The sequence below is a fragment of the Enterobacter cloacae complex sp. 394I7 genome, from assembly GCF_057320345.1.
In genome coordinates this window covers 113,574-227,796 of sequence record NZ_JBXWCR010000004.1, presented here as the reverse complement: position 1 = coordinate 227,796, position 114,223 = coordinate 113,574, and the positions used below count along the sequence as shown (strand labels likewise).

Sequence of the window (114,223 nt, the reverse complement as noted above, 5' to 3'; positions counted from 1 at the left end):
ATCGAATTCGCCCAGGGCGCGATGCCTGCGGCAATCAACCTGCCTCTGATGAACGATGATGAACGCGCCGCCGTCGGCACCTGCTATAAACGCCAGGGGCCGGACGCTGCGCTTGCTCTCGGCCATAGCCTGGTCGCAGGCATTACCCGTGAGATGCGCATTAACGCCTGGCGCGAAGCCTGTCTCTCCCACCCCACCGGCTACCTCTGCTGCGCGCGTGGCGGTCAACGCTCGCATATCACTCAGGCCTGGTTGAAAGCGCGCGGCGTGGATTACCCGCTGATCGCAGGCGGCTATAAAGCGCTGCGTCAGACCGCGATTGAGGTAACCGCTGAGCAGGTGCAAAAACCGATGGTGCTGATCGGCGGCTGTACCGGGAGCGGCAAAACGTTGCTGGTGAAACAGCACGCGCAGGGCGTGGATCTGGAAGGGCTGGCGCACCATCGCGGCTCGTCGTTTGGCCGCACGCTCACACCACAGCTTTCGCAGGCGAGCTTCGAAAATCAGCTCGCCGTCGTGCTGTTGAAAAAAGAGGCCGCACGCTGGGTGCTGGAGGATGAAGGGCGGATGATTGGTTCCAACCACCTGCCGGAATGCCTGCGCGACCGCATGGTCCAGTCACCTGTTGTGGTGGTAGAAGACCCGTTTGATGTCCGTCTTGAACGCCTGCGTGAAGAGTATTTCGACCATATGTGGGCGGATTTTTCTGCTGCCTTTGGCGAAGAGGCGGGCTGGAAAGCGTACAGCGAATACCTGCACCACGGCCTGTTTGCCATTCGCCGCCGTCTGGGGCTGCAGCGCTTTGCAGACTTTACGGCGCTGCTGGATTCCGCCCTGCAGGAGCAACAACGTTCTGGCAGCACCGACGCGCATTTGCGCTGGCTTGCCCCGCTGCTGAACGACTATTACGACCCGATGTACACCTGGCAGCTGGCAAAAAAGGCGGAGAAGATTGTGTATCGCGGAACGTTTGAGGACGTGGCTGACTGGCTCAATCGCTGAATCACGCGCAAAAAAACGGCAACCCAGGGTTGCCGTTTTCATATCGGGGTGACTCCCCTGCGGACTGAACTTAGAAGTCGTAACGCAGACGCACCAGGTTCATGTCGCCCAGGTTATCCGTGCTGGAGGTGAACACGTGTTCGTAATCAACACGGAAACCGTAGTCCAGCTGGACGCTAACACCCACACCGTTATCGATACGCTGGTAGTTACGACCATTCACGTACTCAATACGGTCACCCATGAAGTAAGGCTGGATGGATTTCACCGCATACTGATCGATTGGGAATTTGTACCCTGCGAAGTATTCAATACCCCATGCATCACCGGCAAAGTAGTTGTCAGTAGACACTTTTTTGGTGGTCAGGAAGTTCTGGTACCAGCCGCCGCCAGCCGAGAAGGTCCAGTTATCCGGCGTCCAGCTCAGCGCGGTACCGAGGATATTCTGGTCGTAAGATTTGCTGTCGCCGTTGTCCGGGTTACGCATGTCCGCGCGGGTGTAGTTCCACGCTGCGCCCCAGGTCAGATCGGTGGTCAGGTGGTAATCCAGACCCAGTGAACCGCCGCCTTTACGTTTGTAACGCAGGCCATTGCCCGGCAGGTATTCGCTGTCTTCAAACAGGTAGGATGCATAGATATCCGCATCGCCTACGGTTTTCTTATATTTCAGCATTTTGCGTGAACGATAAGAACCGTCGTAGTCACCGTTGATCCCGTTACCTGGAGCCTGACCAATCATGTCGTAGTCCCAGATATCGGTTTTCACGCCAACCACATCATAGTAAACGCTGTTCTGTTGACCGAAGGTCAGCGTACCCCAGGTGTCGCTCTTCAGACCGGTGTACAGCATACGGCGAGAGGTGTCGTTAGCACCTTCAGCGTAGTGATTATCCCAGTTGAACAGCGCCGGAATGTTCACACCCAGCTCGTAGTAGCTGATCCAGCTGATGTCATCAAACAGATAGTAATCTGCTGCGAAACGGAAACGGGTGCCGCCGTCGAAGCCATTACGTTTGTAGGAACCTTTATCGCCGTCGCCCGTCATCATGTTGAACTGAGGACGAATACTGCCGCCAACGGTAAAGTTAAGACGGCTCAGCGGGTTACCTGCCTGAGGGTCTTGTTTAAGAACCGTGATTTCCGCCTGAGATGCGAAGGAGGTCAATGCCACTGCTGCGCCAATTGTTACTGCCAGCGCTGATTTTTTTATAGTCATTATTTTTCCTTTATAGACACGCTGCTAAATATTTAGCAGGTGAATATTAACTGGAAATAATCTTGCTGTGTGCGCGGGTTTTTAATGTTTTGTGCTACTAAACGCATGGGTATTACCGATTTGTGCTGCTAAATTATTACGCACCAGCAGATAAACCGGTGCGTAATTATCACGGATTTGAACTAACTGGCAAACTGACGGAACAGCGCTTTGCCTTTTAGCAATCGCGTGCCGAGCCAGCCGCCACACAGCGACAGCAGCACCGCACCGCAGACCGGCAGCGTGAACCACAGCCGCCAGTCAGGCTCCCACGGGAAATCGAAGACCCGGGTCTGCAGCACGGCTAACGCCGTCTCAGCCCCCATCGCCGCCACCAGACCCGAGACCAGCCCCAGCAGGGCGAACTCGCTCCACAGCGTGGTGCGCAGCAGTCGCTTACTCGCCCCGAGCGTGCGATAGACCACCAGCTCCTGATGACGCTGCCGCATCCCGACCTGCACCTGGGCCAGCAGCAACAGTACGCCGCAGATCGTCACCAGCACCACCATGACCTCCAGAGCCCGGCTGACCTGCTCCAGCACCTGCCCGACCTGTTTAAGGATCGCGCCAATATCCAGCAGGCTGACCGTCGGAAATTCGCGGTTCAGCCGGGTCAGCATACCGTTGCCGTTTTCCCAGCGGAAACTGGTGAGCCAGCTTTGCGGCTGCCCGTCCAGTGCGCCTGCGGGGAAAATAAAGAAGAAGTTCGGCCGCAGGCTTTCCCAGTCCACCTTACGCAGGCTGGTGACCTTAGCGCTAAAATCCTGGGTATCGCCGGTAAAGGTCACGCTGTCGCCCAGCCTGACGTTCAGGCGCGTCGCCAGCCCCTCTTCCATCGACACTTCACCCGCTTTCGGCGGCCAGCTGCCGCCTGTAATCGGGTTGTGATCTGGACGTTTCTCCTGCCAGGTCAGGTTCAGTTCGCGGTTAAGCGATTCATCCTTATTTCCCTCCGTGGACTGGCCGTTGATCTGCGTCAGACGCGCACGGACGATGGGGTAGAACGACTCCGGCACAATCTGGTGTTCCGCCAGGAACGTCTTCAGCGGTGTCACCTGCTCAGGGGCGATATTGATCAGGAAATAGTTCGGGCTTTCCGGCGGAAGCTGCTGTTGCCAGCGATCCAGCAGATCGCCGCGCAGCACCAGCAGCAGTGCCAGCAGCATAAACGACAGCGAAAAGGCAGACAGCTGACTCAGCGTAGACCATGGCTGGTGCAGCAGACGGTTCACCGCCAGCCGCACGGGAAGCGACTTCACCGTCAGCTTTTTAAGCACATTAAGGAGCACCCAGCCGACCACACCACACAGCAGCGCCAGCACCACCGCCCCGGCCAGTACGGCCCACAGCAGCGTGCTGCCGCCCATCAGCCAGGCCAATAACCCAACCGACACCGCAACAATGACAGGAAGATAGAACTTCAGCGGCCAGACGTTGGCCACCACGTCACGGCGCAGCACGCGCAGCGGCTGCGTCGCGAGCAACAGCCGGTACGGGCGAAGCCCCACCAGCACCGAAATCACCATCATCGCGCCAATCGCCCACAGCCACGGCCAGAGGCTGGCCGGTGGAAGTGCGGCAGGCAGTACCGGTTTCAGCATGACCATCAGCAGCTTTTCAAACAGCAGCCCCATCGCCCCACCGGTGAGTGCTGACAACACCAGCAGCATCAGCCACTGGCCGACAATCAGCTTACGCAGCTGGGCGCTGCCCGCGCCAAGGGTCTTGAGGATCGCCACCAGATCGTATCGGCTGCGGCAGTAGTGCCCCATGGCCACCGCCACCGCTGCCACGGCCAGCAGCAGGGTTAACAGCGCTGAAAGCAGCAGGAACTGCTGAGACCGTTCGAGAGATTTACCAAGCGCCCCTTCGTCCTGCTCCAGTCCGTACCAGCGGTGCTCCGGTTTTAACTGCGGCAGCAGCCATTTTTCATACGCGTCAAGCTGGGCGGGCGTTCCCGCAAACTTATAGCGCCAGGTGACGCGGCTTCCCGTCTGCACGGCATGGGTATTTGCCACATCAGCGGTATTCATCAGCAAGCGCGGGGCAAGCTGGAACGGGTTAAAGCCGGAGTCAGGTTCCTGAACCACCTCCCCGGCGATGCGGAGCGTGGCGTCACCCACGTCAATGCTGTCACCCGTTTTTAGGTTCAGCAGCGCCATTAAACGTGGCGCCAGCAGCACCGTCCCCGGTTTCGGCTTTAAGCCAGGCGGGCTGGTCTGCAGTTCACCGTACAGCGGGTAAAGGTCGTCGACGGCTTTGACGCTCGCCAGCTGCGGCGTATCGCCGGCAAAGGTCATGGTCTGAAAGCTCAGCTGTTCCCCCACCTTCAGCCCACGCTTACGCGCCTCGTCAAACCAGCCAGGCGGGACGGGACGCGAGCTTTGCAGCGCCCTGTCTCCGGCCATAAACTCGCGGCTTTGCTGGCTTAACCCTTTCTCCATGCGATCGCTGACGCTGCCCAACGCCAGCACGCAGGCTACCGCCAGGCTTAACGCCATCCAGACAATCAACAGCGTGGGCGAGCGCCATTCGCGCCAGAACCAGCGGGCAATCATGCTTCCTCCTGCAGTTCACCGTTAACCAGCCGCAGGCGACGGTCGCAGCGGGCAGCCAGTTGCGGATCGTGGGTCACCAGAATCAGCGTGGTCCCGTGTTCACGGTTGAGCGAAAACAGCAGGTCGGCAATTTTATCCCCGGTCTTTCGGTCGAGGTTTCCGGTAGGCTCATCCGCAAACAGCACGTCCGGGCGGCCGTTAAACGCCCGGGCCAGGGCCACACGCTGTTGCTCCCCGCCGGAAAGCTGCGCCGGGAGATGGTCGAGGCGTTTGCCAAGCCCTAGTTGCTCCAGCAATGCCTTCGCGTGGGCGCGACTTTCACGGCTGTTTTCGCCGCGCAGCAGCGCCGGCAGTTCAACGTTTTCCAGCGCATTGAGCGTCGGGATCAGCATGAAGGACTGAAAGACAAAGCCAATATGACGTGCGCGGAGCGCGGCACGTGCCTCTTCATCAAGCTGATGCAGCGGTTGCCCGACCAGGTTGACCTCTCCACTGCTGCCGTCGTCCAGACCGGCTAAAATGGCCAGCAGCGTGGACTTCCCGGAGCCGGACTCGCCAATCAGCGCAATGGTTTCGGCGCGTTTGACAACGAGTTCAACTCCGGTGAGGATGGAAAGCTCGTGTTCCCCCTGACCGACGGACTTCTTAAGACGATGAACTTCAACAATGTTTTCCGCTGGCATTTGCCCTTCCTGTTTTTAATCCTGATGACCTTCCGCGCGGCGGCAGCGGACACGTTACTGGTTCTCGGTGACAGCCTGAGTGCAGGCTATCGCATGGCGGCCAACGCGGCCTGGCCAGCTCTGCTCAATGACAAATGGCAGAGTAAGACAACGGTTATTAATGGCAGCATCAGCGGTGATACCTCGCAGCAAGGCTTGTCGCGCCTGCCAGCCTTGCTCAAACAGCATCAACCGCGATGGGTGCTGGTTGAGCTGGGCGGTAATGATGGCTTGCGTGGTTTCCAGCCTCAGCAAACGGAACAGACCCTGCGCACGATCCTTAAGGATATTAAGGCCGCGAACGCGCAACCGCTGCTGATGCAAATTCGCCTGCCCGCCAACTATGGACGTCGGTATAATGAAGCCTTTAGCGCGATCTACCCAAAGCTTGCCAACGAGTTTGATATTCCGCTGCTGCCATTTTTTATGGAAGAGGTCTATCTCAAACCCCAGTGGATGCAAGACGATGGGATCCACCCCAATCGCGATGCGCAGCCGTTTATTGCCGACTGGATGGCAACACGGCTGGCCCCTTTAGTTAAACATGACTCCTAATTCAGCGGAGATCCTGACAGGTAAAGTTATGCAAAAATCGGTCTTAATTACAGGATGTTCCAGCGGAATCGGTCTTGAAAGTGCACTCGAGTTGAAGCGTCAGGGATATTGGGTACTGGCGGCCTGCCGTAAACCCGACGACGTCGAACGCATGAACGGGCTGGGCTTTACCGGTGTGTTACTGGATTTAGACTCACCGGAAAGCGTGGAACGCGCTGCCGATGAGGTGCTGACCCTGACCGACAACCGTCTGTACGGCCTTTTTAACAATGCCGGCTACGGCGTGTATGGTCCCCTGGACACGCTCACCCGCGAACAGCTGGAAAAACAGTTTTCCACCAATTTCTTTGGCGTCCATCAGCTCACCATGCGCCTGCTCCCCGCCATGCTGCCGCACGGTGAAGGACGCATTGTGATGACCTCCTCCGTGATGGGGCTGATTTCAACCCCGGGCCGCGGGGCCTATGCCGCCAGCAAATATGCGCTGGAGGCCTGGTCCGATGCCCTGCGCATGGAGTTGCGTCACAGCGGCATTAAGGTCAGCCTGATCGAGCCGGGCCCTATCCGCACCCGCTTTACGGAAAACGTTAACCAGACCCAGGCGGATAAACCGGTCGAAAACCCCGGTATCGCCGCACGCTTTACGCTCGGGCCGGAAGCAGTCGTCGCTAAAGTGCGCCATGCTTTTGAGAGCGAAAACCCAAAAATGCGCTATCCGGTGACGCTGGTAACCCATGCGGTAGGCTGGTTAAAACGCCTGCTGCCGGGCCGGATGATGGACAAAATTTTACACGGTTGAGTTGAAGCGTCGTCGCTAACCCCCATGTAAATAACAAACCGATAAAAGAGAAGGCCGCATGTCCGTACAGAATATCGTCAATATTACTGAAGCAAACCTGCAACAGACCCTCGAACAGTCCATGACCAAACCGGTGCTGTTCTACTTCTGGTCTGAGCGTAGCCAACACTGTCCGCAGCTGACGCCGGTACTCGAAAGCCTTGCCGCGCAATACAATGGCCAGTTCATTCTCGCCAAACTGGATTGTGACGCTGAGCCTATGGTGGCGTCTCAGTTTGGCCTGCGCGCGATTCCTACCGTCTATCTGTTCCAGAATGGGCAACCTGTTGATGGCTTCCAGGGGCCACAGCCTGAAGAAGCAATCCGCGCCCTGCTGGATAAAGTCCTGCCACGCGAGGAAGAGCTGAAGGCGCAGGAAGCCATGGGACTGATGCAGGAAGGCAAATACGACGAAGCGCTGCCGCTGCTCAAAGAGGCGTGGCAGCTGTCGAAACAGGACAGCCAGATTGGCCTGCTCCTTGCGGAAACGCAGATTGCCCTGCACCGTTCCGACGATGCAGAAGCTGTGCTGAAGACTATTCCACTGCAGGATCAGGATACCCGTTATCAGGGTCTGGTCGCGCAGATCGATCTGCTGAAACAGGCGGCGGATACGCCGGAGATCCAGCAGCTTCAACAGCAGGTTGCCGATAACCCGACCGATGCCGCGCTGGCAAGCCAGCTGGCGCTGCAGCTGCATCAGGTGGGACGTAACGAAGAAGCGCTGGCACTGCTGTTCAGCCATCTGCAAAACGATCTGGGTGCCGCCGACGGTCAGGCGCGGAAAATGTTCCAGGAGATCCTGGCCGCGCTGGGCACCGGCGATGCGCTGGCGTCGACGTACCGCCGTCAGCTGTACGCCCTGCTCTACTGATGAACAGGCCCGGTGCCGTTTGCGCTCACCGGGCCTGCAAAAGAGGCGGTCACCCCGCCTTTTTCAACTGCGTCACCACCAGCTGATGGCGCGCGTTGTAGAACTTCCGATAGGTTAAATAGCAGGCAATGATGGTCGACAGGCTGGCCGTAGAGAGCAGCATAAAGGTCACCATGATCTGATATTTAATGGCTTTGACCGGATCGATACCGGCAAAAATCAGCCCCGACATCATTCCCGGCAGGCTAACCAGCCCAACCGTTTTTGCGGAATCCACCGTTGGGATCAGCGACGAGCGGATGCTGTCGCGGATCAGTACCGCCGAGGCCATTTTCGGTGTTGCCCCCAGACTTAATTTCTCCTGCAGCTTCTGTTGTTCACTGCTAAATCGCTGGCCGAGGTTGTTGTAACACAGTCCCACTGCCACCATAGCGTTCCCCGCAATCATCCCGGAAATAGGGATAACCTGCATCGGCGTAAACTCGATTGAGCCGGACACCACCAGCACCGCCAGCGTCAGCGCCGTCCCGGTTGTAATGGCGATAAACGATGAGACAAACGCCTTATCGATATACTTACTGCGTTTCTGCGCGTTCCACGCCGCGTTAAAGCAGATAAACAGCACCATCAGGAGCGTCAGCACCGCGTGGTTGACGTTAAAAATATACTTCAGCACATAGCCGACAATAATGAGCTGGATAACCGCGCGGCAGATACTCCAGACAATATCTTTCTCCAGGCCCAGCTTTTCCCGGTAGCTCACCACAATAGCGATCAGTACCAGCACCATCGAAAACGCCAGCGACGTATTCGTAATATTATGCTCACCCACGGTTTGCCTCCTGCATTTTCCCGCCCTGCGGCTCAAGCGTAATGACATCATCCGCATGGGTAATTTCGTTTGAATCGTGCGTAACCCACAGCACGGCAATATTCTGCTCGCTTGCGTAACGATGAATAACCTCGTTAACGTTGCGTTTGTTCACCTCATCCAGCGCGCTGGTGATCTCGTCCAGTAACAATATCTTCGGCAAAAACTGCAGATTGCGAATCAGCGAAACGCGCTGCTTTTCACCGCCCGATAATTCATTGATGGATTTAGTCAGCGTCTCTTTCGACAGGCCAAAGCGGGCCAGATCGGCGATAAATTTTTCTGGCTCCGGCGTTTTATGACGGATTTGCCACGGAAAGACCAGGTTGTCATAAACCGTGTCCCCAAACAGCGAAGGGGTTTGCACGCAGTAAGAGACCTGCTGGCGATAGCTTTCTGGCGACAGTGTCGCGATATCCTGCCCTTCAAACAGAATAGCGCCCTCAGTGGGGCTGAGCAGTGAAGCGACAATCTTTAATAACGTGCTTTTACCACAGCCTGACGGCCCTGTTATCAGTTTGAACTCACCCGGGGAAAGACAAAAATCGACATGCTGAAGGATCGTGGTATTTGCCACACGAAAACCGACATCCCTGACCTGCAAGAGCGTATTTTTATTGTTCATCATGCATCCTGTAACCACCTTTATTGCAACCATGCGTAGAATAATCCTTTCACGAACGCAGCGCGAATAGGGTGTGTCGATGGCTGGAGTAAAGGTTTTACCGGTATTCGTCGCGCCCCCTTCTTTACAGGGGCGAATTTCAGCCCGATAGCCGATATACTGACTCATAACACACACGCAGTTCCCTTCGTCACAGCATGCAAAACAGGAGGTTTTTATGCTTATCGTTATACCTGTCCTTATTTTCGTTGCGCTGGTTATTGTCGGCGCTGGCGTCAAAATTGTCCCACAAGGGTATCAGTGGACCGTTGAACGCTTTGGCCGCTACACCAACACGCTCCAGCCGGGTTTAAGCCTGATTGTCCCTTTCATGGACAGGATTGGACGTAAAATCAATATGATGGAACAGGTGCTGGATATTCCTTCCCAGGAAGTGATCTCCAAGGATAACGCCAACGTCACCATTGATGCGGTCTGTTTTATTCAGGTTATTGATGCCCCAAAAGCGGCCTATGAAGTCAGCAATCTGGAGCTGGCTATCGTAAATCTGACGATGACCAACATTCGTACCGTGCTCGGTTCAATGGAGCTGGACGAGATGCTCTCTCAGCGCGACAGCATTAACACCCGCCTGCTGCACATTGTCGACGAGGCCACCAACCCGTGGGGGATCAAAGTTACCCGTATTGAGATCCGCGACGTGCGCCCACCGGCAGAGCTGATCGCCTCCATGAACGCGCAGATGAAAGCGGAACGGACCAAACGCGCCTACATTCTGGAAGCTGAAGGGGTACGTCAGGCAGAGATCCTGAAAGCCGAAGGGGAAAAACAGTCGCAGATCCTGAAAGCGGAAGGTGAACGCCAGTCTGCCTTCTTACAGGCGGAAGCCCGTGAACGTTCTGCAGAAGCGGAAGCCCGCGCCACCCAGATGGTCTCTGAAGCAATTGCGGCGGGTGATATCCAGGCGGTGAACTACTTCGTTGCGCAAAAATACACTGACGCGCTGAAAGAGATTGGCTCCGCGAACAACAGCAAAGTGGTGATGATGCCGCTGGATGCCAGCAGCCTGATGGGCTCCATCGCCGGGATCACGGAACTTATCAAAGACAGCGGAAAAGAGCGCAAAAAATGATTGAGCTAATCGTCGCACATCCTCATGCATTCTGGCTAAGCCTCGGTGGCTTATTGCTGGCGGCGGAGATGCTTGGCGGCAACGGTTACCTGCTCTGGAGCGGTGTTGCCGCTGTCATTACCGGGTTAGTGGTCTGGCTACTGCCCCTGGACTGGGCGTGGCAGGGGGCGTTATTTGCCGTGCTGACGCTGTTGGCCGCCTGGCTGTGGTGGCGCTGGCTTAACCGCCAGGTGACAGAGCAGAAACCGCTCGACGCCCACCTCAATCAGCGCGGGCAGCAGATTGTCGGCAAACGTTTTACGCTCGACACGGCGCTGGTTAACGGGCGCGGACATATGCGCGTAGGCGACAGTTCATGGCCCGTGGTGGCCGACGATGACCTCAGCGCCGGCACGCAGGTTGAGGTCATTGCGGTGGAAGGGATAACCCTGCGGGTTAAAGCCTGTCAGGCATGAGCCTTACGATGACAGCAGCCGGACAGATTATCGATAATCGGGCAGTCGGCGCTATCATCCCCCGGACAGGATTCCGCCAGCGCCAGAAGCTGCTGACGCATCGCCTGTAACTCGGTAATGTGGCGTTCAATCTCAGCCACTTTCTCCAGCGTACGTTTTTTCACGTCTGCGCTATGGCGTGCCGGATCGTTGAATAAGGTGACCAGCTCGCCGCACTCTTCAAGGTTAAATCCCACCTGCCGCGCCTGGCGCAGCAGCGTCAGTTCATCCAGATGCAGTTGCGTATAACTGCGGTAGCCATTTTCACTGCGCAGCGGCGGTGTCACCAGCCCCTTCTCTTCATAAAAACGGATCGCTTTGCTGGTCAATCCGGTTTTTTTCGCAACATCACTGATATTCACATTTCCCCCTTGACCTTCCCCTTGATGGAAGGTTTAACCTTCATAACAGTTAGCGAAAAGCGTTATGCCGGTCAACATCTGACCAGATCATTATACGGGAGTTTTGTTATGTCTCACACTATTGACCTGACACTGGACGGCCTCTCCTGCGGCCACTGTGTCAAACGCGTTAAAGAAAGTCTGGAACAGCGCCCTGATGTAGACAGCGCTGAAGTGACCCTTGATCACGCCGCCGTCACCGGTAGCGCCAGTGCGGATGCGCTGATTGATACGATCAAACAGGCTGGTTATGGGGCGGAGCTGAGCCACCCAAAGGCTAAACCGCTGGCAGAGTCATCATCCCCGTCGGAAGCACTGACAGCGGCCACTCCTGAGCTTCCGGTAGCTGATGATATTGATGACAGCCAACAGCTGCTGATCAACGGCATGAGCTGCGCCAGCTGCGTCTCCCGGGTACAAAATGCCTTGCAGGCTGTACCGGGTGTCGCGCAGGCACGGGTCAATCTTGCGGAGCGTACTGCGCTGGTGATGGGCAGTGCCTCCGCCGCAGATTTAGTGCAGGCCGTTGAAAAAGCGGGCTACGGCGCAGAGGCCATCGAAGATGACCTCAAACGTCGTGAACGCCAGCAGGAAACGGCCGTCGCCACCATGAAACGCTTCCGCTGGCAGGCCATCGTCGCGCTGCTGGTTGGGGTCCCGGTCATGGTGTGGGGTATGATCGGTGACAATATGATGGTCACCGACGATAACCGCACGCTGTGGCTGGTCATTGGGTTGATTACGCTTGCCGTGATGGTCTTCGCAGGCGGTCACTTCTACTCCAGCGCCTGGAAAAGCCTGAAAAATCGCACCGCGACGATGGACACCCTTGTCGCACTCGGCACGGGTGCGGCGTGGCTGTACTCCATGAGCGTCAACGTCTGGCCCCAGTGGTTCCCGATGGAAGCGCGTCATCTCTATTATGAAGCGAGCGCGATGATTATCGGCCTGATTAACCTCGGCCATATGCTTGAAGCGCGCGCCCGTCAGCGCTCCTCTAAAGCGCTGGAACGCCTGCTGGATTTAACCCCACCGACCGCGCGCGTCGTGACGGATGCGGGTGAAAAAAGCGTCCCATTGGCTGAAGTTCAACCCGGCATGACGCTGCGCCTGACCACCGGCGACCGCGTTCCCGTCGACGGTGAAATCACTCAGGGCGAAGCCTGGTTTGACGAAGCGATGCTGACCGGAGAACCCGTCCCGCAACAGAAAGCCCAGGGCGATGCCATTCATGCCGGTACGGTGGTGCAGGACGGTAGCGTGCTTTTCACCGCCAGTGCCGTCGGCAGCCATACCACGCTGTCACGCATTATTCGCATGGTGCGTCAGGCACAGAGCAGTAAGCCGGAAATTGGTCAGCTGGCCGATAAAATCTCCGCCATTTTTGTGCCGGTCGTGGTCGGTATCGCGCTGCTGAGCGCGGCTATCTGGTATGTCTTCGGCCCGGCACCGCAAATTGTTTATACCCTGGTGATTGCCACGACGGTGCTGATCATTGCCTGTCCTTGCGCGCTCGGTCTTGCCACGCCAATGTCGATCATCTCAGGCGTAGGCCGTGCCGCTGAATTTGGCGTGCTGGTACGGGATGCCGATGCGTTGCAGCGGGCGAGCACGCTGGACACGCTGGTGTTTGATAAAACCGGCACGCTGACGGAAGGGAAACCGCAGGTAGTGGCCGTGATAACCGCAGGCATCACGCAGGATGACGCGCTGCGTCTCGCCGCGGCGCTTGAACAAGGCTCCAGCCACCCGCTGGCCCACGCCATTATTGAGAAAGCCGGGAATGCCAGCCTGCCGCAGGTGAGCAATTTCCGCACCCTGCGCGGTTTAGGCGTCAGCGGTACCGCCGAAGGGCACACGCTGCTGCTGGGGAATCAGGCACTGCTGAAGGAGCATGGCGTTGAGACCTCTGCCCTGGAACAAGACCTGAAAGCTCAGGCCTCTCAGGGCGCAACCCCGGTTCTGCTTGCCGTTGATGGCAAGGCCGCGGCGCTGCTGGCAATTCGCGATCCGCTACGCCAGGACAGCGTGCAGGCGTTGCAACGCCTGCATCGCGCGGGCTATCGCCTGGTGATGTTGACCGGGGATAATCCTGTGACGGCGAACGCCATCGCCCGGGAAGCCGGGATTGACGAGGTCATTGCCGGGGTGTTACCTGACGGCAAAGCAGATGCCATCAAGACGCTGCAAAGCCAGGGCCGCCAGGTGGCGATGGTCGGTGACGGGATTAACGATGCGCCGGCGCTGGCACAGGCGGAAGTGGGTATTGCGATGGGGGGCGGTAGCGATGTCGCCATTGAGACGGCCGCCATCACCCTGATGCGTCACAGCCTGATGGGCGTTGCGGACGCGCTGGCGATTTCAAAAGCCACCTTGCGCAACATGAAGCAGAACCTGCTGGGTGCCTTCGTCTACAACTCGCTCGGTATCCCGATTGCTGCCGGTATTTTGTGGCCGCTGACCGGCACGCTGCTGAACCCGGTTGTCGCGGGTGCGGCGATGGCGCTCTCGTCCATTACCGTGGTGAGCAACGCAAACCGGTTGTTGCGGTTTAAACCGAAAGATTGAACCTTCTTCTCCTACGCGCTAGCATGAACCTTTCCGTTTATGGAGCGCGTATGAGTCTGTTTAATCGTATAAAAACATCGTTTCGCGCCCTCTTCCCCCGCCGTTATGCCTGGCCCGGCATGGATATCTCGCTTCCCGGCGGGCAGCACCTTCACCTGGTGGGCAGCATCCATATGGGCACGCAGGATATGTCCCCGCTGCCAGCCGGTCTGATGAAACTGCTGAAGAGCGCCGATGCGCTGGTCGTTGAAGCGGATATTTCGGGCCAGACGTCGCCGTTTGCCGGCCTCGAAAGCGATCTCCCCCTTGCTGAACGTTTGAACGACACGCAGTTTGCTGAACTGACGCGCGTCGCAGATGAGACGGGGGTGTCGCTCTCCATGCTGGACACACTGCCGCTGTGGCAAATCGCGATGGTCCTGCAGGCGACCCAGGCGCAGCGTCTGGGGCTACGCGGCGATTACGGTATTGATTACCAGCTGTTGAATGCCGCGAGAGCACGCCATTTGTCAGTCATTGAGCTCGAAGGTACGGACAGCCAGATAGCCCTGCTGCGCCAGCTTCCTGATGATGGGCTGATGCTGCTGGATGATACCCTGACCCACTGGCACACCAACGCGCGTCTGTTGCAAACGATGATCGGCTGGTGGCTGAATGCGCCGCCCACGGACGGTAAACTGGCGCTGCCGTCGACGTTCAGTGAATCGTTGTATGATGTGCTGATGAACGAGCGCAACAAAGCCTGGCAGCAGACGTTACATGCGTTGCCTGCGGGGCGTTACGTGGTCGCTGTCGGGGCGTTACATTTGTACGGAGAAGGGAATTTGCCGTCACTGCTGAAATAAAAAAATGGCCAATATTTCTATTGGCCCGTCAAAGAGGAATTTCATCGTTTTTATTATGCCGAAGGAGACCTTCGGTTGAGCCGATTGTCGCTCAAAGTGACCATCACTGCCAATACTATTGCGCAAGATGGTGCTATTTTTTAGACAAACGTCAGGCGTATGCTGTCAGCATGAATTGTCTGTCGTAAGAAGGATAGCTATGACTCCCGCCGTTAAATTACTCGGAAAAAACAACATTCCCTTTCGGATCCACACCTACGATCACGATCCCAGCGAAACGAATTTTGGTGATGAAGTAGTGCGCAAACTGGGGCTGAACGCCGATCGGGTTTATAAGACGCTGCTGGTGGCGGTGAACGGTGATATGAAACACCTCGCCGTTGCGGTAACGCCCGTTGCCGGGCAACTGGATCTCAAGAAAGTGGCCAAAGCGCTGGGGGCAAAGAAGGTGGATATGGCCGATCCGATGGTTGCGCAACGCACTACCGGCTACCTTGTCGGCGGTATTAGCCCGCTCGGGCAGAAAAAACGCCTGCCGACGCTGATTGATGCCCCTTCGCAGACCTTCGACACTATTTATATTTCCGGCGGCAAACGCGGGCTGGATATTGAACTGTCCGCAGGCGATCTGGCAAAAATACTGAACGCGACATTTGCGGATATTGCGCGACGGGATTGAGGAAGTGGCCCGGAGGCACTGTGCTTACCGGGCCGACGATTCTCATACAGGCCGGGTCAGGCGTAGCCGCCCCCCGGCACAAAACCGCACTACTGCCAGCTCACCTCGCCTTTCGGCTCGTAGGTATTCACGTCGATCGGTGAATTCTGCTCGATAAACTGCTTCAGCACTTCCGCATCGATAAACCCGGTATTCACATAGCCCGGTTTATTGTCGATATGCGGATAACCGTCACCGCCGGTGGCGTTAAAGCTTAATGTTGCCATGCGGTAGGTTTTAGCAGGATCGACCGGCTCGCCTTTGATTTTGAGGTCGTTGAGCTTGCCGTCCTTCGCCACAAAGCTGACGTTGGCAAACTGCGGATAAGCGCCGGAGTCCGGCTTCATCTGCGCCACGGCGGTGAGATAGTCAATCACCTCTTTACCGCTCATGTCGACATACACCACGATGTTACCGAACGGCTGAACCTTCAGCACATCTTTATAGGTGATGTTTCCGCCTTCGATGGAGTCGCGGATGCCGCCGCCGCTCATCACGCCAAAATCGGCATTTGTGCGCGCCATTTGTGCCGCCAGCACCAGATGCCCCATATTGGTCTGCACAAAGCGAACTTTGCTGCGGTCCCCTTCCAGACGACCATTCAGCGTACCAATCTTCACGTCCAGCTGCGCCTTGCCTTTATTCTGGAAGGGCGTCAGCAGGGAGAGCATCTGCGCGTTCTCGGCAATTTCCGGGGTGTAGAGTACGCGTTCACTCTTCCCGTCAGGGTAAGTCACTTTCTTCTTCAGGTTGACCGGAATGAGCTGATAGTGCACCAGCTTCATCTCGCCGTTACGGAACTCAAAGTCCGCACGCCCCACGTATTTACCCCATTCGTGCGCCTGCACAATCCAGATACCGTTTTGACGGTCCGGAGCACACGGCGTGCCTGGCACGTAGTCGACCTGCTTTTTATTCTCTGACGCCATGCAGACCGGGTCTTGTGAATGACCACCCACAATCATCGCCAGCGAGCCTGCAGGCAGGCTGCGAGCCATCTCCACGTCACCCGGCGCATTCGAGCCGTGCTCACCATTGTCGTAGTGGCCCATATGGGTGGTGGCAATAATGACATCCGGCTTTTCGTTCTGCTGCAATTCCTGAATGACCAGCTTCGCTTCGTCTGCCGGTTTACGGAATTCGATATCGGTAAAGAACTCAGGGTTGCCGATTTTCGCCGTATCGTCGGTGGTTAACCCGATGACCGCAATTTTCAGATCCTGACGCTTAAACAGCGCCCAGGGTTTGAACAGTCGCTCGCCGGTGCTTTTCTGGTAGATGTTGGCAGAGAGGAACGGGAATTTGGCCCATTTTTCCTGCTGACGCAGCACCGTCAGCGGGTTATCGAATTCATGATTACCGACGGCCATCGCATCGTAGCCAATAAGATTCATGCCGCGGAAATCAGGCTCCGCATCCTGTAAATCAGATTCCGGCACACCGGTATTGATATCGCCCCCCGACAGCAGCAGTACGCTGCCCCCCTGGGCTGCCACCTCTTTACGAATGCCATCCACCAGCGTTTTTTGTGCCGACAGACCGTATTCGCCGTATTCACTGCGCCAGAAATGGCCGTGGTGATCGTTGGTATGCAGAATGGTGATTTTATAGGTTTTATCTTTTTCATAGGCCTGCACGGGCAGGCTAACCAGACCCCAGGCGGCGATCAGCGCCAGCGCGACGCTCCGCTTCATTAACTTCATCTTCTCTCTCCCTGACCAATAGACAAAGGCAAAAATTACAGTGACTAATAAGAATAGACAAATAAGTTTTCAGAATTGCGACTTTATTCAAATGTCACTGCCGGGTATGTTAGTTGGATAATAATTACACCCTGCATTTCTAATAACAAAAGACGTGGTATTCATCTCTATGGCAATCAGTGAATCAACCCAGCCCGTGTCTGGCGCTCCGGCGTCGCGCACCTCGTTTAAAGTGTTAGGCGCAATCAGCCTTTCACATCTGCTCAACGACATGATCCAGTCGTTGATTCTCGCGATCTACCCGCTGCTGCAGTCCGAGTTTTCGTTAACGTTCGTGCAGATCGGGATGATCACCCTGACTTTCCAGCTGGCCTCCTCGCTTCTGCAACCGGTCGTGGGCTACTGGACGGATAAATATCCTATGCCGTGGTCGCTACCGATTGGCATGTGTTTTACCTTGAGCGGGCTGGTGCTGCTGGCAATGGCAGGCAGCTTTGAAGCAGTGCTGATTGCCGCCGCGCTGGTGGGCACGGGGTCGTCGGTCTTTCACCCGGAGTCCTCACGCGTGGCGCGCATGGCCTCCGGGGGCCGTCACGGGCTGGCGCAATCGCTCTTTCAGGTGGGCGGTAACTTTGGCAGCTCCCTCGGCCCACTGCTGGCAGCGGTGATCATCGCTCCGTACGGCAAGGGTAACGTGGCGTGGTTTGTGCTGGCAGCCTTGCTGGCGATTATCGTACTGATTCAGATCAGCCGCTGGTATGCCGCGCAGCATCGCGTGAACAAAGGTAAACCTAAAGCGAAGGTTATCAATCCCCTTCCTCGCGATAAGGTCATTCTTGCCGTCTCCGTGCTTCTGGTGCTGATTTTCTCGAAATACTTCTATATGGCGAGCATCAGCAGCTATTACACCTTTTACCTGATGCAAAAATTCGGATTATCGGTCCAAAACGCCCAGCTTCACCTGTTTGCCTTCCTGTTTGCGGTGGCTGCAGGGACGGTTATCGGCGGGCCTGTGGGCGATAAAATCGGGCGCAAATACGTCATTTGGGGCTCTATCCTCGGCGTGGCCCCGTTTACCCTTATTTTGCCGTATGCAAGCCTGGAGTGGACGGGGATTTTGACCGTGATTATTGGGTTTATCCTCGCCTCGGCGTTTTCCGCCATCCTTGTTTACGCTCAGGAGCTGTTGCCAGGCCGTATCGGTATGGTTTCCGGGCTCTTTTTCGGTTTTGCTTTCGGCATGGGCGGCCTTGGTGCAGCAGTGCTGGGCATGATTGCCGACCACACCAGTATCTTCCTGGTCTATAAAATCTGTGCTTTCCTGCCGCTTCTGGGGATGTTGACCATATTCCTGCCTGATAACCGCTATAAAGCGTAATATAACGGTCGCTAAAGTTTTACTTTGGCGACCTGACCCCCTGATGCCATAAGGGTTTCTTCTGCATCCCCCCGCCTAATTTATCAAAATGCGCTTTTTTACACGCATATTGCTGTTTTATTCAAACTTCAACAATTATTCATAAACATAACGGCAAAAATTGTCATAAACTATTACTCGGTTTTTGGTTTTTTAACCAAATGGAACACCCACAACGAAAGGAGACGGAATGCATCACGCCACACCGCTTATCACCACCATTGTTGGTGGACTTGTGCTCGCTTTTATCCTCGGCATGATTGCCAATAAACTGCGTATTTCGCCTCTGGTGGGCTATTTGTTAGCGGGTGTGCTGGCGGGTCCCTTTACGCCAGGTTTCGTGGCGGATACCAAACTGGCGCCCGAACTGGCGGAATTAGGCGTGATTCTGCTGATGTTTGGCGTGGGTCTGCATTTCTCACTCAAGGATCTGATGGCGGTAAAGTCGATCGCCATACCGGGAGCGATCGCACAGATAGCCGTAGCGACGCTGCTGGGAATGGCGCTTTCGACAGTGCTTGGCTGGTCGCTGATGACCGGTATCGTCTTTGGGCTGTGTCTTTCAACCGCCAGTACCGTCGTACTGCTGCGCGCGCTTGAGGAGAGGCAGCTTATCGACAGCCAGCGCGGACAAATCGCGATAGGCTGGCTGATTGTGGAAGACCTGGTGATGGTGCTGACGCTGGTGTTGTTGCCTGCCGTCGCCGGTATGATGGAAAAAGAGAGCGTCGGCTTTGCGACGCTGGCGCTGGACATGAGCATCACCATCGGGAAAGTGGTGGCGTTTATCACCATTATGATGCTGGTGGGCCGCCGTCTGGTGCCGTGGATCCTGTCCCGCAGCGCGGCCACCGGCTCCCGTGAGTTGTTTACCCTGTCTGTCCTTGCCCTGGCGCTGGGGATTGCCTTTGGTGCCGTTGAACTGTTCGACGTCTCCTTTGCACTGGGCGCGTTCTTCGCCGGGATGGTGCTGAACGAATCCGAGCTGAGCCACCGTGCGGCGCACGATACGCTGCCGCTGCGCGACGCCTTCGCCGTCCTGTTCTTTGTCTCCGTCGGGATGCTGTTTGATCCGATGGTTCTGGTTCAGCAGCCGCTGGCCGTGTTGGGCACCCTGGCGATTATTATCTTTGGTAAGTCGGTTGCCGCCTTCTTCCTGGTACGGATGTTTGGCCACTCGCCGCGTACCGCTCTGACCATCGCCGCCAGCCTGGCGCAGATTGGTGAGTTCGCCTTTATTCTGGCAGGCCTGGGTATGGCGCTGAATCTGCTGCCGCAGGCCGGGCAAAACCTGGTCCTCGCCGGAGCGATCCTCTCCATCATGCTGAACCCGGTCCTGTTTGCGTTGCTGGAAAAATACCTGGATAAAACCGAAACGCTGGAAGAGCAGACGCTGGAAGAAGCTATCGAAGAAGAGAAGCAGATCCCGGTGGATATTTGCAATCATGCCCTGCTGGTCGGCTTTGGTCGCGTAGGAAGCCTGCTCGGTGAGAAGCTGATGGCGCAGGGGATCCCGCTGGTGGTGATTGAAACATCACGTACCCGCGTCGACGAGCTGCGCGAGCGCGGCGTTCGCGCGGTGTTGGGCAATGCGGCAAACGAAGAGATCATGAATCTCGCGCATCTGGACTGCGCGCGCTGGCTGCTGCTGACCATTCCAAACGGCTATGAAGCGGGTGAAATTGTGGCGTCCGCACGTGAGAAGTGCCCGAATATTGAGATCATTGCCCGCGCCCATTATGACGATGAGGTGGAGTACATTACCGAACGTGGTGCGGATCAGGTGGTGATGGGTGAACGCGAAATTGCAAAAGCGATGCTGACGCTGTTAACGAAACCGCCGGTTGACGAGGTGGTGACGGGGTAAGTGTGCCTCCTGCAGCCCCTGACTGACCCTCTCCCACCGGGAGAGAGTACAAACACGAATACGGCAACCGCAAGGTTGCCGTTTTGCCTTTATCGGTCCCAGTAGGCTTCTTCGAGGCTATCTTCCCTTTCCGGCAGACCGCGGGTTAAGCGCGGCGAGTGCTGGTTCAGCACCTGATAACTCACGCGGTTCGCGTACTTACACACCTGCGCCAGCGACGAATAGGTCAGCCAGTTGAATTTGTGCTTGCTGGAATTCGGGACGTTGGTTTTATGGTAGGCATTCGCAGTGATGTCATGCAGCAGCGCCGCCAGTGCGCCATCTCCCGCGCCATTGGTGTTCATGATCTTTTCTGGCCCGCCCATATACGGCGCGATGTGGGAGTAAATACGCAGCGGGTTTTCGCAATCTTTATGGCGAATCGCGCGGCTGAACTCGTACTGGTTAAACTCGGCAATGGCGCCTGGCAGCAGTGGATGCTGCGTTTTGCGTTTGCTCTCTTCTTCCGTGAAGCCTGCCATATACAGCCCTACCGGTCCGGCAGTGCAGAGCACCAGATCGACCCAGTCGAGCGCTTTATCGGAGGCCAGCAGCGGATCGCTCTCGCCGGTCAACGCTTCAGCCTCTTCTTCGTTCATCGCCAGAATCGAGACGTGTTCCTTCAGGAAGGCCTGCCACCACTCGGGGTTGTCGGCTATCACGAATTTGGTACCCAGCGTCAGAACGACCGGCACATTGTATTTCTTCGCGTACTCAATCGCTTTCATGGTGGCTTCCGGCATCGGCTCGCCGGGTTTACAGCGCACCAGATACGACGTCAGCACCAGTGCAGACGCACCCGCTATCACCGCTTCCGGAATGCTCTCTGCACGCAGCTTATTCATGTGGCCGGGGCTGATGGCAAAGGTACGTTCGCCGGAATCGCTGATCAGCGTGAAGCAGCGGCCAATCGGCCCGTCAACGCCCTGAAGATAGTTCAGATCGGTGCGGCTGGAGGTATTGCACAAATAACGGTAGGCGTAGCCACCAATTTCGATGTTGCTGCACATGACGCCCAATAACACAGAGCGGTCGTCGGCAAGCACCGAGTAGTTGTGCATGGTGTTGCCGATAGTGCCACCAGCAAACTGATGGGTGATCAGGTTTTCGCGCGTCAGCTCCTGATACAGGGCTTCGGCAACATCGTCCTCAATCACCAGCGAGTGACCGGCGCTCAGACCGTAACGAGCGACAAACGCATCATCCACTTTAGCTTCAATGTCCACCAGCGTCTGATCGATACCGACGACCCATGCGGCGCTGGTTTCATTTTCCGGCTGGATTTGCTGCAGGAGCGGATCGCGGGCATCAACGGGAAAGTAGTGTTTAGATTTGCGTTTACCGGGAAATTTCATGGGTCTGAACTGTGCAAGGATTATGGGCCGGGAATGGTAGCACAAACCCGGCCCATAGTGCGATCAGCGGCTGTTTGTCACCAGCGACACCATCATCTCGATATGCTCAGGCGAGTCGTTAAGGGCCGGAATGTATTCGTATTTCGTTCCGCCCGCCTCGAGGAAGAACTCTCTGTTCTGCACGGCAATCTCTTCCAGCGTTTCCAGACAGTCGGCGGAGAAACCGGGTGACATCACCTGAATATGTTTCACGCCCTTCTCACCGAGCATTTTGAGGGTTTCGTCGGTATAAGGCGTTAACCATGGCTCGCGGCCAAAACGCGACTGGAAGGTCATCATCACTTTCTCTGGCGGCAGGTCGAGGGCTGAGACCAGCTCACGGGTAGTATCGCGGCAGCGCTGCGGGTAATCATCCCCTTCATTGGCGAAGCGCTGCGGGATCCCGTGATAGGAGAGCAACAGCAGATCCGGCTCGCCATGTTTTTCAAACGACGCGCGCGCGCTACTGGCAAGCGCTTTAATATAGCGTTCGTTATCGGCGTAATCGCGAATAAAGGTCACGCCAGGAATACGGCGGCGGGTCGCCAGAATACGAGCCAGCTCATCCCAGACGGCGGCAACCGTCGAGCAGGAATACTGCGGATAAAGGGCGAGTACCACAATGTGGTCGACGCCCTGCGCCAGCAGCGAGTCGACCGCGCTTTCCAGTGACGGTTTACCGTAGCTCATACCCAGCGCGACGGGCATATCCGGCAGGCGGGCGGCCAGCGCTTTTTCCTGCCGACGGCTATACACCATCAGCGGTGAGCCCTCTTCCATCCAGACGGACTGATAAAGCTTTGCGACACGTGGGGCACGAATCGGCAGAATGACGCCACGCAGCAGCGGCCACCACAACAGTCTTGGGGTATCCACGACGCGCGTGTCGCTTAAAAATTGTCGCAGGTAGCGTTTTACCGCTTCTGATGTCGGTGCATCTGGTGTACCCAGATTGGCAAGCAGGATGCCGGTTTTCGCCTGACTCATTCACGCCTCTTAACCATTTGAATGGTTTTCAATTGTAGCGGAAAAGCGTTTAAACGAAACCCATTGCTGCAATAGGTAAGATGAGAATTTTTCTCACCCGGAGAGCCCGGGTGAGAGAGGTGCAATTAGCCGAGGATTTTTTCCAGCTCTGCACGAACGTCAGCAACGGCTTTGGTGCCATCAACTTTCGCGTATTTGGTGTTACCCGCCTGCGCTTCTTTGGTGTAATAACCGATCAGCGGAGCGGTCATCTGATGGTATTCCACCAGACGTTTACGCACGGTCTCTTCCTGATCGTCTTTACGGGTGGTCAGCTCTTCACCGGTAACGTCATCTTTACCTTCAACCTTAGGCGGGTTGAATTTGATGTGGTAAACGCGGCCAGAGGCAGCGTGTACGCGACGACCAACAATACGGTCAACGATCAGCTCGTCCGGCACGTCGAACTCGAGCACGTAGTCCACGTTGATGCCCGCTTCTTTCATGGCATCAGCCTGAGGAATGGTGCGTGGGAAGCCGTCCAACAGGAAACCGTTACGGCAGTCTTCCTGAGCAATGCGCTCTTTGACCAGAGCGATAACCAGCTCGTCGGTCACCAGCTTGCCTGCGTCCATGATGTCTTTCGCTTGTTTACCCAGCTCGGAGCCAGATTTAACAGCGGCGCGCAGCATATCACCGGTGGAGATTTGCGGAATACCGTATTTCTCCATGATGAACTGAGCCTGAGTTCCTTTACCCGCGCCCGGAGCGCCAAGCAGAATAATACGCATTGCGAAAATCCCCTCAAAAGTCGATTCAATTTTTCAAAAGCGCTAAACAATACCACCAGAACGGATATGGCTCAAGGAAGGCAGGCGGGCTGAAACGGTTAATGAAGGGAGATTAACGGGAAGGAGCGGTCTGGTGCCCTCCCCCGGTCCTCTCCCACAGGAGAGGGAGAAGACCAGGGGGAGGCGAGTCAATTACGCCAGCAGCAGCGCATTCACACGTTTAATGAACAGGTTAGGATCTTCCAGCGTGCCGCGCTCGGCCAGCAGAGACTGATCCAGCAGAAGCTCAACCCACTCGGCGAAGCGTGCTTCGTCCTGCGTATCCGCCGCGCGTTTCACCAGCGGGTGATCCGGGTTCAGCTCGAAGATATACTTCACTTCTGGCATCGCCTGGCCCGCCGCGGCGAACAGTTTCGCCATCTGGGTGCTCATTTCATCCGCATCCGTGGTGACAATGGCCGGGGTATCGGTCAGACGGTGAGTGAAACGCACCTCTTTCACGCGATCGCCCAGCAGCGTTTTCACGCGCTCAACGAAAGGCTCCAGCGCCTTCTCCGCTTCTTTCGCGCTTTCGTCCACTTCATCGGCCAGCTTATCGATCGACTCATCGGCTTTGGCGACGGACTGGAACGCCTTACCGTCGAACTCGGTCAGGTAGTTCATCATCCACTCGTCGATGCGGTCAGACAGCAGCAGTACTTCGATGCCTTTCTTACGCAGCAGCTCGAGGTGTGGGCTGCTCTTCGCCGCGGCGTAGCTGTCGGCGGTGATGTAGTAGATCTTCTCCTGCCCTTCTTTCATGCGGGAGACGTACTCTTCCAGCGACACGGTCTGCGCAGAGGAATCGGTGTGAGTGGAAGCGAAACGCAGCAGTTTAGCAATGGCTTCTACGTTGGATGTATCTTCCGCAGGGCCCTCTTTCAGCACCAGACCGAACTGTTTCCAGAAGGTCTGGTATTTTTCTGCATCGTCTTTCGCCAGTTTTTCCAGCATCTGCAGCGCACGTTTGGTCAGTGCATTACGCAGGTTGCGGGTGACGGTGCTGTCCTGCAGAATTTCACGGGAGACGTTCAGCGGCAGATCGTTGGAGTCAATGAGACCACGCACAAAGCGCAGGTAGTTCGGCATGAACTGCTCGGCGTCATCCATGATAAATACGCGCTGGACGTACAGCTTCAGACCGTGCTTGTGATCGCGGTTCCACATATCCCACGGCGCCTGTGACGGGATATACAGCAGGCTGGTGTACTCCTGCTTACCTTCCACACGGTTGTGGCTCCAGGTGAGCGGATCGGTAAAGTCGTGGGCGATGTGTTTGTAGAATTCGTTGTATTCGTCGTCTTTAATTTCAGACTTATTGCGCGTCCACAGCGCCTGCGCCTTGTTGATTTTCTCCCAGGACACCACGGTTTCACCGTCTTTCTCTTCCTGTTTTTCAATCTCAACCGGCAAGGCAATATGGTCGGAGTATTTACTGATGATGGAGCGCACGCGCCAGTCATTCAGGAAATCGTCTTCGCCTTCACGCAGGTGAAGGGTGATTTCGGTACCGCGGTCCGCTTTGGTGATGTCATCAACGGTGTATTCGCCTTCGCCTTTAGATTCCCAGAAGACGCCGTGATCCGCACTGTCGCCTGCTGCGCGAGTACGCACGGTGACTTTGTCCGCAACGATGAACGCCGAGTAGAAGCCCACACCGAACTGGCCGATCAGCTGGCTGTCTTTCGCCTGATCGGAGCCCATTGATTCGAGGAACGCTTTGGTACCGGATTTAGCAATGGTCCCGAGATGGTCGATGACCTCGTCGCGGTTCATACCAATGCCGTTATCGGCGATAGTCAGGGTACGGTTCTCTTTATCAAAAGAGACGCGCACGCGCAGCTCTCCGTCGCCTTCGTACAGATCCGGGTTAGACAGGGCGCGGAAGCGCAGCTTGTCCGCCGCATCGGAGGCGTTGGAAATCAGCTCACGCAGGAAGATTTCTTTGTTGGAATACAGGGAATGGATCATCAGGTGCAGAAGCTGTTTTACTTCTGACTGGAAACCACGGGTTTCTTGTCCTTTCATCTATGTCGACCTCAACAATGCCATTTAATGGGGTTTTAAAACGTTGAGGGAGAGATGGGGATACGAGGGGAGAATTTCAAGCGGAGGCCGCGATTGCAGCCTCCGTTTGGTCAGAAAATAATCTTGTGACGTCCAGCCAGAGAGTGGGACAGCGTGGTGCCGTCCACCATCTCCAGCTCACCGCCCACTGGCACGCCGTGAGCGATGCGGCTGGCGTCAACGCCATACTGTGCGCACAATTCGGCGATGTAGTTAGCCGTAGCTTCCCCTTCCACCGTTGGGTTGGTGGCGAGGATCACCTCTTTGATCGTTTCGGACTCAAGACGCTGTTCAAGGCGATCGAGACCGATATCGTCCGGGCCAATACCGTCCAGCGGGGAGAGATGCCCCATCAGCACAAAATAGCGGCCAGAAAACTGCCCGGTCTGTTCGATGGCGTAGATGTCCGCCGGACTCTCCACCACGCAAATCTGACCGTTTTCCTGACGACGCGGATTAGTGCAGATGTTACACACGTCCTGCTCGGTAAAGGTACGGCAATCCGCACAGTGACCAATTTCTGACATGGCACGGGTCAAAGCCTGCGCCAGGCGCATCCCGCCGCTGCGGTCGCGCTGCAATAGCGTAAACGCCATGCGCTGCGCCGACTTCGGGCCGACACCCGGCAGACAGCGCAGTGCTTCCATTAACTGCGTGAGCAGCGGACTGGTTTGCATCAGAATGGCATCTTGAAGCCAGGCGGCAGTTGCATACCGCTGGAAACAGAGGCCATTTTCTCTTTCTGAGTTTCATCGATACGGCGCGCAGCATCGTTAAACGCGGCTGCAACCAGATCTTCCAGCATGTCTTTGTCGTCTTCGAGCAGGCTTGGGTCGATTTCAACGCGACGGCAGTTATGCGCACCGTTGATGGTCACCTTGACCAGACCGGCACCGGATTCACCCGTGACTTCCAGCTGAGCGATCTCTTCCTGCATCTTCTGCATTTTTTCCTGCATCTGCTGAGCCTGCTTCATCAGGCCACCCAGACCGCCTTTTCCACCAAACATAGGCTTCTCTCTTCTTTCACGTTTAAGGATTACAACCGTAAGTCAGACTCACGATCAAATGGGGCGAATACTCTCTTCATCCAGATCGGCGTCGAAGAACCGGCGCAGAGTCTGGATATTGTTATCCGCGATAATCGACTCGCGCGCCTGCGCGAGCTTCTCTTCATAAATCGCCTGACGCCATTCCAGTGGCGTTCGCACCGCCGGATTATCATCTTCAATGATAGTCAATTCAACCGGTGCACCGTGTAATGCGGTGAGCGCCTCGGCCAGCGCTTTTTGCGCGCCAGGGGAATTCAGGTGCCGCTGACCCGGTCGCAGGTGTAAACGTACCTGATGACCGTCCTGCTCTTTCCAGGCATTCAGCGCGACCTGCTCAACCAGCTTCGGCAACTGCAGTTTACTGACCTCTGCGGCCCACGCGTCACGCTCAATAGACTCTTCGGCAAGTTTCGCGGAAAGCTCAGGTGTTTTTTCATGCTCCAGCGCCTTTTTTAGCGCTTTCGGTGTGGCAACTTCTTCTTTCACCTCTTCAACGAGGGTTGTTGCCTTCCAGCGGTAAGCCTCTTCTTTCACCGGGGCTTTTTGCTCGAGCGCGGACGGTGCAGGGCGCGACTGAACGCGCTCCGTAACCGAAGCCAGTCGTTCAAGCGCGGCGTTGTTCACCGGCCGCGCTCTTTCTGGCGCTGCCGGTTCACTCTTTTTTGGTTTGGTTGCTCCCTGGGCACGTTGCAACTGGCTTCGTGCGGCAAGTACCGAACTGGTGGCCTCCGGCAGCGGTACGTTCTGCTGCGGGGGAGCCGTCGGCTGCGGTGGCACCTGCTGAGGCGACATCACCGCAGTGGGGGCGACCGGAGCAAAAGACTGTCGGGGCACTTCCGGCTCCGGCAGAGGCATGCGCGGATGGAACGCCAGCGCACGCAGCAGGGTCATTTCAACGCCCATCCGGGGATCCGGCGCAAACGGCAGCTCTTTGCGGCCAATCAGCAGCGTCTGGTAATAAAGCTGCACGTCAGCCGGTGGGACGGTGCGCGCAAGTTCACGCATCCGGTGTTCAATAACCGCCATATCGGCACCGATGGCTGACGGAGAAAGCTGCAGCATCGCCACGCGGTGCAGCAGACTCAGCATCTCAACCAGCAGCGCTTCCCATTCAATGCCCCGGGCAGCCGCGGCGTTCACCAGCGACATGATGCGTTCACCGTTGGCGGCAATCATCGCTTCGATGAGAGAAAGCGCCTGATCGTCATCCAGCGTGCCGAGCATGGTGCTGACCGCGTCGGTCGAGAGTTTACCGTCACCGCTGGCAATCGCCTGGTCGGTGAGACTTAAGGCATCACGAAGGCTGCCGTCTGCCGCGCGGGCCAGCAGCTGCAGGGCGCGCGGTTCGTGGACAATCTTCTCTTCATCAAGAATATGTTCAAGCTGAGCGCGGATCTGCTCGACGTCCAGCGCCTTCAGATGGAACTGCAGGCAGCGCGACAAAATAGTGACCGGCAGCTTTTGCGGATCGGTGGTCGCCAGCAGGAATTTCACATGCGCGGGCGGCTCTTCCAGCGTTTTCAGCAGGGCGTTGAAACTGTGGCGTGACAGCATGTGCACTTCATCGATCAGGTAGACCTTGAAGCGGCCACGCGCCGGCGCGTACTGCACGTTGTCGAGCAGATCGCGGGTATCTTCCACTTTCGTGCGCGAGGCGGCGTCGATCTCAATCAGATCGACAAAGCGCCCCTGCTCAATTTCACGGCAGTTGTCACACACGCCGCACGGCGTGGCGGTGATCCCGGTTTCGCAGTTCAGACCTTTTGCCAGCAAACGGGCAATAGAGGTCTTACCGACGCCGCGGGTGCCGGAGAAAAGATAAGCGTGATGGATGCGACCTAGCGACAAGCCGTTCGCCAGGGCCGTCAGCACATGCTCCTGACCGACAACGTCAGCAAAGGTTTGTGGTCGCCATTTACGGGCTAACACCTGATAACTCATGGGCAGGCTCTGCAACGCTGGAAGGTGAATTTATGGAGGGGAATGCTATCACAACCTCACCCATTGAGCGAGGTTGTGAAAACCGGGATTAATGACCCGGGAAAGGCACCAGGCTGTAGCTGGTAATGCCCTGTTTTTCCAGGCGCTGTTCGCCACCCAGATCGAACAGGTTAATGATGAATGCCGCGTCGGTCACTTCACCACCCAGACGACGGATCAGCTTCACGGTCGCTTCAATCGTGCCGCCAGTCGCCAGCAGATCGTCAACCACCAGCACTTTATCGCCAGGCTTGATCGCATCAACGTGGATTTCCAGCTGATCGGTGCCGTACTCCAGTTCGTAGCTCTCTGCGATGGTTTCACGCGGCAGTTTGCGCGGTTTACGCACCGGCACAAAGCCAACACCCATTGCCAGCGCGACCGGCGCGCCAAACAGGAATCCACGGGCTTCGGTACCCACTACTTTGGTGATCCCGGCGTTTTTATAACGCTCGACCAGCAGTTCAATGCTGAGCGCGTACGCTTTCGGGTCTTCCAGCAAGCTGGTGACATCACGGAAAAGAATGCCAGGCTTTGGATAGTCCTGGATACTTTTGATGCTGTTTTTCAGATATTCAAGCTGCTGTGCTGTTGCGGTCATCGGTTTGTGCCTAAATGAAACAGTGTTACTCACAGCGCGCAACGAGTCGGCCAGGGTAACAATTGTTTAACCTTTGACCAGGCGCAGCTGTGCTCGAAAACGGTCGAATTTACTGGCTGCGCGCAATAATTGCAACAGCCATTATAAGGCTTCAGTGCTTTTGTTGCTTTTCATCAACCACGGGGATCCGCCACATAAAGAAAAGCAGACAGGCGAGGATCGTCAGCAACAGAATACGCACCCACATCATTTTCACCAGCCATAATGAAATGGCAAAGGTAATCAGGATCACCGCGATCGCACGCGGCTTCGCACCGGGCGGCATTGCCCGATGTTTTTGCCAGTGGCGCAAATAGCCGCCAAACCAGGAGCGGTACAGCAGCCAGTGGTGAAAGCGCGGCGATGAACGGGCGAAGCACCAGGCTGCCAGCAGGATAAAAGGCGTGGTGGGCAATAAGGGCAAAACCACGCCCAGCGTGCCTAACACTACCGCGAGCCAGCCAATGATGATTAAAATAGTACGCTGCATAATGCGAATCGTTATCAAACTGAACGGCTACTTTACCACTGGAGAGCGTATTGAAAACAGCCCTGCTTCTGGAGACGCTGCAAAATCAGCTGTCCACCCTGCGCGCGCAGGCTACGCCGTTAATGGGGCATGCTACGCTGAAGCCGCGCTTTGACCGGCAGCTTTTTCGTACCCGCAGCACGCGCATCCAGGATTATGTTGCTGAGGCGCAGACGAATCTTGATGAGTTGCGCTATGCGGTTGAGAACAATCAACAGCAACAGGTCGCCTGGCTTGCGGAACATCTCACCGAGCAGATCACCGCCCTGCACCGTGAAATGACCGCCTGGCCGCTACGCGTCTGGGACAGCGCGTCGCCGGGTCTCGGTAAATGGCAGCGCAAGCGGCTGGAGAACCAGGAGTTTGCACGCCGTCTGTTTGAGATGAAGCAGGAGCGGGAAACGCGCCTGAACGCAAGCGAGACGCTGGAAGAGCAGCAGTTATTAATGCGAGAGATTAGCGCCATTGAGGGCCGCATCGTTCGTTGCCGTCAGGCGCTGGATGAAATCGAACGCGTCATTGAACGTCTGACCCGTTAACAGGAGCCGTAAATGTCACTGGAAAATGCACCCGATGAGGTCAAGCTGGCCGTCGATTTGATTATGCTGCTGGAGAATCATGACATCCCTGCCCAGACGGTGCTGAAAGCCCTTGAGATAGTGAAGACGGATTTTGAAGGCAAGGTGAAGGCCAGTCGCCTTCACCCTGACCCTCTCCCACCGGGAGAGGGAACCTGAATTACGCCGGGGTAGGATCGTCACCCTGAATCTCGCGCTTCACTTCCGTATGCTCATCACCTTTCTCGTTACGCAGGTGAACTTCAAGCTGGTTGAAGGCGATGTTAATATTGTTTTCACGGCACAGACGATCGATAGTGCGGTTCAGCTCATCCACGGTGTAGCTGCGATCGCGCAGCTCACGCACGTATAACCGCAGCTCGTGATCCAGCGTGCTCGGCCCAAAGGTGGTGAAGAACACATCTGGGGCGGGCTCGTGCATCACCTTAGGATGCGATTTCGCGGCTTTTAACAACACCTCTTTCACTTTATCCAGATCGGAGCCGTAGGCCACGCCCAGTCGAATGACGACGCGCGTTGTGGTGTCAGAGAGCGACCAGTTGATCAGTCGCTCGGTGACGAACGCTTTGTTCGGGATAATCACCTCTTTGCGATCGAAGTCGGTGATGGTGGTGGCACGAATACGGATCTTGCTGACCGTTCCCGAGAAGGTGCCGATGGTGACGGTATCACCGATACGCACCGGACGTTCGAACAGGATGATCAGGCCGGAAACAAAGTTACCGAAGATCTCCTGCAAGCCAAAACCAAGACCGACAGAGAGCGCGGCCGCCAGCCACTGCAGCTTATCCCACGAGACGCCAAGCGATCCAAAGACCGTCATCGCCCCGACAATAATAATGACGTAGTTGAGGATGGTGGTGATGGCATACGACGCCCCCTGACGCAGGTTCAGACGCGACAGCACCAGCACCTCAAGCAGGCCTGGCAGGTTTCGAATCAACGCCCAGGCCACCACTGACGATACCAGGGCAAAGAGCAGGCTGCCCATGGTCACGCTTTTCATTACCGCGGCGCCCGCTTCGGTGCCGTTGTATTGCCAGAGGGTGATACTGTCGAGGTAGGCGAAGACGGTGATTAAATCAGACCAGATCGCCCAGAACATCACCGCAAACAGCGCGATCATCACCAGCATGGTGATACGCAGTGTCTGCTGATTAACCTGCTCCAGCGCGATGGTTGGCTCTTCCTGTGGCTCTGCGCCTTCGGCCCCCTCTTTTACCTGATGCTGGCGACGCGCGATGGCACGACGATAAGCGATGCGGCGAGCCGCCACGCTCAGGCCGCGCAGTACGGTCTGATAGAGCAGGTTCCAGACGATCACCAGATAGACGGTTTCAATCCAGCGTCCGGACAGGCGCAACGTGGTATAGAAGTACCCCGTCGCCGTGAGCACCATCAGTGCCAGCGGAATAATCGCCAGTACCGTCACGGTGGCCAGACGAATGTTGTGAGACTCTTTATCCCGCCAGCTGTCGCGGCACATCGGCCACATCAGGATGGCAATGAGCAGCAGGTTCAGCAAAATAACCAGCTGGCCCATGACATCGTCCATCAGGTGCAGCGGAGACAGCTCAGCGACAACGGACCAGAAGTGCAGCGGCAACAGCGCCAGGCTGACGCGTACAATCTGACGACGCCAGTGGCTGGTCAGTTGCGCAGGCATGTTGAAATGACGCACCGCAACGCCGTCTTTTTCCAGCACTTTCCAGCACACGCCAAACACCAGCCAGAACAGGGCCAGTTTTTTACTGAACGCCCACAGCAGGTCGCTGATGTTGAGCTGCATCGTCAGCAGGATAAGCCCCACCGCCAGAATAATCAGGCAGACCGGCAGCGCGCGGATCAGATCGATCAGAATCGCTTTTGGCGTGTGCAGCTGACTGTCGTTACGCAGTTGCCCCACTTCAGACGCCAGCTTATCCTGGTATTTCTTCAGCCAGCCCAGACGCCAGCGGATCAGGCCAGCAATCAGCAGCAGCGGGAGCCCCGCCAGGAAGGCAATCATCACCGCAGGCCAGGCTTTCTCCCAGTTTACGGTGATTTTCATGCTCTTAATCTGCGCCTTCAGCGTTTCAGGGAAGGATTTGATCCAGTCCCAGTCTATCGGCTTGTTGCTGTTAACCCAGAAAATCTGCTGGGTCAGGATCTCCTGCAGACTTTTCGACACGCTCACCAGCTGTTGCTGGTTGATCTGCAGGTTAATCGCCATCATCAGCTGGTTGCCGAGCTGTTTGTTGAGCTGGTCGAGCAGCTCGCGGCGCATATCCACAACCTGCAGCAGAGCGTCGTGAACTTCCGGGTTCACTTCACTGGAATGGCCCTCTTCCAATTTGGCGACAAACGTATCGCTCTGGAAAAGGGCGTCGCGCTGCTGGTTCACATCGAATTGTTCCAGACGCAAATCCGCAATGCGATTGGTCATGTCCTCGAGCTCATCGGCGGACGGCAGCGTCTGCTGTTGCTGGTAGAGAATACGCGACAGCAGCAGGCTGCCTTTCAGAACCGCAATCTGCTCTTTAATGTTGCGTTCAGCCTGCAGCGCGCGGTCCAGCCAGTTTTTCACTCTGATATTTTGCTGAACCAGCGAGTTACCGCTTTCTGTTGCCAGTATCAGGCGCTGGCTCAGCTGATGGTTAGCCTCGAGCTCCTGTTTCACCAGCGGGTTCGCCTGAATGCGGGCAGTTTCGTCCGGTGAGACGGCTTCCTGAGCCGTTTTCTCCGTCAGCGTAAGGCGCTTACTGTTAACCGCCTCCTGCAACAGCTGAAGCTGATGTTCCAGACGATTAATGTTCGCCGTTACGTAGTCGCGCTGCTTCTGGAGCGTATCCTGCAGCACCGTATTCCCTTCCAGGCTTTTACGCTGCTGTTCGATTTGCGCATTCAGTAAGGCCTGCTGCACCAGCAGCAGCGTTTGCTGCGTTGGGCGCAGGGTGCCTTCGCCAACCGACGTACCGTTCAGACGGTTGCGGATCTGCTGCAGCTGCTGAGAGGCGGCGTACATCGCATTTTGCACGCGCTCGGGCTGGGTTTGCAGGGAGACAAGCTGGCTGTTGTACGTACCGAGATCGGACTGTGCCGTTTGCAGATCGTCGAGCAGCTGTGCGACGCGCGATTCCAGCTGACGCAATGACAGGGTCGCGAGCGTTTTACGGGTTTCGTCGTCATTATCCACATCGCTCAGGGCATTCAGCGATTCCGTGGCCTTACGCATGTTTTCAGGCGCCTGCGCCACTTTCTGCCGAAGCTGTGTGGTTTCCGCTTTAACACGCTCAATTTTATCAAGCGTTTCCAGCGTCTCCGTCAGATCCTGCTGAACGAGCTTATCCAGAGCAGAGAGGTCTTTTTGTTTATTCAGGGTGTCGAGTTGCGACTGAACATCACTGCGTGAAGGGATGTCATTGTTGTTATCGGCGCGGGCCCAGGAAAGCGGTGCCGTTGCGAAGAAAAACAGCGTCGCCAATAAAAATACAAGAACAGGATGTTGCGAGCGATTGGTGTGCAGCATAGTTGTGAATGATGTCAGAAGATGACCGAAAATAGTCCGGCGTGCAGGATATCACGCTCGCCTGAAGCAGAATAGCGCGAACGTGAGCCTCTAAGAGAAATCCTGGAATCGCGTCAGGCTGTTAGCGAGCCTGACTTGCCATGTAGCGTCGGGGAGAGCTGGCACATCTCCAGGAAAATAGCGACATAGCTGCGGGCTTCGTTCTTCAGGTCAAAGGAGTCCGGGGCGAAAAGCCAGTTTTCCATCAGGCCGGAAATATAACTGCGCATCAGGACTGCCGCACGTCGGGTCATTAACGTCGCCGGCAGCTGGTTCGCCTGCATGCACTGGGTGAGGACCTGTTCAATGCGATCGTAGCTTTCCAGACACAGGCTGCGCTGCGCCTGCTGGACGACCGCCATCTCTCCGACCAACTCGCATTTATGGTAGATGATTTCCATCATTAACCTGCGACGTTCTTCAACTACCGTTGCTTCAAGGATATATACTAATATTTCTCTTAATACTGAGAGTGGATCCTCGGGGAATTTTGCCCGATACTCAGTCTCAAGATCGCTAATGCTGGACTCTGAGAGTTGCCAGATTTCACTGAACAGATCTGTCTTGTCTTTAAAATGCCAGTAAATCGCTCCCCGCGTGACGCCCGCGGCCTGAGCAATCTGCGCCAGCGAGGTTGACGAAACACCCTGCTGAGAAAACAAACGCATAGCCACATCCAGAATGTGTTGTCGGGTTTCAAGCGCTTGTTGTTTGGTTTTTCGTGCCATACGTTAGTGAATTTACAGGAGTCAGATTTACATACATTTGTGAATGTATGTACCATAGCATGACGATAATATAAACGCAGCAATGGGTTTTTGGACTCAGGACCATTGATCAATTTGAAATCGGACACTCGAGGTTTACATATGAACAAAAACAGAGGGTTAACGCCTCTGGCGGTCGTTCTGATGCTCTCAGGCAGCTTAGCGCTAACAGGATGTGACGACAAACAGGCTCAACAAGGAGCTCAGCAGGTGCCAGAAGTTGGCGTGGTGACGCTCAAGTCCGAACCTCTCCAGATAACGACAGAATTACCGGGCCGTACCAGCGCATACCGCATCGCAGAAGTGCGTCCTCAGGTGAGTGGTATCATCCTGAAACGTAACTTCACCGAGGGTGGTGAAGTGAAAGCTGGCGAGTCTCTGTATCAGATTGATCCGGCAACCTACCAGGCCTCCTATGAGAGCGCGAAAGGCGATCTGGCGAAAGCAGAAGCTGCAGCCAAAATCTCCCAACTGACGCTGAACCGTTACAAAAAACTGCTCGGTACCAAGTACATCAGTCAACAGGATTATGACACTGCCCTGTCTGATGCACAGCAGACCAACGCCGCCGTGATTGCCGCGAAAGCTGCAGTGGAAACAGCGCGTATCAACCTCGCCTATACCAAAGTGACCTCCCCAATCAGCGGTCGCATCGGTAAATCTTCCGTCACGGAAGGGGCGCTGGTGCAGAACGGTCAGACCAACGCGTTGGCCACCGTGCAGCAGCTTGATCCGATTTACGTTGACGTGACCCAGTCCAGCAACGATTTCCTGCGCCTGAAACAAGAGCTGGCAAACGGCACGCTGAAGCAGGAAAACGGTAAAGCCAAAGTGGAGCTCGTGACCAATGACGGTATCAAGTTCCCGCAGGCAGGCACACTGGAATTCTCCGATGTGACGGTCGACCAAACTACCGGTTCCATCACCTTACGTGCGATTTTCCCGAACCCGGATAAGACACTCTTACCTGGTATGTTCGTTCGCGCGCGTCTGGAAGAAGGCACCAACCCAACCGCACTTCTGGTGCCTCAGCAGGGTGTCACCCGTACGCCACGTGGCGACGCGAGTGCACTGGTTGTCGGGGCTGATGACAAAGTCGAAACGCGCAACATCACTGCCACGCAGGCGATTGGCGATAAATGGCTGGTGACGGAAGGTCTGAAAGATGGCGATCGCGTGATTATTACTGGTTTGCAAAAAGTTCGTCCTGGCGCGCAGGTCAAAGCACAGGAAGTGAAATCTGACGATAAACAACAAGCTTCGGCCGCTGGCCAGTCAGAACAAACCAAGTCTTAACTTAAACAGGAGCCGTTAAGACATGCCTAATTTCTTTATCGATCGCCCCATATTTGCATGGGTGATCGCCATAATCATCATGCTGGCTGGGGGACTTGCGATCCTGAAGCTGCCTGTCGCGCAATATCCAACGATTGCGCCACCGGCGGTAACAATTTCCGCAACCTACCCCGGGGCTGATGCAAAAACGGTGCAGGACACCGTGACACAGGTTATCGAACAGAACATGAACGGTATCGATAACCTGATGTACATGTCCTCAAACAGTGACTCAACCGGTACGGTACAGATCACCCTGACCTTCCAGTCAGGTACTGATGCTGACATCGCGCAGGTTCAGGTCCAGAACAAACTGCAGCTCGCCATGCCGTTGCTGCCACAAGAAGTACAACAGCAGGGTGTGAGCGTCGAGAAATCGTCCAGTAGCTTCCTGATGGTTGTTGGCGTTATCAACACCAACGGCACCATGACGCAGGAGGATATTTCCGACTACGTGGGCGCCAACATGAAGGACGCCATCAGCCGTACGTCTGGTGTGGGTGACGTTCAGCTTTTCGGTTCTCAGTACGCGATGCGTATCTGGATGGATCCGAACAAACTGAACAACTTCCAACTGACGCCGGTGGACGTGATCAACGCCATCAAAGCGCAGAACGCCCAGGTTGCCGCCGGTCAGTTAGGCGGTACCCCGCCGGTGAAAGGCCAGCAGCTTAACGCCTCGATCATCGCACAGACCCGTCTGACCTCCGCCGATGAGTTCAGCAAAATTCTGCTGAAGGTGAATCAGGACGGTTCACAGGTTCGTCTGCGCGACGTGGCAAAAGTGGAACTGGGTGGCGAAAACTACGACATCATTGCGAAGTTTAACGGCAAGCCGGCTTCCGGTCTCGGGATCAAACTGGCGACAGGTGCTAACGCCCTGGACACCGCGACGGCTATCCGTGCGGAACTGAAGAAGATGGAACCGTTCTTCCCGTCAGGCCTGAAGATCGTTTATCCGTATGACACCACGCCGTTCGTCAAAATCTCGATTCACGAAGTGGTTAAAACCCTGGCAGAAGCGATCATCCTGGTATTCCTGGTCATGTATCTGTTCCTGCAAAACTTCCGCGCGACGCTGATCCCAACCATCGCCGTACCGGTCGTATTGCTCGGGACCTTCGCCATACTGGCCATCTTTGGCTACTCGATAAACACCCTGACGATGTTCGGGATGGTGCTCGCCATCGGCTTGCTTGTGGATGACGCCATCGTGGTGGTAGAAAACGTCGAGCGTGTCATGGCGGAAGAAGGTCTACCGCCGAAGGAAGCAACCCGTAAATCCATGGGCCAGATCCAGGGCGCGCTGGTCGGTATCGCGATGGTACTGTCTGCGGTATTTATCCCGATGGCCTTCTTCGGCGGCTCAACCGGTGCAATTTATCGTCAGTTCTCCATCACCATTGTCTCGGCGATGGCGCTGTCGGTACTGGTTGCATTGATCCTGACGCCTGCACTGTGTGCCACCATGCTGAAACCTGTTCAGAAAGGCGGTCACGGCGAGCATAAAGGGTTCTTCGGCTGGTTTAACCGCATGTTTGATAAGAGCACGCATCACTACACCGACAGCGTGGGTAACATCCTGCGCAGCACCGGTCGTTACCTGCTGCTCTATATCATCATCGTGGTGGGTATGGCCTATCTGTTCGTTCGTCTGCCAAGCTCGTTCCTGCCCGATGAAGACCAGGGCGTGTTCCTGACGATGGCACAGCTGCCGGCGGGTGCCTCGCAAGAACGTACCCAGAAGGTGCTGGATGAAGTAACGGATTACTACCTCACCAAAGAGAAAGCTAACGTTGAATCCGTGTTTGCGGTTAACGGCTTTGGCTTTGCGGGTCGTGGTCAGAACACCGGTATTGCCTTCGTTTCTCTGAAAGACTGGTCAGAACGTCCAGGCGAAGAGAACAAGGTTGAGGCGATTACTGGCCGTGCAATGGGCACGTTCTCACAGATTAAAGATGCGATGGTCTTCGCCTTTAACCTGCCAGCGATTGTTGAACTGGGAACAGCGACAGGTTTCGACTTCCAGCTGATTGACCAGGGCGGTCTGGGTCATGAAAAACTGACGCAGGCACGTAACCAGCTGTTCGGTGAAGTGGCGAAACACCCTGACCTTCTGGTCGGCGTGCGTCCTAACGGTCTGGAAGATACGCCTCAGTACAAAATCGACATCGATCAGGAGAAAGCACAGGCACTGGGCGTTTCCATCAGTGACATCAATACCACGCTGGGCGCGGCCTGGGGCGGTAGCTACGTTAACGACTTCATCGACCGTGGTCGTGTGAAGAAAGTGTACGTGATGTCAGAAGCGCAATACCGTATGTTACCGAACGATATCAACAACTGGTACGTTCGCGGCAACAACGGTCAGATGGTGCCGTTCTCATCCTTCTCTACGTCGCACTGGGAATACGGTTCGCCGCGTCTGGAACGTTATAACGGGCTGCCATCCATGGAGATCCTGGGTCAGGCCGCACCAGGCCGAAGCACCGGTGAAGCCATGAACCTGATGGAAGAGCTGGCAGGTAAACTGCCTGCGGGTATCGGCTATGACTGGACCGGTATGTCCTACCAGGAACGTCTGTCCGGTAACCAGGCCCCTGCCCTGTACGCCATTTCACTGATTGTGGTCTTCCTGTGTCTGGCGGCACTGTATGAGAGCTGGTCGATTCCGTTCTCCGTTATGCTGGTGGTGCCACTGGGGGTTATCGGTGCGCTGCTTGCGGCAACGTTCCGTGGATTAACCAACGACGTGTACTTCCAGGTGGGCCTGCTGACAACCATTGGCTTGTCGGCGAAGAACGCGATACTTATCGTTGAATTCGCCAAAGATCTGATGGAGAAAGAAGGTAAAGGCCTGATTGAGGCGACCCTTGACGCGGTGCGTATGCGTCTGCGCCCAATCCTGATGACATCACTGGCATTTATCCTCGGGGTAATGCCGCTGGTTATCAGTACCGGTGCGGGTTCCGGTGCACAGAACGCCGTCGGTACAGGCGTTATGGGGGGTATGGTTACCGCAACCGTACTTGCTATCTTCTTCGTTCCGGTATTCTTCGTGGTGGTTCGCCGCCGCTTTAGCCGCAAGAATGAAGATATTGAGCACAGTCATTCGGTAGAACCGCACTGATACCGGTTTCACATGATAAAAAGGCCGCATTAGCGGCCTTTTTCTTTTTCAGAAAAAAATCATAAAATAGGCTTATTGTGCTTCTATTTATTTCCTGCCGCCTACAATGACATATCATAATTAAGTGATAACGTAATCGCTGAATTCAGGATTTTTTTAATTTCATTTCCCTGCTTAAGTGATTAGGAATATTCCTAACCATATCTTCAGACAAAGAGAACTCCGGATTTGGACATCTTAGGATTGTTTACGCTAAGCCAATGAAACGTAAGGGAGCGAAAAAAGTTCCGCGTTAATCTGGATAAAAATGTTTAGCGCTGAAGGCACATTTGCGTAAAGGCTCGCAGTCAGTGCTTTTATTTGTAATTTTTCGTAATAGCGCGGTGAAATCTTGATCAGAGTGGATTATAGTTAGAGTTATCAGGAACACAGCACCCGTGCGGCTAAGTATGTTGTATCCATCCCGACATGATGTTCGGTGAGTAAGAAATCACTCAGAAGGGGATGCGCTATGGACGAGTACTCGCCAAAAAGGCATGATATCGCGCAGTTGAAATTTCTCTGCGAATCCTTGTACCATGACTGCCTTGCCAATCTTGATGAAAGTAACCATGGCTGGGTAAACGACCCAACGTCTGCCATCAATTTACAGTTAAACGAGTTGATCGAGCATATTGCAACCTTCGCACTTAATTATAAAATTAAGTACAATGAAGATAATAAGCTGATTGAGCAAATTGATGAATACCTGGATGACACCTTTATGTTGTTCAGCAGCTACGGCATTAATGCGCAAGATTTGCAGAAATGGCGTAAATCGGGCAACCGACTATTTCGTTGCTTCATCAACGTGAGCAGAGCTAACCCCGTTAGTCTTTCCTGTTAAAATTATTACAATTAGTAAGGTAAATTTATGTCTGAAAAACCACTCACAAAAATCGATTATTTGATGCGTTTGCGACGCTGTCAGTCAATAGACACGCTTGAACGTGTAATTGAAAAGAATAAATACGAGCTTTCTGATAATGAACTGGCGGTATTTTATTCAGCGGCTGACCACCGTCTTGCAGAACTGACCATGAATAAGCTGTATGACAAAATCCCAACGTCCGTGTGGAGATTTGTCCGTTAATCTTTGAAGTGTGTCTGTAGAGGTTCTACGCCACTTTCTCAGCTGTATTCAACTTTCTGGCTATACCCTCCTGCCCCAGTGCAGGTCTCCGTGTAAAACGTGCTCATCCGCAATATTATTGTGATTATAGTCACAGTGATTTTCCGGGAACGTTCCCCTGCTATCCTGTTCCGATTACCCTACGGTAAAGACGACCAGTGAGGTTCCCAATGAGCATAGAAAAGCAGAAGATGATTGCAGGTGAACATTACCGCCCTGGTGATGAAACATTACGGGCCGACCGATTACGCGCCCGACACCTGGTTCACCGTTATAACCACACTGCACCTGATGAGAAACTCGAACGCCAGAACATTCTGGCGGAACTCCTCGGGCAAAGCGAAGGGGCCTATATTGAGCCGAGCTTCCGCTGTGACTATGGATATAACATTTATCTGGGCAAAGAATTTTACGCCAATTTCGATTGCGTGATGCTGGATGTCTGCCCGATACATATCGGCGACAACTGCATGCTCGCGCCAGGGGTGCATATTTACACGGCAACCCATCCGCTGGACGCCGACGCGCGTAATAGCGGCGTGGAGTTTGGCAAGCCGGTGACCATCGGCAATAACGTCTGGATTGGCGGACGTGCGGTTATTAACCCGGGCGTTACGCTGGGTGATAATGTGGTGGTGGCCTCCGGCGCTATCGTAACGAAAGACGTCCCGGCGAATGTCGTCGTCGGCGGCAATCCGGCAACAATCATTAAACGGCTGTAAAGTGACGGGGAGTCAACTGTTATGGTCTTTTAGCGCCTGACTGTTACTTTTTTCAGCCAAATGGCTCCCCTAAAATTGGCAGACATCCTGTATTGTCAATTCTCATAAAGGCAAAAAATGACCGAGATACAGCGCCTGCTTACTGCCACCATCGACGATCTTAATCACCGCGAAAAGCGCGACAATCGCCCGCGCTTTAGCATCAGCTTTATTCGCAAACACCCTGGACTGTTTGTCGCAATGTATGCCGCCTGGCTGGCGACACTGATTGTGATGCTGAAGTCCGAAACTCTGGTGGACTCCGTCTGGCTGCTTGTCATTCTGTTTGTGGTGTTTAACGCCTTTTTCTTTTTTGACGTTAATCCCCGCTACCGCTACGAAGATATCGACGTCCTTGATTTCCGGGTTTGCTATAACGGTGAATGGTATAACACGCGTTACGTGCCGCCGGAGCTGATCGAAAGCATCATGCACTCCCCCGCGGTTGAAACAGTGCAAAAAGAGAAGCTGCAGAAGATGGTATCCACCAAAGGTCAGCTCTCTTTTTATGATGTCTTTACCCTTTCCCGTCCTGCTGCTGTGTGATTAAAGCCTATATGCGTCGGATACCCGACACAAACTGAGAAGCAGAGGTATTGCCGTAACCTAACACCAGACCGGTTTGCCCCTGCTTCGGCTCCAGGTAATACCCGCTCAGTGCAGCGGGTGCCAACTGAAACGCCCTCGCCTGCTCGACCACTTTTTGGTCGTCGATGCCGTCTATTGCCAGCGTCAGATGCATCCCCCCTTCACCCGCCAGAATGCGATGCGGGGTATGAAGCTCAGCACTCAGCGCCTCACGCAGCTGCCGGTAGCGCTTACGGTAGAGCCGGCGCATGGCGGCAAGGTGGCGGGCATAATGTCCTTCCTCAATAAACAGCGCCAGGGTTCGCTGTTCGGCGCGATGCCCGCCACGCAGCAGCGCGCCAATGGCCGGACGGGCCGCTTTTGCCAGCACCGGGGGTAACACCATGAACCCCATTCTCAGCGACGGAAAGAGGGTTTTGCTGAAGGTACCGAGATAGACAACCGGCGCATTGTTGACCATTCCCAGCATTGCGGGCACGGGCTCACCGGAATAACGAAACTCGCTGTCGTAATCATCTTCAATAATCCAGGCGTTATGCTGCCGGGCCAGATCCAGCAGCGCCAGGCGTCGCCGCGCACTGAGCACGCTTCCGTACGGAAACTGGTGCGAAGGTGAGGTGAAAATAAGCGCAGGGGACGGCATATCCAGCCCTTCCCAGAACATGCCTTCGTCATCAACCGGCATCCCCGTCATGACTAAGCCCGCTTTGGCAAAAGCGCTTTTAGCCCCACCATAGCCAGGATCTTCCACCCACGCGACGCTGCCGGGTTCGCTCAGCAGCATCGTGCAAAGGTTTACCCCCTCAAGCGCACCTTCGGTCATTACTATCTGACTGGCATCGCAGTCAATGCCGCGCGAAAGGGTAAGGTGGCGAGCAATGGCCGCCCGCAGCGACGGCTCTCCGGCAGGATCGCCATACCCTAACAGCGCGCTGCCCTCTTCGCGCAGAACCCGGTCGTACAAGCGCCGCCACAGCGGCAGGGGAAAGTAGTTGATGGCCGGTGTTCCCGGCGTAAATGCCGGAACCGGGGTATCACGCGGCACCGGCGCAGGCAGCGAGGCGACCCGGCTGCCGAGCGCGACGGCAGAGTCCGGCAATGCCTGAACGAGCGTACGCTGCGCCAGCTGCGCCACCCGCGTCCCCTGGCGATTACGCAGCAGATACCCTTCGAGCGTCAGCTGTTCCAGCGCCGCATTGACGGTATTCCGTGAAAGCGAGAGCTGCTGAGCCAGCATTCGCGAACCGGGAAGCCGGCTCCCGGCGTGTAGCCGGCCGCACAGTATCGCCTCACGCAATGCATGATACAGTGCACGCTGTAGCGTCTCTTCCCCCCGCGCTTTCAACGCGGCATTCAGCAAAGTATAAAATTCATCGCCCGGTATGTTCATCTCGCCTCCCGTGGTACCACCAAAACATAGCTGAGTGGCACTTTTTAAGGAACCAGTAATTCACTAGTCTGGCGTTCTTATCAACGTCACGGACAGTAAAATGAAAACATTCAACGAGTTTGGACAGCCAGTAGGCGAGGCGCTTATCGACTGGCAACCCCGCCAGCACCCTTCACGTGTGGTGCTTCAGGGCCACTATTGTCGCCTTGAGCCGCTGCGAGTAGAGCACGCTGAGGCGTTGTTCAGCGCGTATTCTCTGGCCGAAGATACCCGCAGCTGGACGTGGCTGCTGCGTGAGCCGGATGCCAGCGCAGAGGCGTTTGCAGGATGGGTAGAAAGCGTGCGTGACTTATCCGATCCGATTCACTTTAGCGTTATCGACAACCAGACCCAGTCTCCGGTCGGCACGCTGGCTCTGATGCGGATCGATCCAACCAACGGCGTCGTGGAGGTGGGACATGTTCATTTCTCCCCGCTGCTCAGCCGCACGCCGATGTCGACGGAAGCGCAATATCTGCTGATGCGATACGTGTTCGACACCCTTGGGTATCGTCGATACGAGTGGAAGTGCAACAGCCTGAATGCGCCTTCGCGCAAGGCGGCACTGCGTCTTGGCTTTCAGTTTGAGGGGCGTTTTCGTCAGGCGCTGGTCACGAAAGGTCATAACCGGGATACCGACTGGTTTTCGATTCTCGACAAAGAGTGGCCGGCGCTGGCGAGTGCCTTTGAAGGCTGGCTTGCCACCGACAATTTTACTGCCGATGGCAACCAGAAAAGATCCCTGGAAAGCTGGCGCGAAGTACGCGTCTAGCGTCTTTTCTTACGTCCCTGAACCGCCTTAAAGCGCGGATTGGATTTGCAAATCACGTATAAGCGTCCCTTGCGTTTGACTATCTGGCAATCTGGGTGACGCTGTTTTGCACTGCGCAATGAGTTAAGTACCTGCATGGTTATCCCCGCTTCGCATTAAGAAAGCCGCCGAAACGCTTACGGAAGCGCGCCGCACTGCCATCCGTCGAGAACGTTTTCTGCTTGCCGGTGTAGAACGGGTGCGATTTTGAAGAGACCTCGATGGTAATATACGGATATGTTTCACCGTCGAGTTCAATTTCGCGGTCGGTCTTAATGGTTGAGCCGACTTTAAAGTATTCATTAGCACTGGTGTCGTGGAACACCACGGTGCGATAGGCTGGGTGGATATCTGGTTTCATCGTAAACTCTTTATGTTTTGTTATAACATAACAAAATAATATCTAACCCCTGCTGAAAAAACAACCCCTCTGCCCCGACGATATTTTCTTTTGTGCCGTAAATCATGACCTGCACGTGCTATAACTTTATCATTTAGCGGTAAAATCTTTCTCCTCTGGCAGGTTTTTCAGCGCCCAGGAGCGGGCATAAGAGGAAGGAGACAGCACCATGAAAACCCGACATCTGGTCAGTCTGGTGACCGGTGTACTTATCATTGCGGTACTGGTTCCGATTAGCCTGAGCATCTGGCTGGCACATCGCCAGGCGGAAGATAAGTTTGTCGATGCGCTGGATAGCTATGCCTCACGCGTGCTGATACGTACCGCCAGGGTAGTGGATGATGCAAAGGAAGCGCTCAATAGCCTGCAGACCTTTAAAGGGATCCCCTGTAGCGTTATGCATTTAAGGGAGATGCGGCGGGTCGCTTTTTCATGGCGTTATGTTCAGGAAGTTATTTATATCAACAATCTTGAGCCCCTTTGCTCGTCCCTGGAACAAACCAGTCAGTCGGCCCCTTTCCCGCCGCCCATGCGAATCACGGAAGATGGTTATGGCACATGGCTCACCACGCAAAACGATCTCGGTTTTAGCCGCTACATGGCGGTCCTGGGTCGGGGCCACTATCTGGTGCTGGTGGATCCTGCCTCGCTTGTCGATGTGATCCCTTTCGGTGAGATCGCCACAGATGCCGCCCTGGTGGGCAGCAAATCACATCTCATTTTTGCCAGCAGCAGCAAGCTCGATCCGCATATCCGCAATCTGGTTAAGGATCAGGGCGTCACCCGCATTCAGTACAACGGCTCGATATACATTATGAAGCCTGTTCCTGAACTGGGGTTTACGGTGGTCGCCTGGGCGGCGTTAAAACCGCTGGCTGAAACCTGGCACAAGCAACTTCTTATCTGGCTGCCGTTCGGCATACTGATAAGCCTGCTTGCCGCACTCTTTGTTTTGCGACTGCTGCGTCGCATCCAGTCGCCACGCAACCGCCTGCTTGACGCCATCAATAACCGGGAATTTGTGGTGCATTACCAGCCCATTATTGAACTCTCTAGCGGGAAGATTGTGGGCGCAGAGGCGCTAACCCGCTGGCCCCAGCCTGACGGGAGCAGCCTTTCACCGGATATTTTTGTGCCGCTTGCTGAGCAAACGGGGCTCATCTCGCAGCTGACGCATTTGGTCATTGAAAAGGTATTTGAGGATATGGGCTACTGGCTGCACCTTCACGCCGGTCAGCATATTTCCATTAACCTCGCGCCGGCCGATTTGACCTCGGGAAAACTCCCGCCACTGCTGAGTCACTTAATGAATAAGTGGAAAGTCCATCCGCAACAGATCGCCCTTGAGTTAACCGAGCGCGGCTTTGCCGATCCTAAAATCAGCGCACCGGCCATCGCCGCCTTTCGTCATTCAGGCCACGCAATCTATATTGATGATTTCGGTACGGGCTATTCCAGCCTGAGCTACCTGCAGGATCTGGATGTCGACACGCTAAAAATTGATAAAGCGTTTGTGGATGCACTGGAATATAAAAACGTGACGCCACACATTATTGAAATGGCAAAATCGCTGAAGCTGGCGATGGTTGCGGAAGGCGTGGAGACCGAAGGGCAACTCGCCTGGCTACGTCGTCACGGCGTGCAGTATGGGCAGGGTTGGTACTACAGCAAGGCGTTGCCGAAAGCGGACTTTATTCTTTGGGCGGAAGATAACCTCAAAACACATCCTACTTAAGATAGGATTTGATCACCTGTAACACGACGCCAAGATCGGCTTCGCGCTGAGCTTCTTCAGGCTCTTTCACCACATGATCGGTGAGATGACCTTCGATCACCTGCATCATCATGCCGTTTACCGCGCCGCGGATCGCCGCCAGCTGTTGTAACACGTCGGAGCATTCGTGGTCGCTATTGAGCATTTTTTCCAGGGCAGCGCTTTGCCCCTGAATTTTCTTCAGGCGAGTCAATAACATCTTCTTGTCGCGAACCGTATGTGACATCTCTGTCTCCCTTATCGTATGGCTTTTAAAGCATATCATGCTCTACTCCCCCTGAGTATTTTTCTACTGGGGGGTAGTATTAGACTACTGGGGGGGAGTAGTATCTGAACACGCTTTCCACTCCGGAATTTTCCATGAACGATTTTGCTTCACTCCTCCAGCAGGGCAATGCCTGGCTGTTTGTACCCAGCGCTATCCTCCTCGGCGCGCTGCATGGCCTGGAGCCGGGCCACTCCAAAACGATGATGGCCGCGTTTATTGTGGCTATTCGCGGTACGCTGAAACAGGCAGTGTTGCTTGGTCTGGCGGCAACGCTTTCCCATACGGCGGTGGTCTGGATCATTGCCATGGCAGGATTATGGTTTGGCCGGGGCTGGGATGCGCATACGTCTGAGCCCTGGTTCCAGCTGGTCTCGGGGATACTGATCGTGCTGATCGCCCTGTGGATGGCCTGGCGAACCTGGAAGGAGAGTCAGCCACACGATCACCACCATCATCACGATCACCATGACCATCATCATGACCACCATCATGATCATCACGACCATGACCATGACCATGACCACCATCATGATCATCACGACCATGGGCATCCACTGGTTGAAGAAGAGTGGCAGGACGCCCACCAGCGCGCGCATGCACAGGATATTAACCGCCGCTTCAACGGCCAGAACGTTACCACCGGACAAATTGCACTGTTTGGCCTGACCGGAGGGCTTATCCCCTGCCCGGCCTCAATCACGGTCCTGCTCATCTGCCTGCAGCTGAAGCATTTTGCCCTCGGCGCAACGCTGGTATTCAGCTTCAGTATTGGTCTGGCGTTAACGCTGGTCGCTTCCGGTGCAATTGCCGCCCTGAGCCTTAAGCATGCGACAAAACGCTGGCCGGGTTTCAGCGAGTTTTCACGAAAAGCACCGTGGATCTCCGCTGCCCTGATTACTGTGGTCGGGATTTACATGAGCCTGCACGGCCTGAGCGGTATCCTGGCGTAAGCGAGGCGGCCACTGCTGTGGCCGCCTCTTTGCTCAGTCAGGGTTCTGCTGCCAGCTGAAGGTATAGCGAAGCTGGCGTTTCTGCAGAATAAATTCCGGCGAGACGCTGGGGCTCCACGAGTCATCACCGCCCACGCCCATATGGAACGCGTCCAGGTTAAGCCAACACCCCGGCTCCTCGCGCAACAGATGATGGTGAGTTGTCTCATGCAACTGCTGCTGGCTGTAGCGGCTGACGGAGAAATGGAACAGGCCATTCAGCCGATGCGCGCCCAGCAGCAGTTCACGGGTATCACAGCGCAGACCATTTTCTGTCGGGAAGATGTAAGGCGTGTGCATGGCTTCCAGCGGTAATGTCCAGCGCCCCTGCTGAGCCGCCAGCGTTCTGTCCGGGTAATTTTCATGTGGCCCAAGCCCCAGCCATTGAACCGTTTCCGGCGTTGCGGCAAGGTGAACACTCAGGCCTACGCGTGCCGGTTCCGGGATATCAGACGCAATATCGACCTGAACATCGCCATGCAGAACGCCCCGATCGTCCACCCGCCAGATTTTACGGCTCAGGAAAAGCGCTTTACCGCGATACTCCCAGACATGCAGGGTTTTCACCACCGCCTCGGCTGCATGCTGCTCTCCTTCACAGTGCAGTAATCGCGGGGTGAGCTCGTACATGCCTGCCGCTTTCCAGCGTTCAACCCACGCATTCGGATCGATTCGCGTGGCCTCGCTCACGCCAATATCATTGTCCAGCGGTGCGCGGCTAACGTTATCCGTCAGCGGTGAGAGCAGCGTTTCAACGCCATTGCGCCACCATTGCGTCAGGTGTCCTGATGCGCGGTTGAACTGCCAGCGTTGCTGCTGATGCACCAGCTCAAGCACGTCGCCAGTTTGCGTTAACACCGGCGGTACACCTTCTGGCACTGGCGGGGCGATATACAGGGGCGTCGGAACCGGCCACTGCTCCCACGCGCAGCGATGGTTTGCCGGTGACCACGGCGTCGCCCGCGGCTGGTGCACTTCAACGTTCAGCCAGACGTCACCCGCTTCAGGCGCCAGCGCTGGCAGGTTGATGTCCAGACGCTGTGTGCCCTGGGGAGCAATGGAGAGCGTCACGTCCCCCCTGGCCAGCACGCTGCCGTCACGGACAAGGGTCCAGCGTAGCACCTCGTTATCGGTATGACGGAACAGGTAATCGCTGTGGACTTCAATCACCAGCGGAGACGTACTTACCCGCGTAAAGGTGAAAAACTGCTGAGCGCGCTGGGCTTCATACAGTGCCGGATGCGGTGTGCGATCGGGAAAAACCAGCCCGTTAAGGCAGAACTGGCGGTCATTGGGCGTGTCGCCAAAGTCTCCCCCGTAGGCCCAGAACGGTGTGCCATTGTCGTCTTTTCTGGTCAGCGCCTGATCAACCCAGTCCCAGACAAATCCCCCCTGCAGGCGAGGATGGCGGCGAAACGCCTGCCAGTATTTGGCAAAACCACCGAAGCTGTTCCCCATCGCGTGGGCGTATTCACAGAGAATAAGCGGACGCGTTTCATCCGGCATGCCGATCCATTTTTTAACAGACCATTTCGGTACCGCCGGGAAGGGCTGATCCTGATCGACCCGGGCATACATCGGGCACACGATATCGGTCGCTGCCGTATTCGCCCCACCGCCTTCGTACTGCACCGGACGCGTCGGATCGGTGGTTTTCAGCCAGCGATACAGTGCGTCATGGTTCGCGCCATGGCCGGACTCATTCCCCAGCGACCAGATGATAATCGAAGGATGATTGCGGTCGCGCTGCACCATGCGGGTGACGCGTTCGCTCATGGCAGGCAGCCAGTGCGGATCGTCAGCAAGGCGACTCATCGGCACCATGCCATGGGTTTCAATATTGGCTTCGTCGACGACATACAAACCGTAGCGGTCGCAAAGCGTGTACCACAGCGGATGGTTCGGATAGTGCGAGCAGCGCACGGCGTTAAAGTTATGCTGCTTCATGAGTTCGATATCGCGGCGCATCGTCGCTTCATCCATCACCTGGCCGTTTTCCGGGTGATGCTCATGCCGGTTAACGCCACGGATCAGCAGGGGTTTACCGTTGAGCTTCAGCAGGCCATTGCTGATCTCTATGCGGCGGAACCCCACATCGCAGGCCTCCGTTTCCAGCACCTCACCCTGCGCGTTCAGAAGGGTCATCGTCAGGCGATAAAGTTCCGGCGTTTCCGCACTCCACAAGGCAGGCGCCTCAACGGGGAGCGTCACCGTTAGCCGCTCGGCCCAGTCGCCGCGCTCATCGACAGCGGCAGTGCCCGGCCGCCCGGTGGCACTGGCGCATTTTTCGCCGTTGCGCCACAGGGTAAACGCCACCTCACACTCCGCAAACTGTGCGCCTGCGAGCGCGAGATCCACCTTCAGCACCGCGCGATCTCGCTCCGCATTCAGGTCAGTCACAACCTGATAATCGGCAATGTGCGTCTCTGGCTTATGCAGCAGCGACACATCGCGGAAAATCCCGCTCATGCGCCACATGTCCTGATCTTCCAGATAGCTCCCGTCGCACCAGCGCAACACCATGACCGCAATGCGGTTCTGGCCAGGACGCAGTACCGCTGAGAGATCGAATTCGGCGGGCAGTCGGCTGTCCTGTGAATAACCGATCCATTGACCGTTACACCACAGATGAAACGCCGAATTCACGCCATCGAAGATAATGCAGGTTTGGCCGCTCTGCAGCCAGGCTTCATCCATCTCAAATGTGAGCGAGTAACAACCTGTTGGGTTTTCTTGCGGCACAAACGGTGGGTTTACGGGGATCGGATAGGTCACGTTGGTGTAGATGGGCGTGTCGAACCCCTGCATCTGCCAGTTAGAGGGCACGGGCATCAGCACGGCATCGGCGCAATCTTCACCGACCCATACCGAAGGAACCTGCTCTGGTGCAGGAAAGAAGCTAAAACGCCACTCCCCGTTAAGAAGGCGTCGGCTGACGGTTCCCCCGTCTTCTCTGGCGGAGTGTTCATCACGCCAGCTGTGCAAGGGAGCATGTGCTGCCAGGCGGTTCCACTGGGTGACTCCGGGATTTTCCCAGTCCCGACGAGCCAGAAGTGCGCTAAGGGTCAGCGATGGAGTGTTGGACATATTAACCTCTTTGCGAAGCGCTCACAATTTTAGCTAACATGCCCTGGCTACCGGGTGCGGTAAAGCATCGGATCGCGGGGTAGCGAGTCAGATCACAAAAGTCTTACCGGCGGGCAAGTTGCTCAGCCGCTAGCGCCAGGCTCCTGAGCTGCTGTGCCAGACCCTCGCGTTCGATCTGCTGCGGATCGTGGCGAGCGGTAGAATGGCGGGTCACCAGCGTCACCGGAAGCTGAACCTGCCAGCATGCGTCACCCTCAACTGGCGCCAGCAGCCACTCCACGCTTCGCTCGCCGGCCTCGCGAAAAGCCTGGCGAATGGTGGTCAGTGGGGGAGAAAACCAGGCGCTGTCTGCCGTATCGTCGAACCCGACAACCGACATCTGGCCCGGGATCGCGGTCCCTTTTTCCGCACAGGCACGCATCACCCCCAGCGCCATTTGGTCGTTCGCGACCACTATCGCATCCGGGAGTTGCGCGGCAGATAACAGCAAATGTCCTTTCTCATAGCCGCTTGCCGCACTCCAGTCGCCGTGCGCCACCGCGACAGCCTCAAGCCCGGCCTGTGCCAGCGTGGTGTTCCAGCCTGCGAGACGTGCCCGGGCAGAGACAGAGCTTTCCGGTCCGCTCAGCAGCGCTATACGCTCATGCCCCAGCGAAAGCAGATGCTCAATCCCGAGACGAGCACCCTGCTCTGCATTAAACACAAGGCTGTTTACCTGAGCCGAGGGCGAGACATCCAGAAACAGCACCGGAATGGGCGATGCGAGGGCTTTCAGCGCTTCAGCATGAGGATCCTCCAGCGGCACATTCACCAGCAGAGCTTCCACACGCTGCGCCAGCAACGCCTGAAGGGCAGACTGGCACTGCTGTGGATGTTCCACCATTGAGATAAGCACGCTCGCCCCCTGCTCAACCGCCCGGGATTTTACCGCCGAAACAATTTGCGAAGGGGCGTGCAGCGCCAGATCGGTAGTAATAAGACCAAGCGTACGGGTACGTTTACCCGCCAGCTGTTGTGCCCTGAGATTGGGGACGTAGTGCAGTTCCGCCATCGCCTGCTGCACCTTTTCCCGCGTGCGGGCAGAGACATGCTCCGCGTCGTTAATCACACGGGAAACGGTCTGATAAGAAACCCCCGCAAGGAGGGCAACATCATAAAGAGTGATTGCTTTCATGCATTCTGGCATCGCGTCATTCGAAGGCCACTATTCTGACACAGCGTCGCCATGAAAACATGTGAGCGCTTCGCAGAATTAAACAACCCGCTCCGGCTGGGGGGCCTTCTCAACGCGCGGCTTATAACGGAACAGAGGCAAGCAGATCTGGATAAGCGGGCCAATGGTCAGCGCATACGCGACGGTGCCTATCCCGAACGTTCCGCCCAGCATGCACCCAATCAGCAGCACGGACACTTCAATCGAAGTACGTACGCTGCGGATGGACCATCCCATACGGGCATGGATCCCGGTCATGAGACCGTCGCGCGGGCCCGCCCCGAAACCGGCACCGATATACATACCGGTGGCTATCGCGTTCACGACAATTCCGGCCACCAGCAGCGCGATACGCAGGGGCAGCGAGGTCACCTCGGGGATCAGGGCCATGGAGGCATCTGCCGCCAGGCCAATAATAATCACGTTACTGAGGGTTCCCAGACCAGGCATCTGACGCAGCGGGATCCACAGCAGCAGTACCGCCGCACCGGTTAAAATAATCACCATCCCAATGCTCAACCCCAACTGGATTGCCACGCCAAGGTGGAAGACGTCCCACGGATCGAGCCCCAGATCCGAACGAATAAACATCGTGGTTGAAAGCCCATACAGCCCTAAACCGACATACAGTTGTAGCAGACGACGTACCATTTTTTATCTTCTCCAGTGAACCAGGCTTTCATCTTGAGCGAAAATGGCATTATGATTAATGTCCAGTTTTCAAATAGTGGACTGCACATGTCATCTCGCCGCTTCGGAAGCCAGTCATTGGTACGCCTGTTAGGCCACTGGCAACAAACCTCGTCCCGGACCCCGCTCTGGCGTCAGCTGGCGGATGCGTTACGCCTGTTAATTCTTGATGGCCGACTGGCGCTTAACACCCGTCTACCCGGCGAGCGGGAGCTGGCCACTGCGCTGGATGTGAGCCGGACCACCATCAGCAGCGCACTCGCCCATCTGCGTGAGGAAGGTTATCTTGAAAGCCGTCACGGCAGCGGTTCACGCGTGATCCTGCCCGACACACGCGCCGTGCCAACCCTTTCAGCAGCCAGTGCCGCGCTGGATCTCTCCACCGCGGCGCTCAATGCCGGGCCTGAGATCCACCAGGCCTATACCCATGCGCTCACGGCCATTACGCAACATCTCTCGCTTACGGGTTACGATCAGCTTGGGTTGCCGGCGCTGCGGGAAGCCATCGCCGCACGCTATACCGCGCGGGGGCTTCCGACCCGGACAGACGAGGTGATGGTGGTCAATGGCGCGGTCAGCGGTTTTGCGCTGGTCCTGCGGATGATGACCGGTCCGGGGGATCGCGTCGTGGTCGATCATCCCACTTACCCGCTGGCGATCGCCGCCATTCAGGGAGCGCAGTGCCGTCCAGTGGGTGTGTCGCTGCCGGAAACGGGCTGGGATACCCATGGGTTTGCCGCAACGCTTGCCCAGACAGCGCCGCGCCTGGCATACCTGATGCCCGATTTTCATAACCCTACCGGGCGATGCATGGATATTCCCACCCGTCAGGCAATCACCGAGATTGCCGCGCAAACCCGCACGACGCTGGTAGTAGATGAAACGATGGTGGATCTGTGGTTTGACTCGCCCCCCCCGCCGCCGCTGGCGTCATTCAACCCGCAGGCCACCGTGATAACGTTAGGCTCTGCCGGAAAAAGTTTCTGGGGCGGCCTTCGTCTTGGCTGGATCCGTGCCTCCTCGCGCACCATCGCTACGCTTGCCCAGACGCGGGATACCCTGGATTTAGGATCGCCCATGCTCGAACAGCTGGCGACGCTGTGGCTTATCAATAACAGCGAAACGTTTTTGCCCGCTCGCCGGAAGATGCTGGCAGAACGGCGAGATCAATGCGGCGCGCTGTTGCGCGAGCACTTCCCTGAATGGACATTCCATGAAGCGGAAGGCGGGCTTTCCTACTGGATTGAACTGCCGGGGATGCTGGCAACACAACTTGCTGCACGCGCAGAGATACTGGGAATCAACCTGGGGACCGGCACGCGGTTTGGTTTATCGGGTGCGTTTGATCGGTATTTACGTATGCCCTTTTCACTCGATCCGGCTGAGCTTGAACAGGCATTACTGAGAATTAAACCCTTGTGGCTCGCCTTGAATAAAAACGTGCCATCAATAAAAAGAAGTCTGGTTTGATATAAAAAATTTGAAGTGGATCATAAAATAAAAACTGCTGACTGTCACAGATACAGTCAGCAGTTTTCACCATTCAAGATTTAGTGCTGAGGAGGAATAGGAAAACCTTTCAGTGAAATAACGAAATTTTCACCGTCTTTCTTTATTTTTGCGCCGGTATCACACCAGTCAGACGCAATACGAAAGAACTCATCACTTCCTACATTCCAGCCAAGACGTACATGCTTCACGTAGCCTGAACGCAACAGATCGCAGGCCTCGTTGTAGTCACTGGCAGTTGACAGTTGTTGTTTCATTTTCTCTTCTTAAGAATTTTACGTAGAGCCTTGATTTCTTTAGGAGTAAATGGAGAAACACTCTCTTCTTCCGTATGCTGGTTATCAATATCCTCTTCCGATACTCCCGCCTCTTCTACCGCTTCGAATGCCAGCAGCAGCAGTTTCTCTGTCGTCACGCTTAAATTCTCGTTATTAACTTCAGCATAGTGGCGAAGTCTTTCTTTTAGCGCTTGATCAATCTTAACGTTTAACACCGCAGTAGCCATGTTTGTCACTTCCCTTCGGAATAAGTACTTTATTTAATACACGAACTTACCAATGTTATCCAGATATATATTTTTAAGTTATGACAGAAAAAAGACATCCGATATTAAAATGACAGTCTATTATTACAGGTTTATGACAGTAATATTTCAATGCAATGAAATATATATTACATACGTCAGTAAAGTCCTAATAACGTTGTGGATTAAAGGCTATTCGAAGCGAAGAGAAACAGGGAGAGTGTTGATGAGAGCAGAAATGGGTGGGGGCCCTGCCAGCTACATCCCGGCACACACGTCGTCTGCCCTGGCTGCTTCCTTCCGGACCTGACCTGGTGAACAGAGTAGCGTTGCGGGAGAACCAACAGAGCCCCCATTGAGAGCGTTGATAACCAACGCGCTGGCGCATTATCCCTGTGCTTACCGCCAATTGCAAGCGACCCGCAACTGGATGCTGGTTTCTTGCGCAAACTGGCGCAGCAATTGGGTTTATCTTCGTTTAACATGACTGTCCAGACATTCCCCAGAGGTTGACGTATGGACGAACATGACTCCTTTCCACAACGCGTATGGCAAATTGTGGCCTCTGTGCCGGAAGGTTATGTCACCACCTATGGCGACGTAGCGCGTCTGGCCGGTTCTCCGCGTGCGGCGCGGCAGGTCGGTGGCGTACTGAAAAGGTTGCCCGAAGGAAGCACCCTGCCCTGGCATCGGGTGGTAAATCGTCATGGGACAATCTCGTTGACCGGGCCGGATCTGCAGCGCCAGCGTCAGGCGTTACTGTCAGAAGGGGTGCAGGTGTCGGGGTCAGGACAGATTGATTTGCAAAAGTACCGCTGGGTGTATTAAACCCTCTCCCGGAGGAGAGGGTTTAAAGCGTTACATCTGGGTCGGAGGGGTTGGCAGAGACGGTTGGTTAGTCTGTGGCGCAACCGGCACTTCGGTTTGCTGTACCGGAACCAGGTTCAGGTCAACTTTTGTCCCGCCGTGGTTAATCGCTTCCTGCACCGTATCGGTGATAAACACCAGTTTATCGTTGATCGTTACTGCTGCGCTCAGGAGGATACGGGCATTAGGCTGCACGTCTGATGGGTTATACGGCAACACGAAGCTAAACGGTGCCTGCTTACCTTCCGTACGCACGGCACGCTGGGCCAATACTTTAGACGGCGCGTCTGCCAGGGAAGCATCAGACAGGGTTACCGTTAATACCGCATCTGGCGGTAACGCGACTTTCTGTTTAATCCAGATAGTCCCGGAAACGTTAGGCTGCTGAATGGACTGCTGTGAGAGTGTATTAATCCCGTTTGGATCTGCTGCTGGCACCGGCACCTGGGCGCTCTTTCCTGCACAGGCGGACAACGCCACCGCAATTGCTACACCACTTAGCATGGGCACGAGTTTCATTGAAGTCTCCTTATCATCAATGCACCAGCGGGATCGATCCCATCCGATGTCGTTTCAATCACATAACACAGGTAAGTTTGGCACAGATCACTGATTTATGCCTAAAATCGTCCAGATATTCAGATTATTCTACCCATCGGACCACTTTCATTTCTGCGTTATACTCTGCCTATCTTTCGCTACGGCGTTTATTGAGGACAACTATGAGTCAGGCACTGAACAATCTGCTGACATTACTGAATCTGGAAAAAATTGAGGAAGGACTCTTTCGCGGACAGAGCGAAGATCTCGGCTTACGCCAGGTCTTCGGCGGGCAAGTCGTAGGACAAGCGCTCTACGCAGCAAAGGAGACCGTCCCTGCAGACCGTCTGGTGCACTCATTTCACAGCTACTTCTTACGCCCTGGTGATAGCGCGAAACCCATCGTGTATGACGTTGAGGTATTGCGGGATGGCAACAGCTTTAGCGCGCGTCGTGTCGCGGCGGTTCAGAATGGCAAGCCTATCTTTTATATGACTGCCTCGTTCCAGGCCCCGGAACCGGGCTATGAGCATCAGAAAACGATGCCACCCGCGCCGTCGCCAGACGATCTCAAATCCGAGACCGATATCGCCCGTGCGCTGGCGCATCTGCTTCCACCGCAGGTAAAGGAGAAGTTTCTCTGCGATAAACCGCTTGAGATCCGCCCTGTCGAATTCCATAACCCGATGAAAGGTCACACGGCCGAGCCGAAGCGCCAGGTCTGGATCCGCGCTAACGGTACCGTGCCCGCGGATTTCCGCGTTCATCAGTATTTGCTGGGTTATGCTTCAGATTTCAACTTCCTGCCGGTGGCGCTGCAGCCGCACGGCGTGGGCTTCCTTGAAAAAGGGATGCAGGTGGCCACCATCGATCACTCCATGTGGTTCCATCGTCCGTTCGACATGAACGAGTGGCTGCTCTACAGCGTGGAGAGTACCTCGGCGTCAAGCGCGCGCGGCTTTGTGCGCGGTGAGTTTTACACTCAGGATGGCGTGCTGGTCGCGTCGACGGTGCAGGAAGGGGTAATGCGTAACCGCGGGTGATGTTGTACTGCGGCCCTCTCCCGACGGGAGAGGGAACAAAACGAAAACGGCAACCCAGGGTTGCCGTTTTGCTTATCAGGCGTTGTACGCATTCTCGCCGTGGCTGTTGACGTCCAGACCTTCGCGTTCCTGCTCTTCCGGAACACGCAGACCGACGGTCATATCCGCCAGCTTATAGCCGATGAAGGCCACAACGGCAGACCACACGACTGTGATGGCAATACTTTCCAGCTGCACCAGCACCTGGTGAACCATCGTGACGCCTTCTGCGTACCCCACGCCACCCAGCGATTTCGCCGCGAAGATACCGGTCATGATACAACCGACGATGCCGCAGACGCCGTGTACACCGAAGACATCGCATGGGTCATCGACGCGCAGAACACGTTTCAGCGCCGTCACACCCCACAGACCCGCCAGACCGGCGACCAGCCCGACAAGCAGCGCGCCGCCAACACCGACGTAGCCACAAGCTGGCGTGATACCAACCAGACCGGCAATTGCACCTGAACAGGCACCCAACAGTGAAGGCTTACCGCGTACCGCCCACTCACCAAACACCCATGAGAGGATCGCACCCGCCGTTGCCACAACCGTGTTCACGAAGGCCAGCGCGGCGATTTCGTTTGCTGCGCTTGCTGAACCGGCGTTGAAGCCGAACCAGCCAAAGTAAAGGATCGCTGTACCGGTAAAGACCATCGGCAGGTTGTGCGGTTTGAACGCTTCTTTACCGAAGCCCACGCGTTTGCCAATCAGGTATGCCCCTACCAGGCCCGCCACCGCGGCGTTGATGTGTACAACGGTACCGCCTGCGAAGTCCAGCGCGCCATGGCTCGCCAGCAGACCGCCACCCCAGACCATGTGCGCAATCGGCACATAGGAGAGCGTCAGCCAGACCACCACGAAGATCAGTACGGCGGAGAAGCGAATACGCTCAGCCAGCGCACCGACGATCAGCCCAACGGTGATACAGGCGAACGAGCCCTGGAAGGCAACGTGAATATATTGATAGAAACTGCCCATCAGCGCGGTCAGTTCGATGTTTTTCAGCATGACCCAGTCAAAGTTTCCGAAGAACGCATTGCCCGTGCCGAAGGCCAGAGAGTAACCGTAGACCACCCACAACACGCAAACCAGCGCGAACGTGACGGCAACCTGCGTCAGCATGGAGAGAACGTTTTTGCCACGGATCAGGCCGCCGTAGAACAGCGCAATGCCCGGAATGGACATGAACAGCACCAGCGCGGTGCTGATCATCATAAAGGCGTTATCGGCTTTGTCTGCCACCGCAGGGGCAGCCAGTGCCAGGCCCGGCAGCAGTGCCAGCGAACCCAGACCCGTTTTGATTGTTGCTATCTTCATTTTCTCGATCCCTATCACTGTGTGCCAGGAGTTACTTACAGTGCCGCTTCGTCAGATTCGCCGGTACGGATGCGAATGACGCGCTGCAATTCGGCAACGAAAATTTTGCCGTCGCCAATTTTGCCGGTGTAGGCCGCTTTGCTAATGACATCAATAACTTCATCAAGCTGGTCATCAGCAATCGCGACATCAATTTTTACTTTTGGCAGGAAGTTAACGCTGTATTCTGCCCCGCGGTAAAGCTCGGCATGACCCTTCTGACGACCAAAGCCTTTCACTTCGGTGACAGTCAGTCCCTGAATACCCATGGAAGACAATGCTTCACGCACGTCTTCGAGTTTGAATGGTTTGATTACAACCGTAACCAGCTTCATAGATCCCCTCCAGTCAGAATTCGGTAATGGCCGCCGCTAATACGCAGAAGACATTGCAAGGGGTGTGCCAGAAATAAAAACCTGAGGGAAACGCGCTGCAATGAGCTTTACACGAGCGTGTTTAACGAACCGGTGAAAAAAAACGCACCATGACAGTGCACGGTGCGTTTCAGTTTTGCACCAACAGTAATGACTGTTAGCGCGCTGCCTTGTTTTGGTGCATCAGGCGCTGAGGGACTCGTCCTCACGCACGCTGGCGGCCAGCTCTTCACCGGCCAGCTGCAGTTGATACATCTGCCAGTAGCGCCCTTTTGCTTCGAGCAGCTCCCGGTGCGTACCGCGTTCGACGGCCTGACCGCGATGCAACACCAGGATGGTGTCTGCGTCGACAATCGTTGAAAGACGGTGTGCGATAACCACCAGTGTCGTGTGATCACGCACCGCGGCCAGCGCCAGCTGGATAGCCTGCTCAGTACCAGAGTCAATGCTGGCGGTCGCTTCGTCGAGTATCAGCACCTGCGGCGTTTCAATCAGCACCCGCGCCAGGGCCAGAAGCTGCTTCTGTCCCACCGAGAGGTTATTCCCCTGCTCACCGAGCCGGGTATTGATCCCATCGCTAAAGCCGCGCGCCAGCTCTGCCAGCTGCACGGTTTCCAGCACATCCCACACCTGTTGCTGGGTATAGTCCCGACCGAGAGTGACATTGGCGTAAAAGGTATCGGCCATGACTACCGGGTCTTGCTGCACCATTGCAACGCCTTTGCGCAACACATTGTGGCTCAGTGATGCGAGCGGACGACCATCAATGCGGATTTCACCCTGACTGACCGGGTAATAGCCCATCAACAGGCTGGCGAGGGTACTTTTGCCGCTACCGGTGTGCCCCACCAGCGCCACAAAGCCGCGCGACGGCACATCAAGAGAGATGTCCTGCAACACCAGACGGTCTTCACGGTAAGCAAACGAGACCTTATCAAACGTAATCTCTCCGCTTTGCAAAGGACGCTCATCATCGCCGTAGGTCTGACGTGGCCGGTCCATCAGTTCGAACACGCGCTCCCCCGCCACCACGGCCTGTTGTAACATAGACTGCTGGGTGGTGAGTTCTATCAACGGTTCATTAAGGCGTCCCAGATAGCTGATAAAAGCGTACAGAACCCCAACTTCAATTGTTCCGTTCGCGCTCATCCCGAAAAGCATCAGCAGGCCACAGAGAACCAGCGCCGAGAAGAGGCTCAGCAGTGGACGTAGCAGGAAACCGTCCAGTCGCAGCGTTTGCATACGCGCCATATAGTGCGACCGGCTGGCTTCCCCCATGCGTTCACCAAAGCGAGCCTGCTGGCGGAACTGCTGAATGACGCTCATGCCGTTGATCACTTCGTTGAAGCCATCGTTGATATCGGCCAGATAGGCGCGCACCCGACGCACAATCGGCGTGCTGTAGCGTTGATAGATGACCATTACAATCAATACGGCCGGGAAGATGGTGATCGCCACCAGAGCCATACGCCAGTTGAGGCTGAACATCGCCACCAGCATGGCGCCAATCAGCGCCGCGCTGCGCAGCACGGTTGCCACGACGGTGACATACAGATCGCGGATCACCTCGGTATCGTTGGTCACCCGGGATATCACCTGCCCAACCGGCTGGGTATCAAACTCGCTCAACGGCTGACGCAGCGCCGCATCCATCACATCCGTACGTAGCTTCTGCACCACGCCCACGGCCGCCCGGTTAAAGAGCAGAGACTGAGCGTAATGCAGTGACGCCGCAGTCAGCTGTAGCCCAACGTAGGCCACACCTAACCCCGCGACGAGCCCCAGCGGCAAATAGCTTTTTGCCACCATATTGTCGATAAAGTAGCTGATAAGCAGCGGACCGCTCACTTCTGCAATCGCGGCAATCCACAGCAACAGTACGGCAAGCGAAAGCGGTTTTCGCCACGGAGAACCATAGGCCAGCAGGCGTTTTAGCGTCGGCCACTGCGTCACGGTCTTACGCATTAGCGTTCTCCTCATCCTGTTCCGGGGCGTCGTCTAGCGCCGCTTCAAGCTGCTGATAACGATACATATCGCGATACCAGCCCGGTTGCTCCGCAAGCTGTTCATGCTGTCCGCGCTGGGCAATGTGCCCGTGCTGTAATACCAGAATTTCATTGGCTTCCGTCAGCGCCGACAACCGGTGTGCACTGATGATCACCGTCCTTCCATCCCCCCACTGTCGCAGGTTATGCAGGATCTGGTGCTCGGTGCGGCCATCGACGGCGGAGAGCGCATCATCAAGGATAAGGATTTCGGCATTCAGCAGCAGCGCGCGGGCAATCGAGAGACGCTGTTTTTGCCCGCCGGAAAGCATAACGCCACGCTCACCCACTTCCGTTTCATAGCCCTGTGGCAGACGCAGAATATCGTCATGGACGCTGGCCAGGCGCGCGACGTGCTCAATCTCTTCCTGAGTCGCCGCCGGGCGTCCGAGGGCAATGTTATTCGCCACGGTGTCAGAAAAGAGAAACGGCGTCTGGCTGACCACCGCCAGACGACCGCGCCAGTCATCGAGCAGCAGGTTCGTCAACGGAATATCATGGAAGCGAATATCGCCCTGCGTGACGTCAAAGTGACGTTGAACCAGGGAGAGTACGGTACTTTTCCCGGCGCCTGTCGGACCGCAGATACCGAGCATCTGACCCGGTTTGAGCGTAAAGCTGACGTTCTCCAGTACCGTATGTTCCGTTTGCGGATACACAAACTTACGGACGTCGACATTCATCACGCCGCGCCCTTCCGGTACCGATTCGCTACCGTCATTCACCACTGGCGCTTCGGCAAGCATCGCGCGAATACGGCTGTAGGCGGCGCTGCCGCGCTCTACGATGTTAAACATCCAGGCCAGTGCCAGCATCGGCCATATCATCAGCCCCAGGTACATGGCAAAGCTGGTCAATTGCCCGAGGGTTAGCGAGCCCTGCACCACCATCCAGCTCCCGCCACCAATGGCCAGCAGGTTTGCCATGCCAATCGCGACATAGATTGTCGGGTCAAACCGCGCATCGATACGCGCAACGCGCATGTTCTTCGCCCCCGTGTCGGCGGCATCGGCTGCAAACAGCGCGGATTGTCGATCTTCCAGGCCAAACGCTTTGATCATGCGGATGCTGGTCATGCTCTCCTGCGTACGGTCATTCAGCGAGGAAAACGCCGCCTGCGCCAGCTTGAAGCGCTCATGAAGCTGTTCGCCATAGCGGTTGATCGCCAGCGCCATCAGCGGCATAGGCAGCAACGCCAGCAGCGTGAGCTGCCAGCTTATCTGGGTGGACATCACAATCAGAACCGCACAGCCCATCACCAGAGAGTCCACCAGCGTTAACACCCCTTCCCCGGCGGCAAACACGACGCGGTCAACGTCATTGGTGGCGCGAGCGATAAGATCCCCGGTGCGATGACGCAGGTAGAACTCGGGATGCTGGCGGCTCAGCTGACGATAAAAATCTTCACGCAGTTCGACGGCCAGCTGATAGGACGCCCCAAACAGCAGTACCCGCCAGACGTAGCGCAGCAGATAGACAATGATGGCCGTCAGCACCAGCGTGCCGACCCACATCAACACCCGTGCGGTGGTGTAATGCTGTTCTGTAACGCCATCCACCACGTATCCCACCACTTTCGGTGGAATTAACTGCAGGATGGCAATGATAATAAGCAGGGCCACAGCGCCGAGGTAGCGTTGCCACTCCCGACGAAAGTACCAGCTTAATTGGGCAAATAATCGCACGCGGTTTGTTCCTGAAGGTATGGATCCGGCTACGCCGGGAAGTTATTCAATTAATCAATAGGTAGTGCTGTGGTGTATTTAATCTGTTCCATGGCGAAGCTCGAGGTGACGTCCGACAAGCCCGGTACGCTGTTCACCAGCCGCTTGTAAAAATCATCATAACGCTTCATGTCTGCCACCTGGACGCGCATCAGATAGTCATACTCTCCCGCCATGCGCCAGAAACCGAGCACCTCCGGCATCTCGGAGACCTGTGTTACGAAGCGGCTGTACCACTCGCTGCTGTGATGTTGGGTTTTTATCAGGACAAATGCCGTCAACCCAAGCCCCAGTTTTTCGGGATCTAAAAGCGCGACTCGCCCCAGAAGGATGCCGTCATCTTCAAGCTTCTTGAGGCGCTTCCAGCACGGCGTGGTGGTCAGATTAACGGCATCTGCCAGTGCCTGCAAAGAGAGGGTACAGTCACTTTGCAGTAAAGAAAGCAGCTTACGGTCTATTTTATCTAGCATACCCACCTCACAGAGAAAAATTTTCTCCCTTCATTCTATTTTAAAGGCCATATAGCAACAATTTTTTCTGTGCTTTTCGCTATGCTGGGCACAAAATGACAAACGGATAAATACGATGAATAGCGCCTGGGTTAAACATGCCATCAGCGAAATCAATGCCGACTATCAGCGCTCGGCGGACACCCATCTCATTCGCCTGGCTCTGCCGGGTTTTGCTGGCATCCAGCTGTACCTGAAAGATGAAAGCACCCATCCCACCGGTAGCCTGAAGCATCGCCTGGCGCGTTCGCTCTTTTTATACGGTCTATGTAACGGCTGGATTAAGGAGGGAACCACGATTATTGAATCCTCCTCCGGTTCAACCGCCGTATCCGAAGCCTACTTTGCCCGCCTGCTGGGCCTGCCGTTTATCGCCGTGATGCCCTCCTGCACCGCGAAACGAAAAATTGAGCAGATCGAATTTTACGGTGGACGCTGCCACTTTGTGGAAAGCGCCTGCGAAATTTACGCCGCGTCTGAAATGCTGGCCCGTGAGCTGAATGGCCACTATATGGACCAGTTCACCTTTGCCGAGCGAGCCACAGACTGGCGCGGCAATAACAACATTGCCGACAGTATTTTCCGCCAGATGACCCACGAACCTCACCCTGTTCCGTCGTACATCGTGATGAGCGCCGGTACTGGCGGTACCTCAGCCACCCTGGGGCGTTACATCCGCTGTCAGGGCTATGATACGCAGCTGATGGTGGTGGATCCGCAGAACTCGGTGTTCCTGGACTACTGGCAAAGCCGCAATGCGGATCTGCGCAGCCCGGTGGGCAGTAAGATTGAAGGTATTGGCCGCCCGCGCGTGGAGCCTTCATTCATTCCGGACGTAGTGGATGAAATGCTCCGCGTGCCGGATGCCGCCAGCGTGGCAACCGCGCACTGGCTGGAGACACAAATTGGTCGTAAAGTCGGTGCATCTACCGGCACCAACATGTGGGGAGCCCTGCAGCTTGCGGCTCGCATGCGTGAAGAGGGGCGCACCGGCTCTATCGTCACCCTGCTCTGCGACAGCGGCGAGCGCTATCTTGAGACCTATTACAATGCGCAGTGGGTTCAGGCAAACATCGGCGATATTGAGCCGTGGAAAGCGCAGATTACGCAGCTGGTGAAATAAAAAAAAGCCAGACCGGGGTCTGGCTTGCTGGAAGGGTCTCACTATTCGGGGGAATATGGGAGGTTGTTGTTGTCCAGCCAATGCGTCAAAAAATGAGACACTGCTTCGTTACCGCAGTGCCCGATAACCGGTAGATGGGGAAGCTCTGCCTTCAACTGCGGCATCGCATTTCCCATGATCAGACCGCGACCAACGCTGCCCAGCATTTCGCGGTCGTTCATGGCGTCGCCAAACGCCATACATTCCTGCATCGTTAAGCCCAGGTGATCGCTCAGTACCGCCAGCGCCGATCCTTTATTACACCCAACCGGCAAAACCTCGAGACAGTCCACCGCTGAAAAGGTCAGGTGCGCCCGGTCGCCTAACGCGTCATTCAGCTGAATGCGTAAGCGACAAAGATCGTCATGATCGCCGCAGAAACAGATCTTCGTCACCGCGTGAGCCGGAATACGGCGCAGATCGATAAGCTGATAGCGGAAACCACTGTAGACATGGGCGTGCAGCAATGCCGGAATGTCATGCCCGGTAAACCAGCCGTTATCGTTAAAGACATGAACGCTGGCCCGGGTGTCCCAGGTGCTGTGCAGGACGATATCTGCCACTTCCGGGTTGAGATCCTGACGGTGGAGAACATCGCCTTCGACAGAGTGAATGCGTGTCCCGTTGCCGGTAATAAGAAAAGCATCCAGGGAAAATGCCCCCAGCAAATGGCGCATCTCCAGCACATGACGGCCGGTGGCAAACGTCAGGGTGACATCACGTTCATGCAGGCGCTTCAGGGTACTCAGGGTTTTCTCACCCAGACGGTGATCCGGCATTAACAACGTACCGTCCATATCAAACGCAGCGAGACGAGCCATGATTACTCCTGAAATGTGATGCGGTTAACTTGTGCATCAGTATTGCGTGAGATATACGGAAGTAATAGTGAATAGATGATAATTATTGTTCAGGGTTTCTCATGCGCCAGCTTAACCGACTCAACCAGTACCACCGTTTGTGGCAGCCTTCCGCTGGCGCGACGCAGCAGGCCACCATCAGCGAGCTGGCCGCCCGCTGTTTTTGCAGCGAACGGCATGTCCGTACGTTACTGCGTCAGGCACAGGAGGCGGGCTGGCTTAGCTGGCGAGCGCAGTCTGGCCGCGGTAAGCGTGGGGAGCTGACTTTCCACGTCACCCCGGAGTCACTGCGCAATGTGATGATGGAAGAGGCGCTGAAGCGTGGGCAGCAGCATAACGCGCTTGAGCTGGCCCAGCTGGCACCGGAGGAGCTGCGGTCACTGCTTCATCCGTTTTTAGGCGGCCAGTGGCAAAACGATACGCCGACGCTGCGCATTCCCTATTACCGCTCGCTGGATCCACTGCATCCCGGCTTTTTACCCGGTCGGGCGGAACAGCATCTGGCAGGACAGGTCTTTTCCGGGCTGACGCGTTTTCACGGTAACAGCAGCGAACCGACGGGCGATCTTGCCCATCACTGGGACGTGTCGGAGGACGGACTGCGCTGGCATTTTTATATTCGCTCCACGCTTCACTGGCATAACGGTGATAAAGTCGAAACGGCCCAGTTACAGGAGAGTCTGAATGCGATGTTGACGCTCCCGGCCATGCACAGGCTTTTTCAGAGCGTGCTGCGCATTGAAGTTACCCATCCGCAGTGTCTGACGTTTATTTTACACAAGCCCGACTACTGGCTGGCGCATCGGCTGGCAACCTATTGCAGCCGTGTGGCGCACCCGGCACAACCGATGACAGGCAGCGGACCTTTCAGGCTCACCGCGTATAAGCCGGACCTGGTTCGTCTGGAAAGCCATGAGCAGTATCACCTTAGCCACCCGCTACTGAAGGCCATCGAGTTCTGGATCACCCCTCAGCTATTTGATCAGGGGCTTGGAACCAGCTGCCGGCATCCGGTACAAATCGCCATCGGGGAGCCTGACGAACTGACCCGTTTGCGGCTGGTGAGTAACAGCATCAGCCTGGGATTTTGCTACCTCACGCTGAAGCGCAGCCCGCGTCTTAGCGAAATGCAGGCAAGACGCCTTATCAACATCATTCACCTCTCAACGCTTCTGCATACTCTTCCTCTGGATGAGGGGCTTATCACCCCAACGCAGGAGTTGCTGCCGGGCTGGCGTATTCCTGAGTGGCCGGATCTCACGGATGTCCCTTTGCCTGAGACGCTGACCCTGATTTACCATCTGCCCGTCGAGTTACATACCATGGCGAGTCAGCTAAAAGCGTATCTTTCCCGCCAGGGCTGCGCGTTAACGGTCATCTTTCACGATGCCAAAACGTGGGACGGATGTCAGCATCTTGCCGACGCGGACCTCATGATGGGAGACAGGCTGATTGGCGAAGCACCGGAATACACCCTTGAGCAGTGGCTTCGCTGCGATGCGCTATGGCCGCACCTGCTGAGCGCGCCGCAACATGCCCATCTGCAGGCGACACTGGATGCCGTTCAGACTCAGGCTGACGAGCATGCCCGGCATCGCGGGCTGAAAGCTATTTTTACCCAACTCATGGAGAGCGCGGTGCTGACGCCGTTGTTTAACTACCAGTACCAAATCAGCGCGCCCCCGGGAGTCAATGGCATACGGCTTAACACCCGCGGCTGGTTCGATTTCACCGAAGCCTGGCTCCCGGCCCCCAAATCGTGAAGAAGCTGGTCGTCGCCGTAGTCAGACGGTAACATGATGTTTTTACCGTAACTGTCGAGATGATTTATGAAACGTGCCGTCGTCGTGTTCAGCGGAGGACAAGATTCCACTACCTGCCTGGTTCAGGCGCTTCATCAGTACGATGAAGTTCACTGTGTCACTTTCGATTATGGTCAGCGACATCGCGCTGAAATCGACGTCGCCCGTGAACTGGCGCTGAAACTGGGCGCGCGCGCGCATAAGGTGCTGGACGTTACGCTGTTAAATGAACTGGCCGTCAGTAGCCTCACCCGCGACAGTATTCCCGTTCCTGACTACGAACCTGATGCCAGCGGCATTCCGAACACCTTTGTGCCAGGCCGCAACATTCTCTTCCTGACGCTGACGGCGATCTACGCCTACCAGGTGAAAGCCGAAGCGGTGATCACGGGCGTGTGTGAAACCGACTTCTCCGGGTACCCTGACTGCCGTGACGAGTTCGTGAAGGCTCTCAACCACGCCGTGAATCTGGGGATGGCAAAAGAGACGCGCTTTGAAACGCCACTGATGTGGCTTGATAAAGCGGAAACCTGGGCGCTGGCAGACTACTGGGGCAAACTGGACATGGTTCGCAGCGAAACCCTTACCTGCTACAACGGCATAAAAGGTGATGGTTGTGGCCAGTGTGCGGCCTGTAATCTGCGCGCAAACGGACTGAATCACTATCTGGCCGATAAAGCGGGCGTGATGTCGGCGATGAAGAAAAAAACCGGGCTCAAATAAGCCTCTTTGACCGTGCTGGCGAACAGAATATCGACAGCACGGGTCATGAACACAACGCGTCTAGACGATCATCAACTGCAGTTTTTCCCGCAACTCCCCTTCCAGCGGCAACGCTTTCTGGGTTTTCAGATCGATACAGACAAAGGTGATCAGCGCGTCGGCAACGGCCTGGCCTTCAGGATCCAGCGTCACCGCCTGGGTTAACACGCCGCTCTTGCCGTTTAACTGTTGAAGCTGGCTGGTGATGGTCAGCACATCTCCCAGCACGGCCGGACGACGGTAGTTGATATTGATGTTGACGACCACGAACGCGATGTTGTGCGCGGTCATCCACTGAAAGCTTTCGCTGCTTTCCAGACCGTCCCAGCGCGCTTCTTCAAGAAACTCAAGATAACGGGCGTTGTTGACGTGCTGGTAAACATCGATGTGGTAGCCGCGTACTTTGATTTTTGTCTGCATAGCGCAATAGCCTTTACTGTTGTTATAGGATAAGAGGTCATGACTGGTATGACCTCTTTATCCTGGCAAAATTTTGCCGCCGTGCAAGTAATTATGTGATTACAACGTCAGGTGTGAGAGGTTGCGCTCAACCAGCGCCCCGCCCATACCGGGTACTTGCTTAAGATCGTCAACCGTTTTGAAAGGACCGTACTCTTCGCGATAGCTGACTATCGCCTGCGCTTTTTTTAGCCCTACGCCATTCATCACCCGGGCGAGATCCTCTGCCGATGCCGAATTGATACTGACTCGCGTACCGTCATCATCCGCGCTTTTTCCGGCATCCGTGGCTTTCGTCTGGCCAGCTGCGGGTGCCGCTGCGTCAGACCTGGTTTGCACCGCCGGTGTTTTCGCCGCAGGTGTCGTCGCCAGCGCACCTGCGCTCATCCCGGTGGTGGCAATCGCCAGAGTAATGAACAGAGCCTTGATTCCACATTTCATGCTGTTATCTCCTTGTTTGTTGACAGCCAGGCCACAATATCCAGCGTTATAACCCGGCACAAACGGCAGATTGCAGAAATGGAAAAGGCCGCGAAAGCGGCCTTTAGTTATTGCAGAGCGTTACGAAAATATGCGAGCAAATACGTAATTATTGCTGCTGAGTCATCACGTCACCGAGCTTGATTTTGGCTTCTGTGCGCAGGTTGCTCATCATCGCTTCGAAAGCAATCTGGGCATTGTTCTGGGTAATACCCTGCACCATCGCTTTCTTCTGCTCTTCAGGCATCGTGCCTGCTTTCACGTCGTCCAGTGCGAGCAGAACGACGTTACCCTGCATATCGGTAGTGGTACCGAAGCTTGGTTTGTCCTTCGCAGGCAGGCTCAGACCGAACGCTGCCTGACTGACAGGATCCTGACCGGTACGGCTCAGCGTTTTTGGCTCACCGAAGCTCAGACCTGCCGCTTTCAGTGCATCCTGTTTACCCGCTTTCAGGTCAACCAGAATCTTCTCAGCATCCAGTTTTGCCTGCTGTTCCGCTTTGTTGTGCTTAACCTGAGCAACCACCTGATCTTTCACTTCTGCCAGCGGTTTAATCGCTTCTGGTTTGTGCTCGCTGACGCGAAGAACAAACGCACGATCGCCGTCGACGGTAATGATGTCAGAGTTGCTGCCCGGCGTGCCATTCTCGCCAACCAGACCACCGTTGAAGATGGCATCAGCAACCGGTTTGAAATTCAGCTCTTCCGGCAGGTTGTTACGACCGAACCAGCCGGTCTCAACCGCTTTCACCCCTGCAGCCTGCTCAGCACCCGCCAGAGATTCGTTGTCGTTGCTGGCAGCATCACTGACTTTCTGTTGCAGCGCGTAGTATGCATCCAGCGCTTTTTCCTGCTTCACTTTCGCTGCGATATCATCGCGAACGTCAGCCAGCGGCTTGGTTTTCGCGGCCTCGATATCATCCAGACGCGCCACCAGGAAACCAACGGAAGATTTAATGACACCCGAAAGCTGGCCTTTGTCTTTCAGACCGGCATTTTTCAGTTCGTCAGGCGTGGTGCTCTCTTCCAGCCAGCCCATATCACCGCCGTTTTTAGCAGAGATAATATCGGTGGATTTCGCTTTCGCGAGGGAGGCGAAATCAGCACCCTTATTCAGCTCATCCAGCACGGCTTTGGCATCTGCCTCAGTTTTGGTCTGGATCACGCTGTAGCGGTTACGCTGCGGCTGAGTGAACTGATCCTGATGCTGATCGTAATAAGACTGAATTTCCGCGTCAGAGGCTGTTTCCTGCAGCGCGGCAGCATCCAGCTTGATGTAGCTCACACGGAACTGTTCTGGAGCAACGAAGTTATTCTTGTTCTGCTCGTAATAGGCGTTAATGTCCGCGTCGCTAACCTGCTGCTTCGCTGCCAGAGCATTCACATCAATGGTCGCTTCACGTACCACGCGATGCTGTGCAACCAGGGCTGCCAGCTCTTCCGTCTCACCTTTGAGCATGAAATCAGTGCCAACGACGGCATTGATGAGCTGTTGGGTTGTCAGTTGATTACGCAGAGCCTGAGCGTATTGATCGGCAGTCATGCCCATCTGATTAATGATGCCGTTGTAACGCGCATTGTCGAATTTGCCGTTAGACTGGAAAGCCTGAGTCGATAAGATGGCTTTTTTAACCTGCTCATCGCTGATGCCCAGGCCCAGTTTTTTCGCGTATTGATCCAGCAGCGCTTCGTCGATCAGACGGTTCAGGGTCTGTTGGCGCAGGGATTTCATATACCCTTCGTTTGCCGCGAGTTCAGAGAATTGGTCGCCCAGCTGTTGCTGCATACGGTTACGTTCACCGGCAAAAGCATTCTCGAACTGACCACGGCTGATCTCCTGGCCATTCACTTTTGCGGCATAGTTCGCGCCACCGCCGATAAGGTAACTGCTCACGCCGGTCAATATGAACGACACGATAATGATACCGAAAATAATCTTGAGCACGAGACTGTTAGCAGCCGTGCGTAAGCTGTCCATCATGGTGTAACAACACTCCGCTGTAGGTGACTGGTTACCTGACGCTAACGGAAAATCCTGCCCGTCGCGCGTAAAGGCGTATTGTGACAAGAAAACGGTGCGATTGTCAGCCCACAACTCGCATAAACTCGCACAAATCAGGCCTGGACAAACAAAAAAGGCACATCAAATGATGCGCCCTTGTACTATTCGGCTTCCCTGAGATGGGAAAGCAATCAGTTTACTGCGTCTTTCAGCGCTTTACCTGCACGGAAACCCGGCACTTTAGCGGCAGCAATGGTGATCTCTTTACCGGTCTGAGGGTTGCGGCCAGTACGGGCAGCACGCTCTTTAACAGCAAAAGTACCGAAGCCTACCAGTGCAACGTCGTCCCCAGCCTGCAGAGATTCAGTAACAGAAGCAATTAATGCATCTAACGCACGTCCAGCTGCAGCTTTAGAAATATCAGCACCAGCAGCAATTTTGTCAATCAGTTGAGATTTATTCACTGTTCTCTTCCTCTCTTTATAATTTATATCGCGCCTGAATCCTTCACAACGCGACCGCGCAGCAGTTATATCAGGCCTGCCATGACCTTACAACACCCGTTGTTGATGGCTGGCCTAATCAGCAATCTAAATTAGCTATACAAAAAAAGGCTGGCAAGTGCGAAATGACTTACCAGCCTTACTTTTATTGACGCTCTTTGCGCGAGGTCACTATTTTGCGGTTACAACCTGCATTCCGGAAGGTTCATTCTGCAGGGCGAGAGTCAGAACTTCCTCAATTCGCTTCACAGGATGAATCTGCAGATCGGCAATCACGTTGTCCGGAATCTCTTCCAGATCGCGTTTATTTTCGTAAGGGATCAATACGGTTTTGATCCCACCACGGTGTGCCGCCAGCAGTTTTTCTTTTAACCCACCGATTGGCAGCACCTGGCCACGCAACGTGATCTCACCGGTCATTGCCACATCGGCACGCACCGGGTTGCCGGTAAGGCAGGAAACCAGTGCGGTACACATGGCAATACCTGCGCTTGGGCCATCTTTCGGCGTTGCCCCTTCAGGCACGTGCACGTGGATATCGCGTTTCTCGTAGAAATCAGGGTTGATGCCCAATTTCTCCGCACGCGCGCGTACCACGGTCAGCGCGGCCTGAATCGACTCCTGCATCACTTCACCCAGAGAGCCAGTGTAGGTCAGCTTGCCTTTACCCGGAACACAGGCGGTTTCAATGGTCAGCAGATCGCCACCCACTTCCGTCCATGCCAGACCGGTGACCTGGCCCACGCGGTTTTCATTGTCCGCGCGACCATAGTCAAAGCGCTGAACGCCCAGATAGGCATGCAGGTTGTCGCCATTGATCACGATGTGTTTCAGGCTCTTATCCAGCAGCAACTGTTTAACCGCCTTACGGCACAGTTTAGAGATTTCGCGCTCAAGGCTACGCACGCCCGCTTCACGGGTGTAGTAGCGGATGATGCCAATAATCGCGCTGTCCTCAACGGTCAGCTCGTTAGCTTTCAGCGCATTACGCTCAATCTGCTTCGGCAGCAGGTGCCGTTTCGCAATGTTCAGTTTTTCGTCTTCGGTATAACCGGAGAGACGAATCACTTCCATACGGTCCAGCAGCGGCGCCGGAATGTTCATGGAGTTCGAGGTCGCGACAAACATTACATCGCTCAGGTCGTAATCCACTTCGAGATAGTGATCGCTGAACGCCACGTTCTGTTCTGGATCAAGAACTTCCAGCAAAGCTGACGCCGGATCGCCACGCATGTCCGAAGACATTTTGTCGATCTCATCGAGCAGGAACAGCGGGTTTTTAACGCCCACTTTCGCCATCTTCTGGATCAGTTTACCCGGCATAGAACCGATGTAGGTACGACGGTGACCGCGGATCTCCGCTTCATCGCGTACGCCACCCAGCGCCATACGGATATACTTACGTCCGGTCGCTTTGGCGATGGACTGACCCAGAGAGGTTTTCCCTACCCCCGGTGGTCCCACCAGGCACAGAATCGGGCCTTTGATTTTGTTCACACGGCTTTGGACTGCGAGGTACTCAAGAATGCGGTCTTTCACGCGCTCAAGGCCGTAGTGGTCGGTATCCAGGATCTCCTGCGCCTGACGCAGGTCTTTTTTGACCTTGCTGCGGGCATTCCAGGGAACCTGAACCATCCATTCGATATAACCACGCACGACGGTCGCTTCAGCCGACATTGGAGACATCATTTTCAGCTTCTGCAGTTCTGCTTCGGCTTTCTCTTTGGCCTCTTTCGGCATTTTCGCCGCGTCGATCTTACGCTTCAGCGCTTCGTTTTCGTCAGGGGCGTCATCCATCTCGCCGAGCTCTTTCTGGATGGCTTTCATTTGCTCATTCAGATAGTACTCACGCTGAGATTTCTCCATCTGCTTTTTAACGCGGTTACGAATACGCTTCTCAACCTGCAGCAGATCGATTTCAGACTCCATCATCGCCATCAGATATTCCAGACGTTCGTTAACGTCGGACATCTCCAGCACGGACTGTTTGTCTGCCAGCTTCAGCGGCATGTGTGCAGCGATGGTGTCCGCCAGACGCGCAGGATCGTCGATGCTGTTCAGCGACGTCAGCACTTCTGGTGGGATTTTCTTGTTCAGCTTGATATAGCCTTCGAACTGGCTAATCGCGGTGCGCACCAGCACTTCCTGCTCGCGCTCATCCAGCTGAGGTGATTCAAGGTACTCTGCCTTGGCAGAGAAATGCTCGCCATCGTCAGACAGGGTGGTAATACGCGCACGCTGCAAGCCTTCTACCAGCACCTTAACGGTGCCGTCAGGCAGCTTCAGCATCTGCAAAATAGAGGCCACGGTCCCGACGGTGAAAAGATCGTTTACACCCGGCTCATCCGTTGATGCTTCTTTCTGCGCCACCAGCATGATTTTTTTATCATGATCCATGGCGGCTTCGAGGCAACGGATAGATTTTTCCCGCCCTACAAATAAGGGTATGACCATGTGCGGATAAACCACCACATCGCGCAACGGCAATACGGGGATTTCAATGCGTTCAGAACGCTCAGGATTCATAGAGCTCTCTCTTAGTTTAGTGTCCGCCAGGTAAACTGGTCATGTCACTGTGCTTCACATAACCATTAACATGTATCCAGTATATGGGGATGTTTCCCACACATTCAACGCCGCGTATACGGAAAAATAAAAGGGGAGATAAAATCCCCCCTTTTTGATTAACTGCTTGTATGATTTGGTGAATTATTCGCCAGATGCCTGTTGCGCTTCCGGCTTGCCATAAATCAGCAATGGCTTGGTCTGGCCGCTAATGACCGACTCATCAATCACCACTTTCTCAACATCTTCCATTGACGGCAGATCGTACATGGTGTCAAGCAGCGCCGCTTCCACGATAGAACGCAGGCCACGCGCACCGGTTTTACGGATCATCGCTTTCTTGGCAATCGCGTCCAGCGCTTCGTCACGGAATTCCAGCTCAACGCCTTCCAGATTGAACAGCGCCTGATACTGCTTGGTCAGCGCATTTTTCGGCTCTTTCAGAATCTGGATCAGCGCGTCTTCACTCAGTTCGTTCAGCGTTGCCACAACAGGCAGACGGCCAATGAACTCAGGAATCAGACCAAACTTGATCAAGTCTTCTGGCTCAACCTGTGACAGCAGCTCGCCTTCGTTCGGCTTTTCGGACGAGGCTTTCACCGTCGCGCCAAAACCAATGCCGGAGCCGGTTTCAACACGGTGAGAGATCACTTTATCCAGACCGGCAAACGCACCACCACAGATGAACAGGATCTTGGACGTATCAACCTGCAGGAACTCCTGCTGAGGATGTTTACGGCCACCCTGCGGTGGAACGGCTGCAACCGTACCTTCGATCAGCTTCAGCAGCGCCTGCTGCACGCCCTCACCCGATACGTCACGGGTAATGGACGGGTTGTCAGATTTACGGGAGATCTTGTCGATCTCATCGATGTAAACAATCCCGCGCTGCGCTTTCTGTACATCGTAATCGCATTTCTGCAGCAGTTTCTGGATGATGTTTTCTACGTCCTCACCCACATAACCGGCTTCGGTCAGGGTGGTGGCATCGGCCATTGTGAACGGAACATCCAGCAGACGCGCCAGCGTTTCAGCCAGCAGCGTTTTACCGGAACCGGTTGGGCCGATCAGCAGAATATTACTTTTACCCAGTTCTACGCCATTGCTGGTATCACCGTTACGCAGGCGTTTGTAGTGGTTGTATACCGCCACGGCGAGCACTTTTTTCGCCTGCTCCTGACCGATGACATAGTCGTCAAGATGATGACGAATTTCATGCGGCGTTGGCAGCGCGCTGCGCTCGCGGTGAGGTGCTACTTCTTTAATCTCTTCGCGAATAATGTCGTTACATAAGTCAACACATTCGTCGCAGATATACACGGACGGCCCGGCAATCAGTTTACGCACTTCATGCTGGCTTTTGCCGCAAAAAGAGCAGTACAGCAGTTTGCCCGAACCATCTTTGCGTTTATCTGTCATGAGTCCAAACCTCTTTTTAAGTTCTTTGTGCCGCACATGACGACGCAAATGCCATTTTCAGACGCAAGCTGCTTTTAGCAACATGCCGCCCTACCTGAGTATAGCGGCACACTCGCGTCACGGGCATCAATTACGATGGGTCAAAACGGAGTCGACTAAGCCGTACTCAACAGCCTCAGAGGCAGAGAGGAAACGATCGCGCTCGGTATCGCGCTCGATCTGCTCAAGAGATTGACCCGTATGCTGCGCCATAAGTTCATTCATGCGCGCTTTTACTTTCAGAATTTCGCGGGCGTGGATTTCAATATCCGTCGCCTGCCCCTGATAACCCCCCAGCGGCTGGTGAATCATCACGCGGGAATTTGGCAGGCAGAAACGCTTACCTTTAGCCCCTGCGGTTAACAGGAACGCCCCCATAGATGCAGCCTGACCCATACAGATAGTGCTGACATCTGGCTTGATGAATTGCATGGTGTCATAAATGGACATACCTGCCGTGATCACGCCGCCCGGGGAGTTAATGTACAGGTAAATGTCTTTTTCCGGGTTTTCCGCTTCCAGAAACAGCATCTGCGCCACGATCAGGTTAGCCATGTGGTCTTCCACCTGGCCGGTCAAAAAGATAACGCGCTCCTTGAGCAGACGGGAATAGATATCAAAAGAACGCTCACCACGTGAGGTCTGTTCAATAACCATTGGCACCAGAGCCATATGGGGTGCAAAGTTATCTCGTTCGCCACTGTATGACATTTCCGTCTCCTGGATCAAAATTGAAAACACCTGCTGTACTGATTGTAACCTTACGGACGGATTATCAGCCAGTCTCAATCATCGTGATTACACACTTATGGGGTTCATACTGCCCTATTTCAAGCATAACAACCTTTTGTTGTTACGCTAACACTGAAAGGGCGTTTTAGCACTCTTCCTGGGGTAAAGCCGTGATAAAAAAAACCCGTCGCCGGAAGGCAACGGGTTTTTTGTTCAAACTTTAAACCCTGGGGGCGAAATTACGCCTGCTGGTTCATCAGTTCGTTGAAAGAGGTCGCTTTTTCGGTCACTTTCGCTTTCGCCAGTACCGCTTCAACAGCCTGCTCTTCCAGTGCAACATTGCGCATGTTGTCCATCAGCTCTTTGTTCTTACCGTAGAACTCGATCACTTCTGATGGATCTTCGTATGCAGAAGCCATCTCTTCGATCAGGCCTTTCACACGCTCTTCGTCAGCTTTCAGCTCGTGGGTACGAATCACTTCGCCCAGCAGCAGGCCAACAACAACGCGGCGTTTAGCTTGCTCTTCGAACAGCTCGCGTGGCAGTTCCATCGCTTGCTGCTGGTTGCCACCGAAACGCTGTGCAGCCTGACGGCGCAGAACGTCGATTTCGCTGTCAATCAGGGCAGCCGGAACGTCGATTTCGTTCGCTTTTACCAGACCGTCAATCGCCTGAGATTTCACACGGTTACGTACAGCGCCGTTCAGCTCACGTTCCATGTTTTTACGCACTTCGGTACGCAGACCGGCTACAGAACCATCTTCCACGCCGAAACGCTTGATGAATTCTTCAGTCAGTTCAGGCAGTTCGCGCTCTTCAACTTTCTTCAGATTGATAACGAACTTCGCTGCTTTACCTTTCAGGTTTTCAGCGTGGTACTCTTCCGGGAAGGTCACGTCGATGGTGAACTCTTCGCCCGCTTTGTGACCTTTGATACCGTCTTCGAAGCCTGGGATCATACGACCCTGGCCCATTGCCAGTACGAAGTCAGACGCTTTACCGCCTTCGAACTCTTCGCCGTCTACAGAACCGGTGAAGTCGATGGTCACACGGTCTTCCGCGTCAACAGCACCTTCTTTCTCTTTCCAGTTCGCCTGCTGCTTACGCAGAGTGTCCAGCATGCCGTCAACGTCTTCGTCAGTCACGGAAACAACAGGTTTTTCAACTTCGATAGATTCCAGACCTTTCAGCTCAACTTCCGGGTACACTTCGAACTCTACGGAGTAGGTGAAGTCTTCGCCCTGTTTGTATTCGCCTGGAACGTAATTCGGCGCACCGGCCGGATTAATTTTTTCTTTGATGATCGCATCAATAAAGTTGCGGCTCATCAGTTCACCCAGCACATCCTGACGCACGGAAGCGCCATAACGCTGAGCAACAACATTCATCGGTACTTTGCCCTTACGGAAGCCGTCAATACGTACTTTTTTTGCTACGTTGACCAGCTCGCTTTTCACAGCAGTTTCGATGCTGTCAGCAGCGATAGTAATCGTTACACGGCGGCCAAGGCCTTGAGTGGTTTCAACTGAAACTTGCATCTTGTTACCTCAAAAAAATCACAGTGCTCGGTCAACTCTGAATCTGTCTGTTATACCGGGATGCTCTCTTAGTGCAGATTCACATTCCCTGTCGCCAGAATCATCCCGAAGACATTCATTAAGACGCGGCATTATAGCGGCATCACTTAGGTGAGTCGAGAACGGTTGGGGCATGTTGCTGCGGCTTTTTTCACACTTTAAGGCTATTTTTAGCCTTAAAAACGCACCATCCGCTCAAAACTCAGACAAAACAAAACGGCCCGGAGGCCGTTTTGAGGAAATCTGTATGCAACATACTGGAAAAGCTCCAGCCGTTGCAAATCCGATTTATCAGGCGATGGTGCCTGCGCCGCGACACGGCGGCGATGCAAATACCGTATCCTGCAAGCCTTCCCATTCCTTAATGGTATAGGTGTGCAATGCCAGCGCATGTACGGTTGTGGAGAGTTCTTCCGTCAAGGTGCTGTAGATCAAGCGATGTCGGTTCAGGAAACGTTCTCCCGTGAAGCGATCGCTGACCAGAACCACTTTAAAGTGGCTTTCAGAACCTGCCGGCACGTTATGACGATAGCTTTCGTCGACGACTTCGAGGAACACAGGGTTGAACGCTGCCCTTAATTTATCTTCTATCTGTTCACGTATCATCATGAAATCACTCCTCCGACAACGCCAGGATGTCACCCATCCCTTTAAATATTAGCCGCTTTTACCGTTTCCATTACAACAAGACAACAAATATTTAGCTTTCGTCTTATTTTCTCATTCAGACGAATGAAGTTCACTGTGAGACTCATACCTTTTGACCTTCGCGCGTGGAGAAAAAGGCGGGGCTGGTCAGTTTTCGGACAAGGCGATGAATTTACATGCGTTGACCACTTCCCCTGGCCGTTAGCGATGTTATGATGGCGGCAATTTTTCTCTGTAATGCTTACGATTCGTTGAGAACCTGAAAATGTTAAAAAAACTCTTCTTTCCGTTGGTAGCACTTTTTATGCTGGCAGGCTGCGCTACCCCGCCTACAACCATTGATGTCTCCCCTAAGATTACCCTGCCTCAGCAGGATCCTAGCCTGATGGGCGTAACCGTAAGCATTAACGGTGCCGATCAGCGTCAGGATCAAGCCCTGGCTAAAGTGACCCGCGACAACCAGCAGGTAACGTTGACCGCCTCACGCGACCTGCGCTTCCTGCTGCAGGAAGTGCTTGAGAAACAGATGACTTCCCGCGGCTATATGATTGGCCCAAGCGGTGCGGTTGATCTGCAGATCATCGTGAACAACCTGTACGCTGACGTGTCCCAGGGTAACGTTCGCTACAACATCTCCACCAAAGCGGATATCGCCATCATCGCGACCGCGAAGAACGGCAACAAGATGACCAAAAACTACCGTGCGAGCTACTCTGTTGAAGGCGCGTTCCAGGCGTCCAACAAAAATATTGCTAACGCGGTTAACAGCGTGCTGACTGACACCATTTCCGATATGGCGCAGGACACCAGCATCCACGACTTCATCAAGCAAAACGCGCGTTAATCCCGCTTCCTGACCCGGTGTTTCACCGGGTCAGCTTTATATGAACATGTCGAGTTATTACTTACGTATTTTCCAGCAACCTAAATCAGCCATCCTGCTGATCCTTGGTTTCGCCTCCGGTTTACCTCTCGCCCTCACCTCCGGCACGCTGCAGGCCTGGATGACCGTCGAGAATATCGATCTCAAAACCATTGGTTTCTTCTCCCTCGTCGGCCAGGCTTACGTCTTTAAGTTCCTGTGGTCGCCGGTGATGGACCGTTATACCCCGCCGTTCCTGGGCCGTCGTCGCGGCTGGTTAGTGATGACCCAGGTCCTGTTGCTGATCGCAATCGCGGCGATGGGCTTTCTTGAACCCACGACGCAGCTTCGCTGGATGGCCGCCCTTGCGGTGGTAATCGCCTTCTGTTCTGCCTCGCAGGATATCGTTTTTGATGCCTGGAAGACGGACGTGTTGCCTGCAGAAGAGCGGGGAGCCGGCGCAGCCATTAGCGTGCTGGGCTATCGTCTGGGGATGCTGGTATCCGGTGGTCTGGCGCTGTGGGTGGCCGACCGTTATCTCGGCTGGCAGGGCATGTACTGGCTGATGGCCGCCCTGTTGATCCCCTGTATTATTGCCACCCTGCTCGCCCCCGAACCGAGCGATGTGATCCCGGTTCCACGTTCTCTGGAGCAGGCCGTTGCCGAACCTCTTCGCGACTTCTTTGGCCGCAACAACGCCTGGCTTATCCTGCTGTTAATCGTCCTTTATAAGCTCGGCGATGCCTTCGCGATGAGCCTGACCACCACCTTCCTAATTCGCGGGGTCGGGTTTGATGCCGGTGAAGTCGGCGTGGTGAACAAAACGCTCGGGTTGTTTGCGACTATTGTCGGGGCCCTGTACGGCGGCGTATTAATGCAGCGTCTGACGCTCTTTCGCGCACTGCTGATCTTCGGCATCCTGCAGGGGGCATCGAACGCCGGTTACTGGCTGCTGTCGGTGACGGATAAGCATATGATCAGCATGGGCGCCGCGGTGTTTTTTGAAAACCTGTGCGGCGGTATGGGGACAGCGGCGTTTGTTGCCCTGCTGATGACCCTGTGCAACAAATCGTTTTCCGCGACGCAGTTCGCTCTGCTCTCGGCGCTTTCCGCCGTTGGTCGCGTGTATGTCGGGCCGATTGCCGGCTGGTTTGTTGAAGCCCATGGCTGGCCAACGTTCTACCTCTTCTCCGTGGTAGCGGCAGTGCCTGGGCTCTTATTGTTACTGGTCTGTCGCCAGACGCTGGAATATACCCAGCGAACAGAACACTTTATGCCACGCACGGAATATCATCGCGCTTACCGTTTTGCGTTACGACTGTTAATGGCGGGTTGCTTTGCCCTGGTGCTGTGGCTCGTGGTGCTCATTATTAATGCCACCACCTCTCTGGTACTGCCTCTCGAAGCGCTTCTGCTGGATGCCGGCGCGCTGCTGGCGGTTGCCGGGATCCTGACTGGCGGGCTGCTCGATTTCATGGCGCTGCGTAAAACGCAGTTAACCTGAAGTAAAATCCGAAAGGTTATTTCCCGTTGTAATCACGAACCGAAATTATAACGGTGAAATAGCCGCCAGCCGCTAAAAAAAATATTTGTTGTTTTGTGCGGGATAGGATTCGGAAATTATTGGAGTCAATTGCAGAACGCTATTTTTCATTAAACGATTCAGCATCAGAGAGTTTGATTTTTCGTTTTTTAGTTGTCTTTTTATTGATAATTAATTGTTAATTTTTTGTTTATTTTTCACAATGGTTATACCAATTGCCCCTTTTAGGGTATGCTTGGGGGTCCTTTCGTTATAAAGCCCATGCCATGCGGCTTACGTCTTAAAAAGCGACATAATTTGCAACACTTGTGACATGTGCGGCAGAACCCGGTAACACCTTCCTGACACAGGTCTAATGATGTTTACAGTAATGTAACCTTCCCGTAAAATGCCCCCACACTTTAAACGCCACCAGACTCCCGTGGAATTGAGGTCGTTAAATGAGACTCAGGAAATACAATAAAAGTTTGGGATGGTTGTCATTATTCGCAGGCACTGTATTACTCAGTGGCTGCGATTCTGCACTACTTGACCCCAAAGGACAGATTGGACTGGAACAACGTTCACTGATATTGACGGCTTTTGGCCTGATGTTGATTGTGGTTATTCCAGCCATTTTGATGGCTGTTGGTTTCGCCTGGAAGTATCGTGCGAGCAATAAAGATGCGAAGTATAGCCCTAACTGGTCACACTCCAATAAAGTGGAAGCTGTGGTCTGGACGGTACCTATCCTGATCATCCTGTTCCTTGCCGTACTGACATGGAAAACCACTCACGCACTTGAGCCAAGCAAGCCGCTGGTTCACGATGAAAAACCGATTACCATTGAAGTGGTCTCCATGGACTGGAAATGGTTCTTCATCTATCCGGAACAGGGCATTGCCACCGTGAATGAAATCGCCTTCCCGGCGAACACTCCGGTTCAGTTCAAAGTGACCTCCAACTCCGTAATGAACTCCTTCTTCATCCCACGTCTGGGTAGCCAGATTTACGCGATGGCCGGTATGCAGACTAACCTGCACCTGATCGCGAATGAAGCAGGCACCTACGATGGTATCTCCGCCAGCTATAGCGGCCCGGGCTTCTCAGGTATGAAGTTCAAAGCTATCGCGACGCCAGACCGTGCCGCTTTCGACCAGTGGGTTGAAAAAGCGAAGCAGTCTCCAAACACCATGTCTGACATGGCGGCGTTCGAAAAAGTGGCAGCACCTAGCGAATATAACAAGGTGGAGTACTTCTCTAACGTGAAACCCGATTTGTTCAAAGACGTTATTGGCAAATTTATGGATCACGGCAAGAGCATGGACATGACCCAGCCTGAAGGTGAGCATAGCGCACACGAAGGTATGGAAGGCATGGACATGAGCCACGCGGAAACCGCTCACTAAGGGGCCGAGGAAGAAAATGTTCGGAAAATTGACACTGGATGCAGTGCCCTACCATGAACCCATTATCGTGGTTACGGTTGCTGCAATTATCATCGGTGGCGCAGCCTTACTGGCCTTGATCACTTACTTCGGTAAGTGGAGCTACCTGTGGAACGAGTGGCTGACTTCGGTTGACCACAAAAAACTGGGTATCATGTACTGCATCGTCGGTATCGTCATGTTAATTCGTGGCTTTGCGGATGCGATCATGATGCGTAGCCAGCAGGCACTCGCGTCTGCGGGTGAAGCCGGCTTCCTGCCGCCGCATCACTACGACCAGATCTTTACCGCCCACGGCGTTATCATGATCTTCTTCGTGGCGATGCCGCTGGTTATCGGTCTGATGAACGTTGTCGTTCCGCTGCAAATCGGCGCGCGCGACGTAGCGTTCCCGTTCCTGAACAACCTGAGCTTCTGGTTCACGGTTGTCGGCGTTATCCTGGTTAACCTGTCACTGGGTGTGGGCGAATTTGCGCAGACCGGCTGGCTGGCTTACCCGCCGCTTTCGGGAATTGAGTACAGTCCGGGCGTTGGCGTCGATTACTGGATTTGGGCACTTCAGCTCTCCGGTGTCGGTACAACCCTGACCGGTATCAACTTCTTCGTGACCATTATCAAGATGCGTGCCCCTGGCATGACCATGTTCAAGATGCCGGTATTTACCTGGGCATCTCTGTGCGCCAACATCCTGATTATTGCATCATTCCCAATTCTGACCGTCACCATCGCGCTGCTGACCCTGGACCGCTACCTGGGCACCCATTTCTTTACCAACGATATGGGTGGCAACATGATGATGTACATCAACCTGATTTGGGCCTGGGGTCATCCGGAAGTGTATATCCTGGTTCTGCCGGTCTTCGGTGTGTTCTCCGAAATCGCAGCAACCTTCTCGCGTAAACGTCTGTTTGGTTACACCTCTCTGGTGTGGGCAACCGTGTGTATTACCGTTCTGTCGTTCATCGTTTGGCTGCACCACTTCTTCACCATGGGTGCTGGCGCGAACGTAAACGCCTTCTTCGGTATTACAACCATGATTATCGCAATCCCTACCGGGGTTAAGATCTTCAACTGGCTGTTCACCATGTACCAGGGCCGTATCGTGTTCCACTCAGCAATGCTGTGGACTATCGGCTTCATCGTCACCTTCTCCGTGGGTGGGATGACCGGTGTACTGCTGGCGGTACCGGGTGCTGACTTCGTTCTGCACAACAGTCTGTTCCTGATTGCGCACTTCCATAACGTTATCATCGGTGGTGTGGTCTTCGGCTGCTTCGCTGGCGTAACCTACTGGTGGCCAAAAGCGTTCGGTTTCACCCTGAACGAAAAATGGGGTAAACGCGCATTCTGGTTCTGGATCATCGGCTTCTTCGTTGCATTTATGCCGCTGTACGTGCTGGGCTTCATGGGTATGACCCGTCGTCTGAGCCAGCAGATTGATCCACAGTTCCACCCAATGCTGATGGTTGCAGCGGGCGGTGCCGTGCTGATTGCTTGTGGTATCGCGTCTCAGCTGATTCAGTTCTACGTTTCTATCCGCGACCGCGATCAGAACCGTGACCTGACCGGTGACCCATGGGGTGGCCGTACGCTGGAGTGGGCAACCTCTTCTCCACCACCGTTCTATAACTTCGCCATTGTGCCGCAGGTCCATGAACGCGACGCATTCTGGGAAATGAAAGAAAAAGGTGAAGCGTACAAGCAACCTGCTCATTACGAAGAGATCCACATGCCGAAAAACAGCGGTGCGGGCATTGTTATTGCCGCCTTCGCAACGGTATTTGGCTTCGCAATGATCTGGCACATCTGGTGGATGGCGATTGTTGGCTTCGCCGGCATCGTAATCAGCTGGATTGTGAAGAGCTTTGACGAGGACGTAGACTACTACGTACCAGTCCGTGAAGTCGAAAAACTGGAAAACCAGCATTTCGATGAGATTTCTAAAGCGGGGCTGAAAAATGGCAACTGATACTTTGGCGCACTCTACTGCCCACGCGCATGAACATGCGCACCACGATACAGGACCGACGAAAGTCTTCGGTTTCTGGATCTACCTGATGAGCGACTGCATTCTGTTCTGCTGTCTGTTCGCAACGTATGCCGTTCTGGTGAACGGCACTGCGGGCGGTCCGGCTGGCAAGGACATCTTTGAACTGCCGTTCGTTCTGGTAGAAACCGCGCTGCTGCTGTTCAGCTCCATCACCTACGGCATGGCGGCTATCGCCATGTACAAAAACAACAAGAGCCAGGTTGTCTCCTGGCTGGCGTTGACCTGGCTGTTTGGTGCTGGCTTTATCGGGATGGAAATCTATGAATTCCATCACCTGATTATGGAAGGCTTCGGGCCGGATCGTAGTGGCTTCCTGTCTGCGTTCTTCGCACTGGTAGGGACCCACGGTCTGCACGTAACGTCTGGTCTGATCTGGATGGCAGTACTGATGTTCCAGATCTCCCGTCGTGGCCTGACCAGCACTAACCGCACGCGTATCCTGTGCCTGAGCCTGTTCTGGCACTTCCTGGACGTTGTGTGGATCTGTGTGTTCTCTGTTGTATATCTGATGGGGGCGATGTAATGAGTCATTCAAACGATCATGGCGCTTCCCACGGTAGCGTAAAAACCTATATGACAGGTTTCATCCTGTCGATCATTCTGACGGTGATCCCGTTCTGGATGGTGATGAGCGGTTCTGCGTCTAAGCCGGTTATTCTGGGTGCAATCCTGGTAACCGCGGTGATTCAGATTCTGGTGCATCTGGTTTGCTTCCTGCACATGAACACCAAGTCCGATGAAGGCTGGAACATGACGGCTTTCATCTTTACCGTGATTATCATCGCTATCCTGGTAGTCGGTTCCATCTGGATTATGTGGAACCTTAACTACAACATGATGGTTCACTAAGAGCGGCGAGTATGTTTAAGCAATACCTGCAAGTCACGAAACCAGGCATCATCTTTGGCAACCTGATCTCCGTAATTGGGGGGTTCCTGCTGGCCTCTAAAGGCAGCATCGATTACACCCTCTTTATCGCTACGCTGGTCGGTGTGTCGCTGGTTGTTGCATCCGGTTGTGTATTTAACAACTACATCGACATGGATATCGACAAGAAGATGGAAAGGACTAAAAATCGGGTGCTGGTTAAAGGCCTGATCGCCCCTTCCGTCTCGCTGGTGTACGCCACCTTGCTGGGTATTGCTGGCTTTATGCTGCTGTGGTTTGGCGCTAACCCTCTGGCCTGTTGGCTGGGGGTGATGGGGTTCGTCGTCTATGTGGGCGTTTACAGCCTGTATATGAAACGCCACTCCGTCTACGGAACGCTGATTGGTTCTCTTTCCGGCGCTGCGCCGCCGGTGATTGGCTACTGCGCCGTCACGAACGAGTTCGACAGCGGTGCGCTGATCCTGCTGGCTATCTTTAGCCTGTGGCAGATGCCGCACTCCTATGCCATCGCGATTTTCCGCTTTAAGGATTATCAGGCAGCGAACATCCCGGTTCTGCCGGTCGTGAAGGGCATTTCCGTGGCTAAAAACCACATCACGCTGTACATCATCGCCTTTGCCGTGGCAACGCTGATGCTCTCTCTGGGCGGTTACGCCGGGTACAAATACCTGGCGGTAGCGGCTGCGGTGAGCGTCTGGTGGCTCGGCATGGCCCTGCGCGGCTACAAAGTGGAAGATGACAAGGTCTGGGCACGTAAGCTGTTCGTGTTCTCCATTGTCGCTATCACTTCGCTGTCGGTGATGATGTCTGTGGATTTCATGGTGCCTGATTCACACAACCTGCTGACTTACGTCTGGTAAGTCACACCAGGTGAATAAAAGGGTGCTTCGGCACCCTTTTTTATTCATCGAATCCATTAATAACGCATGTAATATTTGTTAAATAACCCTTTATTTACCCCGCCCCTTCCCCGCACTACACTATGGCCTGCTTTTGAATTGAGGTGGTAATGAACGATTATAAAATGACGCCAGGCGAATTGCGCGCGACCTGGGGTTTAGGGACTGTTTTCTCGCTACGGATGCTTGGCATGTTTATGGTCCTGCCTGTTCTGACCACGTACGGCATGGCGCTACAGGGTGCCAGCGAAGCGCTGATTGGCCTGGCGATTGGCATCTACGGTCTGGCTCAGGCGGTATTTCAGATCCCGTTTGGCCTGCTCTCGGATCGGGTTGGCCGTAAACCGCTGATTGTCGGCGGCCTGCTTATTTTTGTGCTCGGCAGCGTGATAGCCGCCCTCTCCCACTCCATCTGGGGAATTATTCTTGGTCGCGCCCTGCAGGGCTCTGGCGCGATTGCCGCCGCCGTGATGGCGCTGCTGTCAGACTTAACGCGTGAGCAGAATCGCACCAAAGCGATGGCGTTTATCGGCGTGAGCTTTGGCGTCACTTTCGCGATTGCGATGGTGCTCGGGCCTATCATCACCCATAAACTCGGTCTGCATGCCCTGTTCTGGATGATTGCCGTGCTGGCGACCGTCGGTATTGCGCTGACCCTTTGGGTGGTGCCGGACAGCAAAAACCACGTCCTTAACCGTGAATCCGGGATGGTGAAAGGCTGCTTCAGCAAAGTGCTGGTGGAACCGCGCCTGCTTAAACTTAACTTCGGCATCATGTGTCTGCACATCCTGCTGATGTCGACCTTTGTCGCCCTTCCCGGTCAGCTTGCCGCCGCGGGCTTCCCTGCCGCGGAGCACTGGAAAATCTATCTGGTGACCATGCTGATTTCGTTCGTCTCGGTCGTGCCGTTCATCATCTACGCCGAAGTGAAACGCAAGATGAAGCGCGTATTCATTGGCTGCGTGGCGGTGCTGCTGATTGCCGAGATTGTGCTCTGGGGATCCGGCCCGCACTTCTGGGAACTGGTGGCCGGCGTGCAGCTCTTCTTCCTGGCCTTTAACCTGATGGAGGCCCTGCTGCCATCGCTGATTAGCAAGGAGTCCCCGGCCGGCTATAAAGGCACAGCAATGGGGATCTACTCCACCAGCCAGTTTATCGGCGTGGCTATCGGGGGCTCGCTCGGCGGCTGGGTGGACGGCCTGTTTGATTCGCAAACCGTGTTCCTCGCGGGCGCACTGCTGGCGATGGTCTGGCTGCTGGTCGCCAGCAGCATGAAAGAGCCGCGCTACGTCAGCAGTCTGCGGGTCGAAATTCCTGAGGATGTTGAGATTACCGACGCGCTAAAACAGCGTCTTGAAGCAACGGAGGGGGTAAGTGAAGTGCTTATTGCCCCACAAGAGCGCAGCGCTTACGTCAAAATAGACAGTAAAGTGACTAACCGCTTCGAAATCGAGCAGGCTCTCAAAGCCTGAAAAAATGCCCGGTAAAACCGGGCATTTTTGTCTTAATCGCGGAAGTTCTTGAACTGGAACGGCTGCCCCAGATCGCCGCCACGTACCAGCGCCATAACGGCCTGCAGGTCATCGCGGGATTTACCGGTCACACGAATTTCTTCACCCTGGATTTGCGCCTGAACCTTGAGCTTGCTGTCCTTGATGAGCTTAACGATCTTCTTCTGAACCGCGCTCTCAATACCCTGCTTCAGTTTGGCTTCGACAAACCAGTTTTTACCGCTATGCACAAACTCGTCTGGTACATCCAGTGAGGTGCCTTCAATGCCGCGTTTAAGCAGCTTGGCGCGCAGAATATCCAGCAGCTGGTTAACCTGGAAATCAGATTCGCTCAGGACCTTAATGGTCTTATTCGCATCGTTCAGCTCGAAAGTTGCCTCAACGCCACGAAAGTCGAAACGTGACTCAACTTCACGGCTTGCGTTTTCAACGCCGTTGCGGACTTCCTGGATATCAACTTCGGAAACAATATCGAAAGATGGCATCTTTTCTTCTCCCTTCATTTTTGTTGCGTTGCATAATACCCGCTACAAGGCAGATACCCCAAATAATTCGAGTTGCAGCTATCCCTGGCCGCTCACGTGAGGAAACACCGCACAGATGTCACAGGGTTTACTCAACAGAAGCTTAGCTGACGGCGCTATACTTAGGCCGTAACACCTGGCGCAGTTGCAGGTGAGGAGGAACAATGAAAATTACAGTGCTCGGATGCGGAGCCCTTGGACAGCTATGGCTGACCGCGCTTTGCAAGCACGGACATGAGGTACAGGGCTGGCTGCGCGTGCCCCAGCCCTATTGCAGTGTGAACCTGATTGACGAAGACGGAAGTATATTCAACGAATCACTCACCGCGAACGATCCGGATTTTCTGGCGCAAAGCGATCTGCTGCTGGTCACGCTCAAAGCATGGCAGGTTTCAGATGCGGTAAAGACGCTGGCCGCGCAACTTCCCCCAGACTCCCCCATTCTGCTGCTGCATAACGGCATGGGAACCATTGATGAGCTGAAAAGCATCCCGCATCCCTTGTTGATGGCGACCACCACGCACGCTGCACGCCGCGATGGCAACATTATCGTGCATGTCGCCAGCGGCGTAACGCACATGGGCCCCGCCCGTACGCAGGATGGTGACTACAGCTATCTGGCGGATGTTCTGCAGAAGGTGCTGCCGGACGTGGCCTGGCATGACACTATCCGCCCGCAGCTGTGGCGCAAGCTGGCGGTTAACTGCGTGATCAATCCGCTGACGGCGCTGTGGAACTGCCCGAACGGGGAACTGAAAAATCATCCGCAGGAAATTGCCACCCTGTGCGCGGAGGTCGCCTCGGTTATCGAACGTGAAGGCCTGCATACCTCGGCGGAGGATTTACGCTATTATGTTGAGCAGGTAATTGAAAGTACTGCAGAAAACATCTCCTCGATGTTGCAGGACATTCGGGCATTACGCCACACAGAGATTGATTACATCACGGGCTATTTGCTTAAACGCGCCCGCGCCCACGGCATTGCCGTGCCGGAAAATGCCCGTCTGTATGACCTGGTTAAACGTAAGGAGAGTGAATATGAGCGCGTCAGCACTGATCTGCCTCGCCCCTGGTAGCGAAGAGACAGAAGCCGTCACCACCATTGATTTGATGGTGCGTGGCGGCATTAACGTGACCACCGCCAGCGTCGCCAGCGACGGTAATCTGACCATCACCTGTTCACGCGGCGTAAAAATCCTCGCCGATGCACCGCTTGTGCAGGTGGCCGACGGGGATTACGACATCATCGTACTGCCGGGCGGCCTGAAGGGCGCGGAGTATTTTCGCGACAGCCCCCTCCTGGTCGAAACTGTCAGGCAATTCCATCTGTCGGGGCGCATCGTTGCGGCAATTTGTGCCGCAGCCGGCACGGTTCTGGTGCCGCATAACATTTTCCCGATCGGGAATATGACCGGTTTTCCGGGACTGAAAGAGACCATTCCTGAAGAGCAATGGGTGGATAAACGTGTGGTCTGGGATCCGCGCGTCAATCTGCTCACCAGCCAGGGGCCGGGTACCGCGATCGATTTTGGACTGAAGATTATCGACCTGCTGGTCGGGCGTGAGAAAGCCTACGAGGTGGCGTCGTCGTTAGTGATGGCGGCGGGGATTTATAATTTTTACGAAGCGTAGCGTGTAAAGAAAGCCGGGTAAGCGAAGCCGCCACCCGGCAAACGGTTAAGGGCGATAGACCTTCACATTCGCAAAGCCCTGCTCGCGCAGATACAGCGCCTGCAGACGGCTCATCACCCCGCGCTCGCACCACAGCAGATACGTTTTGCTCTGGTCGAGATCGCCGAATTTGGTGCTCAGCTTGTAGAACGGCAGGGAAACCACGTCCACGCCTTCAACCTGCAGCGGTTTGTCATCCTGTTCATCAATGGAACGGATATCCAGAATCGCGTCGTTGGCACCGAAACCGCTGACGGTTTCAACTTCAACCACTTCCTGCTCGGTCTGCTGGGCAATCTCGCGGATATCGATGTTGGTCGCTTCCGCCACCACCTTCTCCAGAATGCCGAAATCGAAGTTCTCTTCTTCGGCTTCGATTTTCGCCTTCACCGCTTTGACGGTCGGGCTTTTTGAGATCACACCGCAGTATTCCGGCATGGTGCGGGCAAAATCTTCGGTACCGATTTTGCGCGCCAGATCGATGATGTGCTCTTTATCGTAGGAGATCAGCGGACGCAGGATCAGGGTATCCGATACGTTGTCGATAAGACGCAGGTTGGTCAGGGTCTGGCTGGAGACCTGGCCCAGCGCTTCACCGGTGACCAGCGCCTGCACGCCGTAGCGCTCCGCCACTTTGGACGCTGCACGCACCATCATGCGCTTCAGCACCACGCCCATCTGACCGTCGTCCACTTTTTCAAGGATTTCGCCGACCACTGGCTCAAAGTTGATCGCCACAAAACGCACGCGGTGGGAGCTGCCGAAGCGGTTCCACAGATAGTGCGCAACCTGACGTACGCCGATTTCATGCGCCGCACCGCCCAGGTTAAAGAAGCAGTAGTGTACGCGACAGCCGCGGCGCATCAGCATATAGCTGGAAACACCGGAGTCGAAACCGCCGGAGATCAGCGACAGGACATCTTCCTGCGTGCCGATTGGGAAACCGCCGATACCTTCATAACGGCCTTTCACCAGCAGCAGGCGATCGTTTTCGATCTCCAGGTTAACGGTCACGTCCGGGTTAGTCAGGCGCACGCGGGCGCTCTCAACGTGCTGATTGAGGCCGCCACCCACATAGCGCTCCACTTCAATGGAGCTAAACTCATGCTTACCACGACGCTTCACGCGCACGCAGAAGGTTTTGCCTTCAATCTGATCGCGGTACTGCACCAGCGCTTTTTCAAAAATGTCATGCAGGGAGGTGTAAGGAACGTCTTCCACTTCCAGAATATGGTGAATGCCCGGAATACGGGTCAGCGCGTCGCGAATATCCTGACGTTTGTTTTCATCTTTCGCGCGAACCTCAACGTGGTCCCAGTGACGCACCACGGCGAGCGTTTCGTCGTAGTGTTTTAATACGTTACGAATGTTCCCGGTGAGAATTTTAATAAAGCGCAAACGCACAGATTGGCTTTTGATGGTGATTTCAGGGAACAATTTAATGATAAACTTCATGGCGGCAATGTTTCTTAGGCAAGCTTAAGGCTTGTAATGGAAAATGAAATATACACAAAATCATTCAGGTGGCATCAACGCGGCGAGTCACAGCCCCCCGCAAGCTTACGCGAGTAAGTAACGGAAAGGCGCAACGTAGCCCAAACAGAGACAACCTGAAGGATGACGTGTATAGCAGCCCACACCCGTGGCTGCATCCAGGCGCGCAAGTATATCATCTTCACGCCGCTCCTGTGCACATTGCGCGTTATTTGATAATTGCCCCGAGTCCGTTACCATGTCGGGGCTGAGAATATAAGAGTCAATTCACTATGCCGAAGAAGAACGACGCACCGGCCAGTTTTGAAACTGCGCTGAGTGAGCTGGAGCAGATTGTCACCCGCCTTGAGAGCGGCGATTTACCGCTGGAAGAGGCGCTCAATGAATTCGAGCGCGGCGTGCAGCTGGCGCGCCAGGGGCAGGTCAAACTGCAGCAGGCCGAGCAGCGCGTGCAGATCCTGCTGTCCGACAGCGAAGACGCTAAAACTACGCCATTCACACCGGACGCCGAGTAAATGGATTTCGCCAACGAGCTTCAGGCATGCGTCGCGCGTGCCAACGATGCGCTGCGCCGTTTTATTGAGCCACAGCCTTTTCAGAACACTCCACTGGTTGAAGCCATGCACTATGGCGCACTCTTGGGTGGAAAGCGCCTGCGTCCGTTTCTGGTTTACGCCACGGGCAACATGTTTGGCATCAGCGCTAACACGCTGGACGCCCCGGCTGCCGCCGTTGAGTGCATCCATGCCTACTCGCTGATCCACGATGATTTGCCGGCCATGGACGACGACGATCTGCGTCGTGGCCAGCCTACCTGCCACATCAAGTTTGGCGAAGCGAATGCCATTCTGGCGGGGGATGCCCTGCAAACCCTGGCGTTCTCGATTCTGAGCGATGCGCCGATGGCCGAAGTGGCCGACCGTGACCGTCTGTCGATGATCTCTGAACTGGCAATGGCCAGCGGCGTCGCCGGTATGTGTGGCGGTCAGGCACTGGATCTGGAAGCGGAAGGACGTCAGGTTAATCTGGAACAGCTGGAGCGTATTCATCGCCATAAAACGGGCGCATTGATTCGTGCAGCCGTTCGTCTGGGCGCCCTGAGCGCGGGTGAACAGGGGCGCAAAGCCCTGCCGATACTGGACAGATACGCAGAAAGTATCGGTCTGGCATTCCAGGTTCAGGATGACATTCTGGATGTGGTGGGCGATACTGCAACATTGGGTAAACGTCAGGGTGCGGATCAGCAGCTTGGCAAAAGTACCTACCCCGCCCTGCTGGGTCTTGAGCAAGCCCAACGTAAAGCCCGGGATCTGATAGAGGATGCCCGCCAGTCGCTGAATCAGCTGGCCGCGCAATCACTGGATACTTCGGCACTGGAAGCGCTAGCGGACTATATAATCCAGCGTGATAAATAAACACACTATCTCGATGAGCCTTTGATGAGTTTTGATATTGCCAAATACCCGACACTGGCGTTAGTTGACTCCACCCAGGAGTTACGCCTGTTGCCGAAAGAGAGCCTGCCGAAGCTGTGCGATGAGCTGCGTCGCTACCTGCTCGACAGCGTAAGCCGCTCCAGCGGCCATTTCGCCTCCGGGCTTGGCACGGTAGAGCTGACCGTGGCGCTGCATTATGTCTATAACACGCCGTTCGATCAGCTCATCTGGGATGTCGGCCACCAGGCCTATCCGCATAAAATTCTGACCGGACGTCGCGATAAAATTGGCACCATTCGTCAGAAAGGCGGCCTGCATCCGTTCCCATGGCGTGGCGAGAGCGAGTACGACGTATTAAGCGTCGGACACTCCTCCACCTCGATTTCTGCGGGTATCGGTATTGCGGTGGCAGCCGAAAAAGAGAATAAACAGCGTCGTACCGTCTGCGTCATTGGCGATGGGGCGATCACTGCCGGTATGGCCTTTGAGGCCATGAACCACGCGGGCGATATCAAGCCAGACATGCTGGTTATCCTTAATGATAACGAAATGTCGATTTCCGAAAACGTGGGCGCGCTGAACAACCATCTGGCGCAGTTGCTCTCCGGCAAGCTTTACTCCTCACTGCGTGAAGGCGGAAAAAAAGTCTTCTCCGGCGTACCGCCAATCAAAGAACTGCTTAAACGCACCGAAGAACACATCAAAGGCATGGTCGTGCCGGGTACGCTGTTTGAAGAGCTGGGCTTTAATTATATTGGTCCGGTGGACGGGCATGACGTTCTGGGGCTTGTCACCACGCTGAAAAACATGCGTGACCTGAAAGGCCCACAGTTCCTGCATATCATGACCAAAAAAGGCCGTGGCTACGAACCGGCGGAAAAAGATCCCATCACCTTCCACGCGGTACCGAAATTCGACCCGAGCAGCGGTTGCCTGCCCAAAAGCAGCGGCGGCATGCCGAGCTATTCAAAAATCTTTGGCGACTGGCTGTGTGAAACCGCCGCTAAAGACAATAAGCTCATGGCGATCACCCCGGCCATGCGTGAAGGTTCTGGCATGGTGGAGTTCTCCAAAAAATACCCGGACCAGTATTTTGACGTTGCCATTGCCGAGCAGCACGCGGTGACCTTTGCGGCAGGCCTGGCGATTGGCGGTTATAACCCGGTTGTCGCCATTTATTCTACCTTCCTGCAACGCGCCTACGACCAGGTGATCCATGACGTTGCCATCCAGAAGCTGCCGGTCCTGTTTGCTATCGACCGCGCAGGCATTGTGGGTGCTGACGGCCAGACGCACCAGGGGGCATTTGACCTGTCGTTCCTGCGCTGCGTCCCGGATATGGTCATCATGACGCCAAGCGATGAGAACGAATGTCGTCAGATGCTGTTTACCGGCTACCACTATCAGGATGGCCCTAGTGCGGTGCGCTACCCGCGCGGCAATGCCGTCGGCGTTGAACTGCAGCCGCTGGAAAAACTGCCGATAGGTAAAGGTCTGGTGAAGCGTCGCGGTGAGAAAGTGGCGATCCTGAACTTTGGTACGCTGATGCCGGAGGCCGCGAAAGTGGCTGAAACGCTGAATGCGACCCTCGTGGATATGCGCTTTGTGAAGCCGCTCGACGAGGCCCTGATCCTGAGCATGGCGGAATCTCATGACGTGCTGATCACGCTGGAAGAAAACGCCATCATGGGCGGCGCGGGCAGCGGCGTGAACGAAGTGCTGATGGCTAACCGTAAAGCCGTGCCGGTACTGAACCTTGGTCTGCCGGATCATTTCATTCCGCAAGGCACCCAGGACGAAGCCCGTGCGGCGATTGGCCTGGATGCGGCCGGCATTGAGTCGAAAATCCGTTCCTGGCTTGCCTGATCCCTCCCCTTTTCCGCTCCTGCTATGCTTAAACGTATTGTTTAAAAAAGCAGGAGCGGAACCATGCAATACACGACATTAGGAAAAACAGACCTTCAGGTTTCCCGACTTTGCCTGGGATGCATGACCTTTGGCGAGCCAGACCGGGGAAATCACGCCTGGACGCTGCCGGAAGAGAGCAGCCGCCTTATCATCAAACGCGCACTCGACGGCGGGATTAACTTTTTTGATACTGCCAACAGTTACTCCGACGGCAGCAGTGAAGAGATTGTCGGCCGCGCCCTGCGCGATTTTGCCCGCCGTGACGATGTGGTCGTCGCCACCAAGGTATATCACCAGGTGGGTGATTTGCCTGAAGGTCTTTCCCGTGCGCAAATCCTGCGATCCATTGATGACAGCCTCCGGCGCCTGAATATGGATTATGTCGACCTGCTGCAGATCCACCGCTGGGATTACAACACGCCGATTGAAGAGACGCTGGAAGCCCTTAACGATGTGGTTAAGGCCGGGAAGGCACGTTACATCGGCGCATCGTCTATGCACGCTTCGCAGTTTGCCTCAGCGCTTGACCTTCAGGCGCAGCATGGCTGGGCACGGTTTGTCACCATGCAGGATCACTACAACCTTATCTATCGCGAAGAAGAGCGCGAGATGCTGCCGCTCTGCTATCAGGAAGGTGTCGCGGTGATCCCATGGAGTCCCCTGGCGCGCGGACGCCTCACCCGACCATGGGGAGAGACCACCGCCCGCTCGGTGTCGGATGCGTTCGGTAAAACCTTATACGAAGGTACGGAAGCCAGCGATGCGTTGATCGCCGAGCGTTTAGCGGGGATTGCCGATGATACCGGTGCCACGCGTGCGCAGGTAGCGCTGGCGTGGTTGCTGAGCAAACGCGGAGTCGCGGCACCGATTATCGGTACATCGCGGGAAGAACAGCTGGATGAGTTGTTGAGTGCCGTTGATTTAACGCTGACGCCTGAGCAAGTTGCCGAGCTGGAAACGCCGTACCAGCAGCATCCGGTGGTCGGGTTTAAGTAAGCCCTCGCCCTGCCCCTCTCCCAAAAGGAGAGAGAACAAAACCCCTCGGCCGGGTAAGCGCAGCGCTACCCGGCAGACGAATCACGCAAAGTGGTCGTAACCCTTCCAGTCAAGCGTAACCGGCGCGCCATCACGCACAAATTTCAGCCCTTCACTTTCCGGCATAATCTGTCCGATACAGGTAAACTTCGCCCCAAGGTGAGCTAGCGCCACGTCCAGCGTTCCCCGGTTCAGCTCCGGTACGGTAAAGCACAGCTCATAATCTTCGCCGCCGGAGAGCGCCCAGCGCAGAGCCTGCTCGGGTTCCACATGGCGAAGCAATGGCTCTGACAGCGGGAACAGATCCAGATCTACGCGCGCGCCCACACCGCTGGCCTTCAGAATATGGCCGAGATCGGAGATAAGCCCGTCAGAGAGATCGATAGCCGAGCTTGCCCGCTCGCGCAGCGCCTGGCCGTGCAAAATACGCGGCGTTGGGCGCAGATGGCGTTTCACCAGATATGCCGCATCGTCGGCATCCTTGACGCGTAAGCGGTCCTGGAGGATTGCCAGCCCTGCGGCGCTGTCGCCCGGCGTGCCGGTCACGTAGATCCAGTCACCCGGCTTTGCGCCCGAGCGTTTCAGCGCCCGGCCCAGCGGGACATAGCCGTGGATCGCAAGCGTCATCGACAGCGGCCCGGCAGTGGTGTCACCGCCAATCAGCTGCATATCGTAGTAGTTGAGCTGATCAAACAGCGCATCGCTAAAGGCTTCAAGCCAGTCTTCGTCCACATCGGGCAGCGTCAACGCCAGCGTCAGCCACGCGGGATCGGCGCCCATGGCCGCTAAATCGCTTACGTTGACCGCCAGCGCTTTATACGCCAGATCGGCGGGATCGATATCAGGTAAAAAATGACGTCCGCACACTAAGGTGTCGGTGCTGATTGCCAGCGTCTGTTTTTCGGGAATATTGAGAAGTGCGCAGTCATCGCCAATGCCGGTTTCAACATCAAGACGAGAGGTTCTGACACGGTCGAAATAACGGGCAATCAGGGAGAATTCGCCGCATGCCATACGTTATGCCTCAGCAAATTAAATAAAAAAACCGGAGCCGCACTGCCCGGCAGGCAATGCAAAACTCCGGTTTGCGGATCACTTTTTGTGGGGACGGATCGCAGGTGCGGCTTTATCCAGCACGCCGTTTACAAATTTATGGCTGTCTTCAGCGCCGAAGGTTTTCGCCAGTTCGATCGCTTCGTTGATGGCCACTTTGTACGGCACATCATCACGTTTAGACAACTCAAACAGCGCGATACGCAACACTGCTTTCTCAACCTGACCCAGCTCTTCGAGCAGACGGGACAGATATGGCTTCATCAGACCATCGAGATACGCGCTATTAGTCGCCACTCCCGACAGCAGTTCACGGAAGTACAGAACGTCAACGTCTTTCACGTCCTGTTCTGACAGGAACTGGTATTCAACATCAGCGATGTCGTTCTGGGACAACTGCCAGGAGTAAAGTGCCTGGACGGCACATTCACGGGCGCGGCGACGAGCAGCAGGTTTCACGGAATTCCCCTTACAAAAAAATCAGGCCTTAATGGCTTTCAACACATTGATCATTTCAAGCGCGGTCAGTGCAGCTTCTGCACCTTTGTTACCGGCTTTGGTACCAGCGCGCTCAATGGCTTGTTCAATACTTTCGGTAGTCAGCACGCCAAACGCGACAGGAATTTCAGCATCCTGCGCAACGTGTGCCAGACCATTGCTTGCACCGCCTGCAACGTATTCGAAGTGTGCAGTGCCACCACGAATAACGGTACCCAGCGCAATCACCGCGTCGTATTTACCGGTTTTCGCCAGCGCGCCCGCTGCCAGTGGCAGTTCATAAGCACCTGGAACCCAAACAACGGTAATGTTGTCATCTTTAACCTGGCCGATACGTTTCAGGGCGTCAATGGCACCTTCCAGCAGGCTGTCGTTGATGAAGTTGTTGAAACGCGCAATGGTGATGGCGACGCGAGCGTCCGGGGTAGCTACAGCAGCTTCAATAATGTTCATACTCTTCCTTTACGGGTTCATTTGGCCCCGCAGGGGGGCGGATTTTATCATAATACTTTGCGCACTGCTTCCCTATTTCAGGAGCAATTACGCTGGCGTTAAATGGAGGCAGACATCCGGGCCCACCGGACGAATCTCGCTAAATTTGAGTTGTGGTGCATCGCCAAGTTTTTCAAGACCCGGCAGCACAAACAGACCACGCGCATCGGTACCCAACAGTTTAGGTGCTACGTAGACAATCAGCTCATCCACCAGCCCGGCCTGCAGCAGCGCGCCGGCCAGCGTCGGTCCCGCTTCTACCCAGATACTGTTCACCTGTTGCTTACCAAGCAGCATCATCAGCACCACTAAGTCGAGGTGCCCGTTATGCTCTGGCACCATGATGCTGCGTACGCCTTGCGGCCATTCACGCGCATCGTCCTGCGTGCGTGCAATCCAGGTTTCGCCCGGCTGTTGCACGATGCGGTGCGCAGGCGTGATGCGATTCTGGCTATCGATGACAATACGCAGCGGCTGACGCAGGTTTTCTTGCGGGTAGCACGCCTGGGTATCGGCATTCAGTTCATCCCAGCGCACGGTCATGGCAGGATTATCAGCCAGAACCGTTTCACTGCTGGTGAGGATAGCATGGCTTTGCGCGCGCAGACGTTGCACATCGCGCCTTGCCTGCGCAGAGGTGATCCACTGGCTCTCGCCGTTCGCCATCGCCGTGCGACCATCCAGTGAGGCCCCAAGCTTAAGCTGAATGTACGGGAACCCGGTGCGCATGCGCTTCAGGAAGCCTTTGTTGATCGCTTCTGCATCCTGCATCATCAGACCGTGACTGACGTCAATCCCTTCCTGCTGCAGTCGATACAGGCCGCGTCCGGCAACCTGCGGATTGGGATCCTGCATCGCCGCGACAACGCGCGCGACACCCGCTGCAATCAGTGCTTCGCAGCACGGCGGGGTACGACCGTGGTGGCTGCAGGGTTCCAGCGTCACGTAGGCCGTTGCACCGCGCGCCTTTTCGCCGGCCATGCGCAGGGCATGAACTTCGGCATGGGGCTCACCGGCACGGTAGTGAAACCCTTCGCCCACGATCTCGCCATCGTTGACAATGACGCACCCGACGTTAGGGTTGGGATGGGTGGTAAAACGACCGCGCTGCGCCAGCTTCATGGCTCGCGCCATGTAAATCTCATCCTGCATGAGCTTAATCCTGTAAGCGGGCGATCTCTTCGCCAAACTCTTTGATATCTTCGAAACTGCGGTACACAGAGGCGAAGCGGATATAGGCGACCTTATCGAGCTTTTTCAGTTGCTCCATCACCAGGTTGCCAATCATCTTGCTTGGCACCTCGCGCTCACCCAAACCACGAAGGTAAGATTTTATGTGGTTTAACGCCATTTCGACGTCATCTGCACTGACAGGGCGTTTTTCCAGCGCCTTGAGCATCCCGCTGCGCAGTTTCTCTTCGTTAAACGGCTCACGCACGTCGTTACTTTTTACCACGCGCGGCATTACCAGCTCTGCAACCTCAAAGGTCGTGAAACGCTCGTTGCACACCAGACATTGCCGGCGGCGGCGTACGGAAGACCCTTCGCCCACAAGGCGAGAGTCGATAACTTTGGTATCCACAGCGGAGCAGAATGGGCAATGCATACGGTATCCCTGTTATGTGGTTAACTGATTTTCATTTTACCCTGATCTGGCCTGACAACAAAGGAAGAGCTTTTTGAGACAAAGGATCTATGCCTGTTGATGCGATGCTGGCTACCATTACGGAGATCCGTTATTTCAAGGAAATAAACGCAATGACAAGACGTTACCTGAAAATATTGCTGGTGGGGAGTCTGTTTACCCTTAGCGCCTGTGCACAGCAAACCGAAGTCCGTCAAATGAAACAAAGCGTGAATACGCTCAATACCGCGATGGACAAACTGAACAAAGAAACCGTGAAGATCACCCAGCAAAACGCGCTGAATGCCAAATCCAGCAGCGGGGTTTATCTGCTGCCCGGGTCTAACACCCCGGCGCGTCTCAACAGCCAGATTGGCACGCTGAAAATGTCGCTGGTTAACGTGGCGGCCAATGCGGATGGTACTCGCGCAACATTACGCATTCAGGGGGAATCCAACGATCCTCTGCCAGCCTTTAGCGGCACCGTCGAGTGGGGGCAGATTCAGGGCACCACCGAGAACTATCAGGAAGTGAACGTGAAGAGCCAGCTGTTCACCGCACCCGCCAGCGTGCTGGCCCCGAGCGATGTTGACATTCCGATCCAGCTGAACGGACTTACGCCGGATCAGTTAGGTTTCATCCGCATTCACGATATCCAGCCCGCCGCGCAGTAATCCCCTTTCAGCGGAGTGCAATGTCACTCCGCTAACATTTACAATCCGCAAAGATTGGCAACAGAAATCATTGCCGCTACAATCCCCGCCGTTTAAAGTACGCAAACGTGAACGCAATCGATTACGCGTGTGAGAGATATGTGAAACAACACATATTTTTGTGAGCAAGGATTCCTATAATAGGCTCCGCAGAAACACGAAATATTTAGAAACGCAATTCGCGCATTTTTCACTCCCGGAAGGGAATTTCAATCAGTGGCATGATTATGAAAAAACATTACTCGCGGCTGGCGCCGTGCTGGCACTCTCCTCCACTTTCACTGTTAACGCAGCGGAAAACGATAAACCACAATACCTCTCCGACTGGTGGCACCAGAGCGTTAACGTGGTCGGCAGCTATCACACCCGTTTCGGACCACAGATCCGCAACGATACCTACCTGGAGTACGAAGCCTTCGCCAAGAAAGACTGGTTCGATTTCTACGGCTATATGGATGCACCGGTCTTCTTCGGCGGTAACACCGATGCGAAAGGTATCTGGAACCACGGTTCACCCCTGTTCATGGAGATCGAACCCCGCTTCTCCATTGATAAGCTGACGGGCACCAGCCTGGCGTTTGGTCCATTCAAAGAGTGGTACTTCGCGAACAACTACATCTACGACATGGGCCGTAACGCGTCCGGTCGTCAGAGCACCTGGTATATGGGTCTGGGTACCGACATCGATACCGGTCTGCCAATGAGCCTGTCCCTGAACGTCTATGCGAAATACCAGTGGCAGAACTACGGTGCCGCGAACGAAAACGAGTGGGATGGCTACCGTTTCAAAGTGAAATACTTTGTGCCAATTACCCAGCTATGGGGCGGTAACCTGAGCTATATCGGTTTCACCAACTTTGACTGGGGTTCAGACCTGGGCGACAACGACTTCCGTGACCTGAACGGTAAGAAAGCGCGTACCAACGACTCCATCGCCTCCAGCCACATCCTGGCGCTGAACTACGATCACTGGCACTACTCCGTTGTTGCGCGTTACTGGCACAACGGCGGTCAGTGGAACGATGACGCAAGCCTGAACTTCGGCAATGGCGACTTCAGCGTACGTTCTACCGGCTGGGGTGGTTACCTGGTTGTCGGTTACAACTTCTGATGTGAAAGAAGGCAAAAACGGACAAAGCCAGCTGATATGCTGGCTTTTTTATTGCTTCACCTTACGCAGAAAATCCGCCAGCGATCGCTCCGCGCTTTCGCTAAAACGCCTCTGCGTGAGCGTAATATTCAGACACCTGTCGAGCCGGAAGCAGCGGTAGTCATCACGCCGTTCACACCACGCGGCCAGCAGCCAATGCTCTCCCCAGAAGAACAGCCCCAGCGGCTGAATGTCGCGCCATGTCAGATGCCCGGCTTCATCACGATAATGCAGCGCCAGTACGCACTGGGCAGAAATAGCCTGATGAATAACATCAAAGTCGCTGCGCGAATGCGGCTGAAGCGCAATATCCGGCGCATATATCCGCGTCTGTTCCGCCTTACGTCGGCTCTCCTCGGGCAGGATCGCCAGTACCTTCTCCTGCGCCGACTCAAGCTCACGCGAGAGCGAGTCGCCCCCCCAGGTTTTAAGCAGACGGATGGCGACCATCAGCGCTTCAGATTCTTTGTTCGTCAGCATCAGCGGAGGTAAGTCAAAACCCGACATCAGCCGATAGCCGCTTCCCGCCTCCCCTTCCACCGGCACGCCGGAAAGCGACAGGTCGCGGATATCACGGTATACGGTCCGTTCCGATACGCTCAACCTGTCCGCCAGATGCGCTGCCGTTGTCAGACGCCTGCCTCTCAGGATCTGCACAATCTGAAACAAACGGTCAGCGCGTCGGGTCATATCGTATTCAGCTCTCAGGCAGGTTGATGGAGGCCGACGCGATTACCTTCGCTGTCGGTAAACAAGGCTATGGTGCCAATGCCACGCGGCAATTCCAGCGGGCCAAACACGCACTCGCCACCCGCAGACGCGATGCGATCGAGCGTTGCCGCCAGGTTGTCAGTATGCAGGTAAATAATAGCGCCCTGTACGGACGGTGTAATGCCCTCAAATTTTGCCAGCGCGCCGCCGGTGGCCGGATCGTCATGCGGGAAAACGGCTAACTCAGCCACATCCATTTTCTCTCGTCTCAGCTGTACCTGCATCACGGGCTCATAAAATTTGATAGCGCGATCCATATCGGCGACCGGAATTTCAAACCAGTTAATCACACTTTTCATACATCCTCCTGCCTGTTGTTTGGGTTCGAAAAGAGTCTACGACAGGGCTCCTGACAGCATACTGTCAGGAGTGTTTGGCAGGAGCAGATAAAAAAAATCCCGGTCAACAGACCGGGATTTCAGGAACGAACGACACGTCGTCTTACGGCAGAATAGACGGCTGGTCCGCCCCTTCTTTCTCGACTTTCTGCTGGAGCAGGTGCTCGCGCTTCATGCCAAGTTTCAGTGCCAGTGCGGAGGCGACGTAGATAGACGAAGCCGTACCGATAGAGACACCGATCAGCATGGTCAGCGAGAAGCCTTCCAGTACCGGGCCACCGAAGAGGAACAGCATCAGGATCACCATCAAGGTGGTTCCAGATGTGATCAACGTACGGTGCAGCGTCTGGGTCAACGACACGTTAAAGATTTCGTACGGCGTACCGCGACGGATCTTACGGAAGTTTTCACGAATACGGTCAGATACCACGATACTGTCGTTCAGTGAGTAACCGATAACGGACATCAGGGATGCCACGATTGTCAGGTCAATCTCAATGTGGAACAGAGACAGTATGCCCATGGTGATCACCACGTCGTGCGCCAGGGCGATAACCACACCCGCCGCCAGTCGCCACTCAAAGCGGAAACCGACGTACACCAGAATGGAGATCAGAGCCACCAGCAGCGCCATCGCACCGGTTTGCGCCAGGTCAGCACCTACGCTTGGCCCGACGAACTCGATACGCTTAACCGTCGCATGCTGGTTGGTTGTTTCGTTAACCACGTTAACAACCTTGCTGCCCAGCTCCTGGCTGCCGTTCGCATCGTGCACCGGCGGCATACGCACCATGATGTCACGGCTGCTGCCGAAGTTCTGCAGCAACGGCTCTTCAAAGCCCGCTTTCTGCAGAGACTGGCGCATCTGGTCCATATCGACCGGTTTTTCCAGGGAGATCTCAATTACCGTACCACCGGTGAAATCAAGACCCCAGTTAAAGCCTTTCACGCCCATCACGATAAGGGAGAGGATCAGCAGTAAACCTGAAATGCCGAAAGCCCAGTAGTCCCAGCGCATAAAGTCCCAGACTTTACGGCCGTGGTTCAATTGTTCAACAGTATATTCCTGTGCCACAACGCACTCCTCAGATAGACAGCTTTTTGACGCGCTTGCCGCCATACAGCAGGTTCACGATGGCACGGGTGCCGACAATAGCGGTAAACATTGACGTTGCAACACCGATACCGGTGGTGATCGCAAAGCCTTTGATAGCGCCAGTCCCCACTGCATACAGGATAAGAACCTTAATCAGTGTTGTTACGTTCGCATCGAAGATGGAGCTGAATGCCCCTTTGTAGCCTTCGTCAATCGCCTGCTGAACAGAGCGACCGTTGCTTAACTCTTCTTTGATACGTTCGTTTATCAGTACGTTGGCGTCGACCGCCACCGCAAGGGTTAAGACGATACCGGCAATCCCCGGCATGGTCAGCGTCGCCCCCGGCAGCAGAGACATGATGCCGATAATCAGCACCAGGTTCGCAACCAGTGCGCTTGTCGCAATCAGACCAAACTTCTTATAGAAGAAGATCATGAAGAGGATGGAGACCACCAGACCGGCCAGACACGCTTCCAGACCCTGCTTGATGTTTTGCATCCCCAGCGTTGGACCAATGGTACGTTCTTCAACAATCTGAATCGGTGCAATCAGCGCACCGGCACGCAGCAGCAGCGAAAGCTGACGCGCTTCGTTCGGGTTGTTGATACCGGTGATGCGGAAGCTGTTACCCAGACGAGACTGGATGTTGGCGATGTTAATCACCTCTTCCTCTTTCACCAGCACCGCGCGGCCGTTTGCGTCTTTCTTACCGCTGTCTTTGTACTCCACGAACAGGGTCGCCATCGGTTTACCGATGTTGTCCTTGGTGAAGTTAGACATGATGTTACCACCCGCGCTATCCAGCGAGATGTTAACCTGCGGCTGGTTGTATTCGTCCTGGCTGGATGTGGAGTCGGTGATGTGGTCACCGGTCAGGATCACGCGTTTGTACAGCACAACTGGCTGACCTTCGCGGGTCTGTTTCACTTCCGAATCGCCCGGAATACGGCCAGCGGCGGCAGCGGACTGATCGACGTTGGAGTTAACCAGACGGAATTCCAGCGTGGCAGTTGCCCCCAGAATCTCTTTCGCACGTGCCGTGTCCTGAATCCCCGGGAGTTCCACCACAATACGGTCAGCACCCTGACGCTGTACCAGTGGCTCAGCAACACCCAGCTGGTTTACACGGTTACGCAGAATATTGATGTTCTGCTGAACGGCGTATTCACGGGCTTCTTTCAGGCGAGCATCGGTCATCACCGCGCGCAGCTGGTTGCTGCCCTGAGAGGTGATCACGAGGTCACGGTGACGTTGAGTCAGGTAATCTACAGCCTGATCGCGCGCCGCGCTGTCGCGGAACGTGATGCTCATACCGTAGTTATCTTCTTTACGAACGGTAGTGTAAGCGATGCCTTTTTCGCGCAGATCGCTGCGCAGGCTGTCGATGTTTTGTTCCTGCAGTTTGCCGAGCGCGGTATCCATATCCACTTCCATCAGGAAGTGAACACCGCCACGCAGGTCAAGACCGAGTTTCATTGGCTCTGCATTCAACGCAGCCAGCCAACGCGGGGTTGCAGGAGCAAGGTTAAGCGCCACGACGTATTTATCACCCAGCACGCCCATCAGCACTTCGCGAGCGCGGAGCTGCGTGTCGGTGGTGTCGAAGCGAGCAAGAATTGCGCCCTCTTCCAGAGCCACAGACTTAGCGGTAATTTTTTCTTCTTGTAACGATTTCTGGACCTGGATCAGCGTTTGCTCACTGGCGGCGACACCGCGCGCGCCAGTGATTTGAACAGCCGGATCCTCACCATACAGGTTGGGAAGCGCGTACAGCAGGCCGACGAGAATCACGGCGACCAGCATGATGTACTTCCACAAAGGATAACGGTTTAACACGGCAGTTCCCTTTGGGAAAAGTTGGGATTACAGCGCCTTCATGGTGCCTTTCGGCAGAACGGCAGCTACGAAGTCACGTTTGATAACCACTTCAGTGGTGTCGTTCAGGGCAATAGCAATGTAGCCACTTTCAGCCACTTTGGTTACGCGACCGACCAGACCACCGTTGGTCAGCACTTCATCACCTTTGGCAATGGAGTCCATCAGCTTTTTGTGCTCTTTGGTACGCTTCTGCTGTGGGCGCAGGATCATGAAGTAGAAGATCAGACCGAACACAACCAGCATCAGAATCAGAGACATCGGGCTGCCCTGCGCCGGAGCACCTGTTGCCGCTACCGCATCAGAAATAAAAAAGCTCATTCAAATTCCCTCATTATTAAAATTAATCAACGTTCAAAGGTGGAACGGTTCGACCCTGACGTTGGTAAAAATCGGTCACGAAGCTCTCTAATTTACCCTCTTCAATAGCCTTGCGTAAACCAGCCATTAAGCGCTGATAATAACGAAGATTATGAATGGTATTGAGACGCGCGCCCAAAATCTCATTGCAACGATCAAGATGATGCAGGTACGCGCGAGAATAATTGCGACAGGTGTAGCAATCGCACTCGGAATCGAGCGGGCTGGTGTCACTCTTATGCTTCGCGTTACGGATTTTCACCACGCCATCGGTCACAAACAGATGACCGTTACGCGCGTTGCGGGTTGGCATAACGCAGTCGAACATATCAATGCCGCGGCGCACACCTTCAACCAGGTCCTCAGGTTTACCCACACCCATCAGGTAACGGGGTTTATCTGCCGGGATTTGCGGGCAGACATGTTCCAGAATGCGATGCATGTCTTCCTTCGGTTCACCCACAGCCAAACCGCCGACAGCGTAGCCATCAAAACCTATCTCTACCAGACCTTTAACAGAGATATCGCGTAAATCTTCGTAAACGCTGCCCTGGATAATACCGAACAGCGCATTTTTGTTCTGCAGGGAATCAAAGCGGTCACGGCTACGCTTCGCCCAGCGCAACGACATCTCCATGGAGCGTTTCGCGTAATCCCAGTCGGCCGGGTATGGCGTACATTCGTCGAAGATCATCACGATATCAGAGCCGAGATCGTACTGAATCTCCATAGACTTTTCAGGATCGAGGAAAATCGGATCGCCGTTGATCGGGTTACGGAAGTGTACACCCTGCTCGGTGATCTTACGGATGTCGCCCAGGCTGAAGACCTGGAAACCACCGGAGTCGGTCAGGATCGGGCCTTTCCACTGCATGAAGTCATGCAAATCGCCGTGCAGCTTCATGATCTCCTGGCCAGGACGCAGCCACAGGTGGAAGGTATTGCCGAGGATAATCTGTGCGCCAGTGGCTTCCACTTCTTCCGGCGTCATCCCTTTTACGGTGCCGTAGGTGCCCACAGGCATAAACGCGGGGGTTTCCACCACGCCGCGATCAAACACCAGGCGGCCGCGACGTGCGCGACCATCGGTGGTATCGAGTTCAAATTTCATTTTTTCTCCGACGTCAGAAAAACAGTCCAACGTTGTAAAACGGTGCCGCGGACTTATTCCCCGACACGCTCATTCAAAGCCTGCGGATTGTACGTGATAAACATCGCGTCCCCGTAGCTAAAAAAGCGATATTTTTGTTCTACCGCAGACTTGTACGCCGCCATGGTGTGCTGATAACCCGCAAAAGCGGACACCAGCATAATCAGCGTTGATTCAGGCAGATGGAAGTTGGTTACCAGGGCATCAATCACGTTGTACTGATAGCCCGGGTAGATAAAGATCTGCGTATCGCCAAAGAAAGGCTCAATCAGGTCATTTTTGGCGGCCTGCGCGGCGCTCTCAAGGGAGCGTACCGACGTGGTGCCCACTGCCACAACGCGGTTACCGCGTGCTTTGGCGGCCAGAACGGCATCCACCACCTCTTGCGGCACTTCGGCATATTCGGAGTGCATGATGTGGTCTTCGATGCTGTCCACGCGCACCGGCTGGAACGTACCCGCACCGACATGCAGGGTCACGAAGGCCATCTCGATACCTTTCGCGCGCAATTTTTCCAGCAGCGGTTCATCAAAATGCAGGCCCGCCGTCGGCGCGGCGACCGCGCCAGGTTTCTGGCTATAGACGGTCTGGTACAGCTCGCGGTCAGCCTCTTCGTCCGGGCGCTCGATGTAAGGGGGCAGCGGCATATGGCCGATCGCATTCAGGATGTCGAGCACCGTGCGCTCGTCATTGAACGCCACCTCAAACAGCGCATCGTGACGCGCGGTCATGGTTGCACGGATGCTCTCATCATCGCCAAGCAGCAGCTCTGCACCCGGCTTCGGCGCTTTAGAGGCGCGAATATGTGCCAGAATACGTTTATCATCAAGCATACGTTCGACCAGCACTTCAATCTTGCCGCCGCTGGCTTTACGGCCAAACAGACGCGCCGGGATCACGCGGGTATTGTTAAAGACCAGCAGATCGCCAGGGTTGAGCTTGTCGAGCAAATCGGTGAAAGTACCGTGCGTCAGCTCGCCCGTCGGCCCATCCAGTGACAGCAAACGACAGCTACTGCGCTCAGGCATTGGGTAGTGAGCAATCAGGGATTCAGGTAGTTCAAAGGAGAAATCGGCGACGCGCATGACGTATACTCGTGACTTAAAAACAGGCGGCATAGTCTAGTGCTCACACCCTTTTGCTGCAACAACTAGCCGCCCCTGGACAAATAAAACGCATGAATTTTCTCGCTCACCTGCATCTTGCTCATCTCGCTGACAGCTCTCTTTCCGGCAATCTGCTGGCCGATTTCGTGCGCGGTAATCCCGCCGACGCGTACTCCGCAGAGGTTGTCGACGGGATTTTTATGCATCGCCGTATCGACGTATTGACCGATAACCTGCCGGAAGTCCAGGAAGCCAAAGCGTGGTTCCGCCCTGAAACGCGGCGCGTCGCGCCAATCACGCTCGATGTAATGTGGGACCATTTCCTCTCGCGGCACTGGGAAACACTCTCTCCCGAGATGCCCCTTAACGCGTTCGTGCGTTATGCCCACCAGCAGGTGTCCATTATTTTGCCGGACTCGCCGCCGCGCTTTGTGAATCTGAATAACTATCTCTGGTCAGAACGCTGGCTTGAGCGCTATCGCGAGATGGACTTTATACAGAATGTGTTAAACGGGATGGCGAGTCGCCGACCGCGACTCGACGCGCTGCGCGACTCCTGGCATGACCTGGACACCCACTACGAGGCGCTGGAGACGCGGTTCTGGCAGTTCTATCCGCGTATGATGACCCAGGCGAAAAACAAACAGCTATAACAGAAATGCCATTGATAGGTGAAAGCTTGCTGAACGATTGTTAGCGCCTCTTTGTCTTATCAATGAACACTCTCTATACTTGGCGGCGTTGCGTTCCAAATAACCTTAGTATCTACAGGAGAATCACATGGTTCTGGTAACTCGTCCGGCTCCGGATTTTACAGCTGCAGCAGTTCTGGGCAACGGTGAAATCGTTGAAAACTTCAACTTCAAACAGCACACCAACGGTAAAGCGACCGTTCTGTTCTTCTGGCCAATGGACTTCACTTTCGTTTGCCCGTCTGAGCTGATCGCATTCGACAAACGTTACGAAGAATTCCAGAAGCGTGGCGTAGAAGTTGTAGGCGTCTCCTTCGACTCTGAATTTGTACACAACGCATGGCGTAACACCCCTGTCGACAAAGGCGGCATCGGTGCGGTGAAATACGCAATGGTTGCGGACATCAAACGCGAAATCCAGCAGGCTTACGGTATCGAGCATCCGGACGCTGGCGTTGCACTGCGCGGTTCTTTCCTGATCGACGCAAACGGCATCGTTCGTCACCAGGTTGTTAACGATCTGCCACTGGGTCGTAACATCGACGAAATGCTGCGCATGGTTGACGCGCTGCAGTTCCACGAAGAGCACGGTGAAGTGTGCCCGGCTCAGTGGGAAAAAGGTAAAGAAGGTATGAACGCGTCTCCGGACGGCGTTGCTAAATACCTGTCTGAGAACGTATCCAGCCTGTAATCGGCACGGTTTACGGAAAAGGCCCGCATCTGCGGGCCTTTTTGTTTTGTACGATCTCGCTATTCACACGTTAAAACGCGAAGCACGAACACCCCAGCACGCCCCAGAATGCCTGGTCATCAGATACCGGGATATCCGATTGCCGCGCAATGCCGTGCGCATGGCCATGCACTCCGCAGCTACCAATGCACTGGTGCATCTGCACCACCGCCCCCACTTTACTGGCTGCAGGCGGCGCAGAGCGGTAATGCCCCGGGACTTTCACGACCGGTGACCACGCCGGCACAACCGGGATCGGCGGCGGTGACAGCGGACTGAAATGACCGGCGGCATACACGACCTTGCCATCCACAACGGTCAGCACCGATTCAATGCCCTTGATCTCCTCTTCCGTCACGCTGAAGTAATCTTTCGACAGCACCACCAGGTCCGCAAGCTGCCCTTCAACCAGACGGCCTTTTTTACCCTGCTCGCTGGAAAACCACGCGCTGCCTGCGGTCCACAGCTCCAGCGCTACCTCACGCGGCAGGCGGTTATTGTCGTCATACATCGCCAGGCCGCCGACGGTTCGCCCGGAGACCAGCCAGTAGAGCGCCGTCCACGGGTTATAGCTCGCCACACGGGTTGCGTCAGTACCTAACCCAACCGGCACGTCCAGCTCCAGCATTTTCGCCACCGGTGGCGTGTGTTTCACCGCCTCTTTGCCGTAGCGGTCGACGAAATATTCGCCCTGGAACGCCATACGGTGCTGCACCGCAATACCGCCCCCCAACGCTTTGACGCGCTCGATATTACGTTCGGTAATGGTCTCCGCATGGTCAAAGAACCAGTGCAGGCCGTTAAACGGAATCTCACGGTTCACCTTCTCAAAGACATCCAGCATCCGGCTGATGGATTCGTCATAGGTGGCATGCAGCCGGAACGGCCAGCGGTTTTCCACCAGGTGGCGCACCACGCGTTCCAGCTCGTCTTCCATCCCTTGCGGCAGCTCCGGGCGCGGCTGGAGGAAATCTTCAAAATCCGCCGCCGAGAAGACCAGCATCTCTCCTGCCCCGTTCGCACGATAAAAGTCTGTGCCCTGCCCCGGTTTGAGCATATCGGTCCAGCGCTCAAAATCCTCCAGCTCCTGTTTAGGGCGCTGGGTGAAGAGGTTGTAGGCAATACGCACCGTCATCTGCTCTTTGGCGTGCAGTTCGGCAATCACCTCGTAATCTTCCGGGTAGTTCTGGAAGCCGCCGCCGGCATCAATGGCGCTGGTCAGCCCCAGACGGTTAAGCTCACGCATAAACTGGCGCGTGGAGTTAACCTGCTGCTCAATGGGGAGTTTCGGTCCTTTTGCCAGCGTGGCGTAGAGGATCATCGCGTTAGGTTTAGCGATCAGCAGCCCGGTCGGGTTGCCGTGGTTATCACGCACAATCTCCCCGCCCGGCGGGTTTGGCGTCTCTTTGGTGTAGCCGACAGCTTTCAACGCGGCTCGGTTAAGCAGGGCGCGATCGTAGAGGTGCAGGACAAACACCGGCGTATCCGGTGCCGCCTCGTTAAGCTCTTCGATGGTCGGCATCCGGCGTTCGGCGAACTGAAACTCACTCCAGCCGCCCACCACCCGAACCCACTGAGGTGAAGGTGTACGATCGGCCTGATCTTTCAACATCCTTAGCGCATCCGCCAGCGACGGTACGCCTTCCCAGCGCAGCTCGAGGTTGTAGTTCAGCCCGCCGCGGATCAGGTGCAGGTGCGAATCGTTAAGCCCGGGGATCACCGTACTTCCCTTCAGATCGACAATCTGCGTTCCCTGCGTCGCATAGCTCATAATGCGATCGTGGTTGCCCGTAGCCAGGATCTTGCCGTTAGCAATAGCCACCGCTTCCGTGAGCGGGTTTTCGCGATCGAGAGTATGGATCTTACCTTTGGTTAAGATCAGTGTGGCAGTTTGAGACATAACGTACTCCTTTCAGCCGAATCAGGCTTTTTTGAGCCATCCGGCAAACAGACGGGTCACGATGGGCATCCACAACCAGACCACCAGCGCGACCACACAGGCATCGTTAATCAGATGCAACAACAACGTACCTTTCAGGCCAGGAAGCAACGCACCGGTGACCAGCGGCACCAGGTTGGTACTGGGAAAGATAACCAGCAGGGTAATGAGAAACTGTTTCCACTGTTTAGGCTTACGCACATGAGGCTCCGGTGGGGTAAACCAGAACGCCGCCTCGGTACGCACTTCGGTTTTATCGCCTTCCGCCAGCAGCGGTTCAATCTCTTTTACCAGCGCATTACGGGTATCGGACTGGGTCCATGCAGAAAGGTGTTCGAGGGTGTCGAAACGGATTATCACCGTCCACAGATGTTGTCCGTCGGTCGGGCGGATGACGTTCGCGCCAAGATGCCCCGGAAATTCCGCCGCGATGGGCATGATCTTACCCAGCCACTGTTCGTATCGCTCAGCCTGACCCGGCAGCAAGGTGTGGGTGATCACCAGCGTGACATGCGATGTGTGCGCCATAATAGTTTCCTGGTCATTAATGGGCGGGAGAACCCCGCCCTGAAAGGTTTACGCTTTGCGTTCTGGCGCGCCGTGAACGAGGGTGTAGGCATAGTCAACGCCCATGCCATAAGCGCCGCTGTGCTCACGGACCAGGTCCATGACCGCGTCGTAAGTGCCTTTGCGAGACCAGTCGCGCTGATACTCAAGCAGCACCTGCTGCCAGGTCACAGGAACCGCGCCCGCTTGAACCATACGGTCAATCGCACGTTCATGGGCATCTACGGAGGTACCGCCGGAAGTATCGGTCACTACATAAACTTCAAACCCTTCATCCAGAGCCATCAGCGCCGGGAAGGTCAGGCAAACTTCGGTCCACAGGGCTGAGATGATAAGTTTCTTGCGGCCCGTTGCTTTCACTGCCGCAACAAACGCATCGTCTTCCCAGGAGTTCATAGAGGTACGTTCAATCGGTTTAACCTCCGGGTGAACCGCCAGCAGTTCTGGCCAGATGTATCCGCTAAAGCTTTTTGTTTCGACAGAGGTGTAGATAACCGGAACATCAAAAATTTTGCCTGCTTTTGCCAGAGCCACCGTATTATTCTTTAATAACTGACGGTCAATATTTGCCACGCCAAAAGACATTTGCGGTTGGTGATCGATAAAAATCAGTACGGAATTGGACGGGTCAATCAGTTCACGAATAGACATAAAAGTACCTTTTAATCAATGTGTTAAAAGCCAACGTTTTGGTGTGCTATATGAGAAAGGGCCCTGACTGATAAAGCAATTTGAGTATAGCGAGAATTGATTGAGCGGATAGTAAAGATATTTGTCCCCTCTGTTGAAATTAACCGAACAACTTAGGGGAATTTTCAGCAACCGGGAAATAAACCGGTTGCTGATGACGATTAATTTCCGAACCAGACGGAGGCGGAAATGGCCGGTAAGGAGAGAATGCCTTCCTGAATCGTGCCTTTACCCTCTTTGCGTTGCCACGCCTTCACGTGCAGCAACGGAGAGTCATCCAGCACCACTTCACAGGCTTCTCCGCGGTTGATGGCGACCAGCACGCGTTGCTGGTTGTAGACGCGGGCAAACACCACCACGCTATCGTGGGCATACACCACCTGACAGCCACCGTAACGCAGCGCCTGGTTCTGTTTACGAAGCTTAGCCAGACGCTGGTACAGGCTGAGCAGCGCCTTGTCCTGCTTCGCCGGATCCCAGGGGAAGGTTTTGCGGCAGAAGGGATCGTTGTTCCCCTCCAGCCCCACCTCATCACCGTAGTAAATGCACGGCACGCCTGGCCAGGTGAAGAGCCAGGTAACGGCCAGCGGCAGGCGTGCCACATCCTTGCCAAGCAGGGATTTAAAACGTGCGGTATCGTGGCTGTCCAGCTGGTTAAACATCCGCAACTGCTGCTGATGCGACAGGCTGGCGCGGTAGTTATCCATCCATGCCATACAGGTTTCGGCGTCGATATGCTGCGGATCGTAAGAGATATCGGTGTTCGCCAGAAATCCCCATAGCGGGAAGGTAAAACCGCGGTAGTTCATGGCCGAATCTTCTGCATCGGCTTGCAGCCACTGGCGTGCATCGCCAAAATGCTCGCCAAAGACAAAGGCCTCCGGCTGCGCGGCTTTCGCTGAGCGGGTAATACCTGCAACGTGCTGAAGGTTATTACGCGCACCGCCCGCTTCACCCAGCATATGCACCACGTCAAGACGCCAGCCGTCCATGTTCCATGGTGCCTTAAGCCAGTGGCGGACAACGCTGTCTTCACCGCCATAGATTTCGTTGACCAGAGAAGGAGACTGGAAATCCAGCTTCGGCAGGCTTGGGTAGCCCAGCCAGTCCAGCGCGTAGCCCTCTTCATTAAAGCTGTACCAGTCACGCTGCGGCGAATCCGGGTTATGGCATGCCCCCCTCATCGACTGGTTATGACGGTCAAACCACGCGTGCGAATCCCCGCTGTGGTTGAACACGCCGTCCAGAATCAGGCGCATCCCTTCGTTTTTAGTGTTCTGTCGCAGGCGCAGCAGCGCGGCATCGCCGCCAAACTGCTCATCAACATGACGATAATCTTCGGTGTCGTATTTATGCACGCTCGGGGCTTTAAACACCGGGTTAAGGTACAGCGCCGTCACGCCCAGTTTTTTCAGGTACGGGAGTTTTTCGCTGATCCCGTCGAGATCGCCGCCGTAAAACGTCGAGCCACCCGCCTGCGCGGTCAGCGGTTCATCCCATGCTTTGAGGATAATGTCGTGACCTGCTGCGTGGTGGTAATAAACCTTATCCTGGTCGGCCGTGCGCTTTTCGCTGCGGGCAAAGCGGTCCGGGAAAATCTGGTAAAACACCTGATCGTTAACCCATTGCGGGCCATTGTCCGGGTAATCGACGGCAAACTGCTCCAGCCGGGCCGGCGGAAAACGGCTAAACCCCTGCGGGGTAAACCACAGCTGGCGGTTATTCCACAGCAGTTTAAAACTGTAGCGACGACGCGGCTGTCCACGGGTTAAATCGATGTTTGCCCGCCACGCCGTGATCCCGGGCTGCGGCTGGCTGCGCTGCTTATGCATTTTCAGCGCGGTCTCTTCGTTATCAATTTCGGCGCGTAGCGTCACGCGTTCAGGCTGATTTTCCCCCGCCAGCCAGAGCGTAATCACAAGGTTGTCTTTGTTTTGCTTAACAAATGGGGCAACCGGAAGGTGCCAGGCGTTTAACATCACGAATCCCCTTTGATGAAATTGACGTCACCTTGCCACAGGGTGGTTAAGGTTAGCTCATCATGACGAGGTTTATTGAGGGAGGAGGACGGGGGAGGAGGCATCAGCGTGAGCGGATGCCTCCTTC

At 55.1% G+C, this 114,223-nt stretch carries 106 protein-coding genes, 1 other RNA gene, 1 pseudogene and 1 other annotated feature (1 of these 109 running past the window's edge); of the genes and pseudogenes, 46 read left to right on the top strand and 62 right to left on the bottom strand.

Annotation, left to right across the window (positions count from 1 at the left end):
* A protein-coding gene (mnmH, locus tag AC2FAP_RS16905; RefSeq protein WP_219372749.1) for a tRNA 2-selenouridine(34) synthase MnmH crosses the window boundary here: on the top strand, positions 1-1,002 show its 3' portion. The gene continues 69 nt to the left of window position 1, outside the view; only the last 1,002 of its 1,071 coding nucleotides appear in the window; its start codon lies off the left edge, out of view; its stop codon occupies positions 1,000-1,002.
* Between the two features lie 70 nt (positions 1,003-1,072).
* Here the strand turns inward: mnmH and AC2FAP_RS16900 are convergent, their stop codons facing one another.
* From AC2FAP_RS16900 to ybbA, 3 genes are all read right to left on the bottom strand, one after another.
* Positions 1,073-2,218, bottom strand: coding sequence for a porin (locus tag AC2FAP_RS16900; protein WP_014168933.1), 1,146 nt, complete (start codon positions 2,216-2,218; stop codon positions 1,073-1,075).
* Positions 2,219-2,400: 182 nt separating this feature from the next.
* The gene (ybbP, locus tag AC2FAP_RS16895; RefSeq protein ID WP_449541481.1) at positions 2,401-4,815 is read right to left on the bottom strand and encodes a putative ABC transporter permease subunit YbbP; all 2,415 of its coding nucleotides are present in this window, start codon (positions 4,813-4,815) and stop codon (positions 2,401-2,403) included.
* Complete coding sequence (gene ybbA / locus AC2FAP_RS16890; RefSeq protein WP_068795147.1) at positions 4,812-5,498, bottom strand: putative ABC transporter ATP-binding protein YbbA; 687 nt, start codon at positions 5,496-5,498, stop codon at positions 4,812-4,814. Before ybbA ends, ybbP begins: the two co-directional genes overlap by 4 nt.
* Between ybbA and tesA the strand changes: the two genes are divergently transcribed.
* The 3 genes from tesA to AC2FAP_RS16875 are packed head-to-tail and all read left to right on the top strand — an operon-like array spanning position 5,469 to position 7,804.
* Positions 5,469-6,092: a multifunctional acyl-CoA thioesterase I/protease I/lysophospholipase L1 gene (tesA, locus tag AC2FAP_RS16885; protein ID WP_025206538.1), complete on the top strand. Its 624-nt coding sequence runs from the start codon at positions 5,469-5,471 to the stop codon at positions 6,090-6,092. The two genes, ybbA and tesA, sit on opposite strands and share 30 nt — an antisense overlap.
* Positions 6,082-6,891 (top strand): SDR family oxidoreductase, encoded by an 810-nt coding sequence (locus tag AC2FAP_RS16880; RefSeq protein WP_086532865.1) that lies wholly within the window; start codon positions 6,082-6,084, stop codon positions 6,889-6,891. The genes tesA and AC2FAP_RS16880 overlap by 11 nt, the downstream gene beginning before the upstream one ends.
* Positions 6,892-6,949: 58 nt before the next feature.
* Complete coding sequence (locus AC2FAP_RS16875) at positions 6,950-7,804, top strand: co-chaperone YbbN (protein ID WP_449541482.1); 855 nt, start codon at positions 6,950-6,952, stop codon at positions 7,802-7,804.
* 49 nt (positions 7,805-7,853) lie between these two features.
* On the opposite strand, the gene fetB is transcribed toward AC2FAP_RS16875, so the two are convergent.
* On the bottom strand, positions 7,854-8,636 hold the full coding sequence (fetB, locus tag AC2FAP_RS16870; RefSeq protein WP_025204831.1) for an iron efflux ABC transporter permease subunit FetB: 783 nt from the start codon (positions 8,634-8,636) through the stop codon (positions 7,854-7,856).
* Positions 8,629-9,300, bottom strand: a complete 672-nt coding sequence (fetA, locus tag AC2FAP_RS16865) for an iron efflux ABC transporter ATP-binding subunit FetA (protein WP_449541517.1) — start codon at positions 9,298-9,300, stop codon at positions 8,629-8,631. Before fetA ends, fetB begins: the two co-directional genes overlap by 8 nt.
* 217 nt (positions 9,301-9,517) lie before the next feature.
* Between fetA and AC2FAP_RS16860 the strand changes: the two genes are divergently transcribed.
* Together AC2FAP_RS16860 and AC2FAP_RS16855 are read left to right on the top strand one after the other, a co-directional pair.
* Positions 9,518-10,432: an SPFH domain-containing protein gene (locus AC2FAP_RS16860; protein ID WP_449541483.1), complete on the top strand. Its 915-nt coding sequence runs from the start codon at positions 9,518-9,520 to the stop codon at positions 10,430-10,432.
* A complete protein-coding gene (locus AC2FAP_RS16855) occupies positions 10,429-10,887 on the top strand; it encodes an NfeD family protein (protein ID WP_014168924.1) in 459 nt (152 codons plus the stop codon). The genes AC2FAP_RS16860 and AC2FAP_RS16855 overlap by 4 nt, the downstream gene beginning before the upstream one ends.
* Here AC2FAP_RS16855 and cueR read toward each other — a convergent pair.
* Positions 10,878-11,288 carry a Cu(I)-responsive transcriptional regulator gene (gene cueR / locus AC2FAP_RS16850; RefSeq protein ID WP_014168923.1) on the bottom strand — a complete coding sequence of 137 codons (411 nt, stop codon included), beginning with the start codon at positions 11,286-11,288 and terminating at the stop codon, positions 10,878-10,880. The two genes, AC2FAP_RS16855 and cueR, sit on opposite strands and share 10 nt — an antisense overlap.
* Positions 11,289-11,396: 108 nt before the next feature.
* On the opposite strand from cueR, the gene copA reads away from it, so the two are divergent.
* The 3 genes from copA (at position 11,397) to ybaK (ending at position 15,419) form a co-directional block, all read left to right on the top strand.
* Positions 11,397-13,895 carry a copper-exporting P-type ATPase CopA gene (gene copA / locus AC2FAP_RS16845; protein WP_422712233.1) on the top strand — a complete coding sequence of 833 codons (2,499 nt, stop codon included), beginning with the start codon at positions 11,397-11,399 and terminating at the stop codon, positions 13,893-13,895.
* 50 nt (positions 13,896-13,945) lie between these two features.
* Positions 13,946-14,740 carry a TraB/GumN family protein gene (locus tag AC2FAP_RS16840; protein ID WP_025204835.1) on the top strand — a complete coding sequence of 265 codons (795 nt, stop codon included), beginning with the start codon at positions 13,946-13,948 and terminating at the stop codon, positions 14,738-14,740.
* A gap of 199 nt (positions 14,741-14,939) precedes the next feature.
* On the top strand, positions 14,940-15,419 hold the full coding sequence (ybaK, locus tag AC2FAP_RS16835) for a Cys-tRNA(Pro)/Cys-tRNA(Cys) deacylase YbaK (RefSeq protein ID WP_485452993.1): 480 nt from the start codon (positions 14,940-14,942) through the stop codon (positions 15,417-15,419).
* 89 nt (positions 15,420-15,508) lie between these two features.
* Here ybaK and ushA read toward each other — a convergent pair whose 3' ends face one another.
* Positions 15,509-17,161, bottom strand: coding sequence for a bifunctional UDP-sugar hydrolase/5'-nucleotidase UshA (gene ushA, locus AC2FAP_RS16830; protein ID WP_014168919.1), 1,653 nt, complete (start codon positions 17,159-17,161; stop codon positions 15,509-15,511).
* A 169-nt stretch (positions 17,162-17,330) separates the two neighbouring features.
* Between ushA and AC2FAP_RS16825 the strand changes: the two genes are divergently transcribed.
* A complete protein-coding gene (locus tag AC2FAP_RS16825) occupies positions 17,331-18,539 on the top strand; it encodes an MFS transporter (protein ID WP_044868041.1) in 1,209 nt (402 codons plus the stop codon).
* A gap of 229 nt (positions 18,540-18,768) precedes the next feature.
* Positions 18,769-20,445 carry a YbaL family putative K(+) efflux transporter gene (ybaL, locus tag AC2FAP_RS16820; protein ID WP_047744113.1) on the top strand — a complete coding sequence of 559 codons (1,677 nt, stop codon included), beginning with the start codon at positions 18,769-18,771 and terminating at the stop codon, positions 20,443-20,445.
* Positions 20,446-20,534: 89 nt separating this feature from the next.
* On the opposite strand, the gene AC2FAP_RS16815 is transcribed toward ybaL, so the two are convergent.
* The 9 genes from AC2FAP_RS16815 to AC2FAP_RS16775 all read right to left on the bottom strand — a co-directional run bounded on the left by AC2FAP_RS16815 (position 20,535) and on the right by AC2FAP_RS16775 (position 29,902).
* Positions 20,535-21,839, bottom strand: coding sequence for an inosine/guanosine kinase (locus AC2FAP_RS16815; RefSeq protein ID WP_020885178.1), 1,305 nt, complete (start codon positions 21,837-21,839; stop codon positions 20,535-20,537).
* 63 nt (positions 21,840-21,902) lie between these two features.
* Positions 21,903-22,865: a ferrochelatase gene (hemH, locus tag AC2FAP_RS16810; protein WP_014168915.1), complete on the bottom strand. Its 963-nt coding sequence runs from the start codon at positions 22,863-22,865 to the stop codon at positions 21,903-21,905.
* 125 nt (positions 22,866-22,990) lie between these two features.
* A complete protein-coding gene (adk, locus tag AC2FAP_RS16805) occupies positions 22,991-23,635 on the bottom strand; it encodes an adenylate kinase (protein WP_006809841.1) in 645 nt (214 codons plus the stop codon).
* Positions 23,636-23,827: 192 nt separating this feature from the next.
* Entirely contained in the window at positions 23,828-25,702 is a 1,875-nt protein-coding gene (htpG, locus tag AC2FAP_RS16800; protein WP_014168914.1) for a molecular chaperone HtpG, read from the bottom strand.
* A gap of 110 nt (positions 25,703-25,812) precedes the next feature.
* Positions 25,813-26,418: a recombination mediator RecR gene (gene recR / locus AC2FAP_RS16795; protein WP_006809843.1), complete on the bottom strand. Its 606-nt coding sequence runs from the start codon at positions 26,416-26,418 to the stop codon at positions 25,813-25,815.
* On the bottom strand, positions 26,418-26,750 hold the full coding sequence (locus AC2FAP_RS16790) for a YbaB/EbfC family nucleoid-associated protein (RefSeq protein WP_010428194.1): 333 nt from the start codon (positions 26,748-26,750) through the stop codon (positions 26,418-26,420). The genes recR and AC2FAP_RS16790 overlap by 1 nt, the downstream gene beginning before the upstream one ends.
* A gap of 54 nt (positions 26,751-26,804) precedes the next feature.
* Positions 26,805-28,733, bottom strand: a complete 1,929-nt coding sequence (dnaX, locus tag AC2FAP_RS16785; protein ID WP_449541485.1) for a DNA polymerase III subunit gamma/tau — start codon at positions 28,731-28,733, stop codon at positions 26,805-26,807.
* Positions 27,411-27,475 (bottom strand) — a sequence feature (DnaX frameshifting element). Its footprint overlaps the gene before it by 65 nt.
* 88 nt (positions 28,734-28,821) lie before the next feature.
* On the bottom strand, positions 28,822-29,373 hold the full coding sequence (apt, locus tag AC2FAP_RS16780; RefSeq protein ID WP_000127359.1) for an adenine phosphoribosyltransferase: 552 nt from the start codon (positions 29,371-29,373) through the stop codon (positions 28,822-28,824).
* Positions 29,374-29,524: 151 nt separating this feature from the next.
* The gene (locus tag AC2FAP_RS16775; protein ID WP_020885182.1) at positions 29,525-29,902 is read right to left on the bottom strand and encodes a DUF454 family protein; all 378 of its coding nucleotides are present in this window, start codon (positions 29,900-29,902) and stop codon (positions 29,525-29,527) included.
* Positions 29,903-29,952: 50 nt separating this feature from the next.
* Here AC2FAP_RS16775 and priC point away from each other — a divergent pair, with 50 nt between their 5' ends.
* Both priC and rsmS read left to right on the top strand, forming a co-directional pair.
* Complete coding sequence (priC, locus tag AC2FAP_RS16770) at positions 29,953-30,480, top strand: primosomal replication protein N'' (protein ID WP_449541486.1); 528 nt, start codon at positions 29,953-29,955, stop codon at positions 30,478-30,480.
* A 12-nt stretch (positions 30,481-30,492) separates the two neighbouring features.
* Positions 30,493-30,678, top strand: a complete 186-nt coding sequence (gene rsmS / locus AC2FAP_RS16765) for a pleiotropic regulatory protein RsmS (RefSeq protein WP_014168908.1) — start codon at positions 30,493-30,495, stop codon at positions 30,676-30,678.
* 1 nt (position 30,679) lies between these two features.
* Here the strand turns inward: rsmS and mscK are convergent, their stop codons facing one another.
* Both mscK and acrR read right to left on the bottom strand, forming a co-directional pair.
* Positions 30,680-34,027, bottom strand: a complete 3,348-nt coding sequence (mscK, locus tag AC2FAP_RS16760) for a mechanosensitive channel MscK (protein WP_449541487.1) — start codon at positions 34,025-34,027, stop codon at positions 30,680-30,682.
* Positions 34,028-34,140: 113 nt separating this feature from the next.
* Positions 34,141-34,794 (bottom strand): multidrug efflux transporter transcriptional repressor AcrR, encoded by a 654-nt coding sequence (gene acrR, locus AC2FAP_RS16755; protein WP_014168906.1) that lies wholly within the window; start codon positions 34,792-34,794, stop codon positions 34,141-34,143.
* A 141-nt stretch (positions 34,795-34,935) separates the two neighbouring features.
* Here acrR and acrA point away from each other — a divergent pair, with 141 nt between their 5' ends.
* The 6 genes from acrA to AC2FAP_RS16725 all read left to right on the top strand — a co-directional run bounded on the left by acrA (position 34,936) and on the right by AC2FAP_RS16725 (position 41,776).
* Entirely contained in the window at positions 34,936-36,129 is a 1,194-nt protein-coding gene (gene acrA / locus AC2FAP_RS16750; protein WP_020885186.1) for a multidrug efflux RND transporter periplasmic adaptor subunit AcrA, read from the top strand.
* Positions 36,130-36,151: 22 nt separating this feature from the next.
* Positions 36,152-39,298 (top strand): multidrug efflux RND transporter permease subunit AcrB, encoded by a 3,147-nt coding sequence (acrB, locus tag AC2FAP_RS16745; protein ID WP_014168904.1) that lies wholly within the window; start codon positions 36,152-36,154, stop codon positions 39,296-39,298.
* Positions 39,299-39,809: 511 nt separating this feature from the next.
* A complete protein-coding gene (gene tomB / locus AC2FAP_RS16740) occupies positions 39,810-40,184 on the top strand; it encodes an Hha toxicity modulator TomB (protein WP_020885187.1) in 375 nt (124 codons plus the stop codon).
* A gap of 27 nt (positions 40,185-40,211) precedes the next feature.
* Positions 40,212-40,430 (top strand): HHA domain-containing protein, encoded by a 219-nt coding sequence (locus tag AC2FAP_RS16735; protein ID WP_014168902.1) that lies wholly within the window; start codon positions 40,212-40,214, stop codon positions 40,428-40,430.
* A 209-nt stretch (positions 40,431-40,639) separates the two neighbouring features.
* Entirely contained in the window at positions 40,640-41,191 is a 552-nt protein-coding gene (gene maa / locus AC2FAP_RS16730; protein ID WP_020885188.1) for a maltose O-acetyltransferase, read from the top strand.
* Positions 41,192-41,308: 117 nt separating this feature from the next.
* A complete protein-coding gene (locus tag AC2FAP_RS16725) occupies positions 41,309-41,776 on the top strand; it encodes a YlaC family protein (protein ID WP_020885189.1) in 468 nt (155 codons plus the stop codon).
* A 7-nt stretch (positions 41,777-41,783) separates the two neighbouring features.
* Here AC2FAP_RS16725 and pdxR read toward each other — a convergent pair whose 3' ends face one another.
* A complete protein-coding gene (gene pdxR / locus AC2FAP_RS16720) occupies positions 41,784-43,208 on the bottom strand; it encodes a MocR-like pyridoxine biosynthesis transcription factor PdxR (RefSeq protein WP_485452992.1) in 1,425 nt (474 codons plus the stop codon).
* Positions 43,209-43,308: 100 nt separating this feature from the next.
* On the opposite strand from pdxR, the gene AC2FAP_RS16715 reads away from it, so the two are divergent.
* Positions 43,309-44,019 carry a GNAT family N-acetyltransferase gene (locus tag AC2FAP_RS16715; RefSeq protein WP_449541489.1) on the top strand — a complete coding sequence of 237 codons (711 nt, stop codon included), beginning with the start codon at positions 43,309-43,311 and terminating at the stop codon, positions 44,017-44,019.
* Here AC2FAP_RS16715 and ykgO read toward each other — a convergent pair.
* Both ykgO and AC2FAP_RS16705 read right to left on the bottom strand, forming a co-directional pair.
* On the bottom strand, positions 44,016-44,156 hold the full coding sequence (ykgO, locus tag AC2FAP_RS16710; protein WP_003859006.1) for a type B 50S ribosomal protein L36: 141 nt from the start codon (positions 44,154-44,156) through the stop codon (positions 44,016-44,018). The genes AC2FAP_RS16715 and ykgO overlap by 4 nt on opposite strands.
* A 2-nt stretch (positions 44,157-44,158) precedes the next feature.
* The gene (locus AC2FAP_RS16705; RefSeq protein WP_010428154.1) at positions 44,159-44,419 is read right to left on the bottom strand and encodes a type B 50S ribosomal protein L31; all 261 of its coding nucleotides are present in this window, start codon (positions 44,417-44,419) and stop codon (positions 44,159-44,161) included.
* 208 nt (positions 44,420-44,627) lie between these two features.
* Here AC2FAP_RS16705 and AC2FAP_RS16700 point away from each other — a divergent pair, with 208 nt between their 5' ends.
* Positions 44,628-46,193 carry an EAL domain-containing protein gene (locus AC2FAP_RS16700; protein ID WP_032677530.1) on the top strand — a complete coding sequence of 522 codons (1,566 nt, stop codon included), beginning with the start codon at positions 44,628-44,630 and terminating at the stop codon, positions 46,191-46,193.
* On the opposite strand, the gene AC2FAP_RS16695 is transcribed toward AC2FAP_RS16700, so the two are convergent.
* Positions 46,186-46,458, bottom strand: a complete 273-nt coding sequence (locus tag AC2FAP_RS16695; RefSeq protein WP_193163194.1) for a metal/formaldehyde-sensitive transcriptional repressor — start codon at positions 46,456-46,458, stop codon at positions 46,186-46,188. The genes AC2FAP_RS16700 and AC2FAP_RS16695 overlap by 8 nt on opposite strands.
* A 134-nt stretch (positions 46,459-46,592) precedes the next feature.
* On the opposite strand from AC2FAP_RS16695, the gene AC2FAP_RS16690 reads away from it, so the two are divergent.
* On the top strand, positions 46,593-47,450 hold the full coding sequence (locus AC2FAP_RS16690; RefSeq protein ID WP_449541490.1) for a nickel/cobalt efflux protein RcnA: 858 nt from the start codon (positions 46,593-46,595) through the stop codon (positions 47,448-47,450).
* Positions 47,451-47,483: 33 nt separating this feature from the next.
* On the opposite strand, the gene AC2FAP_RS16685 is transcribed toward AC2FAP_RS16690, so the two are convergent.
* The 3 genes from AC2FAP_RS16685 to yczE form a co-directional block, all read right to left on the bottom strand.
* Positions 47,484-50,576, bottom strand: a complete 3,093-nt coding sequence (locus AC2FAP_RS16685) for a beta-galactosidase (RefSeq protein ID WP_449541491.1) — start codon at positions 50,574-50,576, stop codon at positions 47,484-47,486.
* A 103-nt stretch (positions 50,577-50,679) separates the two neighbouring features.
* Positions 50,680-51,750, bottom strand: a complete 1,071-nt coding sequence (locus AC2FAP_RS16680; RefSeq protein ID WP_025204847.1) for a LacI family DNA-binding transcriptional regulator — start codon at positions 51,748-51,750, stop codon at positions 50,680-50,682.
* A 78-nt stretch (positions 51,751-51,828) separates the two neighbouring features.
* The gene (gene yczE, locus AC2FAP_RS16675; RefSeq protein ID WP_014168890.1) at positions 51,829-52,440 is read right to left on the bottom strand and encodes a membrane protein YczE; all 612 of its coding nucleotides are present in this window, start codon (positions 52,438-52,440) and stop codon (positions 51,829-51,831) included.
* Between the two features lie 87 nt (positions 52,441-52,527).
* On the opposite strand from yczE, the gene yczR reads away from it, so the two are divergent.
* A complete protein-coding gene (yczR, locus tag AC2FAP_RS16670; protein ID WP_025204848.1) occupies positions 52,528-53,949 on the top strand; it encodes a MocR-like transcription factor YczR in 1,422 nt (473 codons plus the stop codon).
* A gap of 80 nt (positions 53,950-54,029) precedes the next feature.
* Here yczR and AC2FAP_RS16665 read toward each other — a convergent pair whose 3' ends face one another.
* The 3 genes from AC2FAP_RS16665 to ffs form a co-directional block, all read right to left on the bottom strand.
* Positions 54,030-54,245, bottom strand: coding sequence for a hypothetical protein (locus AC2FAP_RS16665; protein ID WP_014168888.1), 216 nt, complete (start codon positions 54,243-54,245; stop codon positions 54,030-54,032).
* Positions 54,242-54,493, bottom strand: coding sequence for a hypothetical protein (locus AC2FAP_RS16660; RefSeq protein ID WP_020885198.1), 252 nt, complete (start codon positions 54,491-54,493; stop codon positions 54,242-54,244). Before AC2FAP_RS16660 ends, AC2FAP_RS16665 begins: the two co-directional genes overlap by 4 nt.
* A gap of 267 nt (positions 54,494-54,760) precedes the next feature.
* An RNA gene (ffs, locus tag AC2FAP_RS16655) (signal recognition particle sRNA small type) lies at positions 54,761-54,857 on the bottom strand.
* Positions 54,858-55,027: 170 nt separating this feature from the next.
* Between ffs and AC2FAP_RS16650 the strand changes: the two genes are divergently transcribed.
* Positions 55,028-55,339: an MGMT family protein gene (locus AC2FAP_RS16650; RefSeq protein WP_020885199.1), complete on the top strand. Its 312-nt coding sequence runs from the start codon at positions 55,028-55,030 to the stop codon at positions 55,337-55,339.
* A 30-nt stretch (positions 55,340-55,369) separates the two neighbouring features.
* On the opposite strand, the gene AC2FAP_RS16645 is transcribed toward AC2FAP_RS16650, so the two are convergent.
* Complete coding sequence (locus AC2FAP_RS16645; RefSeq protein WP_014168885.1) at positions 55,370-55,897, bottom strand: YbaY family lipoprotein; 528 nt, start codon at positions 55,895-55,897, stop codon at positions 55,370-55,372.
* A 203-nt stretch (positions 55,898-56,100) separates the two neighbouring features.
* On the opposite strand from AC2FAP_RS16645, the gene tesB reads away from it, so the two are divergent.
* Entirely contained in the window at positions 56,101-56,961 is an 861-nt protein-coding gene (gene tesB / locus AC2FAP_RS16640) for an acyl-CoA thioesterase II (RefSeq protein WP_020885200.1), read from the top strand.
* Between the two features lie 75 nt (positions 56,962-57,036).
* Here the strand turns inward: tesB and amtB are convergent, their stop codons facing one another.
* From amtB to AC2FAP_RS16615, 5 genes are all read right to left on the bottom strand, one after another.
* Complete coding sequence (gene amtB, locus AC2FAP_RS16635) at positions 57,037-58,323, bottom strand: ammonium transporter AmtB (protein WP_020885201.1); 1,287 nt, start codon at positions 58,321-58,323, stop codon at positions 57,037-57,039.
* Between the two features lie 35 nt (positions 58,324-58,358).
* Positions 58,359-58,697: a P-II family nitrogen regulator gene (gene glnK / locus AC2FAP_RS16630; protein WP_008503304.1), complete on the bottom strand. Its 339-nt coding sequence runs from the start codon at positions 58,695-58,697 to the stop codon at positions 58,359-58,361.
* A 222-nt stretch (positions 58,698-58,919) separates the two neighbouring features.
* Entirely contained in the window at positions 58,920-60,701 is a 1,782-nt protein-coding gene (locus AC2FAP_RS16625) for a SmdB family multidrug efflux ABC transporter permease/ATP-binding protein (protein WP_020885202.1), read from the bottom strand.
* Entirely contained in the window at positions 60,694-62,466 is a 1,773-nt protein-coding gene (locus AC2FAP_RS16620; RefSeq protein WP_277492617.1) for a SmdA family multidrug ABC transporter permease/ATP-binding protein, read from the bottom strand. Before AC2FAP_RS16620 ends, AC2FAP_RS16625 begins: the two co-directional genes overlap by 8 nt.
* A 50-nt stretch (positions 62,467-62,516) precedes the next feature.
* Positions 62,517-62,975, bottom strand: coding sequence for an Lrp/AsnC family transcriptional regulator (locus AC2FAP_RS16615; protein WP_020885204.1), 459 nt, complete (start codon positions 62,973-62,975; stop codon positions 62,517-62,519).
* A gap of 115 nt (positions 62,976-63,090) precedes the next feature.
* Here AC2FAP_RS16615 and AC2FAP_RS16610 point away from each other — a divergent pair, with 115 nt between their 5' ends.
* Positions 63,091-64,137: a PLP-dependent cysteine synthase family protein gene (locus AC2FAP_RS16610; protein WP_040016790.1), complete on the top strand. Its 1,047-nt coding sequence runs from the start codon at positions 63,091-63,093 to the stop codon at positions 64,135-64,137.
* A 41-nt stretch (positions 64,138-64,178) separates the two neighbouring features.
* On the opposite strand, the gene cof is transcribed toward AC2FAP_RS16610, so the two are convergent.
* Positions 64,179-64,997: an HMP-PP phosphatase gene (gene cof / locus AC2FAP_RS16605; protein ID WP_014168878.1), complete on the bottom strand. Its 819-nt coding sequence runs from the start codon at positions 64,995-64,997 to the stop codon at positions 64,179-64,181.
* Between the two features lie 101 nt (positions 64,998-65,098).
* Between cof and AC2FAP_RS16600 the strand changes: the two genes are divergently transcribed.
* Entirely contained in the window at positions 65,099-66,799 is a 1,701-nt protein-coding gene (locus AC2FAP_RS16600; RefSeq protein WP_079231356.1) for an SgrR family transcriptional regulator, read from the top strand.
* A 66-nt stretch (positions 66,800-66,865) separates the two neighbouring features.
* The gene (gene queC / locus AC2FAP_RS16595; protein WP_014168876.1) at positions 66,866-67,561 is read left to right on the top strand and encodes a 7-cyano-7-deazaguanine synthase QueC; all 696 of its coding nucleotides are present in this window, start codon (positions 66,866-66,868) and stop codon (positions 67,559-67,561) included.
* A 60-nt stretch (positions 67,562-67,621) separates the two neighbouring features.
* Here the strand turns inward: queC and AC2FAP_RS16590 are convergent, their stop codons facing one another.
* The 9 genes from AC2FAP_RS16590 to bolA form a co-directional block, all read right to left on the bottom strand.
* Positions 67,622-68,020, bottom strand: coding sequence for a YbgC/FadM family acyl-CoA thioesterase (locus AC2FAP_RS16590; protein ID WP_014168875.1), 399 nt, complete (start codon positions 68,018-68,020; stop codon positions 67,622-67,624).
* 99 nt (positions 68,021-68,119) lie between these two features.
* Positions 68,120-68,500 (bottom strand): helix-hairpin-helix domain-containing protein, encoded by a 381-nt coding sequence (locus AC2FAP_RS16585; protein ID WP_040016787.1) that lies wholly within the window; start codon positions 68,498-68,500, stop codon positions 68,120-68,122.
* Between the two features lie 148 nt (positions 68,501-68,648).
* The gene (gene ppiD / locus AC2FAP_RS16580; RefSeq protein WP_449541493.1) at positions 68,649-70,520 is read right to left on the bottom strand and encodes a peptidylprolyl isomerase; all 1,872 of its coding nucleotides are present in this window, start codon (positions 70,518-70,520) and stop codon (positions 68,649-68,651) included.
* A gap of 212 nt (positions 70,521-70,732) precedes the next feature.
* Positions 70,733-71,005 (bottom strand): nucleoid-associated protein HU-beta, encoded by a 273-nt coding sequence (gene hupB, locus AC2FAP_RS16575; protein ID WP_002444653.1) that lies wholly within the window; start codon positions 71,003-71,005, stop codon positions 70,733-70,735.
* 210 nt (positions 71,006-71,215) lie between these two features.
* Positions 71,216-73,570 carry an endopeptidase La gene (gene lon, locus AC2FAP_RS16570; RefSeq protein ID WP_014168872.1) on the bottom strand — a complete coding sequence of 785 codons (2,355 nt, stop codon included), beginning with the start codon at positions 73,568-73,570 and terminating at the stop codon, positions 71,216-71,218.
* A 183-nt stretch (positions 73,571-73,753) separates the two neighbouring features.
* The gene (gene clpX / locus AC2FAP_RS16565) at positions 73,754-75,028 is read right to left on the bottom strand and encodes an ATP-dependent protease ATP-binding subunit ClpX (RefSeq protein ID WP_020885209.1); all 1,275 of its coding nucleotides are present in this window, start codon (positions 75,026-75,028) and stop codon (positions 73,754-73,756) included.
* 126 nt (positions 75,029-75,154) lie between these two features.
* A complete protein-coding gene (gene clpP / locus AC2FAP_RS16560; RefSeq protein ID WP_020885210.1) occupies positions 75,155-75,778 on the bottom strand; it encodes an ATP-dependent Clp endopeptidase proteolytic subunit ClpP in 624 nt (207 codons plus the stop codon).
* Positions 75,779-76,038: 260 nt separating this feature from the next.
* Positions 76,039-77,337 carry a trigger factor gene (gene tig / locus AC2FAP_RS16555; RefSeq protein ID WP_014168868.1) on the bottom strand — a complete coding sequence of 433 codons (1,299 nt, stop codon included), beginning with the start codon at positions 77,335-77,337 and terminating at the stop codon, positions 76,039-76,041.
* Between the two features lie 330 nt (positions 77,338-77,667).
* Positions 77,668-77,985, bottom strand: coding sequence for a transcriptional regulator BolA (gene bolA, locus AC2FAP_RS16550; RefSeq protein ID WP_013095855.1), 318 nt, complete (start codon positions 77,983-77,985; stop codon positions 77,668-77,670).
* Between the two features lie 304 nt (positions 77,986-78,289).
* On the opposite strand from bolA, the gene AC2FAP_RS16545 reads away from it, so the two are divergent.
* The 8 genes from AC2FAP_RS16545 (at position 78,290) to AC2FAP_RS16510 (ending at position 87,165) form a co-directional block, all read left to right on the top strand.
* On the top strand, positions 78,290-78,868 hold the full coding sequence (locus AC2FAP_RS16545; protein WP_014168866.1) for a lipoprotein: 579 nt from the start codon (positions 78,290-78,292) through the stop codon (positions 78,866-78,868).
* 46 nt (positions 78,869-78,914) lie between these two features.
* A complete protein-coding gene (gene ampG, locus AC2FAP_RS16540) occupies positions 78,915-80,390 on the top strand; it encodes a muropeptide MFS transporter AmpG (RefSeq protein WP_322414576.1) in 1,476 nt (491 codons plus the stop codon).
* Between the two features lie 479 nt (positions 80,391-80,869).
* Complete coding sequence (gene cyoA / locus AC2FAP_RS16535) at positions 80,870-81,817, top strand: cytochrome o ubiquinol oxidase subunit II (protein WP_008503322.1); 948 nt, start codon at positions 80,870-80,872, stop codon at positions 81,815-81,817.
* Between the two features lie 16 nt (positions 81,818-81,833).
* The gene (gene cyoB / locus AC2FAP_RS16530) at positions 81,834-83,825 is read left to right on the top strand and encodes a cytochrome o ubiquinol oxidase subunit I (RefSeq protein WP_014168864.1); all 1,992 of its coding nucleotides are present in this window, start codon (positions 81,834-81,836) and stop codon (positions 83,823-83,825) included.
* Complete coding sequence (locus AC2FAP_RS16525) at positions 83,815-84,429, top strand: cytochrome o ubiquinol oxidase subunit III (protein ID WP_014168863.1); 615 nt, start codon at positions 83,815-83,817, stop codon at positions 84,427-84,429. The genes cyoB and AC2FAP_RS16525 overlap by 11 nt, the downstream gene beginning before the upstream one ends.
* Positions 84,429-84,755, top strand: a complete 327-nt coding sequence (locus tag AC2FAP_RS16520; RefSeq protein ID WP_006176899.1) for a cytochrome o ubiquinol oxidase subunit IV — start codon at positions 84,429-84,431, stop codon at positions 84,753-84,755. The genes AC2FAP_RS16525 and AC2FAP_RS16520 overlap by 1 nt, the downstream gene beginning before the upstream one ends.
* An 11-nt stretch (positions 84,756-84,766) precedes the next feature.
* The gene (cyoE, locus tag AC2FAP_RS16515) at positions 84,767-85,654 is read left to right on the top strand and encodes a heme o synthase (protein ID WP_014168862.1); all 888 of its coding nucleotides are present in this window, start codon (positions 84,767-84,769) and stop codon (positions 85,652-85,654) included.
* A 149-nt stretch (positions 85,655-85,803) separates the two neighbouring features.
* Positions 85,804-87,165, top strand: coding sequence for an MFS transporter (locus tag AC2FAP_RS16510; protein ID WP_032681561.1), 1,362 nt, complete (start codon positions 85,804-85,806; stop codon positions 87,163-87,165).
* Positions 87,166-87,197: 32 nt separating this feature from the next.
* On the opposite strand, the gene AC2FAP_RS16505 is transcribed toward AC2FAP_RS16510, so the two are convergent.
* Complete coding sequence (locus tag AC2FAP_RS16505; RefSeq protein WP_020885215.1) at positions 87,198-87,689, bottom strand: YajQ family cyclic di-GMP-binding protein; 492 nt, start codon at positions 87,687-87,689, stop codon at positions 87,198-87,200.
* A 203-nt stretch (positions 87,690-87,892) separates the two neighbouring features.
* Here AC2FAP_RS16505 and panE point away from each other — a divergent pair, with 203 nt between their 5' ends.
* A complete protein-coding gene (panE, locus tag AC2FAP_RS16500) occupies positions 87,893-88,804 on the top strand; it encodes a 2-dehydropantoate 2-reductase (protein WP_014168859.1) in 912 nt (303 codons plus the stop codon).
* Positions 88,767-89,360, top strand: coding sequence for a protein deglycase YajL (gene yajL, locus AC2FAP_RS16495; protein ID WP_020885217.1), 594 nt, complete (start codon positions 88,767-88,769; stop codon positions 89,358-89,360). Before panE ends, yajL begins: the two co-directional genes overlap by 38 nt.
* Positions 89,361-89,405: 45 nt before the next feature.
* On the opposite strand, the gene thiI is transcribed toward yajL, so the two are convergent.
* Complete coding sequence (thiI, locus tag AC2FAP_RS16490; RefSeq protein ID WP_014168857.1) at positions 89,406-90,854, bottom strand: tRNA uracil 4-sulfurtransferase ThiI; 1,449 nt, start codon at positions 90,852-90,854, stop codon at positions 89,406-89,408.
* Positions 90,855-91,165: 311 nt separating this feature from the next.
* On the opposite strand from thiI, the gene xseB reads away from it, so the two are divergent.
* From xseB to AC2FAP_RS16470, 4 genes are all read left to right on the top strand, one after another.
* Positions 91,166-91,408 carry an exodeoxyribonuclease VII small subunit gene (xseB, locus tag AC2FAP_RS16485; protein ID WP_008503331.1) on the top strand — a complete coding sequence of 81 codons (243 nt, stop codon included), beginning with the start codon at positions 91,166-91,168 and terminating at the stop codon, positions 91,406-91,408.
* A complete protein-coding gene (gene ispA, locus AC2FAP_RS16480; RefSeq protein ID WP_014168855.1) occupies positions 91,409-92,308 on the top strand; it encodes a (2E,6E)-farnesyl diphosphate synthase in 900 nt (299 codons plus the stop codon). It abuts the gene before it with no gap.
* A 24-nt stretch (positions 92,309-92,332) separates the two neighbouring features.
* Positions 92,333-94,195 (top strand): 1-deoxy-D-xylulose-5-phosphate synthase, encoded by a 1,863-nt coding sequence (gene dxs, locus AC2FAP_RS16475; RefSeq protein ID WP_410383702.1) that lies wholly within the window; start codon positions 92,333-92,335, stop codon positions 94,193-94,195.
* A 63-nt stretch (positions 94,196-94,258) separates the two neighbouring features.
* Complete coding sequence (locus AC2FAP_RS16470; RefSeq protein ID WP_014168853.1) at positions 94,259-95,233, top strand: aldo/keto reductase; 975 nt, start codon at positions 94,259-94,261, stop codon at positions 95,231-95,233.
* 81 nt (positions 95,234-95,314) lie between these two features.
* Here AC2FAP_RS16470 and thiL read toward each other — a convergent pair whose 3' ends face one another.
* From thiL to nrdR, 5 genes are all read right to left on the bottom strand, one after another.
* On the bottom strand, positions 95,315-96,286 hold the full coding sequence (gene thiL, locus AC2FAP_RS16465; protein ID WP_176586834.1) for a thiamine-phosphate kinase: 972 nt from the start codon (positions 96,284-96,286) through the stop codon (positions 95,315-95,317).
* 78 nt (positions 96,287-96,364) lie between these two features.
* Positions 96,365-96,784 (bottom strand): transcription antitermination factor NusB, encoded by a 420-nt coding sequence (gene nusB, locus AC2FAP_RS16460; protein WP_006809908.1) that lies wholly within the window; start codon positions 96,782-96,784, stop codon positions 96,365-96,367.
* Between the two features lie 21 nt (positions 96,785-96,805).
* Complete coding sequence (gene ribH / locus AC2FAP_RS16455) at positions 96,806-97,276, bottom strand: 6,7-dimethyl-8-ribityllumazine synthase (protein WP_006176874.1); 471 nt, start codon at positions 97,274-97,276, stop codon at positions 96,806-96,808.
* 87 nt (positions 97,277-97,363) lie between these two features.
* Positions 97,364-98,467, bottom strand: coding sequence for a bifunctional diaminohydroxyphosphoribosylaminopyrimidine deaminase/5-amino-6-(5-phosphoribosylamino)uracil reductase RibD (gene ribD, locus AC2FAP_RS16450; RefSeq protein ID WP_063435362.1), 1,104 nt, complete (start codon positions 98,465-98,467; stop codon positions 97,364-97,366).
* A gap of 4 nt (positions 98,468-98,471) precedes the next feature.
* A complete protein-coding gene (nrdR, locus tag AC2FAP_RS16445; protein ID WP_008503337.1) occupies positions 98,472-98,921 on the bottom strand; it encodes a transcriptional regulator NrdR in 450 nt (149 codons plus the stop codon).
* A 152-nt stretch (positions 98,922-99,073) separates the two neighbouring features.
* On the opposite strand from nrdR, the gene AC2FAP_RS16440 reads away from it, so the two are divergent.
* Both AC2FAP_RS16440 and AC2FAP_RS16435 read left to right on the top strand, forming a co-directional pair.
* Positions 99,074-99,613, top strand: coding sequence for a SadB/YajI family lipoprotein (locus AC2FAP_RS16440; protein WP_025204974.1), 540 nt, complete (start codon positions 99,074-99,076; stop codon positions 99,611-99,613).
* Between the two features lie 268 nt (positions 99,614-99,881).
* Positions 99,882-100,763: pseudogene (locus tag AC2FAP_RS16435) on the top strand (nucleoside-specific channel-forming protein Tsx); the annotation flags it as partial.
* A gap of 48 nt (positions 100,764-100,811) precedes the next feature.
* Here the strand turns inward: AC2FAP_RS16435 and AC2FAP_RS16430 are convergent.
* The 7 genes from AC2FAP_RS16430 to queA all read right to left on the bottom strand — a co-directional run bounded on the left by AC2FAP_RS16430 (position 100,812) and on the right by queA (position 107,478).
* Entirely contained in the window at positions 100,812-101,492 is a 681-nt protein-coding gene (locus tag AC2FAP_RS16430) for a helix-turn-helix transcriptional regulator (RefSeq protein WP_014168847.1), read from the bottom strand.
* A 14-nt stretch (positions 101,493-101,506) separates the two neighbouring features.
* A complete protein-coding gene (locus AC2FAP_RS16425) occupies positions 101,507-101,872 on the bottom strand; it encodes a VOC family protein (protein WP_020885224.1) in 366 nt (121 codons plus the stop codon).
* Between the two features lie 142 nt (positions 101,873-102,014).
* The gene (gene secF / locus AC2FAP_RS16420) at positions 102,015-102,986 is read right to left on the bottom strand and encodes a protein translocase subunit SecF (RefSeq protein WP_020885225.1); all 972 of its coding nucleotides are present in this window, start codon (positions 102,984-102,986) and stop codon (positions 102,015-102,017) included.
* Positions 102,987-102,996: 10 nt separating this feature from the next.
* Positions 102,997-104,844, bottom strand: coding sequence for a protein translocase subunit SecD (gene secD / locus AC2FAP_RS16415; protein ID WP_014168844.1), 1,848 nt, complete (start codon positions 104,842-104,844; stop codon positions 102,997-102,999).
* A 27-nt stretch (positions 104,845-104,871) separates the two neighbouring features.
* Complete coding sequence (yajC, locus tag AC2FAP_RS16410) at positions 104,872-105,204, bottom strand: preprotein translocase subunit YajC (RefSeq protein ID WP_000007630.1); 333 nt, start codon at positions 105,202-105,204, stop codon at positions 104,872-104,874.
* 22 nt (positions 105,205-105,226) lie between these two features.
* The gene (gene tgt, locus AC2FAP_RS16405; protein WP_020885227.1) at positions 105,227-106,354 is read right to left on the bottom strand and encodes a tRNA guanosine(34) transglycosylase Tgt; all 1,128 of its coding nucleotides are present in this window, start codon (positions 106,352-106,354) and stop codon (positions 105,227-105,229) included.
* Positions 106,355-106,407: 53 nt separating this feature from the next.
* Positions 106,408-107,478: a tRNA preQ1(34) S-adenosylmethionine ribosyltransferase-isomerase QueA gene (queA, locus tag AC2FAP_RS16400; protein WP_032677507.1), complete on the bottom strand. Its 1,071-nt coding sequence runs from the start codon at positions 107,476-107,478 to the stop codon at positions 106,408-106,410.
* A gap of 92 nt (positions 107,479-107,570) precedes the next feature.
* Here queA and acpH point away from each other — a divergent pair, with 92 nt between their 5' ends.
* Positions 107,571-108,152, top strand: a complete 582-nt coding sequence (gene acpH, locus AC2FAP_RS16395) for an ACP phosphodiesterase (protein ID WP_138013545.1) — start codon at positions 107,571-107,573, stop codon at positions 108,150-108,152.
* 127 nt (positions 108,153-108,279) lie between these two features.
* A complete protein-coding gene (locus AC2FAP_RS16390) occupies positions 108,280-108,882 on the top strand; it encodes a peroxiredoxin (protein ID WP_014168840.1) in 603 nt (200 codons plus the stop codon).
* A 70-nt stretch (positions 108,883-108,952) separates the two neighbouring features.
* Here the strand turns inward: AC2FAP_RS16390 and AC2FAP_RS16385 are convergent, their stop codons facing one another.
* From AC2FAP_RS16385 to malZ, 4 genes are all read right to left on the bottom strand, one after another.
* Positions 108,953-110,821 (bottom strand): amidohydrolase, encoded by a 1,869-nt coding sequence (locus tag AC2FAP_RS16385; RefSeq protein WP_410383698.1) that lies wholly within the window; start codon positions 110,819-110,821, stop codon positions 108,953-108,955.
* Between the two features lie 21 nt (positions 110,822-110,842).
* Positions 110,843-111,388 carry an antibiotic biosynthesis monooxygenase gene (locus AC2FAP_RS16380; RefSeq protein ID WP_014168838.1) on the bottom strand — a complete coding sequence of 182 codons (546 nt, stop codon included), beginning with the start codon at positions 111,386-111,388 and terminating at the stop codon, positions 110,843-110,845.
* A gap of 48 nt (positions 111,389-111,436) precedes the next feature.
* Positions 111,437-112,078 carry a hydrolase gene (locus AC2FAP_RS16375; RefSeq protein WP_020885231.1) on the bottom strand — a complete coding sequence of 214 codons (642 nt, stop codon included), beginning with the start codon at positions 112,076-112,078 and terminating at the stop codon, positions 111,437-111,439.
* A 200-nt stretch (positions 112,079-112,278) separates the two neighbouring features.
* Positions 112,279-114,096, bottom strand: coding sequence for a maltodextrin glucosidase (gene malZ / locus AC2FAP_RS16370; protein ID WP_449541494.1), 1,818 nt, complete (start codon positions 114,094-114,096; stop codon positions 112,279-112,281).
* Positions 114,097-114,223 lie beyond the last annotated feature (127 nt).

What these genes read in the sequence shown, in the direction of transcription:
- AC2FAP_RS16900 (WP_014168933.1), bottom strand. Translation starts at nt 2,218, where the DNA reads ATGACTATAAAAAAATCAGCGCTGGCAGTAACAATTGGCGCAGCAGTG.
- ybbP (WP_449541481.1), bottom strand. Translation starts at nt 4,815, where the DNA reads ATGATTGCCCGCTGGTTCTGGCGCGAATGGCGCTCGCCCACGCTGTTG.
- tesA (WP_025206538.1), top strand. Translation starts at nt 5,469, where the DNA reads ATGAACTTCAACAATGTTTTCCGCTGGCATTTGCCCTTCCTGTTTTTA.
- ybbA (WP_068795147.1), bottom strand. Translation starts at nt 5,498, where the DNA reads ATGCCAGCGGAAAACATTGTTGAAGTTCATCGTCTTAAGAAGTCCGTC.
- AC2FAP_RS16880 (WP_086532865.1), top strand. Translation starts at nt 6,082, where the DNA reads ATGACTCCTAATTCAGCGGAGATCCTGACAGGTAAAGTTATGCAAAAA.
- AC2FAP_RS16875 (WP_449541482.1), top strand. Translation starts at nt 6,950, where the DNA reads ATGTCCGTACAGAATATCGTCAATATTACTGAAGCAAACCTGCAACAG.
- fetA (WP_449541517.1), bottom strand. Translation starts at nt 9,300, where the DNA reads ATGAACAATAAAAATACGCTCTTGCAGGTCAGGGATGTCGGTTTTCGT.
- AC2FAP_RS16860 (WP_449541483.1), top strand. Translation starts at nt 9,518, where the DNA reads ATGCTTATCGTTATACCTGTCCTTATTTTCGTTGCGCTGGTTATTGTC.
- AC2FAP_RS16855 (WP_014168924.1), top strand. Translation starts at nt 10,429, where the DNA reads ATGATTGAGCTAATCGTCGCACATCCTCATGCATTCTGGCTAAGCCTC.
- copA (WP_422712233.1), top strand. Translation starts at nt 11,397, where the DNA reads ATGTCTCACACTATTGACCTGACACTGGACGGCCTCTCCTGCGGCCAC.
- AC2FAP_RS16840 (WP_025204835.1), top strand. Translation starts at nt 13,946, where the DNA reads ATGAGTCTGTTTAATCGTATAAAAACATCGTTTCGCGCCCTCTTCCCC.
- ybaK (WP_485452993.1), top strand. Translation starts at nt 14,940, where the DNA reads ATGACTCCCGCCGTTAAATTACTCGGAAAAAACAACATTCCCTTTCGG.
- ushA (WP_014168919.1), bottom strand. Translation starts at nt 17,161, where the DNA reads ATGAAGTTAATGAAGCGGAGCGTCGCGCTGGCGCTGATCGCCGCCTGG.
- AC2FAP_RS16825 (WP_044868041.1), top strand. Translation starts at nt 17,331, where the DNA reads ATGGCAATCAGTGAATCAACCCAGCCCGTGTCTGGCGCTCCGGCGTCG.
- ybaL (WP_047744113.1), top strand. Translation starts at nt 18,769, where the DNA reads ATGCATCACGCCACACCGCTTATCACCACCATTGTTGGTGGACTTGTG.
- AC2FAP_RS16815 (WP_020885178.1), bottom strand. Translation starts at nt 21,839, where the DNA reads ATGAAATTTCCCGGTAAACGCAAATCTAAACACTACTTTCCCGTTGAT.
- hemH (WP_014168915.1), bottom strand. Translation starts at nt 22,865, where the DNA reads ATGAGTCAGGCGAAAACCGGCATCCTGCTTGCCAATCTGGGTACACCA.
- adk (WP_006809841.1), bottom strand. Translation starts at nt 23,635, where the DNA reads ATGCGTATTATTCTGCTTGGCGCTCCGGGCGCGGGTAAAGGAACTCAG.
- htpG (WP_014168914.1), bottom strand. Translation starts at nt 25,702, where the DNA reads ATGAAAGGACAAGAAACCCGTGGTTTCCAGTCAGAAGTAAAACAGCTT.
- recR (WP_006809843.1), bottom strand. Translation starts at nt 26,418, where the DNA reads ATGCAAACCAGTCCGCTGCTCACGCAGTTAATGGAAGCACTGCGCTGT.
- AC2FAP_RS16790 (WP_010428194.1), bottom strand. Translation starts at nt 26,750, where the DNA reads ATGTTTGGTGGAAAAGGCGGTCTGGGTGGCCTGATGAAGCAGGCTCAG.
- dnaX (WP_449541485.1), bottom strand. Translation starts at nt 28,733, where the DNA reads ATGAGTTATCAGGTGTTAGCCCGTAAATGGCGACCACAAACCTTTGCT.
- apt (WP_000127359.1), bottom strand. Translation starts at nt 29,373, where the DNA reads ATGACCGCAACAGCACAGCAGCTTGAATATCTGAAAAACAGCATCAAA.
- AC2FAP_RS16775 (WP_020885182.1), bottom strand. Translation starts at nt 29,902, where the DNA reads ATGCAGCGTACTATTTTAATCATCATTGGCTGGCTCGCGGTAGTGTTA.
- rsmS (WP_014168908.1), top strand. Translation starts at nt 30,493, where the DNA reads ATGTCACTGGAAAATGCACCCGATGAGGTCAAGCTGGCCGTCGATTTG.
- mscK (WP_449541487.1), bottom strand. Translation starts at nt 34,027, where the DNA reads ATGCTGCACACCAATCGCTCGCAACATCCTGTTCTTGTATTTTTATTG.
- acrR (WP_014168906.1), bottom strand. Translation starts at nt 34,794, where the DNA reads ATGGCACGAAAAACCAAACAACAAGCGCTTGAAACCCGACAACACATT.
- acrA (WP_020885186.1), top strand. Translation starts at nt 34,936, where the DNA reads ATGAACAAAAACAGAGGGTTAACGCCTCTGGCGGTCGTTCTGATGCTC.
- acrB (WP_014168904.1), top strand. Translation starts at nt 36,152, where the DNA reads ATGCCTAATTTCTTTATCGATCGCCCCATATTTGCATGGGTGATCGCC.
- tomB (WP_020885187.1), top strand. Translation starts at nt 39,810, where the DNA reads ATGGACGAGTACTCGCCAAAAAGGCATGATATCGCGCAGTTGAAATTT.
- AC2FAP_RS16735 (WP_014168902.1), top strand. Translation starts at nt 40,212, where the DNA reads ATGTCTGAAAAACCACTCACAAAAATCGATTATTTGATGCGTTTGCGA.
- maa (WP_020885188.1), top strand. Translation starts at nt 40,640, where the DNA reads ATGAGCATAGAAAAGCAGAAGATGATTGCAGGTGAACATTACCGCCCT.
- AC2FAP_RS16725 (WP_020885189.1), top strand. Translation starts at nt 41,309, where the DNA reads ATGACCGAGATACAGCGCCTGCTTACTGCCACCATCGACGATCTTAAT.
- pdxR (WP_485452992.1), bottom strand. Translation starts at nt 43,208, where the DNA reads ATGAACATACCGGGCGATGAATTTTATACTTTGCTGAATGCCGCGTTG.
- AC2FAP_RS16715 (WP_449541489.1), top strand. Translation starts at nt 43,309, where the DNA reads ATGAAAACATTCAACGAGTTTGGACAGCCAGTAGGCGAGGCGCTTATC.
- ykgO (WP_003859006.1), bottom strand. Translation starts at nt 44,156, where the DNA reads ATGCAGGTACTTAACTCATTGCGCAGTGCAAAACAGCGTCACCCAGAT.
- AC2FAP_RS16705 (WP_010428154.1), bottom strand. Translation starts at nt 44,419, where the DNA reads ATGAAACCAGATATCCACCCAGCCTATCGCACCGTGGTGTTCCACGAC.
- AC2FAP_RS16700 (WP_032677530.1), top strand. Translation starts at nt 44,628, where the DNA reads ATGAAAACCCGACATCTGGTCAGTCTGGTGACCGGTGTACTTATCATT.
- AC2FAP_RS16695 (WP_193163194.1), bottom strand. Translation starts at nt 46,458, where the DNA reads ATGTCACATACGGTTCGCGACAAGAAGATGTTATTGACTCGCCTGAAG.
- AC2FAP_RS16690 (WP_449541490.1), top strand. Translation starts at nt 46,593, where the DNA reads ATGAACGATTTTGCTTCACTCCTCCAGCAGGGCAATGCCTGGCTGTTT.
- AC2FAP_RS16685 (WP_449541491.1), bottom strand. Translation starts at nt 50,576, where the DNA reads ATGTCCAACACTCCATCGCTGACCCTTAGCGCACTTCTGGCTCGTCGG.
- AC2FAP_RS16680 (WP_025204847.1), bottom strand. Translation starts at nt 51,750, where the DNA reads ATGAAAGCAATCACTCTTTATGATGTTGCCCTCCTTGCGGGGGTTTCT.
- yczE (WP_014168890.1), bottom strand. Translation starts at nt 52,440, where the DNA reads ATGGTACGTCGTCTGCTACAACTGTATGTCGGTTTAGGGCTGTATGGG.
- yczR (WP_025204848.1), top strand. Translation starts at nt 52,528, where the DNA reads ATGTCATCTCGCCGCTTCGGAAGCCAGTCATTGGTACGCCTGTTAGGC.
- AC2FAP_RS16665 (WP_014168888.1), bottom strand. Translation starts at nt 54,245, where the DNA reads ATGAAACAACAACTGTCAACTGCCAGTGACTACAACGAGGCCTGCGAT.
- AC2FAP_RS16660 (WP_020885198.1), bottom strand. Translation starts at nt 54,493, where the DNA reads ATGGCTACTGCGGTGTTAAACGTTAAGATTGATCAAGCGCTAAAAGAA.
- AC2FAP_RS16650 (WP_020885199.1), top strand. Translation starts at nt 55,028, where the DNA reads ATGGACGAACATGACTCCTTTCCACAACGCGTATGGCAAATTGTGGCC.
- AC2FAP_RS16645 (WP_014168885.1), bottom strand. Translation starts at nt 55,897, where the DNA reads ATGAAACTCGTGCCCATGCTAAGTGGTGTAGCAATTGCGGTGGCGTTG.
- tesB (WP_020885200.1), top strand. Translation starts at nt 56,101, where the DNA reads ATGAGTCAGGCACTGAACAATCTGCTGACATTACTGAATCTGGAAAAA.
- amtB (WP_020885201.1), bottom strand. Translation starts at nt 58,323, where the DNA reads ATGAAGATAGCAACAATCAAAACGGGTCTGGGTTCGCTGGCACTGCTG.
- glnK (WP_008503304.1), bottom strand. Translation starts at nt 58,697, where the DNA reads ATGAAGCTGGTTACGGTTGTAATCAAACCATTCAAACTCGAAGACGTG.
- AC2FAP_RS16625 (WP_020885202.1), bottom strand. Translation starts at nt 60,701, where the DNA reads ATGCGTAAGACCGTGACGCAGTGGCCGACGCTAAAACGCCTGCTGGCC.
- AC2FAP_RS16615 (WP_020885204.1), bottom strand. Translation starts at nt 62,975, where the DNA reads ATGCTAGATAAAATAGACCGTAAGCTGCTTTCTTTACTGCAAAGTGAC.
- AC2FAP_RS16610 (WP_040016790.1), top strand. Translation starts at nt 63,091, where the DNA reads ATGAATAGCGCCTGGGTTAAACATGCCATCAGCGAAATCAATGCCGAC.
- cof (WP_014168878.1), bottom strand. Translation starts at nt 64,997, where the DNA reads ATGGCTCGTCTCGCTGCGTTTGATATGGACGGTACGTTGTTAATGCCG.
- AC2FAP_RS16600 (WP_079231356.1), top strand. Translation starts at nt 65,099, where the DNA reads ATGCGCCAGCTTAACCGACTCAACCAGTACCACCGTTTGTGGCAGCCT.
- queC (WP_014168876.1), top strand. Translation starts at nt 66,866, where the DNA reads ATGAAACGTGCCGTCGTCGTGTTCAGCGGAGGACAAGATTCCACTACC.
- AC2FAP_RS16590 (WP_014168875.1), bottom strand. Translation starts at nt 68,020, where the DNA reads ATGCAGACAAAAATCAAAGTACGCGGCTACCACATCGATGTTTACCAG.
- AC2FAP_RS16585 (WP_040016787.1), bottom strand. Translation starts at nt 68,500, where the DNA reads ATGAAATGTGGAATCAAGGCTCTGTTCATTACTCTGGCGATTGCCACC.
- ppiD (WP_449541493.1), bottom strand. Translation starts at nt 70,520, where the DNA reads ATGATGGACAGCTTACGCACGGCTGCTAACAGTCTCGTGCTCAAGATT.
- lon (WP_014168872.1), bottom strand. Translation starts at nt 73,570, where the DNA reads ATGAATCCTGAGCGTTCTGAACGCATTGAAATCCCCGTATTGCCGTTG.
- clpX (WP_020885209.1), bottom strand. Translation starts at nt 75,028, where the DNA reads ATGACAGATAAACGCAAAGATGGTTCGGGCAAACTGCTGTACTGCTCT.
- clpP (WP_020885210.1), bottom strand. Translation starts at nt 75,778, where the DNA reads ATGTCATACAGTGGCGAACGAGATAACTTTGCACCCCATATGGCTCTG.
- tig (WP_014168868.1), bottom strand. Translation starts at nt 77,337, where the DNA reads ATGCAAGTTTCAGTTGAAACCACTCAAGGCCTTGGCCGCCGTGTAACG.
- bolA (WP_013095855.1), bottom strand. Translation starts at nt 77,985, where the DNA reads ATGATGATACGTGAACAGATAGAAGATAAATTAAGGGCAGCGTTCAAC.
- AC2FAP_RS16545 (WP_014168866.1), top strand. Translation starts at nt 78,290, where the DNA reads ATGTTAAAAAAACTCTTCTTTCCGTTGGTAGCACTTTTTATGCTGGCA.
- ampG (WP_322414576.1), top strand. Translation starts at nt 78,915, where the DNA reads ATGTCGAGTTATTACTTACGTATTTTCCAGCAACCTAAATCAGCCATC.
- cyoA (WP_008503322.1), top strand. Translation starts at nt 80,870, where the DNA reads ATGAGACTCAGGAAATACAATAAAAGTTTGGGATGGTTGTCATTATTC.
- cyoB (WP_014168864.1), top strand. Translation starts at nt 81,834, where the DNA reads ATGTTCGGAAAATTGACACTGGATGCAGTGCCCTACCATGAACCCATT.
- AC2FAP_RS16525 (WP_014168863.1), top strand. Translation starts at nt 83,815, where the DNA reads ATGGCAACTGATACTTTGGCGCACTCTACTGCCCACGCGCATGAACAT.
- AC2FAP_RS16520 (WP_006176899.1), top strand. Translation starts at nt 84,429, where the DNA reads ATGAGTCATTCAAACGATCATGGCGCTTCCCACGGTAGCGTAAAAACC.
- cyoE (WP_014168862.1), top strand. Translation starts at nt 84,767, where the DNA reads ATGTTTAAGCAATACCTGCAAGTCACGAAACCAGGCATCATCTTTGGC.
- AC2FAP_RS16510 (WP_032681561.1), top strand. Translation starts at nt 85,804, where the DNA reads ATGAACGATTATAAAATGACGCCAGGCGAATTGCGCGCGACCTGGGGT.
- AC2FAP_RS16505 (WP_020885215.1), bottom strand. Translation starts at nt 87,689, where the DNA reads ATGCCATCTTTCGATATTGTTTCCGAAGTTGATATCCAGGAAGTCCGC.
- panE (WP_014168859.1), top strand. Translation starts at nt 87,893, where the DNA reads ATGAAAATTACAGTGCTCGGATGCGGAGCCCTTGGACAGCTATGGCTG.
- yajL (WP_020885217.1), top strand. Translation starts at nt 88,767, where the DNA reads ATGAGCGCGTCAGCACTGATCTGCCTCGCCCCTGGTAGCGAAGAGACA.
- thiI (WP_014168857.1), bottom strand. Translation starts at nt 90,854, where the DNA reads ATGAAGTTTATCATTAAATTGTTCCCTGAAATCACCATCAAAAGCCAA.
- xseB (WP_008503331.1), top strand. Translation starts at nt 91,166, where the DNA reads ATGCCGAAGAAGAACGACGCACCGGCCAGTTTTGAAACTGCGCTGAGT.
- ispA (WP_014168855.1), top strand. Translation starts at nt 91,409, where the DNA reads ATGGATTTCGCCAACGAGCTTCAGGCATGCGTCGCGCGTGCCAACGAT.
- dxs (WP_410383702.1), top strand. Translation starts at nt 92,333, where the DNA reads ATGAGTTTTGATATTGCCAAATACCCGACACTGGCGTTAGTTGACTCC.
- AC2FAP_RS16470 (WP_014168853.1), top strand. Translation starts at nt 94,259, where the DNA reads ATGCAATACACGACATTAGGAAAAACAGACCTTCAGGTTTCCCGACTT.
- thiL (WP_176586834.1), bottom strand. Translation starts at nt 96,286, where the DNA reads ATGGCATGCGGCGAATTCTCCCTGATTGCCCGTTATTTCGACCGTGTC.
- ribH (WP_006176874.1), bottom strand. Translation starts at nt 97,276, where the DNA reads ATGAACATTATTGAAGCTGCTGTAGCTACCCCGGACGCTCGCGTCGCC.
- ribD (WP_063435362.1), bottom strand. Translation starts at nt 98,467, where the DNA reads ATGCAGGATGAGATTTACATGGCGCGAGCCATGAAGCTGGCGCAGCGC.
- nrdR (WP_008503337.1), bottom strand. Translation starts at nt 98,921, where the DNA reads ATGCATTGCCCATTCTGCTCCGCTGTGGATACCAAAGTTATCGACTCT.
- AC2FAP_RS16440 (WP_025204974.1), top strand. Translation starts at nt 99,074, where the DNA reads ATGACAAGACGTTACCTGAAAATATTGCTGGTGGGGAGTCTGTTTACC.
- AC2FAP_RS16430 (WP_014168847.1), bottom strand. Translation starts at nt 101,492, where the DNA reads ATGACCCGACGCGCTGACCGTTTGTTTCAGATTGTGCAGATCCTGAGA.
- AC2FAP_RS16425 (WP_020885224.1), bottom strand. Translation starts at nt 101,872, where the DNA reads ATGAAAAGTGTGATTAACTGGTTTGAAATTCCGGTCGCCGATATGGAT.
- yajC (WP_000007630.1), bottom strand. Translation starts at nt 105,204, where the DNA reads ATGAGCTTTTTTATTTCTGATGCGGTAGCGGCAACAGGTGCTCCGGCG.
- tgt (WP_020885227.1), bottom strand. Translation starts at nt 106,354, where the DNA reads ATGAAATTTGAACTCGATACCACCGATGGTCGCGCACGTCGCGGCCGC.
- queA (WP_032677507.1), bottom strand. Translation starts at nt 107,478, where the DNA reads ATGCGCGTCGCCGATTTCTCCTTTGAACTACCTGAATCCCTGATTGCT.
- acpH (WP_138013545.1), top strand. Translation starts at nt 107,571, where the DNA reads ATGAATTTTCTCGCTCACCTGCATCTTGCTCATCTCGCTGACAGCTCT.
- AC2FAP_RS16390 (WP_014168840.1), top strand. Translation starts at nt 108,280, where the DNA reads ATGGTTCTGGTAACTCGTCCGGCTCCGGATTTTACAGCTGCAGCAGTT.
- AC2FAP_RS16385 (WP_410383698.1), bottom strand. Translation starts at nt 110,821, where the DNA reads ATGTCTCAAACTGCCACACTGATCTTAACCAAAGGTAAGATCCATACT.
- AC2FAP_RS16380 (WP_014168838.1), bottom strand. Translation starts at nt 111,388, where the DNA reads ATGGCGCACACATCGCATGTCACGCTGGTGATCACCCACACCTTGCTG.
- AC2FAP_RS16375 (WP_020885231.1), bottom strand. Translation starts at nt 112,078, where the DNA reads ATGTCTATTCGTGAACTGATTGACCCGTCCAATTCCGTACTGATTTTT.
- malZ (WP_449541494.1), bottom strand. Translation starts at nt 114,096, where the DNA reads ATGTTAAACGCCTGGCACCTTCCGGTTGCCCCATTTGTTAAGCAAAAC.